Origin of the sequence: Sorangium sp. So ce185 (assembly GCF_051526825.1) — a bacterium.
Classification (GTDB): domain Bacteria; phylum Myxococcota_A; class Polyangia; order Polyangiales; family Polyangiaceae; genus Sorangium; species Sorangium cellulosum_D.
Genome location: NZ_CP150316.1, coordinates 12,543,088 through 12,658,430, shown reverse-complemented (window position 1 = coordinate 12,658,430; position 115,343 = coordinate 12,543,088). Strand labels below are relative to the sequence as shown.

Below are 115,343 nucleotides of genomic sequence, written 5' to 3'. Positions count from 1 at the left end.
TCATCGGCCGTCCCGAGGCGCGGGTCGGCGATCTCCCGCTGCTCGGAGATCTGGAGTCCGGGCGCGCGGTGGCCGGCTGGAACGCGACGGAGCGCGGCTATCCGGAAGACCTGCGCGTGCACGAGCTGTTCGAGGCGCAGGCCGAGCGGACGCCGGACGCGACGGCGGTGATCTTCGAGGACCGCCGCCTGAGCTATCGAGAGCTCGACGCGCGCGCCAACCAGGTGGCCCACGCCCTGCGCCGGCGCGGCGTCGGGCCCGATGGGCTCGTCGCCGTCGCCGCAGAGCGCTCCGTCGAGCTGGTCGTCGCCCTGCTCGGCGTCCTCAAGGCCGGCGCTGCCTACGTCCCCATCGACCCCGATTACCCCGCCGAGCGCATCGCCTTCATGCTCGACGACGCCGCCGCTCCCGTGCTCCTCACCCAGTGGCCGGTCGCCTCGCGCCTACCTCCGCACCGCGCACAGCTGCTGTGCCTCGACGTCGATCGCGCAGAGCTCGACGGCGAATCGACCGCCAAGCCCGCCGTCGCCGTCTCGCCGGACAACCTCGCTTACACCATCTACACCTCGGGCTCGACCGGCCGCCCCAAGGGCGCCGGCAATACCCACCGCGGCCTCTTGAATCGGCTGCAGTGGATGCAGGAGCGGTACGGCCTGACCGCCGAAGATCGGGTGTTGCAGAAGACCCCCTTCAGCTTCGATGTCTCGGTCTGGGAGTTCTTCTGGCCGCTCATCACCGGCGCCGGCCTCGTCGTCGCCCGTCCAGGCGACCACCGCGACGGCGAGCGGCTCATCGAGCTCATCGCCCGCAACGGCGTCACCACCGTGCACTTCGTCCCCCCGATGCTCCAGGCCTTCCTGGAGACGCCCGGCGCCTCGTCGTGCGCGTCGCTGCGCCGCGTGATCTGCAGCGGCGAGGCCCTGCCCGCCGAGCTCGCGCGGCGATGCTTCGAGCGGCTCCCTCACGCCGAGCTCCACAACCTCTACGGGCCCACCGAGGCATCCATCGATGTCACCGCCTGGGCCTGCCAGCCACTCGACACGTCCGCCTCGGTGCCCATCGGCACCCCCATCGCCAACACCCAGATCTACCTGCTCGACCATCATGGCCATCCGGTCCCGGTGGGCGTGGCCGGGGAGCTCCACATCGGCGGCGTCGGACTCGCGCGCGGATATCACAACAGGCCCGCGCTCAGCGCCGAGCGGTTCGTCCCCGATCCGCTCGGCGCTTCGCCCGGAGGGCGGCTGTACCGCACAGGCGATCTGGCCCGCTATCGCCCCGACGGAGCCATCGAGTTCCTGGGACGGCTCGACCATCAGGTCAAGCTCCGCGGCCTGCGCGTCGAGCTCGGCGAGATCGAGGCGCGCCTGCTGCTGCACCCCAGCGTGGGCGAGGCCGTCGTCGTCGCCCGCGACGAGGCCCACGGCGGAAAGCGCCTCGTCGCCTACGTCACCGGCCGCGACGGCGCCACGCCGGAGCCAGAGACGCTGCGCGCCTGGCTCGCCGACGCGCTCCCGGCCTACATGGTGCCTGCCCCCATCCTCCCGCTCCCGCGGCTGCCGCTGTCGCCCAATGGCAAGGTCGACCGCCGCGCCCTGCCCGCGCCCGATGCGGCGGCGCCGGTCGAGCGCCCCTATGTCCCGCCGCGCACCGAGGCGGAGCGGATCCTCGCCGAGGTCCTGGCGGAGGTGCTCCACCGCGAGCAGGTGGGCATTCACGACAATTTCTTCGAGCTGGGCGGCGACTCGATCGTCACCTTGCAGGTCATCGCGCGCGCCGCCCAGCGCGGGCTGCGGCTCTCGCCCAAGCAGCTCTTCGAGAGCCCGACCGTGGCCGAGGCCGCGGCGCTCCTCGCCGTGTCGGCCCCGCCGCCGGCCGCACCGCCGGCGGCCGCGCCGCCGCGCTCCCCCGAAACCCCCGCCGCCGGCCTCTCCCCGGAGGAGTGGCGCGATCTCTTGGAAGAGCTCGACAGGTGAACCGTGTCCAAGACTGACCCCTCCGCCAACATCGACAGCGTTTATCCCCTCTCGCCCATGCAGGAGGGGATGCTGTTCCACACGCTGCTCCGCCCGTCCTCGGGCATCTACCTCATGCAGAACCGCTATCGCCTCGAGGGCGACGTGCGGATCGACGCGTTCGTCCGAGGCTGGCGGCTGGTCGTGGCGCGGCACTCCATCCTGCGCACCTCCTTCGTCTGGAAGACCCAGAAGCGCCCCCTCCAGGTCGTCCACAAGGCGGTGGAGGTGCCGTTCGACGTGCTCGACCTCCGCGGCCTCCCCGGCGAGGCCCAGGAGGCCCGCCTCCGCGAGCTGCTGCGCGCCGAGCTCGATGCGGGGTTCGACTTCGGCAAGGCGCCGCTCATGCACCTCCGCCTCGTCCGGCTGGGCGACCAGACCTACGAGCTCGTGCACAGCTTCCACCACATCCTCCTCGACGAGTGGTGCACGTCGGTCCTGATGATGGAGTTCCTCGCCTGCTACGAGGCGCTCGTCCGGGGCGAGACACCCCATCTGCCGCCCGCGCGCCCGTACCGCGATTACATCGACTGGATCGGCCGGCAGGATCTCCCGGCCGCGGAGGCGTTCTGGCGGTCCGCGCTCAAGGGCTTCTCGGCGCCGACGCCGCTCGGGTTCGAGGAGCGCTCCGCGCCCGCGCCGGAGGACGAGGGGCGCGTCGACGATCTCGTGTTCCGGATCGGCGCGGCGCCCACGGCCGCCCTGCGCGCGCTCGCCCAGCGCCACCGACTCACCCTCAACACGATCGTGCAGGGGGCGTGGGCCCTGCTCCTCAGCCATTACAGCGGCGAGCCCGAGGTGCTCTTCGGCGTCACGGTCGCCGGGCGCCCGCCGGAGCTGCCAGACGTCGAGTCCATCGTGGGGCTCTTCATCAACACGCTCCCGCTGCGCGTCCCGGTCCCCGCCGATCAGCCGCTCCTGCCGTGGCTCTCGGCGCTCCTCGACCAGAACCTCCGGCTCCGGCAGCACGAGCACACGCCGCTCGTGGACATCCAGCGCTGGAGCGAGATCGAGCGCGGACAGCCGCTGTTCCACAGCCTCTTCGTGTTCGAGAACGCGCCGATCGATCCCGCGCTCCGCGAGGGGCGCATCGTCTTCAAGGTCCAGGACGTGCAGGACCGCGTGCACACGAATTACCCGATCACGATCATGTCGTGGCCGGACACGGAGCTGCCCCTCAAGATCTCGTACGACCGGTCGCGCGTCCGGCCGGAGCTCGCCGAGCGGCTGCTCAGGCACCTCGGGGCGCTGCTCGAGGGCATGGCGGAGAGGCCCGACGCGCGCCTCGGCGATCTGCCGCTGCTCACGCCGGCAGAGCGGCAAAGGGCGCTCGCGGCGCCCGGCGCGCCGCCGGCGGAGAAGGCCGATCTCTCCTCGTTCGCGGCGCGCTTCCACGCGCAGGTGAAGCGGACGCCCGACGCCGTGGCGGTGTCGTGCGAGGGCCGGCGGCTCACCTACGCGGAGCTGAACCGCGAGGCGAACCGCGCGGCCCACGCGCTCGCCGCGCGCGGCGTCGGCCCGGAAGAGCGGGTGGCGCTGCTCGACGAGCGCGGGATCGACCTGCTCATCATGATCCTCGCCGTGTTCAAGGCCGGCGGGGCCTACGTGCCGCTGGAGCCCGCCTATCCGGCCGAGCGCATCGGGCGGATCCTTGGGTCGAGCGAGCCCCGCGTGGTGCTGACGCGGGACCGGTATCGCGGGGCTTTGGAAGGAGTCTTCTCCTCGGTGGGCGCGCCGCGCCGGCCGGCCGTCGTGACCCTCGAGGACACACGGCGCATGTCCTGGCCCGACAACGACCCGCCCGAGCGCGGCGGACCCGGGAGCCTGGCCTACGTGATCTACACGAGCGGATCGACCGGAGCGCCCAAGGGCGCGATGGTCGAGCGCCGCGGGATGCTCAACAACATGCTGAGCAAGCTCCCGCGGCTCGAGCTCGCGGCCGGGGACGTCATCGCGCAGACGGCCTCGCCGTGCTTCGACATCTCGGTCTGGCAGCTCCTCACCGCCCTGCTCTTCGGCGGGGTGGTCGACATCGTGCCCGACGACGTCGCGCGCGACCCGGGCCGGCTGCTCGAGCACCTGGAGCGGCGCGGGATCGCCGTCGTCGAGGTCGTCCCCGCCGTGCTGCAAGGCATGCTGGACGCGGCGCGCGAGGACCCCGCGCCGCCCGCCCTGAAGCGGCTGCGCTGGATCCTGCCGACCGGCGAGGCGCTCACCGCCGCGCTCGCGCGCGACTGGCTGACCCGCTACCCGGCGGTGCCCCTCATGAACGCGTACGGGCCGGCGGAGTGCTCGGACGACGTGGCGCTGCACCCGCTGACGGCGCCCCCCGCGGCGCACGAGGCGCAGGTGCCGATCGGCACGGCGGTGGACCACCTGCGGCTCTACGTCCTCGATCACCTCCTCTCGCCGCTGCCCGTCGGCGTGCGCGGCGAGCTGTACGTGGGCGGGATCGGCGTGGGGCGCGGGTACCTGGGCGACCCGCGCCGCACCGCGGCCGCGTTCGTCCCCGACCCGTTCAGCCCGGAGCCGGGACAGCGGCTCTACCGGACGGGCGATCTCGGGCGGTACCGCGACGACGGCACGATCGAGTTCGTCGGGCGGCGCGACCATCAGGTCAAGATCCGCGGCCACCGCATCGAGCTCGGCGAGATCGAGGCGCGGCTCGCCGAGCACGCCGGCGTGCAGGAGGCGGTGGTGCTGGCGCGCGAGGACCGGCCGGGCGCGCGGCGGCTCGTCGCCTACGTGGCCGTCGCGGCGCCGGCGCCGGCGCCGGACGCCGAGGCGCTGCGCGCCTGGCTCGCGGCGCGCGTGCCCGAGTACATGGTCCCGCCGATCTACGTGCTCCTGCCGGCGCTCCCCCGCACGGCGAACGGCAAGGTGGACCGCGCCGCGCTTCCCGCCCCCGAGGCGGGCGACGCGCTCTGCTTCATCGCGCCGCGCACGGTGACCGAGGAGCTGCTCGCCGGCATCTGGGCCGAGGTGCTGGGCGTGGAGCGGGTCTCCGCGGAGGCCTCGTTCTTCGACCTCGGCGGCCACTCGCTGCAGCTGACGCAGATCCTCGCGCGCGTGCGCCGCGCGCTCGGCGTCGAGGTGCCGCTCCGGTCGCTCTTCGAGACGCCGACGGTCGCGGCCCAGGCGCGCGCGGTGGAGGCGGCCCGGCGCCGGCCGGACGCCCCGCCGGCGCCGCCGCTCGCCGCGGCGCCGCACGACGGGCCGCTGCCGCTCTCCTTCGCGCAGGAGCGCCTGTGGTTCCTCGCGCAGCTCGAGCCGACCGCGGCCTCGTACAACGTCCCGGCGGCCGTGCGCCTGCGCGGCCCGCTCGACGCGGACCGGCTGGAGCGCTGCCTCGAGGCGGTGGTCCGCCGCCACGCGTCCCTGCGCACGACGTTCGCGGAGCGCGAGGGCCGGCCGGAGGCGGTCGTGCGCGCGTCGCAGCCCGTGAGGATCGCGATCGCGGACCTCCGCGCCCTGCCCGAGGAGGCGCGCGAGGCGGAGGCGCGGCGGTCGCTCGACCAGGAGGCCGGGAGGCCGTTCGATCTGACCGGAGGGCCGCTGTTCCGGGCGACGCTGCTGCGCCTCGGCGAGCGCGAGCACGTCCTCCTGGTCGTCCTGCACCACATCGTGTCCGACGGGTGGTCGCTGAACCTCCTCGTGGGCGAGGTGACGGAGCTCTACGCCGCCGACGCCGAGGGGCGCGCCGCGGCGCTCCCGCCGCTGCCGGTCCAGTACGCCGATTACGCCCGATGGCAGCGCGCGTGGCTCGACGGGCCCGCGCTCGATCGGCAGCTCGCGCACTGGCGGCGGCGGCTCGGCGCGGAGCCGCCGGTCCTGCGGCTGCCCACCGACCGGCCGCGGCCCGCGGCGCGCTCCTACCGGGGCGCTCGCCACGCGTTCGCGCTTCCGCGCGAGCTCTCCGCGAAGCTCGTCGCGCTCGCGCGCGGCCAGGGGGTCACCTCGTTCATGCTGCTGCTCGCGGCCTTCCAGGCGCTGCTCGCGCGCTACAGCGGCCAGACGGACCTCTGCGTCGGGACGCCGATCGCGGGCCGCACCCGCGTCGAGGTCGAGGGGCTCATCGGGTTCTTCGTGAACACGCTCGTGCTGCGGGCAGACCTCGGCGGGGATCCGCGCTTCACCGATCTCCTGGCGCAGGCGCGGGAGGAGGTGCTCGCCGCGCAGGCGCACCAGGATCTGCCGTTCGAGCGGCTCGTCCAGGCGCTCCGGCCCGCGCGCGACCTCGGCCACACGCCGCTCTTCCAGGTGATGTTCTCGCTCCAGGAGGCGGCGCGACCCGCGCGGCCGATCGCCGGCCTCGAGATCCTGCCGCTCGAGGTGGACCCGGGGAGCGCGCAGTTCGACCTCTCGCTCCACATGGCGTCGGCGCCGGAGGAGCTGAGCGGCGCGTTCGAGTACAGCACGGACCTCTTCGAGGAGCGCTCGATCCGCCGGATGGCGGACGATCTCCGCGCGCTCCTGGAAGGGATCGTGGCCCAGCCGGCCGCGCGCCTCGGCGAGCTGCCGCTGCCGGAGCCGCCCGCGCCGGCGCGCGAGGAGCCGCGCGAGGCGGCGCGCGAGGACGGCGCGATCGGCGCGGGAGGAGCGCCGCCGGGCGGCGCGCAGGACGCCGCGCCCGCCACGGCCGCCGAGGCGCAGCTCGCGCAGATCTGGGCCGCGGCGCTGGGCCGCGAGCGCGTCGGCCGCCACGACAACTTCTTCGAGCTGGGGGGCGACTCGATCCTCAGCCTGCAGGTCGTGGCCCAGGCGAAGCAGGCCGGCCTGCGCATCACCGCGCGCCAGATGTTCCAGCACCAGACCCTCGCGGCGCTGGCCGCCGCCGCGGTCGCCTCCGGCGACGCCAGCCTGGCGCCGGACGACGAGGGCGCGGCCGAGGGCGACGTCCCGCTGACGCCCATCCAGCGGCGGTTCTTCGGCCGCGATCTCCCGAACCCGCACCACTGGAACCAGGCGCTCCTGCTCACGGCGAAGGAGCCGCTCGTGTGGCCGGCCCTGGAGGCCGCGGTGCAGGCGCTGCTGCGCCACCACGACGCGCTCCGGCTGCGCTACGCGAAGGAGGGCTCGGGCTTCCGTCAGGCGTACGCGCCCGACGAGCCCGCCGCGGTCGCGCACCGGACGGACCTCTCCGGGGTGCCCGAGGCCGAGCAGCCGCGGGTGATCGAGGCGCACGCGTCGCGGTGGCAGGCCAGCCTGGATCTGACGACGGGGCCGCTCCTGCGGGTGATCGGGTTCGACCTTGGGGCCGGCCGGCCAGGGCGGCTGCTGCTGATCGCGCATCACCTGGTCGTCGACGGCGTGTCCTGGCGGATCCTGCTCGACGATCTCCAGACGGCCTACGACCAGGCGCGGCGCGGAGCGCCGGCGCAGCTGCCCGACAAGACCGCCTCGTTCAAGCGGTGGGCAGAGCGCCTGGAGGACGCCGCGCGCGACGCCGCCCTGCAGCGGGAAGCGGCCTTCTGGCTCGAGCTGCCCTGGGAGCGCGCGGCGCCGCCGCCCGTCGACGATCCGGGGGGCGATCGGTCGGCGCGGGCCATGGCCACGCTCACGGCGGGCCTGACCGAGCCGGAGACGCGATCGCTGCTGGAGTCCGTGTCGGACGCCTACCGGACGCGGATCGACGAGGTCTTGCTGGCCGCGCTGGCCCTGGCCCTCGGCCGATGGACAGGGCAGCGCGCCTCTGCGATCGACGTCGAGGGCCACGGGCGCGGGGGGCTCGACGGGGACGACCCGGATCTCTCGCGCACCGTCGGCTGGTTCACGAGCGTCTACCCGGTGGTGCTCGAGGTGGCGCCGGACGCGGGGCCAGGCGCCGCGCTCAAGGCGGTGAAGGAGCAGCTCCGCCGCGTCCCGCGGCGCGGCTTGCCCTACGGCGTGGTGCGGGAGCTCGGGACGGGCGAGCTCGCGGACCGGCTGCGCCGCCTGCCGGCGCCGCGCGTCGCCTTCAACTACCTGGGGCAGTGGGATCAGGTGATCGGCGCGGGCGCGCGGTTCTCCGCGGCCGCGGAGTCGCCGGGCGCCGAGCACGACCCGCGCAGCCCGCTCCCGTACGACCTCGAGATCGACGCGGCGGTGTACGACGGCCGGCTCGAGGCGACCTTCCGTTACAGCGCCGCGCGGCACCGGGAGGCGACGGTCGCTGCGGTCGGCGCGCTGTGGCGCGACGCGCTGAGAGCGCTGATCGCGCACTGCCTGTCACCCGACGCCGGCGGCTACACGCCCTCGGACTTCACCGACGTCGCGCTCGCGGCGGACGAGCTCGACTCCATCCTCGCACGACTGGACTGAGGCCATGGCAACCAAGAAGAAAGACGTTGAGTCGATTCACTATCTCTCCCCGCTCCAGCAGGGATTGCTCTTTCACGCGGTCTCGGACCGGTCCGCCGACCCGTACTTCGTCCAGACGGCCTTCGTCCTGGAGGGGCGGCTCGATCCGGACGCCTTCGAGCGCGCCTGGCAGGCGCTCGCGGAGCGGCACCCGATCCTGCGCACGGGCTTCGTCTGGGAGGGCGTCGCCAGGCCCGTGCAGGTCGTCCGCCCGCGGGTGACGATCCCGCTCGCGCGCCACGACCTCTCCGGGCTCGCCGAGGGCGAGCGCGAGGAGGCGCTGGCCGCGCTGATGGCCGAGGACCGGCGCGCCGGCTTCGACCTGCTGAAGGCCCCCCTCATGCGGCTCACGCTGGTCCGGATCGCGGAGGATGCTTATTGCTTCGTCAACAGCCATCATCACCTGCTGCTGGACGGGTGGAGCTTCGCCCTCCTGCTGAGGGAGGCGCTGCTCGTCTATCGGGCGCTCGCGCGGGGCGCGATCCCCGAGCTGCCGCGGGCGCGCCCGTACCGGGACTACCTCGCGTGGGTGCAGGCCCAGGACGAAGCGACGGCCGAGCGGTTCTTCCGCGAGGCGCTGGCCGGGTTCCGGGCGCCGACGCCGGTCCCCATGGAGGCCGGCCCGGGACCGGCCGCGGCGCGCGGCGACGCGCCGCCGTTCGCCGAGCAGGCGCTGAGCTTCTCGCGGGCGGAGACGGAGGCGCTCGCGGCCTGCGCCCGCCGCCTGCGCGTCACGCTCAACACGCTCGTGCAGGGCGCGTGGGCCCTCCTGCTCGCCCGGCACGGCGGCGAGGCCGACGTGGTCTTCGGCGCCACGGTGTCGGGCCGGCCCCCGGAGCTCCCCGGCGCCGAGGCCATCGTCGGCGTGCTGATCAACACCCTGCCGGTGCGGGTCCGCGTGGACGAGCACGAGCCGCTCGCCGCCTGGCTCTCGCGGCTGCAGGACCGGAACAGCGAGCTGCGCCAGCACGAGTGGGCCCCCCTGTCCCAGGTCCAGCGCTGGAGCGAGGTGCCGGGCGGGCGCTCGCTCTTCGACACGCTCGTGGTGTTCGACAGCTACCCCGAGGAAGACGTGCCCGGCGGGCCCTCCGACGTGCGCGACGTGCGCGTCCGCCCCCTGCCGCGGCCCGGCGTGCGCGAGGGCGACGCCACGCTCACCGCCGGGCGCAACAACTACCCGCTGTCGCTCATCGTCGAGCCGTCGAGCGAGCTCCGGCTCATCGTGTGCTACGAGCGCCGCCGCCTCGCGCACGACGCCGCGGCGAGCCTGCTCGGGCAGCTCCGCGCGCTGCTCGAGGCGATGGCGGCGCGGCCGCACGCCCGCCTGGCCGAGCTGCCCCTCGTGAGCGGCGCGGAGCGGCGGCGCCTGCTCGAGGGCGGGAACGCGACGGCCGCGGCCTTCCCGGCGGCCTGCGTCCACGAGCTGTTCGAGGCGCACGCCGCCGCCCGGCCCGACGCGCCGGCGGTCGTCTGCGAGGAGACGGCGCTGACGTACCGGGAGCTCGACCGCAGGACGAACCAGCTGGCGCGCCGGCTGCGGGCGCTCGGCGTGCGGCCCGAGGACCGGGTCGCCCTGTGCGTCGAGCGCTCGGCGGAGATGGTCGTCGCGCTGCTCGGAGCGCTCAAGGCCGGCGCCGCGTACGTGCCCCTCGATCCGAAGTTCCCGCGCGAGCGGCTCCGCGCGGTGGTGGAGGACAGCGGCGCGCGGGTCGTGATCACCCAGGAGCGATGGGCCGGCGCGTTCGACGCGCCGGGGCCGGCGCTGCTCTTCCTGGACCGCGACGAGGCCGCCCTGAACGCCCTGCCCGATGGGCCGTTCGGCCCCGCGGCCCGACCCGAGAACCTCGCCTACCTCATCTACACCTCGGGCTCGACCGGCCGGCCGAAGGGCGTGGCCGTGGAGCACCGCCACCTCGCGAACTACGTGCGCGGCGTGCTCACGCGGCTGCCCCTCCCCGAGGGCGGCGGCATGGCGCTGGTCTCGACCGTCGCGGCCGATCTCGGGCACACGTCGCTCTTCGGCGCGCTCTGCTCGGGCCGCGCGCTGCACGTCCTGTCCGAGGCGCGGATCTTCGATCCCGACGCGACCGCCGAGGCCATGAGCCGCCACGGCATCGACGGCCTGAAGATCGTCCCGAGCCACCTCGCGGCGCTGCTCGAGGCGGCGCACCCCGAGCGCGTGTTGCCGACGCGCTGCCTCGTGCTGGGCGGCGAGGCCTCGAGCTGGGCGCTCATCGACCGGATCCGGGCGCTCGCCCCGGATTGCGCCGTCGTCAACCACTACGGCCCCACCGAGACCACGGTCGGATCGCTGACGTACCCGATCGACGCCGCGGCCGACCGATCGGCGGCGACGGTGCCCATCGGCCGGCCGCTGCCCAACACGCAGGCCTACGTCCTCGGCAGGAACATGGAGCCGGTGCCGGTGGGCGTGCCCGGGGAGCTGTACCTCGGCGGCGCCGGCGTGACGCGCGGCTACCACGCGCGCCCCGAGCTGACGGCCGAGCGCTTCGTCCCGGATCCCTTCGGCGGCACCCCGGGCGGCCGCCTGTACCGCACCGGGGATCGAGCGCGCGTCCTGGCCGACGGCGCGATCGAGTTCCTCGGGCGCACCGACCATCAGATCAAGCTGCGCGGCCACCGCGTCGAGCTGGGCGAGATCGAGGCGCGCCTGCGCGAGCAGCCCGAGGTGCGCGAGGCGGTCGTGGCGGCGCGGGACAGCGGCGGCGCGACGCGGCTCGTGGCCTACGTGGTGAGCAGGGACGCGGCGCCCCTCGACGCGGCGGCGCTCCGCGCGCGGCTGGCGCTGCACCTCCCCGACTACATGGTCCCGAGCGCGATCGTGCCGCTGCCCGCGCTGCCGCTCACCGCGAACGGCAAGATCGACCGCGCCGCGCTGCCCGAGCCAGAGCGGGCCGGCGCGCCGGAGGACGGCGGCTTCGTCGCGCCGCGCAACGAGGTCGAGGCGACGCTCGCGCAGGTCTGGGCCGAGGTGCTGGGGCAGGAGCGGGTCGGCGTGCACGACAACTTCTTCGCCCTCGGCGGCGACTCCATCCGGAGCCTCCAGGTCGTCGCGCGCGCCAACAAGCGCGGCCTCAAGCTCAGCCCGAAGCACCTGCTCGACCACCCCACGGTGGCCGCAGCCGCGGCGGCCGCGGCGGTCGCGGTCGTGGACGCCGGCGAGACGAGGGCGGAGGGCCCCGCGCTCCCCACCGAGCTCCCGCTGAGCGGCCTCACGCGAGACGAGCTCGATCGGGTCCTGCCGGACCGGTCGGGCATCGAGGATGTCTACCCGCTGTCGCCGACGCAGGAGGGCATGTTGTTCCACACCCTCCTGAACCCGGGCTCGGGCATCTACCTCATGCAGCAACACTACACGTGGGCTGGCCGGCTCGACGCCGATCTCATCGTCGAGGCCTGGCAGCGTGTCGTCGCGCGGCATCCCATCCTGAGGACGTCCTTCCTCTGGAAAGATCTCGAGCGGCCGCTCCAGATCGTCCACCGGCACGTCGATCTCTCCGGTGTCATCCAGGTCCTGGACTGGCGCGGTCTGCCCGAGGCCGAGCAGGAGGCCCGCCTCGCCGAGACGCTCGAATCCGAGCTGACCGCCGGCCTCGACATGACCCGCGCGCCGCTCTGGCGGCTCCGGCTGATCCGCGTGACGGAGGACGCCTGCCGCATCGTGCGGAGCTTCCACCATATCCTCACCGACGGCTGGTGCTTCTCGCTGCTGATGATGGAGTGCCTGTCGTACTACACGGCCTTGCGGGAGGGGCGGCCGCTGGAGCTGCCCCGGCTGCGTCCTTATCGCGACTACATCGCCTGGCTCGGGCGGCAGGACCTCTCCGCGGCCGAGCGCTTCTGGCGCGGCGAGCTCCGCGGCTTCACCGCGCCGACGCCCCTCGGCGTGGAGCGAGCCATCCCTGGCCATCCGGAGCAGCCCGCGGGCATGGGGGATGCGGTCATCGAGCTGGACTCGGCCGCCACCGAGGCGTTGATGGGCCTCGCGCAGCAGCACGGGCTGACCCTCAACACCCTCGTGCAAGGGGCCTGGGCGCTCCTCTTGAGCCGCTATAGCGGGCATCGCGACGTCGTGTTCGGCGTGACGGTGGCAGGGCGCCCGGCCGATCTGCCCGACGTGGAGACGATCGTCGGGTTGTTCATCAACAGCCTGCCGCTGCGGGTGATGGTGGCGCCCGAGCAGCCGCTCCTCGCGTGGCTGAAAGATCTCCTGGCCCACAACTACCGCCTCCGCGAGTACGAGTATTCGCCGCTCTCGCAGATCCAGCAGTGGAGCGAGCTCCCCAAGGGACAGCCGCTCTTCAACAGCCTGGTGGTCTTCCAGAACGCGCCGATCGACCCCCGGCTGGGCGAGCAGGTGGGCGATGTCCGCCTCTCCTTCGAGCAGGCCAGGATCCACAACAACTATCCGCTGACGATCGTGGCCTATCCGGGCTCGGAGCTCGGGCTCCGGCTCTCGTACGACCGGCGGTGGCTCGACGGCGACGCCGCCGGCCGCATGCTCGACCAGCTGCGCCAGCTGCTCGAGGAGATGGTGCGGCGGCCGCGCGCCCGGGTGGGCGATCTGGCGCTCCTCCGCGAGGCCGAGCGGCGGCGCGCGCTCATCGAGTGGAACGCGACGGCCGCGGCCGTGCCGGCGGACGCCTGCGTCCACGAGCTGTTCGAGGCCCACGCGGCGCGCCGGCCGGACGCGGCCGCCGTGGTGTACGAGGAGACGGCCCTCTCGTACCGGGACCTCGACCGGAGGGCGAACCAGCTGGCGCGCCGCCTGCGGGCGGCCGGCGTGGGGCCCGAGGATCGCGTCGGCCTGTGCCTCGAGCGGTCGGCGGAGATGGTCGTCGGACTGCTCGGCGTGCTCAAGGCCGGCGCCGCGTACGTGCCGCTCGATCCCAAGTTCCCGCGAGAGCGGCTGGACGCCGTGCTGGCCGACAGCGGCGCCCGCGTGGTCGTCACGCAAGCGCGGTGGGCGGGCGCGCTCGACGCGCCGGGGCGGACGTCGCTGTGCCTGGACCGCGACGCGGCGGCCCTGGCGGCCGAGGCGGCCGAGCCGCTCGGCGCGACGGCCCGGCCCGAGAACCTCGCCTACCTCATCTACACCTCGGGCTCGACGGGGCGCCCGAAGGGCGTGGCCGTGGAGCACCGGCAGCTCGTGAACTACGTGCACGCCGTGCTCGCGCGGCTGCCGCTCGCGGAGGGCGCCGGCCTCGCGCTGGTCTCGACCGTCGCGGCGGACCTCGGGCACACGTCGCTCTTCGGCGCGCTCTGCTCGGGCCGCACGCTGCACGTGCTGTCGGGCGACCGGACGTTCGATCCGGACCGCATGGCCGAGTACATGAGCCGCCACGGCGTCGATGGCCTGAAGATCGTCCCGAGCCACCTCGCGGCGCTGCTCGAGGCGGCGCGCCCCGAGCGCGTGTTGCCCCGGCGCTGCCTCGTGCTGGGCGGCGAGGCCTCGAGCTGGGACCTCATCGACCGGATCCGAGCGCTCGCCCCGGAGTGCGCCATCATCAACCACTACGGTCCCACCGAGACGACGGTCGGGTCGCTCACGTGGGAGATCGACGCCGCGCGCGACCGGCCTGCGGGGCCCGTGCCGATCGGCCGGCCGCTCGCCAACACGCAGGCGTACGTGCTCGACCGGAACATGGAGCCGGTGCCGGTGGGCGTGCCCGGGGAGCTCTACCTCGGCGGCGCCGGCGTGACGCGCGGCTACCACGCGCGCCCCGAGCTGACGGCCGAGCGCTTCGTCCCGGATCCCTTCGGCGGCTCGCCCGGCGGCCGCCTGTACCGGACCGGCGATCAGGCGCGCTACCGCCCGGGCGGCGCGATCGAGTTCCTCGGGCGCACCGACCACCAGATCAAGCTGCGCGGCCACCGCGTCGAGCTGGGCGAGATCGAGGCCCACCTGCGCGAGCAGCCGGAGGTGCGCGAGGCGATCGTGGTGGCGCGGGACGACGGGAAGGCCAAGCGCCTCGTGGCCTACGTGGTGGGCAGGGACGCGGCGGCGCTCGAGACGGCCGCGCTCCTCGAGCGGCTCGCGCAGCGCCTGCCGGACTACATGGTCCCGAGCGCGATCGTGCCGCTGCCCGCGCTGCCGCTCACCGCGAACGGCAAGATCGACCGCGCCGCGCTGCCCGAGCCAGAGCGGGCCGGCGCGCCGGAGGCCGGCGGCTTCGTCGCGCCGCGCAACGAGGTCGAGGCGGCGCTCGCGCAGGTCTGGGCCGAGGTCCTGGGGCGGGACCGGGTCGGCGTGCACGACAACTTCTTCGCCCTCGGCGGCGACTCCATCCGGAGCCTCCAGGTCATCGCGCGCGCCAACAAGCGCGGCCTCAAGCTCAGCCCGAAGCACCTGCTCGACCACCCCACGGTGGCGGAGCTGGCCCGCGACGTCCAGCCGCCGCGCGCCGACGCGGACGCCGCCGAGGAGCCGCCGCTCGTCCCGGTGCCACGGCAGGCGCCGCTGCCGCTCTCGTTCGCGCAGCAGCGCCTGTGGTTCCTCACCCAGCTCCAGCCCGAGAGCGCCGCGTACAACATGACCGCGGCGGTGCGCGTCGCGGGGGACCTGGATCTCGCGCTCCTGAAGGAGAGCCTCGTCGCGCTCGCCCGGCGCCACGAGCCGTTGCGCACCACGTTCGGCACGATCGACGGCGAGCCGGTGCAGGTCATCGCCCCGGACGGGGCGCCGGCCTTCGAGGTCGTGGATCTGTCGGCCACGCCGGACGCGGAGCACGACGCGGCCATCCAGCGCGCGGCGTCCGAGCGCGCCGCGGTGCCGTTCGACCTCGGCCGCGGTCCGCTGGTCCGCGTGACCGCGATCAAGCTCCGCGACGACGAGCACGTGCTGGTGTTCGTCATGCACCACATCCTGACGGACGGCTGGTCCATGAACGTGCTCGTGGTCGAGCTGGCCGAGCTCTACCAGGCGGCGCGGGCGGGCCGCCCGCCGGCGCTGCCGGCGCTGCCGATCCAGTATGCCGACTTCGCCGTCTGGCAGCGAGCATGGATGCGGGGAGCGGTCCGCGAAGCGCACCTGGGCTATTGGCGTCAGCGGCTCTCGGATCATCCGCCGGCGCTCGACCTGCGCACGGACCGCCCGCGGCCGGCGGTGGTGAGCTATCGCGGGGCTCGCCACGTGATGACGGTGGATCGAGGGCTGGCCGAGGCGCTCCGCGCCCTCGGCCGGCGCGAGGGCACCACCCTGTTCATGACGCTGCTCGCGGCGTTCAAGGTCCTGCTCTTCCGGCGCACCGGCCAGACCGACCTCCTCGTCGGGACCGACGTGGCCAACCGCAGCCGCGTGGAGACCGAAGGGCTCATCGGGTTCTTCGTCAACCTGCTGGTCCTGCGGACGGACCTCGGCGGTCAACCGAGCTTCCTGGAGCTGCTCCGCCGGGTCCGTGAGGTCACGCTGGACGCGTACGCGCATCAAGACCTGCCCTTCGAGCAGGTCGTGGAGGCCGTGCGCCCGGCCCGCGATCCAGGCCGGCACCCGCTGGTGCAGACCCTGTTCGTTCTGCAGAACACGCCGAGGACCAACATCGATCTACCGGGGGTCCGCTTCAGCGCCGTGGATCTCGACTGGAAGATGTCGCGGTTCGACCTCGGGGTGTTCGCGGAGGAGACGGAGGAGGGGCTCCGGGCTCAGTGGACGTACCGGGCCGATCTGTTCGAGCCCTCCACGATCGAGGGCATGGCGACGGAGCTCGTCGCCCTGCTGCGGGCCATCGTGGAAAGCTCCGAAGATCGCATTACGGCGCTCGCAACCTCGACGAGAGAGGAACGCACGATGCCAAGTCACGCGCAAGGGAACGCGCGCGGTCAGGGCCGGCCCAAGGGCCTCAAGCACATCACGCCTCGCAGGGTGGGAATCGACCACGGCGCGCTGGTCTCCACCGGCACGCTCGGCGGAGGGCCGCTGCCGCTGGTCGTCCAGCCCGCCGTCGACGACGTGAACCTCGCGGCCTGGGCCGCGCAGGAGCGCGCGCTCGTCGAGGCCCAGCTCGATCGGCACGGCGCGGTGCTGTTCCGCGGCTTCGGGCTCCGGTCGGTCCCGGAGTTCGAGCAGGTCGCGCAGGCCGTCTGCGGCGAGCTGTTCGGCGAGTACGGCGATCTGCCGCGAGAGAAGACCGGGCGGCAGGTCTACGCCTCGACGCCGTATCCGGCCGACAAGGCGATCCTGTTCCACAACGAGAGCTCGCATATCCCGCGCTGGCCGCTCAAGCAGTGGTTCTTCTGCGTCCAGGCCGCCCCGTCCGGCGGCGCGACGCCCATCGTGGACTGCCGCAGGGTGCTCGAGGCGCTGTCGCCCGAGCTCCGCGAGCGCTTCCGGCGCCTCGGCCTGCTCTACGTGCGGAACTTCACGCCGGGCTTCGACGTGAGCTGGCAGGACTTCTTCCACACGACGGATCCCGCGGTCGTGGAAGAGCGCTGCCGCTCGGGCGGCATGGGGTGCGCGTGGCTTCCGGGCGGCCGGCTGCGGATCAGCCAGCGCGGCCCGGCCGTGCTCGCGCACCCGCGGACGGGAGAGCAGGTGTTCTTCAACCAGGTTGAGCTGCACCACCCGGCGTACCTGGAGGCGCCGGTGCGCGACTCGCTCCTGTCCATGCTCGGCGAGGAGTGGCTGCCTCGCAACGTGTACTACGGCGACGGCTCGCCGATCGACGTCGAGACGACGCGCGCCGTGGGCGAGGCCTACGAGCGCTGCGCCGTGCGGTTCCCGTGGCGGGAGGGCGACGTCCTCCTGCTCGACAACATGCTCGTGGCCCACGGCCGCGATCCGTTCTCCGGTCCACGGAAGATCGTCGTGGCCATGGGCGAGATGATGACGGGCGAGACGGCGACGCCGGGCGCCCGCGGCGAGGTGGCGTCATGACGATGCAGGTCACGGAGTCGACGCCGAGCGTCCAGGGGGTGCGCCTGTCGCCGCAGCAGCGGCACCTCTGGGCGCTCCATCAGCGCGGGGCCGCGGCGTGCGCGCGCGGGCTCCTCCGGCTGGAGGGAGACCTCGATCCCGCGCGGCTCTCGGGCGCCCTCGCCCGCGTCGTCGCGCGCCACGAGATCCTGAGGACGACGTTCCGCCGGGACGCGCGCCTCCGGTTTCCGCTGCAAGCCGTCGGCGAGGCGGCGCCCGCGTGGCGCCGCGTGGATCTGACCGGCCGCGCGGCCGGCGACCAGGAGGCGCACGTCGAGGCGCTCTGGCGCGACGCCGCGCGGCTCGGGTTCGACCTCGAGCGCGGGCCGCTCCTCCACGTGTGGCTGGTGCGCCGCGCCGCGCGGCGGCACGATCTGCTCGTCGCCGCGCCCGCGCTGTGCGCCGACGCGTGGACGCTGCGCCTCCTCTTCGACGAGCTGGCCGAGGCCTACGCCGCCGGCGATCGAGGGGCGCTCGGGGCGGAGCCGGTGCAGTATGCCCAGTTCGCCGAGTGGCAGAACGATCTCGTCGGCGCGGCGCAGGGCGCCCGGGCTCCGGCGGCGGCGCCCCTCGTCCTCCCGTTCGAGGGCGCCGCCGCGGAGGGCGGCGCCTCCGAGGAGGCCGTCGCGATCGAGGTCGACGCGGCGCTGCTCGACCGGCTGAGCGCGCTGGCCCGCGGCGAGGGGATCCGGCTCTCCTCGGTCCTGCTCGCGGCCTGGCACGTCCACCTCGCGCGCCTCGGCGGGTCGCGGGAGCTCGTCGTCGCCGTGGCCTCGGAGGGGCGGCAGATGGAGGACGTCCAGGAGGTCATGGGCCCGGTGGCCAAGTGGCTCCCGGTGGCGTGCCGCGTGGACGACGCGCTCGGGTTCGCCGACCTCGCGCGCCGGGCGCAGGCCGGCGTCGAGGAGGCGGCGGAGGGGCAGGAGTCGTTCGATCCCGGCTCGCCGGCCGACGGCGGATGGCACGCCAGCGCCGTCGGCTTCGAGCTCCAGTCGCTCCCGGAGCCCCGGGCCGCGGGGGGCCTCTCCTGGCAGCTCGAGCGCCAGTGCACGGGCGCCGGCGGGCTCAAGCTCGCGCTCTCGGCCCAGGAAGGGCAGGGCCGCGTGCGGCTCTCGCTCCGGTACGACGCGCGCCGGTGCGGGGCGGAGGGCGCCCTGGCGATGGCGGAGCAGTACCGGGCGCTGCTCGGGAGCGTGGCCGAGGGCTGGTCGGCGCCGGCCTCGAGCCTCGGCCTGCTCGGCCCGGCGGAGCGGGCGCGGCGGCTCGCGGCGGGCCGGGGCGCGGCGCGCGACGGGGCGCCGCCGCGGTGCCTGCACGCCGCGTTCGAGGAGCACGCCGCGCGGCAGCCCGACGCGCTGGCCGTGGTCGGGGGCGAGCGGCGGCTCACGTACGGCGCGCTGAACCGGCAGGCCAACCGGCTCGCGCACCACCTCCGCCGGCGGGGGGTCGGCGGCGGCAGCCCGGTCGGCCTCTGCTGCGAGCGCTCCGCGGACATGATCGCGGGCCTCCTCGGCATCCTCAAGGCCGGCGGGGCCTACGTGCCGCTCGACCCGCACGCGCCCCCGCAGCGGCTCGCCCAGCAGATCCGCGGCGCGGGCCTCTCGGTCCTGGTCACGAACGCGGCGGCCCGCCCCCGGCTGCCGGCCGCGGACTGCGCCGTGGTCTCCGTGGACGACGCGGCGCTGCTCGACGCCGAGCCCGCCGGCGACCCGGGCGTGCCGGTCCTGCTCGACGATCTCGCGTCGGTCGTCTTCACGTCGGGGTCCACGGGCGAGCCCAAGGGCGTCGCCGTCACGCACCGCGGCGTCGCCAGCTACACCCGGTCGGTGTGCGAGGCGCTCGGGATCGAGGCCGGGCTGCACTTCGCGACCGTCTCGACGCTGACCGCGGATCTCGGCAACACGAGCATCTTCGGCGCCCTCGCCACGGGCGGGTGCCTGCACGTGATCGGCTACGAGACGGCCACCGACGGGCGGCTCTTCTCGGAGTACGCCCGGCGCTGGCCGCTCGACGTGCTGAAGATCGTGCCGTCCCACCTGAGCGCGCTGCTCGACGCGGGCGCCGGGGCGGCGGTGCTGCCGCGGCGGCTCCTCGTGCTGGGCGGCGAGGCGCTGCCGCTCGCGCTCGTCGACCGGATCGCGGCGCTCTCGAGCGGCTGCGCGGTGGCCAACCACTACGGGCCGACCGAGACGACGGTGGGCGCGCTGGTGTTGCCGCTCGGCGACCTGCGCGATCGGCGCGGGTGCGCCTCGGTGCCGATCGGCCGCCCGCTGGCGAGCGCGGAGGCGTACGTGCTCGACGAGCGCCTGGAGCCGGCGCCGGCGGGCACGGTGGGCGAGCTGTACCTCGGCGGGGCCGGGCTTGCGCGCGGGTACCTCGGCCAGCCCGATCTGACCGCGGAGCGGTTCGTGCCGCACCCCTTCGGCGCGGGCGCGCGCCTCTACCGGACGGGCGATCGGGCGCGCTACCGGCCCGACGGCGCCATCGAGTTCATGGGCCGGCGCGATCACCAGCTGAAGATCCGCGGTCACCGGGTCGAGCTCGGGGAGATCGAGGCGCGCGTCCGGGAGCATCCGGCGGTCGGGCAGGCGGTCGTCATCGCCGCGCGCCAGGACGGCGCGGCCGGGTCGACCATCGTCGCCTACGTCGTCCCCCGGGACGGCGCGCTCGACGAGGCTGCGCTGCGCGCCTTCCTGAGGGAGCGGCTCCCCGAGTACATGCACCCGAGCGACGTCGTGCTGCTGCGCGCGCTCCCGCTGACCGCGAACGGAAAGGTGGATCGGCGCGCGCTGCCCAGCCCCGCGGCGCGGCGGCGGCGCGCGTACGTCGCGCCGCGGACGCCGGTCGAGGAGGCGCTCGCGAAGATCTGGGCCGACGTCCTCGGGCGCCCGCAGGTGGGCGTCGAGGACGACTTCTTCGACCTCGGCGGGCACTCGCTGCTGGCGATCCCGCTGATGCACCGGATCCAGCAGGCGCTCGGCGGCTCGCTGTCGCTGATGGCGATCTTCGAGGCGCCGACCGTGGCGGGGCTCGCGCGGCTGCTCGGCGGCGAGCGCCCGGCGTCGAGCGTCGTGGCGCTCCGCGCGGCCGGGTCGCGCCCGCCGCTCTTCTGCGTGGACCCCACGGGCCGGCATGTCAGGGCGTACGAGGGCCTCGCCGGCGCCCTCGGCGACGACCAGCCCGTGCTCGGGCTCGAGCTCGGTCCGGCGCTCGCGCGCGAGGCCGAGGCGGTGTCGATCCGGCGGATCGCCGAGCGGCTGTCGTGCGAGATCCGGGAGCGGCAGGCCCGCGGCCCCTACCTCCTGCTGGGCTGGTCGCTGGGCGGCGTGCTGGCGCTCGCCGTCGCCCGGGCGCTGGAGGAGCAGCGCGAGACGGTCGCCTTCGTCGGCCTCCTGGACACGCAGCCGCGCACGCGCGTCTACGCGTCGGGCGAGCCGGACGCCGTGGAGGAGCTCGCCGCGTACGTCGCGCTGGATCGCAGGGCGGCGTTGCTCGCGCTCCCGCCGGCGGAGCTCGACGCCTTGCGCGCGCGGCTCTCGGGGCTGGGCGAGGTCGACCGCGTGAACGAGGCCGTGCGGTGGGCCCAGGCACGCGGCTTCGTGCCGGGCGACGTGCCGGCCGCCGCCTTCCACCCCCGGTACGCGCTGCTCCGGGACGCGGCCGTGTTCTTGAACGAGCTGCCGCCGCGCGGCCTCCGGGCGCCCATCCACGTCTTTTGGAGCGCCCAGACGATCGAGCGCCGCGGCGGCCCGCCCGTGGACTGGCAGCAGTACACGGCCGGCGCGGTGCGCACGGCGATCGTGCCCGGCGATCACTTCGCCGCCGTGCAGGGGGCCGACGTGCACGCGCGCGTACGCGCGGCCCTGGAGACCTTGGACCTGGGGGAGCGCGCCCCGGAACGCCCGGAATCGACAAACCCGTCTCGCTAGGGAGTACCCGATGAGCCTATCTGCAGCTTCGAACGTGCCCGCCCTGGACCAGGTGCCTGTGGCGCTGAAACCGACCCTCCACGCGGGCCTCGTCGCCGAGCTGGCCGAGCGCCACCGGCGGCGCGCGCCGTACGATCTCGGGGATCATCCGCTGCTCGAGCGGCAGCGGCAGCGGGAGTCGAGCGCCCGCACGTACCCGCGGCGCCTGCCGCTGGCGCTGGCCCGCGCGCAAGGCGTCTATGTGGAGGACGTCGAGGGGCGCGTGTTCATCGACTGCCTGGCCGGGGCCGGCACCCTGGCGCTCGGCCACAACCACCCTGCGGTGATCGAGGTCATGGAGCGCACCCTGCGCTCGGGACTGCCGCTCCACGGGCTCGATTTCACGACGCCCGTGAAGGACCGATTCATGCAGGACGTGCTCGGCGTGCTGCCGGCCGATTTCGCCCGCCACGCGCGCATCCAGTTCTGCGGCCCCACCGGGGCGGACGCTGTCGAGGCCGCGCTGAAGCTGGCCAAGATCGCCACCGGGCGCGGCACGGTGCTCGCGTTCCACGGCGCGTATCACGGCATGACGCAGGGCGCGCTCACCTTGATGGGCAATCTCGGCCCCAAGGTGGCGCTCGGCCACAGCCTGCACGGCGTCCAGTTCCTGCCGTATCCGTACGCGTACCGCTGCCCGTTCGGGCTCGGCGGCGACGCCGGCGCGGCGGCCTCGCTCGCCTACATCGAGAACCTGCTGTCCGACCCGGAGAGCGGCGTGCCCAAGCCGGCTGCCATCATCATCGAGGCCGTGCAGGGCGAGGGCGGCGTCATCCCGGCGCCCCCGACCTGGCTGAAGGGGCTGCGGGGGCTGGCCACGCGCTACGATATCCCGCTGATCCTCGATGAGGTGCAGTCGGGCTTCGGGCGCACCGGGCGCATGTTCGCCTTCGAGCACGCCGGCATCGAGCCGGACGTCGTGGTCCTGTCGAAGGCGCTGGGGGGCGGGCTGCCGCTCTCGGTGGTGGTGTATCACGAGCGCCTCGACGCCTGGCGGCCGGGCGCCCACGCGGGCACGTTCCGCGGCAATCAGCTCGCGATGGCGGCGGGGTCGGCCACGCTCGCGGTCCTGCGCGCCGAGCGCCTCGACGCCGCGGCCGCGGAGCTCGGCGCGCGGCTCATGCAGCAGCTCGCCGCGCTCGGCGAGCGGTTCGCGTGCATCGGCGACGTGCGCGGCCGCGGCCTGATGGTCGGCGTGGAGCTCGTCGACGCGGCGGCCGTGCCGAACGCGCTCGGGGCCCGCCCCGCCCACCCGGAGCTCGCCGCGCGCGTGCAGCACGAGTGCTTGCGGCGCGGGCTGATCGTGGAGCGCGGCGGGCGCCACGGCAGCGTGATGCGGTTCCTCCCGCCGCTCGTCATCACGGCCGCCCAGCTCGACGAGGCGGCGAGGATCTTCGGTCAGGCGCTCGCGGCCGCCTGCGCGTAGCCGAGGGGCGCGCTCCGGAAGGCGCGCTTCAGAAGGAGAACTCGACATGCTCAATCTAACGGCCATGGGCCTCCAGGTCAGCGAGATCGAACGGGTGGGCTCGCTGTCGGTCGAGGCATTTCGACGGACGTACTACAAGACGAAGACCCCGGTCGTCATCGAGGGCGGCGCGTCCTCGTGGACGCGTCGGTGGAGCTTTGACTGGCTCGACGAGAAATACGGCTCGCAAGAGATCGCGTTCAGCACCGATCCCGTGGGCGCGGAGAAGGTCGGCCGCGTCCGGCTGAGGGACTATCTCCGCAGCCTCGACGCGACCGAGGCGTATGGCGATCAGCTCGAGGCGAGCGATTTCCACAGGATCTCGGATTACTACGAGGTACCAGCGTACGTCCCGATGCCGCGCCAGCTCACGGTGGCCTTGTGGGTGGGGCCGTCAGGGACGATCGCGCACTTCCACAAGGATTACTATTACCAGATCCCATTTCTCCGCAACGAGAACTGCTTCGTGCAGATATGCGGGAAGAAGCAGTTCGTGCTGGTGCCGCCGGCCTATGACGACTGCATGTGCACCGCCAGCTCCGACAGCACGAACGTCAAGAGCGAGATTCTCCTCAACGCCTGGGATCGCGCCACGCACCCCAGGCTCGCGGAGGCCAGGATGATGCAGACGGTCGTGGGGCCTGGCGACATCCTGTATTTACCGAGGGATCATTGGCATTACGTCACGTCGCTCGAGAAGAGCATCTCGCTGAGCTTCTGGTGGTACCCGGAGAACCTCGTCGACAAGCTCATGACCTACCGCGCGCAGCTCGAGGCGGGTCGGGATCCGGGCCTTCCCGAGATCACGGCCCAGGACATCGAGGATTTCGGCGGGATGGATAAGGTGATGCACGCGTGCTCGATGCTTCCGCCCGGTTTTCGGCAGATGCTCACCGCCGCCGTCGGCATGGCGCGGTAGACTTCGCTCCTCGAGCGAGCGGACCGCCGCCAGAGGTCTCCTGCTCTGGCGCGATGCCCCGCGGGGCCAGGCCGGGTGTCTCAGCGTCGCTGGCGTGCGAGGGATTGGGGCTGTCGACGGGGCGCGGTCGCGCGCTCAGGAGCCGTTCGAGGCGAGGAGCTCGCGGGCGTCGCCGACGACGGCGGCGCGGCGGATCCACCGGTCCAGCTCGGCGATGTCGGTGCTCGCGAGCACGCGCTCCCGCACGTCGGCGGGGACCTCCAGCCCGCGGGCATCGAGCACGGCGAGCACGTCGTGCGCCTTGGTCTTCAGGGTGCCCTCGCGCACCCCTTCCTCCCGGCCCTCCTGCTTGCCCTGGGCCACGTAGCTACGCGCGAACTCGCTCTGATACTGGTATCCGCTCTTCATCATCGCCTCCAACGTCCGCCTCGCCGCTGCGTTCAGCGAGGATAGCACCACGTCCGCGTACAGGGCCCGGCGCTCCTCATCGAGCCCGGCTGCCGCCGCCAGGAACGCCACCCCGATCGCCTCCCCTGCCTCCCCCTCCCCGTGCGCCATCGCCGACAGCACCACCACCTCCGGCGCCGCCTTCGCCTGCTCGGCGTCCGTGACGACCGGGACTCCCTCCGGCCCAAGCACCAGCGGCGTCAGCACCCAGCCTGGGTGGCCCGTGTCGATCGGCCGCGCGCTCCACCGTGCCATCGCCGCGTCGATCGTCACCACCAGCAGCCGCGTCGGGCAGCGGTGCCGCGCCCTCGTCTGGGCCACGTACACCGGCCAGACGTACGGCTTGTCCCGGTCCACGCCGAGCTGGACCTCGACCACGATCGCCATCGCCGGCCGCTGCTCGCTCGCCAGCAGCACCACGATGGCGTCCGCCCGCCGCTCCGAGGGCACGACCTCGGCCAGGTCCGAGGACTCGACGCGCGCCTCCGTGAAGGCGGGGACCGGCTGGCCGAGCGCGTCTTGCAGCATCTCCGCGGCCAGCCTCGGGCGGTTCTTGAACAGGTCGACCAGGACTTCATGCGTGACTGAGGGCATCGGGTCATCTCTCGGGTGGTTGCAGCCATGCTGGACTTCCGGGCGGCTTGCCCGGCTCCTGCGGCAGCTCCCGCACGCGCCGGAGCTGCCGCCTCCCACCTCGTACATTCCGGTCAGCTTCCCGGATTCGTCACGCGATGCGACCTACCCTGCTGGGCGCCCGCTGCCGGAGGCACGTCGTCTCGACACGGGGCGGCGTCTCGGATCGCCTTACAGCGCGGAGGGCCGATCGCTCACCGGGAAAGCATAGGAGTCACGCGACATGTCACGACCCGAAGACTCCTCCGAATCCACCAAGCAATCAGCGGCCGAACAGGCCGACCTCCAGCGAGCTGCTCGGCGCCTTCGAGCCCGCCGCCTCAGCCGACGGGACCGCGATCCCCCGCCCCGTGCCCGCAGCCTCGCCGCGGCTCCGGCTCGGCCTTCGCCGCTCTCGGCGGCACCGGGCCGCACGAGCAGTCGAGGCACCCGTGATCGGCGCAGGTCCCGCACGACGCGGCCACCTGCTTGCGGAGCGCCTCGCGCGCGCGGAACAGGCGCACCGCCGCGTTGTTCGCGGTGATCGACGCCTCCTCGGCGAACGCCTGGACCGAGAGCCCGTCGACCTCCACGCGCTGGAGCGCGGCGGCGTACTCGGGCTTCAGCGTGCCGGCCAGCGCCCGGACGCACTGGCACACGGCGCGCTGCTCCACCTGCGGCTCGGCCACCTCGTCGAGCTCGGCGGCCAGCGCGGCCATCGCCCGCTCCGACGCCCCCTTGCGCCGGAAATGGTCCACCACGGCATTCCGGAGGGTCCGATAGAACCACGCCGTGGCGGACTCATCGTTGCGCAGGCTGTCGATGCGGCCGATGCCCCGCACGAACGCGTCCTGCAGGATGTCCTCGGCGACCGCCCGGTTGCCCACCTTGCGCTCCAGGAATCGCAGGAACTCCCGGTGGCTCTCGACCAGCGTCGCGACCACATCGGCCGAGCTCCCAGGCGCGGCGCCCTCCGCGCTCGCGGGCTCGGCCTCCTCCCTCGCACGGTCGGCGCCTTCCGGGGCTCGCTCGGTCTCGCTCATGACGCATGAGGCTAACCTCGGGGCCCGCCTGCCGCCACCCCGCCCCGCTCCCGCCGCCCCGCTCCCAATTCCGCCGCCACCCCGCCTGCCGCCGCCCCGACGCGACGCAAGAGCCGTGGGAGCCACGACACAAGGAGCCACGCCGCAAAGGGATGGCCACCGTGAAAGGAATGGCCAGCGTGACCGGCGGGGTCACAATGTCCGCGTCACCGTCAACTGGGAGGCAGACGCGATGCTGCAAAGGGTGCTCGTCCTGGTAAGCGTGGGACTCCTGTCGGCCTGCTCCGGGGCGGACCCGGGCGCCGCTCCGGAGCCGCCGCTGCTCTGCAAGGCCTCACCGGACTGCGCCCCCGCCCCCGAAACGCCCCTGTGCGACCAGGTGCGCGGCGAGTGCGTCGCGCTCCCGCCCGGAGCCCCGATCGGCGTCAAGGACGGCAGTCCGTCGTCGGTCGCGCTCGTGCTGGTCCACGAGCAGGACAGGCAGCGTGAGCCGACCGATCTCGACTTCAACCCCGAGCGACCCGAGGAGCTCTGGGTCGTCAACCGCCAGGACGACAGCGTGATCATCATCACGCGGCCCGGCGCGCCGGACAGCGCCTCGATCCGCCTCCGCGACCCGGCCGCAGCGCACTTCATGGACCGGCCGCCGGCGATCGACTTCGGCGACGCAGGCACGTTCGGGGTCTGCGGCGACAACGACAACGGCGGCAATGACTTCATGGGTCCGACGCTCTTCTCGTCGGACCTCGCGGTCTTCGCGAAATCGACGCCCGACGGCCTCGGGTCGCACCTCGACATGCTCCACTCGAGCCCCTTCTGCAAGGGCATCGCGCACGAGGCGGGCAACGTCTACTGGGTCTTCAACGGCCACGACCTCGCGCTCGACCGGTACGACTTCGCCCACGATCACGGCCCCGGGAACGACGACCACGCCGACGGCGCGATCCTCCGCTATGCCGCCGGCGAGGTGCTCGGCAGCGACGACGCGCCGAGCCACGTCTTCTATCGCGCCGAGGACCGCCATCTCTACGTCGCCGACACCGGTCACGGCCGGCTGCTCAAGCTGGATACCGCGAGCGGCACGCCCGGCGCGGGCTTCGACGGGCAAGAGCCGGTCAGGGCGCGCAAGCACGTCGACGGGGCCACGCTGACCGAGCTCGTCCCCCCGGGGACGCTGGAGGCGCCGAGCGGGATCGAGGTCCACGAAGGCATCGTCTACGCCACCGATCACGCCACCAGCCGATTCTATGCCTTCGATCTGACAGGACGGCTGGTCCGCACCCTGGATACCGGCCTGCCGGCCGGCTCGCTCGCCGGATTCACCTTCGGGCCGGACGGCAAGCTCTACTTCGTCGACCTGCGGTCCAGCCGCGTCTACCGCATCGATCCCATCCTGTAAGCGCTGGGCGGTTCGATCGCGCCCGGCCGCGCGGATTCGCCTGGCGGCGCGGATTCGCCCGACCGCGCCGCGTCGCCTGGCCGCGCGAATTCGCCTGGCCGCGCGTCCCGCCGGCCGAGGGCGCGCCGCGCGAGCGCCGCGGCGGCGATCCACGCGGGCACGACCTGGAGGACCCCCGTGATCTCGAAGAGCGCGTTGTCCGGCACCTCGTACATGGGCGGAGGGAACATGCGCGCGAGCACCGGCGACCCAGGGGCCAGGAAATACAGCGCGTTCTTGAGCACGTGGTTGTAAACGCCCTCGTACGCGCCGATCCAGGCGATCGGCACGAGCGCCAGCACCGCGGCGAGGACGACGAAGGCAGCGCGCCCGGAAGGCGCGCCGGCGCGGCGGCGGTGGAGGGCGAGCGCGCCGAGGATCACCGCGGCGGTCGGGAGGCTCAGGAACGCGATGTGAAGCCGCCAGGGCGTGCCGTAGACCACGGCGCCGATCGCGTGGTGCGCCGTGGTCGCCGCCATGACGGCGACGCCGGCGAGCGCCGCCCGCCTCGTGAGCGCCGCTGCGATGTCCAGAGAGGTCTGCATGGATGGATCTCCGCGCCTCGAAGGCCTGAGTTCGTGCGTGCGCCCCACCTCACCCGATGAGGCGCGCGCGGCACGAGCCAGGGAATACCCGCCGCGCGGCGGCGGGGCGATCGCATCCCGCGAACAGCACCCGTGCGCGCCGCGCACGAATCCAGGGCCGCGCCGCGGCGTGGTAGCGTCGACGCCGTGGACTCCCTCGCGAACATCGAGGCCTTCGTGCGGGCCGCGGAGCTCGGGAGCATCACCCGGGCGGCGCGGTCGCTGCACATCACGGCGTCGGCGGCGAGCCGGCGCATCGCCCAGCTCGAGGACGAGCTCCGCGTCCGGCTGTTCCACCGGACCACGCGCGCGCTGCGGCTCAGCGAGGAGGGCCGCGCCTTCCTCGAGCGGTGCCAGCGCATCCTGGAGGAGCTCCAGGCAGCGAAGCAGTCGATCGCCCACGCCCGCGGCGTCCCCGAGGGGCGCCTCTGCGTGGAGGCGCCCGCGGTCCTCGGCCGGCTCCTGCTCGTGCCCGCCCTGCCCCGCTTCCTGGCCGAGCACCCGCGCGTCGAGCTCGAGCTCCGCCTGCGCGACGCGGTGAGCGATCCGGCGGCCGAGGGCGTCGACGTCAGCCTGCGCATCGGCCGCCTGGAGGACGCCGGGATCGTGGCGCGGAGGCTCGGCGTCACGCGCATGCTCGTGTGCGCCTCGCCGGAGTACGTGCGCCGGCGCGGGGCGCCGGAGACGCCCGAGGATCTCCGGCAGCACCGCTGCCTCGGGTTCCTCCGCGACGATCGCGTCGTGCCCTGGCGCCTCCGGTCGCCGCGCGGGGCGCTCCGCTTCGAACCGACCGGCGCCCCCCGCGTCAACGACGGCGACGCCCTGAAGGCGCTGGCCGTGGCCGGCGCCGGGCTGGCCTGGGTCTTCGACTTCATGATCGCGCCCGAGCTCGCGTCGGGCGCGCTGGTCACCGTGCTCGACGAGTTCGCCGCCGACGAGCGCCCGATCCACGCGCTCTACCAGAGCCCGCGGCACGCCATCCCGAGGGTGCGGGTGTTCCTGGACTTCGCCGCCGCGCTGCTCGGGCCCCCGCTCCGCTGAGAGGGCCGGCCGGTCCAGGGTCCTTGTGATCGGGGATCGGTCACGCCTGCCCGCATCGCGCACCGGACGGGCGGCGGCGCGGCCGGACAGCGCGGGGAGGCGCCCCCGGCCGGCCCGGGGGCGCACGGCGGTGTAATGAAGCCGGGCGGCTGCGTCTTCGGAGGTGAGCGGCCGCTGGGTCGCCGAAAGGAAGACACCATGAAAGAGACTACCCTCCAGGTCGGCGGGATGAGCTGCCCGTCGTGCATTCGCCACATCGACGGCGCGCTGCGCGAGCTCGACGGCGTCGCCAAGGTCGACGTCCGCCTGCGCGAGGGCACCGTCGTCGTGCAGCACGACCCGACCCGCGCGCCCGTGGACGCGCTGCTCGAGGCCGTGCGCGGGGCCGGCTACGACGTGCGCTCGCGCGCCGCCTGAGCGAGCGCGCCGCCCGGGCTCACTCGCCGCCCGCCGCCGCGCTCGCTTCGGGCGCGGCGAGCAGCGCGTCGAGCTCGGCCTCGCCCCTGTCCTCCGCCCGCCTGCCCCCGCGGCGGCGGAGCCACTCGGCCGCGTCGTCGAAGAGCGAGTAGGCCACCGGCACCGCGAGCAGCGTGAGGACCAGGGAGAGCGACTGGCCGCCCAGCACGATGGCCCCGGTCGTCCGGTTCTGGCCCGAGCCGACGCCGTGCGAGAGCACGAGCGGGATCATGCCGGCGACGAAGGCGATCGTCGTCATCAGGATCGGCCGGAGCCGGTCCTTGTTCGCCTGGAGGATCGCCTGGAGCCGCGGCATCCCCTCGGCCCGCAGGTGGTTCGTGTGATCGATCTGGAGGATCGCGTTCTTCTTCACCACGCCGAAGAGGACGAGGAGGCCGAGCCCCGAGAAGAGGTTCAGCGACTGGTCGAAGAGCTTCAGCGACAGCAGCGCGAACGGCACCGTGAGCGGCAGCGAGAGCAGGATCGTGATCGGGTGGAGCCACGACTCGAACTGCGCCGCGAGGATCAGGTACATGAACACGAACGCGAGGCCGATGACCACGGCGAAGCTCGTCGCCGTGCTCGCCGTGTTCTTCGAGCTCCCCACCGCCTGCGTGGAGTAGCCCGCCGGCATCTTCTGCTCGGCGATGATCCGGTCGAGCGCCGCCTGCACCGCCGTATCGCCGACGCCGGGCGCGGCGTTCGCGCTGATCGTGATCTGCCGGCGCCGGCCGAGGCGGCCGATCGACGAGGGCCCGCTGTCGGGCTCCAGCGCGACCACGCTGTCGAGCGGGACGGCGCCGTGCTTGGACGAGGGGACCGAGAGGAACGAGAGCCCCTGCGCGTCCGCCCGGTGCTTCGCGTCGGCGCGCACGCGGACGTCGTACTGCTCGCCGGCCTCCGAGTACGTCGAGACCTTGAGCCCGCCGACGAAGAGCTGGAGCGCGCCGGCCACGTCGACCACCTGGACGCCGAGATCCGCGGCGCGATCGCGATCGATGATCGCGCGGAGCTCGGGCTTGCCCACGACGAGGCTGTTGTCGACGTCCACCGCGCCGGGGACCTTCCGCAGCTCCTCGGTGATGCGCGTCGCGTACTCGGCCAGCCGGTCGAGATCCGGCCCCTGGAGCGCCACCTGGATCCGCCCCGTCGCCTGGCCGCCGGACGAGATCGCCTGCACCTCGCCGGCCGTGACGCGCAGCTCGGGCGGCAGCTTCGCGAGGATCTCGCCGCGCGCCTTCTGCATGATCTCGAGCTGCCCGAGCGCGCGCTGCTCCGGATCGACGAGCATCACGTAGATCTTGGCGACGTTCGAGGCCTGCTGCTCCCCCTCGCCGACCGTCATGAGCGTGCTCGTGACGCCCGGGAGCCGGCGCACGTCGTCGGCGATCCGCTCGGCGATGAGGCGGGTCGAGGTGAGGCTCGTCCCTTCCGGCGCGCGCAGGCTGATCTCGAACTGCGCCTGATCGTCCTCCGGGAGGAACCCGGCGGGCAGCGTCTTGGCGATGGGGCCGCACGAGCCGAGCGCGGCCACCGACGCGACGACGATCACCCAGCGCCGCTTCATCACCCACGCGAGCGCGGCCATGTAGGCGCGCTCGATCGGCCGGTAGAAGACGTCGACGGCGCGCTCGAGGATCGAGGGCTTCGCGTGCGCGCCCGCCTGCCTGTGCCCCGAGAGCCACCGCGCGGCGAGCGACGGCGTGAGCGAGAAGCTCACGATGAGCGAGACCCCGATGGCGAAGGCCATCGTGAGGCCGAAGCTCTTGAGGAAGCGCCCCACCATGCCGGGCATGAACGCGACCGGGATGAAGACCGCCATGAGCGAGAGCGTGGTCGCGAGCACCGCGAGGCCGATCTCCTTCGTCGCCAGGACGGCGGCCGGGAACGGCTTCATCCCCTTCTCGTCGATGTAGCGGACGATGTTCTCGAGCACGACGATCGCGTCGTCGATCACGATGCCGACGGCGAGCGCGAGCGCGAGGAGCGTGAGGAAGTTGAGCGTGAAGCCGGCGACCCACATGACCGCGAACGTCCCGATGACCGAGATCGGGATCGCGAGCGCCGCGATCAGGGTGCTGCGGGCGTTGCCGAGGAAGAGGAGCACCACCGCCGCGGCGAGGAGGGCGCCGAGCACGAGGTGCTCCTTCACGGCGGCGATGCCCGTGCGGATCACCCGCGAGCCGTCGCGCACGACTTCGATCTTCGTCCCCTCGGGCAGCGAGCGCTGCACCTCGGCGAGGCGCGCCTTCACCGTGTCGACGACGGCGACGGTGTTCTGGCCCGACTGCTTGACGATCGACAGGAGGACGGTGCGCCTCCGGTCGAGCTGGGCCCACGTCTTCTCCTCGGCGCGGCCGTCCTCGACGCGGGCGACGTCCGCGAGGCGCACCGCGCGGCCGTCCTGCTGCCGGAGGACGATGCGGCCGAGGGCCTCGGGCGAGTCGACGCGCCCCATCACGCGCAGCGTCAGGTCCTCGGGGCCGGTCTCGACGCTGCCGCCCGGGGTCATCAGGTTCTGCGCCGCGATCGCGCGCTGCACCTCGGCCGCGGTGATCCCCTGCGCCCTGAGGGCGATCGGGTCGAGCCAGACGTTGATCTGCCGGCTCTGCGCGCCGATCACGTTGACCTGACCGACGCCGGAGATGCCCTCGATCTGCCGGCGCACCTGCTTGTCGGCGATCTCGCTGAGCTCGCGGATCGGCCGGTCCGACTCCACGGAGACGAGCAGCACCGGGGCCGCGCCGAGGTCGATCCTGCTCACGATCGGCGGATCGATGCCCTTGGGCAGGCTGGGCAGGACGGCGCTGATCTTGTCGCGCACCTCCTGGGCGGCGACGTCGGCGTCCTTCTCCAGCGTGAAGCCGACGACCACCTGGCTCACGCCCTGGCTCGACGTCGACCGGAGGTCCTCGATGCCGCTGATGGTGTTCACCGCGCCCTCGATCCGGTCGGAGATCTCGGTCTCGACCTCCTCGGGCGCCGCGCCGTCGAGGCGCGTCGTGACGACCACATACGGGACGTCGATGTCGGGGAACTGGTCGAGGCCGAGCCGGGTGTAGCCGGCGGCGCCGAGGACCACGATGACCAGCATGAGGACCGACGCGAAGACGGGCCTCTTGACGCAAACGCGGGCGAGCCACTGCATGACGACCTCACTCCACGGCTTGGCCGTTCTCGAGCCCCTGAGCCGGCTTCATCACGATCGCGTCGCCCGCGCGGACGCCGCGGAGGACGGCGACGAGGTCGCCCTTCTCCGCGCCGGTCTGCACGACGCGCTCCTCGATCCGGCGATCGACCACGGCGAAGAGGTGCGCGCGCCCCTCCTTCGCGACGATGGCGGACCGCGGCACCACCGGGCTCGGCGCCTCCCCGGTGGCGAGCGCGATCGACGCGAACATCCCCGGCCGCAGCGCGCCGTCCGGGTCCTCGACCTCGGCCTCGGCCACGAGGTCGCGCGTGGCCTCGCGGACCGAGGCGCCGATCCAGCGCACGGCGCCCGAGAACGAGCGCCCCGGGTACGCCGGCACGGTGAAGGTGAGCGCGCCGCCGGTCTTCACCGCGGCGAGGCTCGCCTCGGGCACGGTGAACTCCAGGCGCAGCGCGCCCTTCGAGACGAGCGCGACGACCCTGGAGTCGTGGCGGACGTACTCGCCGACGTCGACGAAGCGCTCGGTGACCATCGCGTCGAACGGCGCCCGGATCTGGCCGTCGCCGACGCTCTGCGCGGCGGCGCGCGCGCGGGCGGTGGCGGCCGCGACCGAGAGCGGGGCGCTCCGGCACTGGTCGGCGATCCGGTCGTGCTCGGCGCGGGAGATCGCGCCGCCCTCGAACAGCGCCCGGTAGCGCTCGCACTCGCGCTTCGCCGTCTCCTCCTGCGCGCGGGTCAGCGCGGCGTTGGCCTGCGCCTCGGCGGCGGTGAGCGCGGCGGCGCGGACGTCGAGGCGCGCGAGCAGGTCGCCCTTCTTCACCGCGTCGCCGCGCTCGACGAAGGTCTCGAGCACGCGGCCCACCGCGTTGGCGGCGAGGTCGGTCTGCCGGTCCCCGCGCAGCGTGCCGGTGAGCGCGAGGCTGCGCGGCATCGGCGCCTCGCGCACCTCGGTGGTCTCGACGCGGACCGGCGGCGCGGCCGCCTGGGTCGCGCTCTCGGCGCTGGCCTTGGACGCGCAGCCCGCCGCCGAGGCGGCGAGCGCGGCGAGGAGGAGGAAGCTTTCGGCGCGGCGTTTCGTCGTGGCGTGGTTCAAGGATTCCTCGCGGCGGGGTCGGTCACGAGCGGCCTCGCGTCCGGGCGGAGCGCGACGTCGCGGCCGGCGGCGCGCCGCGCCCCCGCCCGTCCCGCCGTCGCCCAGCCCTCCGCCTCGCCCCTCGGGCGCGGCGCTCCGATCATCGCAACCGATGGTTGCGATGGGTATAACACGGCCGCGGCCGACCGCAACAACCAGTTGCGGTCATCGCAACAAACTGACGCGATGGCGCGCCGCGCCGCGAACGTGCCGCGAAATTGCGCTGGCGTGCGCCGCGCGGCGGAACTTGAATGACGGGTCGATGCAGGCGACGACGGCGAAGCGGACGGCGAGGCGGGGTTCCGCGAAGAAGCGCGCGCTCGTGCGCGGCGAGCCGGTCGTGCGCGGCATCCTCGCGGCCACGCTGGAGGAGCTCGCGAGCGCGGGCTACCGCGCGCTCCGGATCGAGGACGTGGCGACGCGCGCGGGGGTGAACAAGACCACCGTCTACCGGCGCTGGCCGACGAAGGAGGACCTCGTGCGCGCCGCGCTCCTGTCGGTCACGGACGAGAAGATCGTCCCGCCGAACACGGGCTCGCTCCGCGGGGATCTCATCGCGCTCGGGCGGGCGATCGTCGAGATCCAGATGTCACCGGTGGGGCAGAGCCTCGTTCACGTGTTCCTCGCCGAGGGGCTCGACTCGGAGCTCATGGCCATCGCCCGCTCGCTGCGCGCGGTCCAGGAGAGCGGGCTGCGGGCGATCGTCGAGGGCGCCGTCGCGCGGGGCGAGCTCGCGCCGAGCGACGATCCGATGCTCCCGTTCGAGCTGCTCGCGGCCTACCTCAAGAACAAGATGATCGAGCATCGCGCGAGCGTCGACGAGGCGCAGCTCGCGCGCGTCGTCGACGTGATCCTCCTCGGGGTGCTGCGCCCGGGCCTGCGGGAGCAGGCCTGAGCCGCGGGGCCGGGTCAGACGGCGAGGGCCTTCCAGCGGCCGCGCGCGAAGGCGACGGCGAGCAGGGCGCTGCGGCAGATCCAGTCGGCGGTGCTGCCCATCCAGACGCCGACGAGCCCGTGGCCGAGGGTCACCGCGAACAGCCACGTGCCGCCGAGCCGGACGAGCAGCGAGCAGACGAGCGTCACGGCGAGCACGGTCCGGGTGTCGCCGGCGCCGCGGAGCCCCATCCCCATGACCGTGGCGAACGCCATGAACGGCTGCGCCGCGGCGGCCATGCGGAGCGCCCGCTCGCCCACGGCGAGGAGCTCGGGGTCGCCGGAGAACGCGAGCAGGAGCGGGCGCGGGGCGAGCGCGAACAGGACGCCGAACGCGGAGAGGGCGACGATGGCCATGAGGGCCGCGACGAGCCCGACCCGCGCGGCGTCGCGGGGGCTGCGCGCGCCGAGGCGCTGCGCCATCAGCGCGCCGGCGGCGATGCCGAACCCTTCGGCGGAGAGGAAGCACACCGACTCGACGGCGATGAGCGCCTGGTTGGCGGCCATCGCGGTGGCGCCGAGCAGCCCGATGATGGCGACGAACCCCATGTAGCCGGCGTGGTAGACGGATCGCTCGGCGAACGCCGGCAGCGCGACGCGCAGGACCCGCGCGAGCGCCGGGGCGCTCGCCGGCGGCGCGGCGCCGGTGCCGCGGGCGGCGGCGTCGGTCGGCGCGGGCGCCGCGGCGGCCGGAGCGGACCGGAGGGGCAGCGGGCTCGAGCGCGATAGCAGCGCCGCGGTCAGCAGCAGCGCCTCGGTGGCCATCGTGCACGCCACGCCCACGGCCGCGCCGCGCACGCCGAGCGCGGGCAGCCCGAGGTGGCCGAAGATCAGCACCGCGCTGACCGCCACGTTGACGAGGTTGCCGATCGTGGCCACGGCGAGCGGCGTCCTCGTGTCGCCGACGCCCTGCAGCGCGGCCGCCGCGACGGCCTCGACGAACGCGAGCGGCAGCGCCGGCAGCACGATCCCGAGGTACGCCGCCGCCTGCTCGACGACCGCCGCGCCGGCGTTCGGGAACAGCGCGCGGAGCAGCGGGCCGCAGACGGCGAGCAGCGGCAGCGCGACGGCCGCCCCGAGCGCGAGCGCGAAGACCAGCGACGCGCGCGTCGCTGCCGCGGCGGCGGCGCGGTCGCCGGCGCCCACGCTGCGCGCGACCACGGCGAGCGTGCCGGCGGAGGTCGCGCTGAAGACCGAGACGATGGTCCACGTGAGCGTCCCGCAGATCTGCATCGAGGCGAGCGCGGTCGTGGAGTAGCGCCCGACCATGCCGCGGCCGACGAGGAAGACCAGCGTCAGCAGCAGCATGTGCGCGATCGCGGGCCAGGCGAGCTGCCACACCTGCCGCGCCAGCGCCGCGCCTCCATGTTCGCTCTTCACGAGTCGTCGGATCCTCCGGGCTCAGCCGCGCCCCGCCGCCCCGGTGGATATCACCTGCCGCGGTACGCTCCACCCCGCGAGGAAGCGAGGCCTGCGCCGCGCCGGGCGGCCTGAGCTGCGCGCGGCGATCGGGGCGGTCTCGTGAGGCCGCTCCGCGGCGGCCTCGGCCGCGCGCGCGGCGTCCGGCGCGCGCGCCAGAGGTCATTTTATTGCAAATGCAATTGTGTTACATTATTTGAGACGGCGTCAGACCGAGAGAGGACCTCCACGTGACGCGAAAGCTCCCTGTGACCGTGCTGTCCGGCTTCCTTGGCGCCGGCAAGACCACGCTGCTCAACCACGTCCTCGCGAACCGCGACGCGCTGCGCGTCGCGGTGATCGTCAATGACATGAGCGAGGTCAACGTCGACGCCGCGCTCGTGCGGGGCGGGGGCGCGGCGCTCTCCCGCGTCGAGGAGAAGCTCGTCGAGATGTCGAACGGCTGCATCTGCTGCACGCTCCGGGAGGATCTCCTCGTCGAGGTGGCCCGCCTGGCGGCGGAGGGGCGCTTCGACTACCTGCTGATCGAGTCGACGGGCATCTCCGAGCCGCTGCCGGTCGCCGAGACGTTCACCTTCGCCGACCCTGCGACGGGCGAGAGCCTCTCCGAGGTCGCCCGGCTCGACACGCTCGTCACCGTCGTCGACGCGCAGCGGTTCCTCGCGGACTGGACGAGCGCCGACGACCTGCGCGCGCGCGAGGCCGCGCTCGACGGCGACGACGAGCGCACGGTCGCGGATCTGCTCGTCGAGCAGGTCGAGTTCGCGAACGTGCTCGTGCTCAACAAGACGGATCTCGTGAGCGAGGACGAGGTCGAGCGGCTCACGGCGATGCTCCGGCACCTGAACCCCGGCGCCCGCATCCTCAAGGCCCGCCGCGGTCGGATCGATCCTCGCGAGATCCTCGGCACGGGGCGCTTCGATTTCGAGGAGGCGGCGCGCTCGCCCGGCTGGATGCGGGAGCTGCGCGGAGAGCACGTGCCGGAGACCGAGGAGTACGGGATCGAGAGCTTCGTCTACCGCGCAGCGCGCCCGATGCACCCGGAGCGGCTCTGGGCCTTCATCCACGGCGCGGCCGCCTGGGATGGAGTGCTCCGCTCGAAGGGGTTCTTCTGGCTCGCGACCCGCATGGACATCACGGGGGCCTGGTCGCAGGCCGGGGGCGCCGCCTCGTTCGAGGCGGCGGGCCGCTGGATCGCGTCGTTGCCCGAGGAGCAGCGGCCGGAGGACGACGAGGGGAGCGCCGCGTGGCACCCGGTCTGGGGCGATCGGCGGCAGGAGATCGTCTTTATCGGCGTCGACATGGATCGAGCCGAGCTCACGCGCGGCCTCGACGCCTGCTTGCTGACGGCGGAGGAGATGGCCGCGGGGCCCTCCGGCTGGAGCCGCATCGAGGATCCATTCCCCGCGTGGCAGGGAGAGAGCGCTCCGGAGAGCGAGAGCGAGGCAGGACCGGCGCCGCTCCTGCTGTCCTGAGGCGATCCATCCCTGTCGAGCTCGCGGCGCCCGAGGCGACCGTGGGCTCGCCGCGGATAGACCTCGATCCCGAAATGGCACAATCGGGTCGTCCACGGAATCGAGTAAGGGATTGTCCTGGCCTCGTGCAGAAACCACGGACTCTTCCCGTCAAGCAAATCGCTCGGCCTCCACGCGGCGCGCCGGCGATCACGTTGAAGCTCGGCGGGCATTCTTCGGTCGAGGGGGAAAGGAGTCGCACCCCGGAGGCGCCTGCGCACCAAACGATATCTGCTCTGTGCTTCAGGCCTTGACTTGGGGCTGTCCGGCGCGAAATCTCATCCGGCCACTCGTGGAGCGGCGAGCAAGAAGCCTGCGTTTGCGCCGGCGAACAACGCCGTTCACCGAAACGAAACAGGAGGTCCCCGATGCGCTACGAAAAGCCTGAGTTCGTCGAGATCAAGATGGACGCGGAGATCGGCTCGTACCAGAGCGACTTCGACCCTGTTCCGATCAATTTCGCGCGCCCGGCGCCGGCGGAGCGGGAGGGCGCCTCGGTCGAGGCGGAATAAGGGCCTCCGAGCGAGCACCGGAATGCGCCTCTGCGTCCTGGGTTCGTCCGCCGGCGGCGGCCTCCCGCAATGGAACTGCGCCTGCCCGAACTGCGTCGAGGCGCGCCGCGGCTCGGCGCGCATCCGCCCTCGCACCCAGGACGCGCTCGCGCTCGAGGTGAGCGAGGGCAGCTGGTTCCTCGTCAACGCCTCCCCCGACGTCCACCGGCAGATCGAGGCCTTTCCACCGCTGCAGCCGCGGGCCGGCAGGGCCTCGCCCATCGCGGGGGTCATCCTCACGAACGGCGATCTCGACCATACGCTCGGGCTCTTCTCCCTGCGCGAGAACACGCCGCTCGTGATCTACGCCACCGAGGCCGTCTACCGCGGCCTCACCGAGGGCAACACCATCTTCCGCACGCTCCAGCGCTTCCCCGGGCAGACCACGTGGCGGCGCCTCGAGCTCGACAAGCCCGCGGAGCTCACCGGGCCGGACGGCGCGAAGACCGGGGTGACGGTGGTCCCGGTCGCGCTGCCGGGCAAGGTGCCGAAGCACCTCGAGGGCCTCGCCCCGCCGTCTCCGGAGGACAACATCGGCCTCTGGGTCCGCGACGCGGCGAGCGGCCGCCTCGCCGCCATTGCGACGGCCGTCGGGGCCGCCGGCGACTACGTGCCGCGCCTCGACGGCGCGGACGTCTGCTTCTTCGACGGCACCTTCTGGTCGAGCGACGAGCTCGTGCGCCTCGGGCTCGGCAAGGCCCGCGCCGAGGACATGGCGCACCTGCCCATCGGCGGCGACGGCGGGAGCCTGAGGCTGCTCGCGGGCGTCGCCGCGCGGCGGAAGATCTACACGCACATCAACAACACCAACCCGATCCTCGTCGAGGGCTCGCCCGAGCGGCGCGCCGTGGAGGAGGCGGGCTGGGAGGTGGCCGCGGACGGCCTTGTGATCGACCTATGAACGACGAGCCGCTCTCCCGGGAGGCGTTCGTCGCGCGGCTGCGCGACGAGGGCGCCCGGCGCTATCACGACAACCACAGGTTCCACCAGCGAATGCACCGCGGCGAGCTCTCGCGCCGCGAGATCCAGGGCTGGGTGCTCAACCGTTACTATTACCAGACGCGGATCCCCATCAAGGACGCGCTCATCCTCTCGAAGAGCGAGGATCCGGCGTTCCGGCGGCTCTGGATCCACCGCATCGTCGATCACGACGGCGCGCGCGAGGGCGAGGGCGGCCTCGCGCTGTGGCTGCGGCTCGCGGACGGCGTGGGGCTCGACCGCGACGAGGTCGCGGGCCTGACCCAAGTGCTGCCCGCGGTGCGCTTCGCCTGCGACGCGTACGTGACGCTGGTGCGCGAGCGCAGCCTGCTCGAGGCGGTGGCCTCGTCGCTCACCGAGTTCTTCGCGCCGGATCTCATGTCCCGGCGCATCGTCGCCTGGGAGCAGCACTATCCCTGGGTCGACCAGGCCACGCTCGATTACTTCCGCGGGCGGGTGACGCGCGCCAGGGCCGACTCCACCGAGGCGATCGATTACGTGACGGCGCGCGCGACGACGCGCGCCGCCCAGGAGGCGTGCATCGCCGCGCTCATCACGAAGTGCGACATCCTCTGGTCGATGCTCGACGCCATCGCGGCGGCCTACGGGCCCGAGGCGTGACGCGGCGATGCCCCTCGCGCCCGGCGATCGGCCCCTCCTCGCGAGCAAGGCGCGGCTCGTGCGCGATCGCGCCACGGGCCGCGAGATCCTGCTCTATCCGGAGCGCGGCCTCGCGCTGAACCCGGTGGCCGCGGCGGTCGCCGCGCGCCTCGACGGCGCCCGCACGGTGGCCGAGATCGCCGCCGAGATCGCGGCCTCCTTCGCCTCCACGCCGCCGGACGCGGTGGAGCGCGACGTGATCGCCTTCCTGGAGGAGCTCGCCGCGCGCGGCCTGCTCGAGGAGCGACGCGCGGCCGTCGCCGTCGGGGACGCCGCCGCGCGCGGCGCGCCGGCCACACAAGGCCCCGCGTCCGCCCTCGGGGGCAGCGCCGCGGCGGACGCCGCGTCGCACCGCCCCTACACGCTGATCGCGGAGCTCACCTACCGCTGCCCGCTGCGCTGCCCGTACTGCTCGAACCCGATGGAGCTCGAGGGCGCCGCCGGGGAGCTCTCGACGGAGACGTGGTGCCGCGTCTTCGCCGAGGCCGCCGCGCTCGGGGTGATGCAGCTCCACCTCACCGGCGGCGAGCCCCTCGCCCGGCGCGATCTCGAGGCGCTCGTCCGCGCGGCGCGGGGCGCCGGGCTGTACACGAACCTCATCACCTCCGGGGTCCCGCTCGCGCGCGAGCGCCTCGCGGCGCTGCGGGCGGCGGGGCTCGACAACGTGCAGCTCAGCGTCCAGGACGCCGACCCCGAGCGCGCCGACCGGATCGCCGGCTACGCGGCGTTCGACCACAAGCTCGCGGTGGCCGCGTGGGTCAAGGCCGAGGGCCTGCCGCTCACGGTCAACGTGGTGCTGCACCGGGAGAACATCGACCATGTCCCGGCGATCGTCGCGCTCGCCGAGCGGCTCGGGGCCGACCGGCTCGAGCTCGCCAACACGCAGTACCTCGGCTGGGCGCTCGCGAACCGCGACGCGCTCCTGCCCACGAGGGATCAGCTCGAGCGCGCGTTCGCCATCGCCTCGGCGGCGCGCGAGCGGCTGCTCGGCCGGATGGAGATGGTCTTCGTCACGCCGGACTACTACGCCGCCTTGCCGCGGGCCTGCATGGATGGCTGGGCGCGCCGCTACCTGCACATCGCGCCGGACGGCCTTGTGCTGCCGTGCCATGCGGCGCACACGATCTCGGGGCTGCGCTTCGAGAGCGTGCGCGATCGGCCGCTCGCCTGGATCTGGCGCGAGGCGCCGAGCATGAACCGCTTCCGCGGCGACGCGTGGATGGCGGAGCCCTGCCGGGGCTGCGACCGCCGCGAGGCCGATTTCGGGGGCTGCCGCTGCCAGGCCTACCACCTCACCGGCGACGCCGCCGCGACGGACCCGGCCTGCTCGCTCTCGCCGGCGCACGGGATCGTCGAGGAGGCCCGGCTCCGCGCCGCCTCGTCGCGGGCGGCTCAGCCTCGCTATCTCCACCGCGGCGCGCCCCGTTGAGCTCCCCCGCGACCAGGCCCTACGCCGTGCTCGGCGTGGTCGCCGTCGGCACCTGGATGTCCGCGCTCGGCAGCAGCCTCATCAACGTCGCGGTGCCGCTCGTCCGCCGCGATCTCGGGGTCGACATCGGCGCCGCGAGCTGGGTGCTCGCCGCCTACTCGCTCTCGGTGAGCGCGCTGCTCCTGCCGTTCGGCCGCCTCGGCGATCGTCACGGCAAGGGGCGCGTGTACGCCGCGGGGTTCGGCGTCTTCGGCGTGGGCTCGGCGCTCTCCGCGCTCGCGCCCACGCTCGCGTCGCTCGTCGCGGCCCGCGCCCTCCAGGGCGCGGGCGCGGCCATGCTGATGGCGAACGGCCCGGCGCTCACCACCGCCGCGTTCCCCCCCGCGCAGCGCGGCCGCGCGCTCGGCTTGCAAGCGACGGCGACGTACCTCGGCCTGTCGCTGGGGCCGTCGATCGGCGGCTGGCTCGCGCAGCGCGCCGGCTGGCACGCCGCCTTCTGGATCAACCTGCCCATCGCCGCTCTGGGAGGGCTCCTCGCCCGGTCGCTCGTCTGGGGTGGATCGGCCAGCGCGACGCCGGGGATCGCCCGCGGCGCGGACCCGGGCGCGTCGGCGGCGGCCACCGACGCGGCGTCGGCTCCGCCTGCGCGGGGCGCGCCGCCCGGCGCGCGCGCGCGGCCGTTTCCGTGGGCGAGCGCGCTCCTCTTCGGCCCGGCGATCACCGCGCTCCTCGTCGCCGTCACGCGCGGCCAGCGCTGGGGCTTTCAGAGCCCCAGGGTCATCGGCCTCCTCGCCCTCGGCGCGGTCCTCGCCGCGGCGTTCGTACGGGCGGAGCGGCGGAGCCCTGCGCCGCTGATCTCGGGCGCGCTGCTCATGCAGCCGGCGCTCGGGCGCGGGCTCGTCGCCGCGTTTCTCCAGTACGCGGCGGTGTACATGATGCTGTTCTTGCTACCGTTCTACTTGCAGGGTCGGCTCGCGATGAGCGCGGCGGACGCGGGCCTGGTGATGACGGTGCAGCCGGCGGTGATGGCGGTGCTCACCGCGACGAGCGGCTGGCTCTCGGACCGCATCGGCACGCGCGCGCCGGCCGTCGCGGGCATGGCGGCGCTGGCGCTCGGCCTCGCGAGCGTGGCCCTGCTCGGCCCGCGCCCCGAGCGCGCGGGCCTGCTCGCCGCGCTCGCGCTGGTGGGGGTCGGCTCCGGATTGTTCACCTCGCCGAACAATAGCCGCATCATGGGCGCGGCGCCGCGCGATCAACAGGGCACCGCCGCGGGCCTGCTCGCCGAGGCGCGCAACGTGGGGATGCTCTGCGGCGTGGCGGCCTCCGGGGCGATGTTCGCGGCGCTCGGCGGCGGGCAACCGATCGAGGCGGCGGGGGGCGGCGCGCTCGGCGCGGCGTTCCAGGGGACGATGCTCGCCGCGTCGGCCCTCGCGGCCCTGGGGGCGGGTGTGAGCGCGGCGCGGACGACCCCGGGGAGCGCGCACCCGGGCGCGGGCGGCGGGCGCGGCTCGGCCGTGGTTCGAGGCGAGTCAAGCGGCCGCGTCCCCGGATAAAAGCACATACCGATGCTCCTCCCGGCCGACTTCGAGGAGCGCCTCTGGGCCGCCGCAGACCAGCGCTGGGCCGACGCGGCGCTCCAGCCGTCGAGTCCGCGACGCCGGTCTTTGCGCTGATTGCCCACCACAGATGACGTCCCTCGCATGGCGCCGCTCTCTCGCGAGCGAGCGGCCAAACCCTACGGGCGAGGTGACCACAAAAGTTCGAGCTCACCGAATCCCCTCGCCGACCGCGCCTCGCCCTCAAGGCCCTGAGATAGAAGGCTTTCTCTTTGATCCAGCGGGGAAGATAGCTATACTTCCTCTCACACAACCTTCATCGTGACCCCATGAAAATTCAATTCTCAAGCTTCGCCGCGGCAGCGATCGTCGCCATCCTGTCACCTCTTTCAGGCTGCTCCGATGCGCCGGAGGATCCTGACGACACAACCACCAGCAGCTCGGCAGCCGGAAGCACGACGGCAGCCTCGAGCGGGTCCGGGACCGGCGGCTCGGACTCGAGCGGGCAGGGCTCGGGGAGCGTTACCAGCAGCGCGAGCACTGGAGGCACCGGTGGTGGCGATCCAGGGGTCGCGCCGACGTTCGAGACGATGAAGTTCGTGATCGAAAACGCTTCTTGTTTCGGGGCGGGTTGCCACAACGACGAGATGAACCCCCTGAACTTGAAGGTCGACGCAGAGCTGCGCACGAGGCTGACCACGCACGTGTCCAAGAACTGCGGTAATATCCCGGTCGTCAATCCCGGCAAGCCGGAAGAGAGCGCTCTCATCAAGATCCTCGAGGGGCCGTGCGGCGAAACGATGCGGATGCCCCTCGGGTGCGTCAACGATGGGGACGCCAACTGCGTACCGCCCAGCTACATCGAAGCGCTCTCGCAGTGGATCGCCGACGGCGCGCTGGAGTAGCAGGGCTTGGCGCGTAGCCGCCGACGGGTCGCGGCGCCCCACGGACGCAGGTTTGCCGTGCGGCTTGGGATGGTCTACTGCTTTACAAGCGCGGCTGCCGGGTATGCGGCGTGATCGGGTCCGGGCGTGTCCACGGTGTTCGTCTCGAAATTCCAGCTGCCACCCGGCGGAATCTGGACTGTGCCGCTGCCGATCGCCACGCCGAGCGGACGCCCGACGCGATTGACGGAAAAGACCGTGGCGGACGGCTCGCTCACCGCCACGTCGAGCCCGTTGAAGAACGTGCCCGTGTACGCCGTCCCGGCGCCACGAGTCAGGGCCTTCACTTGGCTGATGGTGAGACCCTCGATCGGAACGACGTCGAGGGCGAAGTAAGGGCACCGGTAGACGACGTATCCTACGTCTTCGATCGCGATGTCCGAGGGCAAGTCCGTCACCGCGGCCATGGTCACGTCGCCTGGACCCACGCACGCGGCGATCGCGCCCGAGCCATCCGTGAGCCGATAGAAATGCTGGGTGAGCAACCCGTTGATCCCGACCGCCAGGGACCGCTGGGTCCTGTCGTAGAGCTCAACGGAAACGGCGGCGCTGCAGGCCGGGGTATCCCCGTCGTTCCTCAAGGCGGCGTAGAGCTCGGTGTTGGTCGGTCCTTTGCGAAGCGTCAGCGCGATCACGTTGAGCACGCCGTTTCCGCCGGGGAGCGCCATGACCGTGAGGTCTTCCGGAACGATGAGCGCGTCGTCTCCGATGTCCCCGCCGCCTCCGGCGCCGTCGCTCGCTCCGCTCGAGCAGGCCAGGGGGAGGAGCACAGCAGCAGGGATGAGGAGACGCTTCGCCAACATGAACATGAGAAGAGATCCTCGGCCTATCGCTGTCCGCCATCGTCGTCCAGCGCGGGGCCGCGAAGTGAGGAACATCATGAAGAGCGGCAGTTTCGCCGCGCCCGCGGTGACCGGCGACGCACAAACGCAAAGACCTCTTCGGTAAGAAGAGGTCTCTGCACTCGAGCTCGTCCGGGTGTTCAGGGCGTCGCCCCGAGCGCGGTCAGGCCTTGAGCTCCGCGAACCCGCCCGGATTGTGGATCGAGGCTTCGCGCGCGCCCTTGCCGCCGATGAAGTCCTCCGTCTTGTCGGAATAGCCGAAGTGGGTCACCTCCGCGGAGCCACCCTTCGCAGGGAAGCCGTCCGCGCCCGCCTTCACGCCGAGGGCGTTCATGATGTTGCAGAAGTACTTGTTGATCGGCGCGTTGCCGATCTTCGGATCGGTCCCGGTGCCTTGATTGACGCCGTTGACCTGGCCGGTGCCGTTGGCGCACTGCGACATGCTGTTGCCGGCCGTCGGGGTCGACGCGGGATCGACGTTGATGATCTGACCGGTCTTGAAGTAACCGCCGGCGCTGCCCGCTTGAATGATCGGAGCGTTGTTGAGGTTGTGCGCGTTGCCGTCCGACATCTCGTTGAACCAGATGGCGGCGACGCTGTCGAGGACCGTCCCGCTCCCCGAGGGGATGCTGTCGAGCATCTTGACGAGGTTCGCGAACTTCTGCGCGTAATAGGCGTCGACCTTCAGGAGCATCTCGATCGCGTTGGGCAGGCAGCTGCCTGACATGCCCGCGTTGTCGAGGCGGTGCGAGAGGGAGTGCGACTCCATCGTGATGCCGAGCCCCTTGAAATTGTAATTTCCAGGGTACTTCATGAAAATCACGGGGTTGGCGTTGCAGGCGGCCGCGAGCGCCGCGATGGCCGAATAGATGTCCGCGCCGTCCAGATCGCCGGCGACCTTGGTCGTGAGGACGTCGGTGCCGAAGCCGCCCGACGCCGCCTTGGAGGCGTTCGCCGACGTCGCGCCGAGCATCTCGCCGAGCTCCGCGTTGCACTGCGCGGAGACCATCACGTTTCCGGTCGAGTTGACGAGCTCCTTCCAGGCAGCGAGCTTCTGCTTGTCGGCGCTGCTCATGTCGAACCGCTCGAGCGTCTGCAGATCGTCCTTCACGAGATCGAGGACGCTCTTGCCGCGGACCGCCGCGTAGCTGTCCGGAGACATCGGCTCCCCCGACTGGAAGAGGCCCGTGAGGCTGCTGAAGGCCTGCGACGCGTTGAGGCCGCTGAAGAGGGTCTCGGAGGCTTTGTAGGAGATCGCCGACTGAGCGCCGTCATTCTGACCGGCCGTGTTCAAGAGCAACGGCGTGCCTTGCGGGCTGAGCTGCTGGGCGATGACGTGATCCAGCGACGGACCGACGGCCTTCGCGTTGAACTTCGTCGCCTGGTTGAAGCTGAACGGGTCGTTGCTGTTGGGCGTGACCGGCTGACAGGTGAAGAACGACCCGACGATCTGCGTGTGGGAGTCGTTCCCCTGTCCACGCGTCATGTTGGCGGTCCACTCGTTCATCGAGCGGATGCCGCGCGGCATGAGGAGCTTCTTCGCGTAGGGAGCGAGGGCCGCGAGGCTCGTCGGCTCGAGGTCAGCAGCCGTGAGCTCGCCCTGCGTCTTCGTGGGGAACCACTTGTTCGTGATGACCCCGTAGTGCGTGAACATCACGATGAGCGCCTTCCCAGGCGCAGGGGTGTCGCCCCTCGCGGTGCGTTCCCACACAGAGCTGAGGAAGGGCGCAGCCAAGGCTGCTCCGCCCATGCCACGGAGGAAGATTCTGCGGTTCAGTTTCGTGCTCATGGTCAACATTCCTCAGCTTTCACTGCGTTTCACGGATTCGCACGCGGAACGAATCCGCTTGAGTGAGATCGGCCATCAGATCGAGAACGCTGTAGCCGCCCTCCGACAACTTGAGCTCGATATTATCGACGACGCACTTGTCCTTCCCGTTCGGGAGCCGCCCAAAGGCATAGGAGACCCACGCCTGAGCGTAGAGCTGCTTGGCCTTCTGAACCTGAGCGATCTCCTGCATGAGCTCGAACGGAGAGGTGATCTCCTTCACGTTGCCGTCGCCGAAGTCGATGGTGTTCGTCGTGACGCTCGCGTCGATGACGCCGCCGCGAGGATCCATCGTCTGCATCTTCCCGATGCCGTCGAAGCCCTCCATCACGAAGCCCGGCGGGTTGACGACCGCGTGGCAGCCCTTGCAGCTCTCGGGCTTCGTCAGAGCCTCGACGTACGCGCGTTGCGTGTCGAATTTGCCGTCGACGGTCAGCATGGTGGCGCCGGGGAGGGGCGGGCCCGGGTTCACGCCGAGGAGGTACGTCGCGATGAACGCGCCTCGCAGGATCGGGCTCGTGGCGTCGTAGCTCGAGTAGGAGCTCAAGAACCCGACGCGCGTCAGGAAGCCCGGCCGCTCGTTGGCGTCCAGCTCCACCTTGGTCAGCTCGGTGCCGTACGCCGCAGGATCGAGCCCGTAGATCTCCGCATTGTCCTTGTTGACGAAGGCGACATTGCTGAGGAGGACGTCCTTGAACGAGCCGCCCGAGAACGCCACCTCTTCGAAGAAGGCGTCGAGCTCGGCCTGCCAGCTGGGCTTGGCGGCTGGATCGTACAACGGGTACGTCTCGGTGTTGTGATCCCCCTTCCACCAGTGGGCGAGATCGTTGTCCATCTGCGCCCAGTTCCGGTGGAACGCTGAGACGAGCGGCCCGGTCTTCTCGCGCACGGCGATCATCCGCTGCGCCTGGGCCAGGATCTGCTCTTTGGTCTGGAGCTCGTCGTTGTCGGCCGCCGCGCTCAGCGCGTCGTCCGGAGCGGAGCCCCAGAGCAAGTACGAGAGCCTCGTCGCCACTTCGTAGCTGGAGAGCTGGATGCCCTCACCCGACGAAGCCGGCGTGGTCGTCAGCTCGGGGAGCATGAGGAACGAGGGCGACACGAGGAAAGCGAGCAACGTTGTCTCGGCGACCTCGTCGGGCGTCCCTGCCGGCGTCGTCTGGCCCAGCTTCTCGAACCGCGCCACCTCCTCGGGGGTCAGCGGGCGACGGAACGCCTTGCGGCCGAAGGTCTGGATGGTCTGCGTCAAGCAACCGCTCGCCGCAGGATCGCAGCTGATGAACTTGGACTTGTTCGGCCCAGCCATCACGTCTTTGGCGATCGCCGCGGCAACATCCTGATAGATGCGCCACGCGTCAGGGGTCATCGGGCCGTCGAAGTCGCCGACGAGCAGCTCGGACGGCCGCTTCCCTTCGGCGCCCACGCGGGTGACGCCGAGGAGGTCCCGCACCGTGTTGTCGTACTGCCGGTTCAGCAGGCGGGGGAGCTGGCTCGTCGCCGGGAGGCCGGGGATGCAGACATCCGGGGGCCCGTTGTCGATGCCGCCCCCGGTGCCGGTCGAACCGCTGCCGCCGGTGGGGTTGTCGTCGTCGCCACCATTATCCGCAATGTTCCCTGTGCACGAAGCGAGGAAGGCTGTTGAGGTCAAAAAAATTGTCGTACCGATGTACGATAGTTGACGCAACGTTCGCATAGCCCAATATTCCCCTGTCGCGCCGAAGTGATCACCGGAGCGGATCGGAAAGCGTGGATGAGCCCGAGGCTCTCCGGTGACGAGATCACCGGCGTCTCGCTGAGCGTTTTCCTTTGGAGGCGGGATAGTGAAGCGCTGGCATACGAAGGTCGCGCAGACGCCGCTTCGCTCTAGCTGCTGCCCGCTTCGATCGGAGGGCCGTGCCTCCGCCGAGCGAGGCGGAGACGCGCACGAGGCGTTCGGCGCTCCACCACGATCACAAAATAGACTCGAGGTTTAGGATGCCTCGCCCCGTCCGCTCGCCAGCACGGACGGCTGCTCTCCGAGACATCCTGCGATCTACCCGCGCGGCTGGGGATGCGGTCAGAGCAGCGACTGTCCACTGCTGAGCTTCGATTCGTTCGTGGACGACGCGTCGCACGATCGTGGACGACGCGTCGCACGGCCGCGGATGACGCGCTGCACGACCTGAGGGGGATAATACTGAGCGACGCCTCCATACGGCCGGGGTTGGCCGTCAGCTACGTCTACCGCGCCGACGGCTGCGGCGGCTTCCGGTCCTGGACCCGCCTCGCCACCTCCGCGATGATCCTCGCGAGGAGGGGATCCAGGATGGTTAACGTTAACACCCGGCCGTGGCCCCATGAGCCTGGCGATTGGCATTCACTGCTGCCGCCGGCGCGCGAGCCACCCGCGGACCGCGAGAGCCGCCTCGCGCGCCGCCCTCCAGGCCGTCACCCCTCGCCCGCCGGGTGAACCGCCGCCGCGAGCGCGAGCGCCCATCCCGTGTCGATCCACCGCGTCGCGGCCCGCGGCGTCCCCTCGAGATAGCGCAGCCGGTTGACCCGCTGCTCGTCCAGCCGCCCGCCGTTCTTCCCGACGTCGTCGCGCGCGACGAGCACCCACGCGAGATCGGTCAGCGACACCGTCCGCTCCGCGAAGCCGCCCGGGCCGCCGTCGATGCGCAGCCCGCCGCGGTCGGCCGGGCCGACGATCCTGCAGCGCCTGCCGTCGCGCTCCACGAAGGCGCCCGCACCGGGGCGCCGGAGCAGCTCCTCCACGAGCGCCCGCGCGCGCTCGCGGCTCCCCGCCGGGAGCGACCGGGACGCCCCGCGGCCTGAGCCCAGGGCGCGGTACGCGGCATGGTCAATCCCTGGACAGGCCCAGAGCCCCTCGTCATCGATGTAACGGGCCACGCCCAGGGTTCGCCAGGTGGGCTCGCCGGGCGGCCGCACGAGCACGAACGCCGTCTCCCCGGGGCGGCGCTCCTGGGCCGGCATCGGCGAGCGAATGCGATCGGGCGCGACCAGCGCCCCGGGCGCCTCCAGACAGAAGAAGAGGTGACCGCCGACACGGCCGGTCCGCGGCGGCTCCTCCAGCCCGAACGCACGGGCTGCGGCGTCGTCGTCCTCGAAGCGAGAACCAGGACCGCGCTCGCCGCGAGATCCGCCGCCTCGCGCACGTGCTTTCACACCCCGGGTACGTGGCCCGCTTCGACGGCGCGCAGCGCGACGAGGACCGCGAGATGCGCCGGGAAAACTTCAACCGTCCCTATGCTCCGCTCGTCCTGCTCACGAGCCGCGTGGGCGAGGAGGGCATCGACCTGCAGCAGCACACCCGCTACATCCTCCATTACGATGTCGAGTGGAACCCGGCCAAGATGGAGCAGCGCGAGGGTCGTGTCGACCGCGAGGCCCGCAAGACCCGTGGGCCGGTCAAGGTGCAATTCTTCCTGCTGAAGGATACGTACGAGGAGCGGATCTTCCACACGGTGATGCAGCGGGACGCGTGGTTCCAGGTCCTCATCGGATCGAAGCGCAAGGAGCTCGCCCGCGGGGTCGAGGAGGATGAACCGGAGGCCACGGCCGGCATCGATGTCGGGACCGAGGAGCAGGGGCGGCTCACGGCCGAAGAGAGGGCGAAGGTGATGATCGATCTGCGGCCGTGAAGGTGCGTATCGAGCTGGTGGTCCGGTGATTCGCCATGCCTCATGAGTGCTTTGGCGTCACGGGTGGGGGGCGGCCCAGGCGGCCGGGAGTGTTGCGCTGCTGCTCACCAGGCTGGCGTCCAACGACGCGGCGTGGAGCGAGAACGTTCGCCGGTACCGGGGCGCGGAGGGTCCGTTCGAAGATGATCGTCGCCTACATTCAGCCGTCGCGCTCGCAGGGGTCTAGCTCGACGGTCTCAGGCACGTGAACGGTCCGGGGCTCGCTGCCGCACGGGAGGCTCGCCGTGCCCACGAGTTTGCCGAATCTCGGGGCCCCTCATGTCCTCAGCTGTCCGCTGCCCATCCTCGAGAACACCTCGCCAAGTATCGGTAAATAATCAAGATTTCAGCGGAGGAGAAGGGATTCGAACCCCTGGTTGAGTTGCCCCAACGGCGGTTTTCAAAAACGATGAATTTGGAGCCCTTCGGCGGAATATTCACTAGTAACATCAATCACTTGCGCGTGACACAAAACCGCTGGAGGTTCGCCGTGCCAAAAGTTTGCCAGATCTCGGACGAGTACCTGCGAAGTGGTGCGCGCCGAGGTGACGCGCCGCTGGTGGTCAAGTTCTCGAAAGGCCACACCTTGCTGAACGGGGCGAGGACCGCGTCGTGACGGATCCGCGCCACGCGGGGGATCCCGACGAGCGCCTGGCTCCCGACGCTCCCGGAGGTGAACAGCTTCCAGGTCGACTGGACGCTCGGGTTCTTGCTGCGGGCTCGCGCCTCCGCGTGCCGCCACTCGGGCAACGAACGACCGGACCGCGAGAGGAACGGAAACGCGAGCTCCCCCTCCCGCTTGCTCGCCTTCAGCGTGGCCGTCGCGGCGCCCGGAGGGCAGCCCCAGAACGGCCCCACCAGTCTCGCGGCGGGCATCAGCGCCCGGTTCAGCTCCGACGCCACACGCCAGCGGTTGCTCTCGTTGTTCGCGCCGTCGGCGATTCTGGACGCGAGGAGTTCCCACGTGCGCGCCCATGGAGCGACGCTCGAGGGTAGCCCGAGCGCTTCGGCGAGCCCTCGCGGGTACCCGTAGGCGAAGTCGAACCCGACGAGCACGCGCAGACCGTCAGCGGTGAGCGCGCGCAGTCGTCCCAGGAGATCGTCGACGCACGCCGAGCGTGTCCGGTGATAGCGCTCCGCCAGGGCCGAGCCGCGCACCAACTCCCCGAGCCAGATGGTGTCCTTCTTCGGCTTGAGCCGCGTCGGCTTGTTGCTCGCGCTCCAGTCCACGAAGAAGTAGGTGTCGAACAAGGTCATCGCGCCAGCTCCAGGGTCAAGTCCAAGTGCGTCGTGCTCGTTCCCGAGCCCGCGTTGTAGCTCGCTTCGGTCTGCCGCCCTCGAGCTTGTGGAGCAAGTCGCTCGAGGTACGCCGCGATGTCCCGTGCCGCCTGGTCCGCGGTGCCCTCCGCGGCCTCGCGCGGCAGCTCCACGCGGATCAGATGAACGCCGCCTCCGCGGTTCTGGTGCAACACGCGCAGCCCCGCGCGCTGCACCTTCGACATGGGGATCTGTTGTAGCTCCTCGTAAACCCGATCCGTGATCGGCGTGCTCTCCAGCAGCTCGGAAGTGACCGTGCTCCTCTGCAACAAGTCGACGACGTCGTCGCGCACGTTCGCCTTGGCCTTGCCGAGGTGCGCCATCACGAGCTCGACGAACTCGTCACGGTCCACGAGGCGGATGTCGATCCCGAGCTCTTCCTCGAGCGCCTCGCGCCTCGCCTGGAACGCCTCGCTCATCTGTTCCGCTGTCGTCACCACGACGCCCGCATCGACCTTGTGGTACTCGCGGGCTTGCTTGATCTGCGAGAGCGCTGTCGTGTCGTCCTCTGTTCCCTGATGCAACTTCACCTGTACGGCGATCTTGTACTCGATGCCGAGCGGATCCCGGGTGAAGACGATGAGGTCCGCGCCCTTCTCGCCCGCACCGCCCCAGTGCTCGACGCGGCCGTCCTTGTAGATGCACTCGAGCAAGCGGCGGACGAGGTGCTCGAACTCCGCGCCCTCGTACTTCTGTTTGATGTGCTGCCACGCGGCTTGGCGCATCGCCTCGAAGAAGCCTTCGGCTTTCTGGACTTCGGGCTCGGGCGTGACGAGGCGCTTGCGATGCGGCGGTAGGGCCCGCGAATTTCGAAACGCGCGGCCAGCAACATACCCGACAGAGCTGCACGTGACGGGATGAGAGCGCGCCGCGCCATGCGGGGCGAGCACGCCAGACACGTGGCCACGTGCACGTCACGATGCGAGGGACAAACTTCTGCTGGCCTTGGCTTGGTGGCCGTGACCGTAACAGCTCCGATCATGATGCCCGGAACGCCGCTCACGATTGCACGGATTGGGTGCTCATGACGCGCGAAGTATGCATCCGGTGTGCAGCGCGAGATTGGGGCTAGAAAGAGCGGCCTATCTCGGCGCGCTCTCCCCCATGTCAGCGCGGGAGGAACTCGTGCCCCGTGGTGTCGGTCTCGAAGATCCGGATGTACCGCTCCGTTACCTGGACGGCGCAGTGCCCCAGCCAGACGCTGACCTGCTTGATGCTCGCGCCGTTCTTGTGCATGGCGCTGGCCCATGCCCGCCGCAGGTCGTGGATGGAGAACTTCGGCAACCTCGCCGCCTGGCGGACGCGCTGGATCTCGTTCCACACGGCCTTGTCGTCGAGCGCGATGTCGTCGCGAACGCCGACGAAGGCGAGCAAGGCGTCGATCGTGTTCTTCGAGACCGGGATGTCGCGGTACCGGTACCCCTTCGTGGTCCAGTTCTTCTTCGGCGTGATCGTCAAGATGCCGCGCTGCACGTCGATGTCACGGGGCTCATAGTGTGGCGCGCCTCGTCGATGCGGATCGCGCTACCCGCCGTGAGCCGGAAAAGTGCCGCATACCCCCGCTTCGCCATCTCGTCAGCCTTCGCGAGGAAGATGTCGACCTGCTTCGGCGACAGCGCCAGGGCGTTCGGCTTCGGTCGCGGCTCGCGGAGCTTGAGCTCCGCGAAGTCCTCGTGCTTGAACGGGTTCTTCTCGATGTGGCCCTCGCGCTTGGCGAACGCGAACATCCGCCGGATCGGCGTCAGATCACGGTTGACCGTCGCGGCCGACACCTCGGCCGAGCGCTCGCGGACGTAGGCCGACATCACCTTGAACGTCACCTGGTCCGTGCGCGTGATCTGCTTCTTCTCCATGGCCCCGACGAAGGCCGAGACCCGGTGGGCGTAGGAGTCCGCGGTCTTCCTCGTGTGCCGCGGCGGGCGGAAGTGCTCTGCGAATAGGAGCGCGAGCGCGCTCAGGAGCGGCGGGTCAGCTGCCGGAGCGCGATCGTCAGCTCCACCGCGTTCTGCGGCAGCCCCGTCGGATCGAGGCCGAGCGGCGAGCTGGTCGAGCTTGCGCTGGGCCTTCGTGACCGCCGCTTCGAAGAACTGGGCCGAAGGAACTCCCGTCACCGTAACGGACGCCACGCTCCCGATGGCCCTCGAAGCCATGAGCGTGACGACGTTCGTGAGTCAGTGAAGCCTAGCCAGATCGGCCCCGTCGCTCAGGGGACCTTCATCAGGGCGTTCTGCTCTGCTTGCGCGCGGCCATCGGTGCAGAACTTGCAGTTGTCGCCGTAGAAGAAGTTCCTGTTCGCCGTGTCATCCATCAGATGAACGCGGAACCAGGCCGCGGCCGACGACAGGGACACGCCATTTGCGCCCTGATAGACCCAGCTACCGTGATCCGCGTTGAGCTCGTTGAGGAAAAACGCGGGCTGATCGGTGACCGTCTTGAAGACATCGTGGACCCCGCTGCATTTCACCGTGGAGTCTTTCCCCCCGCAGAAGAACAACATGGGGGTGTGCACTCCCTCGAGGGCCCTGGTGCCGCAAATCGTGCCGAGGGCCGAGAAACGGGGATCGGAGGCCGTCATGCAAGTCGACATGCCCCCATAGGAATGGCCAAGCTGGCCGATCTTCGTGGTGTCGAGGGCGTGATAGTACGGGCTGCTCGCATCCTCGGCTTGTTCCAAGATCCAATCGAGGCCCGCGGTCGTGGGAAGAGGATCGCCTTCGGCGGTCGCGGTGCTGAGAGAAGCCACCACGACGAAACCGTGGGACGCGAGATGGTTGACGATCGGTCCGTATTGTCCGCACCACTGATTGCTGCCGGCGTTGACGACGCATTTCGGCGGTTTCTGCTCCGGATTGTCCCGGTAGCCATTGGCCCAGATCAGGATCGGATGGCAGTGGCCGCTGGTTGCGATATTGCTCGGGCGGTACACGTTGAAGCGCTGTTGCTCGTCCCCATAGATCGGATCGGGAACGACGCCGGCGAGGGGGCCGACGTTCTTGTCTGCGGTGACCGAGAAGGGGCCCGTCTTGGTAGGATCGGCCGTGGGGAACGGGTCGCCGACGCAGCCACTGACCGAGCCGCCGCTACCGGTCGTGCCGCCGCTTCCGGCATTTCCTTGGCCGCCGCTGCCCGATTGCCCGCCCGAAGCCGCGCCGCCCGTGGCCCCACTCGAGCCGCCAGCCCCACCACTGGATGCGCCGCCGGTGGATGCGCCGCCGCTTTCGGCCGTTCCCCCAGAGCCCGTCGCACCACCGGAGGCCGTGCCCCCGCTGCCCGTCCCACCGCTGTCCGTGCCAACCGCGCCCCCGCTCGCGGCAGCGTCCCCATTCGATCCGTTACCACACGCCGCGGTGGAAACGCACACGCCCAAAGCCAGTAGCCAACGCCTCATGGTGACTCTGTCCTCGCCCAGCCGCTCAGCGTCGTCAAGCGCTTTGGCGGATAGGACAAGCAAACGCGTTCCGCAAAGTCAAGATTCTCGGAGCCGTTCCTGGCTCGTGCAGTCCGACTGTACGAGCTTATCGACAGAACGGTCCTTATGCGATCAGACACGCCTTCCACTCGTGAAACGCCTGCGATTACCGCGACGTCGCACCAAGCGGAAGGCATCCTACCGTATAGCTGTACACTACTGGCACCAAGCGGAAGGCATCCTACCGTATAGCTGTACACTACTGAGCTCGTCCAAACGGCCGCCGTCGCGGTTCGCGGCGCGTCGTGATGGCCGGCGCACGGGAACCGTCTCCTACAAGTCGCGGTGGGCGAAGGATTTGACGAAATCATCACCGGCACCTGGCATGCTCGTAGGCGAAAGCCCGCGGCTCATCGAGGCTCGGTTCTTACGGACCAGGTGGGAGGCGTACGCCCGGGCGAAGCCGCAGGGACATGGCTGAGGCTCTTACTCGGCATACTGAGCGTGACGCCGCGGATCGGGGCACGCGACATGGTGGAGGTCGCGCGACATGGCGTGTCGCGCCGGACGATGATCGGCTCAATGAGGCCGATTTCCCGGATGGACTCGATGATCGACGTGATGCCGCCGCGCTGGCGCATTCACCCCTCGCGAACAACCACGTCATGGGAACAACCACGTCTTCGGTGGGCACCAGCCGGACCTCGCCGGACAGGGTTCGGTTGCCCTTTTGACAAGGGGGCAGATCCGATCTGCCTCGCGCTCCATCTCGATCACGTTTTCGTCCGAAACCCGCGCACCCCTGAGCCCTCCGTCCAAGTTGGACGGATCGTTCTCCTCAAAGCGCTCTCACTTCGCAAAGCGGTGGTCTCGCACGCCCGCCACAACGTCGCCGTGGTGCCCTGCCCGTTAGCGATGGCCGGCGCCAAGCCTCTCGCTAGGCGCTGGGCTGGATGTGCGTGCTCCGGCAGTAGCAGCGAGGTCGCCAAAGTTCGGGGAGACCCGTGCCCCAAGCACGACGCATCCGGTCGATGCGTCACCAGGCCCACGGGCTCTCGAGAGAGCTCGTCGCAGGGCGACCGTGAATCCGGGCCGCCCGCATCGTGAGCCGACTCACACAGCTAGGCCCGGAATCAGGGACCTGCCGTGCCAGGAATTTGCCAGAACCTGCGTCCAGACCTGTCCACGCCTGTCTACTCCCGTCCACATCCCGGACCGCGCGAACTACTCGACATCCTTGCAGAAACCAGCGGAGGAGAAGGGATTCGAACCCCTGGTTGAGTTGCCCCAACGGCGGTTTTCAAAACCGCTGCCTTCGACCGCTCGGCCACTCCTCCAAATACTCAGAACGACTTGCTTTTGTGCCCGTTCCTGCGCCGCCTGTCAACGCCGCCCTCACGCCGCACCGCCGCCTCTCCGTGGGCGCCCCTGGCCTCGACCAGCGCGCATCCGGCAGAGCTCCACCTCCACGTCGGCGTCTCGCTCCCCTCCCGTCTCTCTCCCCTCCCCCTCCCTTCTCGCGCGCTCCCCTTACTGCCGCCCCCCGTCCCCCGCCGTCGCTCCCCCCGTCCCCGTCGCGCCCGCCGCCTTCTCCCCTACCCCGCCCTTCATCACCTCCGCCAGCCACGCCTTCGCGCCCACGCAGGTCCCCGCCGCGCGGACCTCCCCTCCCCCGCGCCGCTCGTACGGCCCCGCGACGATCGCCACGTCGCTCCCGCGCGCCGTCCACGCGAGCGGCCCGAGCGACGCGCGCTGCTGGCACGCCTTGCCGAAGCGGCGCTCGAGCACCTTCCCCGCCTCCGCCGCGTCGGCCGCGCGGTCGAACCGCAGCCGCCACGCGAGCGCGAACGCTCGGCGCGTCGGGTCCTGCGGATCGTCCCGCTGGACCACCGCGTACCGGTCCCCGCCCCACCCGGCCGCCGCGCCGATGGCCGCCTCGCGGTGCGCGTAGGCCGCGAACGTGATGCGCAGCGCCTGCTCGCCCATCACGTCGTCGAAGACGACGCGGAACCCTGGACCGAGCGCCGCGGCGGTCGGGACCGCCACCTCGACGGCGGGCTCGCGCGCGGCGAGCTTCTCCGGGTGCAGCAGCTGTTCGGTGGTCTCCGGCAGCGCGCGCCAGATCGCGTCCACGGAGGCCCAGCCGCCGTCCTGGCGCAGCGCCTGCACGAACGCGAAGCCGTCCGTGTACGGCGCGCCCAGCGACTCCTGCAGCGCGAGCGGCGTGTCGCCCACGGACGACAGCGCGGTCGACATCGCCACGAGCTTCCGGAGCGTCGACTCGTCCATCTGGAACGCCGAGCCGACCAGCACATCGAACATCGCGCTCATCGCCTCGCCCTCGACGAGCGCGTGCGTGGCCGCGAGGCGATCGCTGTCGCCCGCCTTGAAGCGCAGGAGCCTCCCGAGCGAGAAGCTCTGGTCCTGGAGCGCGTGGACGAGCTCGTGCGCCAGCGTCTCCTCGGCCTCGGTCTCGCTGAGATCGTCGACGAGGTACATCGTCGCGTCCTCCGGCTCGTAGAAGCCCGCGATGCGGCCCTCGAGCAGGCGGTACATCCCGGCGGTGAAGTCGTAGTCGGCCGGGATGAGCTCGAGCGCCGCGAGCACCTCGCGCTGGTGATCCAGCACGCCCTCGGGGATCTCGCGCTCCACGTGCGCGCGCACCCGCGCCAGGATCTCGCCGCGCGTGAGCACGCGGCTCCGCACCTCGCGGAGCACCGGCAGGCCGCGCGCCTTCGCCACGCGGGCGAGCACGCGCGCGACCTCGTCCTGGGTCAGCCGGGCCGCGTCGTCGTCGAGCTCGCCCTCGCCGGCCGGATCTGCGCCCCCGGCCGGCGGAGGCGCGACAGGCGGCGCAGGGCGCGGCGCGTCCGAGGTCTGCGCGCCCGGCCGCGCTGCAGGCGCAGCCGGCTGCGCGCAGCCAGCCAGCGCGGCCGTCCCGAGGAGCGCCGCCCCGAGGAGCGCCGCCGCCGCCGGCCCCCGCGCCGCTGCCGCTCGGGCGTTGGGCTGGGTCACAGCTGCTCCGCGGCGGGCGCGCGGAGCGCCCGGATCGCCTCGGCGTATCGCGCCACGCGCGCGTCGAACGACAGCTCCTCGCCCGGCGCCACGGCGCCGAACACGGCGGAGCCGGCGACGAGCGCCCTCGCCCCGGCGGCGACGACCTGCCCGGACGTCGACGGAGCGACGCCGCCGTCGACCTCGAGCGCGATGTCGAGGCCCGCCTGATCGATCGCCTGGCGCAGGCTCCGCAGCTTGGAGAGCGACGACGGGATGAACCGCTGGCCGCCGAACCCGGGGTTGACGCTCATCACCAGAATCAGATCGAGATCGGGCAGCACGTGCCGGATCGACTCTTCTGAAGTGTGAGGGTTCAGCACGACGCCGGGGCGCGCGCCAGCCTCCCGGATCTGATGGATCGTCCGGTGCAGGTGCGGCGACGCCTCGACGTGGACCGAGATCCGATCGGCGCCGGCGGCCGCGAACTCGTCCACGTAGCGCTCGGGCTCCACGATCATCAGGTGCACGTCGAGCGGAAGACGCGTCGCGGCGCGAACCGCGCGAACGACCAGGGGTCCGATCGTAATGTTTGGCACAAACCGGCCATCCATCACGTCGACGTGGATCCAGTCGGCCCCGGCGGCCTCGGCGGCCCGCACTTCCTCCGCGAGACGACCGAAGTCAGCCGACAGGATCGACGGAGCGACGATGATTTTGTCGTGACGCACAGGGTAGCGCTAGCAGGCGTGACGCGTGGCGGCTAGCGGGGCACCGACGAGCGTGCTTACGAGGAGGCCGGCGCGGCTGCTAGGCTGCGCAGGTCTGCGCGAGGCGCCCGTGCCCTGCGCGGCGGCGCTGCAGACCGAAGGCAGGATCCCGAACCGTTCGAGTGAGGTGATGCATGGAGACACGGCCGCTGACGAAGCCCGACTACGACCGGATCGTGGGCGAGATCGATCGGTGGTGGGCAGGCCCGACCAGCGCGCTCGCGCATCCGATCTTCTTCTACGAGCTCGGGCGGCTTGCCCGCGTCGTCGAGGATCGCGGGCTGCTCGTCGGCTTCCTGCTCGGGTTCAGGTGCCCGGACGCGGCGATCGGGTACGTGCACCTCGTCGGCATTCACCCCGACTACCGCCGGCGCGGCGTCGGCAGGATGCTCTATGCAGCGTTCGAGGAGGACTGCCGCCGCGAGGGCTGCCGGCAGCTCAAGGCGATCACGACCCTGGGCAACGAGGGCTCCGTGCGCTTCCACGCGGCGGTCGGCTGGTCGGCGGCCGAGGTCGAGGACTACGCCGGGCCTGGGCGCCCGCGGATCGTGTTCACCAAGGATCTCTGATACGGCTCGCGCCAGGCGCGCACGGCGGCAGCGCAGCTTCCGGGCGGAGCGCGGCGCGAGGCGGCTCGACGAGCGCGGCGCGACAGCGGCTCGACGAGCGCGGCGCGACGGCGGCTCGACGAGCGCGGCGCGACGGCGGCTCGACGAGCGCGGCGCGACGGCGGCTCGACGAGCGCGGCGCGACGGCGGCTCGACGAGCGCGGCGCGACGGCGGCTCGACGAGCGCGGCGCGACGGCGGCCCGACGAGGCGACGGCGCTCCGGGCGGGCATCGCGCGGCGACGAGACCGCAGCGAGAGCGCCGGCTGGACGGCCCGCGCTCGCCGCGAGGGCGAGCGTTGACGTCCTCATGTTGCGGCGTACGCTCTGTGCGGGCTACATCGGCTCGGGGCCGCGAGGTGGAGCGATGCGAGAAAGCGGATACGTTCGCGAGGTGGTGGCAGGCGTTGTCGGGTCGGCCGACGTGATGGTCGCCGCAGGCGCCCTCGGTGCATCCCCGTGAGCCGCGACGGTGAGCTGGTCGTGCAGCTGCGCGAGATCGGCCTGTTCGGCGGCCTGGGCGATCACGTCCTCCAGGGGCTCGCCGACACGCTGGAGCTGCTCGAGCTGCAGCCGGGGGCCGTCGCCTTCCGCGAAGGCGACAGCGGCCGCGAGATGTTCGTGCTGCTCGCGGGCGAGATGGAAGTGCTCAAGCGCTCGAAGCGCGACGTCGAGGCGAGGGTCGCGGTCCTGGGGCCGAGCGACTGGTTCGGCGAGATGTCGATCCTCGACGTGATGCCCCGCTCGGCGACCGTGCGAGCGATCGCCCCGTCGCGCTTGATGCGCGTCACCGCTCACGATCTCGACGCGCTCTACCGGCGCGACCTCAAGTCGTACACCCTCCTCGTGCTGAACATCGCCCGCGAGATGTCGCGCCGCCTTCGCGTGGCGGACAGCCTGCTCGCCGAGCTCGTCGCGAACATGCTCGACGAGTACGCGCGGCCGCGCCGACCCGGGATCTGAGCCGCGCGACCGAGGCGTCGCAGGGCAAAGGCGTTCAGGAAACGTCTCCCGGCCGTACCCGGGAGATCAGCGCCGCCGTCGGGTTACGAGGCAGCATCGAGCGCTCGGCATGAGGGCGCCTGGCCCATCGGTCGCCTCACCCGCCGCCCTGGCCGAGCGCGCCGCCGGTGCCGCCCGCGCCGCCCGCGCCAGCTTCGCCGCCCGCGCCGCCCGCGCCAGCTTCGCCGCCCGCGCCGCCCGCGCCGCCCGCGCCGCCTTCGCCACCGGTGCCGCCCGTGCCAGCTTCGCCGCTCGCGCCGCCTGCACCACCGGCGCCGACAGGGTTATCCGCGCCGGTCGCGCCACCGGTCCCGGTCCCACCGGTGCTGCCAGCGCCGGTCGCGGCAGCGTTGCCCGAGCCGACTCCACCGGGGGTGAGGCCGCTGCCGCCCCTGCCGTCATCCCCATCGGTTCCACCCGTGTCGCTTCCCCCTCCGGGCCCGGTCTCGCTGGCGCCGTCGCAGTCCCCGCACCCGATACCCGAGAGAGGCGGCTCGGGTTGTGGGTTGAAGCCACAACCCGCGAGCACCAGCCCCATCAGAAGGACGACAAGCTTGCGCATAAGCTCTCCCCTCAATAGCACCCTGCGCAATCCCCTGCCGCTTGCGCAGCGCCCTCTCGTCCGCGGGAGCGCGGTGTCGAGCGCGATGAGCCGTCTACTTCCGCGCGCGTCTGCGCGGAGCGGGCGCCGCCGTCAAGGTCGGGCTGCGCGCTTGCTCAGCCGCAGTCCACACCACCAGCGCCCCCGTCGCCGCAGGGCTCGCCGCCCTGGCCGCCAGCGCCACCACCGGCGCCGCCGTCACCGCCCCCGGCACCGCCAGCGCCGCCAGCACCACCCTCGCCGCCCTCGCCGCCGGCACCGCCCTCGCCGCCAGCACCACCCTCGCCGCCCTCGCCGCCAGCGCCGCCGGCGCCGCCACCGCCGCCATCACCGCTGCCCGTGCTCGTGGAGCTGCCCGCTTCGCCGGCGCCGCCCCCGCCTCCGCTGCCCGATGCCGGATCCGGAGCGCCAGCGCCAGAGCCAGCGCTAGCGCCAGCTCCGTTGCCCCCTGCACCCGTGCTGCCGGCCCCGGTGACGGTCGCCCCCGGCGGCGAGGGGTCCCCGTCCTGGAACGGCGGTTCGGGCTGCGGATTGAACGTGCATCCAACCGCGAGGAGCAGGGTAAGCAACAGCAGGCTTCGCATGGCGGGTACGCGGAAGTATGGCAATCCACATGCCACGTGAAAACCCCTGAAATCACAGGGATTGACCGGCGATCGTCGCGGTCCTCAGGCACACTCTGGCACGCCGCTCGGGCGGTGGGATCCGGCATGGCGCGCCGGCCTCCGCCGCGGCCGGCGCTGCCGCGTCCGGCGCAGGGGCGCGCCCTCGTGTCCGAGGCGGCAGCTCGCGGTATCGTGCGGCGTGATTTCTGAAGACCTGGAGAACATCGCGCCGCGGCTCGAAGAGGTGCGGCGACGGATCGCGAGCGCCGCGGCGCGCGCCGGACGCGCGCCCGGTGAGGTCCGGCTCATCGCCGTGTCCAAGGGGAAGCCCGCGGAGGCCATCCGCGCCGCCTACGCGGCCGGGCAGCGCGATTTCGGGGAGAACTACGCGCAGGAGCTGGTCGAGAAGGCCGAGGCGCTCGCCGACCTCGACGGGATCGTGTGGCACGCCATCGGCCAGCTCCAGCGGAACAAGGCGAAGGTCGTCGCGCGCGTCGCGCAGGTCGTGCACTCCGTGGATCGCGACGAGCTCGCCGTGGAGCTCGACCGGCGCGCCGCCGCGCTCGGCCGCACGCTCGACGTCCTGCTCGAGGTGAACGTCGGCGGCGAGGCCTCGAAGGGCGGCTGCGCGCCCGGCGACCTGGCGCCGCTCGTCGCCGCCGTCGCCCGGTGCGCGCACCTCCGACCCATCGGCCTCATGACCATCGCGCCGTTCCTCGAGAACCCGGCCGACGTCCTCCCGTTCTTCGCGCAGCTGCGCGCCCTGCGCGACGCGCACGGTGGCCAAGAGGTGCTGCCCGAGCTCTCGATGGGCATGTCGCACGACTTCGAGGTAGCCGTCGCCGAAGGCGCCACGCTCGTCCGCGTCGGCACCGCCATCTTCGGGGCCCGCGGGTAACGCCGGCGCCTCGCGCGCGGCGCGCTCCCGGTCCCTCCGGCGCGGCCGCGATCCATCGAGCCGGTCTCCGCGCCGACCGCAGCGGCCGCTCCTTCCGCCGGCCGCGCGCTCTTTTTCGCCCTGCGCCCCTCGGACATGGCGCGCCGGGACGTTAAACTCCCCGCGTGCTCCAGGCGAAGGCGGCGAACAAGCCCTCCTCGGTCAGCGTCGTCGGCGGCGTCCGCGCGACGCTCGCGGCGTCCGCGCGCTCCGCCCTGGCGCGCCTCGGCTCGGCTGGCCGCGCCGGCGCCCTCGCGAGCGCCGCGGCCTGCGCGACGCTCGCGCTCGGGTGCGGGCCGGGCGCGATGCCCGCCTCGGTGCGCCACCCGCTCGTGGGCAGCTCCGCGCCGGAGTTCCACGCGGAGTCGACGGCGGCGGTCACCGTGGGCGTGCCCGGCACCCGGAGGACGCGGGTCACCGTGATCGACTTCTGGGCGTCCTGGTGCGCGTCGTGCAGCCGGACCCTGCCGGCGCTCGACGAGCTCTGGCGCGACCGCAAGGCGGACGGGGTGGCCGTGATCGGCGTGAACGTCGACGACTCGGAGGCCGCCGCCGAGGCCGCCGCGTACGAGCTCGGCGCGACGTTCCCCATCGTCGCGGATCTCGGCCAGCGGCTCACCGGGACCTACGGCGTCGCGCAGGTCCCCCTCACGTTCGTCGTCGACGGCGCGGGCACCGTGCGGTGGGTCGGGCGCGATCCGGCGATCGCGCGCCGCGCCGTGGAGGTCCTGCTCTCGGAGCGCCCCGCCGGCGCGAGGTCGGTCTTCGAATGAGCGCCGCGCGCGGCGGCGGCGGCGGCGCGCGGCGGCGGCCCGCGGGCGACGAGCCGACCCTCTTCGACGCCGCCCGGCAGCGCGAGCCGGAGCTCCGGGCCGCGGTGCCCCTCGCCGAGCGCATGCGCCCGCGCTCGCTCGCGGACATGATCGGCCAGGGCCACCTCCTCGGCGAGGGCAAGCTGCTCGCGCGCGCCATCGCGGCCGACCGGATCCCCTCGATGATCCTCTGGGGCCCGCCGGGCGCCGGCAAGACGACGCTGGCGCGCGTCGTCGCGCACACGACCAACGCCCGCTTCGTCCCCTTCAACGCCGTGCTCGGCGGCGTGCCGGAGCTCCGCGAGATCCTCGCCCAGGCGCGCGCCGCGCGCTCGTACGAGGGCAAGCGCACCATCCTGTTCGTCGACGAGATCCACCGCTTCAACAAGGCCCAGCAGGACGCGTTCCTCCCGCACGTCGAGGACGGGACGATCACCCTCATCGGGGCGACCACCGAGAACCCGTCGTTCGCGGTGAACGCGCCGCTCCTGTCCCGGTGCAAGGTCTTCCGCCTCCAGGGCCTCGACGCCGCGGAGCTCGTCGAGCTCCTGCGCCGCGCCCTCGAGTCGCCGGCCGGGCTCTCCGGCGCGGTCTCGGCCGACGACGACGCGCTCGCGGCGATCGCGGCGCTCGCGCAGGGCGACGCCCGCAGGGCGCTCACCACGCTGGAGATCGCCGCGGACGAGGCCGCGCGCGCGGGCGCGACCACCATCACGCGCGAGCTCATCGCCGGCGCGAGCGAGCACAAGACGCTGCTCTACGACAAGGCCGGCGAGGAGCACTACAACGTCATCAGCGCCTTCATCAAGTCGATGCGCGGCTCCGATCCCGACGCCGCCGTCTACTGGCTGATGCGCATGATCGAGGCCGGCGACGACCCGCTCTTCCTGCTGCGCCGGATGATGATCTTCGCCTCCGAGGACATCGGAAACGCCGACCCGCGCGCCCTGGAGGTCGCCGTCGCGGCGGACGCCGCGTTCCGGCGCATGGGCATGCCGGAGGGGCTCTACCCGCTCACGCAGGCGGCGCTGTACCTCGCCACGGCCCCGAAATCGAACGCGTGCAAATCGGCCTGGCACTCGGCGCAGGCGGCCGTGCGCGAGCACGGCGCGCTGCCGGTCCCGCTCACGCTGCGCAACGCCGTCACGCGGCTGATGCGCGACGAGGGCTACGGCGAGGGCTACCGCTACGCGCACGACGAGCCTGGCGGCGTCGCGATGGGCGAGGCCTACCTGCCGGAGCCGCTCGTCGGAAGCCGGTTCTACGAGCCGACGGACCGCGGCTACGAGCGGACGATCGGCGAGCGCCTCCGCCGGATCCGCGGCGAGGGCGGGGGAGAGGGCGGCTGAGGCGCGGCGCCGGGCCCGGCGCCTTCACCGCGTCACGCGTCGCCGTCGCCCGCCCCGGCGAGCGCCTGCTGGAGCTCGCTCAGCGCGTGCTGATCGCCCTTGCTGCGCGCGGCCCCGATGCCGTCGCTGAGCCAGGCGCGCCCCTCGTCGAGGCGGCCGGCCTTCACCAGCATCGTCCCGCACATGAGGTACATCGGCACGTAGCTCGGGTCGATCGCCCGGAGCGCGGTGAACGTGGCGAGCGCGTCGTCGTGGCGGCCCTGCCCGGAGTACTCCAGCGCGAGCGCGTACCAGTGGAACGGGTCCTTCGACCCTTCCCGGGTCATCTTCTCGAGCATCAGCAGCCGCTTGCTCACGTCGCCTCCACAACGCCGATGAACGGCAGGTTCCGATAGCGCTCGGCCCAGTCGAGCCCGTAGCCGACGACGAACTTGTCCTCGATCGTGAAGCCCAGGTAGTCGATCGGCACCTCGACCCGCGCGCGGGCCGGCTTGTGCAGGAGCGCGCAGACCTTCACGCTGCTCGGCATCCTCGTGCGGAAGAGCTGGAGCAGGTGCGAGATCGTGAGGCCCGTGTCGACGATGTCCTCGACGAGGAGGATGTCCTCGCCCTCGATCGGCCGCGTCAGGTCCTGCGTGATCTGGACGACGCCGGTCGAGTCCGTGCCCTCGCCGTAGCTGCGCACGCCGAGGAACTCGATGCGCACCGGCAGGTCGATGTGGCGCGCGAGGTCGGCGGTGAAGACGAAGCTCCCCTTGAGCACGGAGACGAGCACGAGCCGCCGCTCCGCGTAGTCCTTGGTGATCTGCGCGCCGAGGTCGCGCACGCGGGCGCCGATCTGCTCGGCGGACAGCAGCGTCCGGACATTCGCCATGGGGCCGCGCTACCATCGCGGCGCCCCCGCCACCAGCGCCGAGGCGCGCCCTCGCCCCCCGCGCGCCGCCGGCCGCCTCCGGACGCGCGGATCCCAGGTCGCGCGGCCGCCCCGCCCGCCGGGTCGAAAGTGGGTTAGTCTCCGCGCCGCTCGCGATGCAGCCCCTCCCTCCGCCCGACGCGCCCCCGCACCTCACCTCGCGCACCCCGCTGACCGTCCGCTTCTGCGAGACGGATCTGATGGGCATCGTCCACCACGCGAACTACGTCGTCTACTTGGAGGCCGGCCGCATCGACTGGCTGAAGCGCCGCGGGGTCTCCTACGAGGAGATGGTGCGGCGCGACCTCCACCTCGCGGTCGCGGAGCTGCGGATCAAGTACCGCAAGGCGGCGCGCTTCGGCGACGAGCTCGTGGTCGAGACGACCTGCCGCGAGGTCCAGCGGGTGACCGCGCGCTTCAGCTACCGCATCCTCCGGGGCGAGGACGTGATCTGCGACGGCGACATCCTCCTCGCGTGCCTCGGCTCGAACCTCACGCTGACGCGGATCCCGGACGACATCGCCGGGCTCCTGTCGAGCCCCGAGACGGCGCCCGGCAGCTAGAGCCGTCCGCCGCGCCCACCCGGCCGCCGCCCGCCGCTCCCGCTCAGTCGCCGCCCGCCGCGCCCGCGTCGGCGCCGCTGCGCACGAGGCGCGCCGGCATCTCGACCGTCTGCGGCGGGTCGATGCTCTCGCCGAGGAACGTGCGCCACTGGACGACGTAACGCCCGCGCTGGGGGCCGGCGACGTAGCGCTCGCTCATCGGAGGCACCGCGACCGCGGGGATGCCGTCGACGAGCAGGTAGTACAGCGCGTCGGTCTGGTTGACCGCGACGAAGCCCTCGCCGGGCGCGCCCGGGTCGACGCTCGCTGGCAGCGGGAGCGGGTCGGTCCGGATGGCCGCGAGCTCGTCGCGCGTCAGGAAGACGCCGCCCTGCGCCGACGGGAGCCCCGCGGCGGTGTACGCCGAGCTCGGGGGCGGCATGAGCAGGTCGGTCGAGAGCAGGTCGGTGCGCCGGACCGCCGACGTGACCTCGAACGCGACGCCGCCGCCGCTCTGCCAGGCATAGCTCGCGTAGAGCGGCACCTCGCCGGCCACGCACTCGGGCGACTTCGGATCGACGCCGAGGATCTCCAGGAGCGCCCGGCAGAGCAGGGGCCCCCCGTCGCCGGCCTCCGGCATCCTGCCGAGCTCCAGGTACAGCGCGCCGAGGCTCGCGTGCACCTCGACCTTGCGGACGTCGACCTCGAGCCGCTTGCCCTCGCCGACCGGGCGCGCCGAGCCGGCCGACAGCGGCGTGACATCGACGCGCCGCTCGCCGAGCAGCGTGCGGAGCGCGCCCGGCGGCACGACCCGGTACTGGGCCGAGCCCGGCCAGAGCAGGATCTCCCCGTAGACGTCGTGGCGGGCGCGGAGCTCGGAGCCGGGCGGCAGCGGGAGCGCGCGCGACGTGAACTGGACCCGCATGCGGCCCGTCTCCGTGAGATCGACCTTCCACGACAGGTCGGTGAGCCGCTGCGCCGCGTGGACGCCGGCGGCCGCCACCTCGGGCGCCTTGGGGGGCTGCGGCACGTCGCGCCAGCGGAAGGCCGCCCCGAGCGTGACGCCGGAGAGCTCGCGGGCCGAGAGCGCGTCGTCGGGCAGGGGGGTCGCCGGCGCAAGCGGCAGCGGCGACTGCTGGCTCGCCTCGGACATGATCAGCCGGCCGTAGTCGTCGGACGCGAGCTTCGCGCTGGCCTCGACCGTGGACGCGTCGAGCAGGTCCGGCGCCTCGTTCGCGAGCGGCGCGGGGAGGATCCTCGCGTTCGGGCTCGCCCCGGCCTCCACGAGGTCGGCGGGCTGCTGGCGCGACGGCTCGCACCCGGCGGGGGCGAGCAGCAGGCCGATGGCGGCGATGCGCGCGTGGATCACGGCTCCCGCTCGAAGGTGTGGATCACCTGCACCCGCGGGTCGAGCGGCGGCGGGTCGGGCGCGCACTGCGTGTCCAGGAAGACCGCGGTGCAGCGGGGGTGGCAGTCCACGAGCAGGTTGCAGTTCGCCGCCTCGTTGTCGAACGCCGCGATGACGCGCCCGAGCCGCGAGAGCTGCGGGGCGACGCTCCGCTTGAACTCGGTGTCGGGCATCTCGAACCGCGGCTTCACGACGAGCTCCGTGCCGATGACCCCGATGGGAAAGCCGAGGTCGCGCAGGCTCGCGAACGAGCCGAGCGCCATGTTCGGGAGGTCGCGCCCGGTGAGGTACACGAGCGTCGCCCCCGCCGCATGGCACTCGCGCGCGTACCGGCTCGCGCCGGGCACCTCGACGTCGTGCCGGATGTGCGGATCGTTGAAGAAGCGGGCCTTCCAGAACTCGAACGCGTGCAGGTGGAGCGACTCGTCGTCGACGCCGAGCCGGCGCAGGTTGTCCTGGAACCCGTACACGATGCCCTCGGGCGACGCGCGCTCGAGGAGGGCGGCGACGTGCGGGTGCTTGCGGCGCCACTCCTCCGCGAGCTCGTGGAGGATCGCGACCACCCGCGGCCGGTTGTCCATGAGGGTGCCGTCGAGATCGAAGACGATCACGGGCGGCCCCTCGGATCGGTCGGCCGCCCGCGCGACGATGGAGTTCAGGAGCCGCGTCCGCTCGAGAGGGACGAGGCGCTTCTCGTAGAACAGCGTGCTCAAGGTGGTCGCGCCGCGAGGGAGCGCGCCCTCCGCGCCGCTCCTCGGGCGGAACCCTATAGCGCGAACTCACCCGCCCCAGAAGCCGCGGTGTCCACCCCCGAGGCCCTGGCCTACGAGTCGGTAAGTGTGCAGAAACATCCCACATTGTTGACCATTGTGTTCCATTCTTCGTAGGATTTTCCACACCGGGGGCCCTCGAGTCCCCGAAGGAAGGCCCATGCAGAACCGCATCATGACCGCTCTGGCCCTGGCGATGGCGCTGACCGCCGTGTCGGGCTGCTCGAAGACCCCTCGCGATCGCCTCCAGGGGCGCTGGTATGGCGAGTCCATCGAGAACGCGCCCGTGGAGCAGCTCACGAAGGCGACCGGGTGGGTCAAGGGGACGGCGCTCGAGTTCAACGGCAGCAAGGTGACGGTCACCCTGCCCGCGGAGACGCCGCGCAGCGGCACCTTCAAGGTGACCAAGGCCGAGGGCGATCAGATGACCGTCGCGTTCCTCCGGCCCGAGGGCGGGCTCGACGAGGCGCAGTTCCGCTTCGCCACGGATCAGACGCTGCGCTGGGAGATCGGCGACGGCCGCGCGATCGTGCTGGCCAAGGCGAAGAACTGAGATCGGGCGGCGCCCGCCGCCTCGCCGCGCTCCCGCCCGCCTACCGCCGCACCCGCTCCCGCCGCACCCGCGTGAGCCACCGCGCCTCGCCGCGCTCGCCGTCGCGCGCGAGCAGCACCACGACGTCCTCCGACAGCGGCCCGGTCAGCCGCCGCCGCGCCTCCTCGATGGAGCGCACCTCGACGCCGTTCACGGACAGGAGCCGATCGCCGGGCTCGATGCCGGCCTCCTCCGCCTCGCTCGCCGGGGGCACCGACACCACGGTCACGGTCCGGCGCTCCTCGCCGAGCGTCACCGCCAGGCTCCCGGCGCCCTTCGGGTCCTGCCGCGCGCCGTCGCCCGGCAGCGCGATCCGAACCCGCTCGGTCGTCCTGCCGGCCCGGACCTGCACCGGCTGCGACTCGGCGCGCCCGAGATCCGCGCTGTACGCCTCGAGCACCGCCGTGCCCTCGGGCAGGCCGCCGAGCTGGAACCGCCCGTCGCGGTCGGTGAGCACGACGCCCGGCGGCAGCGGGCCGAGCGGCAGGTACGTCGGCACGCGGTCGCGCGCGACGCGGACCCCGGCGACCGGATCCCCGCGCGGATCGACGACCTGGCCGGCGACCTCTCCGGCCTCGAACAGGTCGATGCGCCCGAGGTCCGCCGGGCGATCCGGGTCGCCGGCGAGGGTGACCCGCAGCGTGGCCGGCGCGAACCCGTCGCGGGTCACCGTCACGCGGAACTGCCCCGGCGCGAGGTCCCCGAGCGTGAAGGCGCCCTCCGCGTCGCTCGTGGCGCGGCGCGGCCCGGTCGGAGAGAACAGGGTGATCCGCGCGCCCTCGAGCCGCTCGCGCCCGCCGCGCCCCGTCACCGTGCCGGTGGCCTTGAGCGCGGCGCGCATCTCGAGCCGCAGCTCCTTCGGCGCGGCGTCGACCTGCTCGACGCGCGGGGCCCTGCCGGAGCGCACGAGGCTGATCCGGAGCGGGAGGCCGGCGGCGTCGGGCAGCAGCGCGTCGCCGCCGTCGTCCGTGAAGAGCGTCTTCCGGAGCGGGACGGCGACGTCGAGCGAGAGGACGCGCACCTCGGTGCGGTCGAGCGGGTAGCCGCGATCGTCGGTGACGCGGATCGCCACGGCCTCGCGCACCTTCGGGAGGACGACCTCGATCTCCTTGCGATCGCGCTCCGGGACCGCGACGACGAGGCGCGCCACGACGTCCCCGGGCGACTCGGGCCGGGACACCGAGACGAGCACCTCGTCGGGGACCGCGGCGAACGCGAACGTGCCGTCGTCGGCGGAGTACGTCACCCGCTCGAGCGAGCCCGCGGTCGCGGCCAGCTCGACGCGCGCGCCGGCGACCGGCCTGCGGTCCTCCTCGAGGACGCGGCCCTCGAGCAGGCCGCCCTGGCGCATCACCACGCGCACGTGGGCCTCGCCGCCCGGCGGGAGCGTCACGACCTCGCTGGGCGTCTCCACGTACTCCGGGTGCCGGACGATCGCGTGGACGCGCCCCGGGGTGACGGGCTCGGCCCGGAAGGTGCCGTCGGCGCGCGTGACCCACGGGTCGCCCGACCGCGCCGCGGCGACCGGGAGGATCGCGTCGCCGCGCGGCAGGTCCGGGATGGGGCCGGGCATCACCCCGAGCTCTCCCGCCGGGATCAGCGGCGCCGGGCCGGGCAGGGCGCGCTCGAAGTGCTCGTCCCTGAACTCGGACATCGCGGTGGTCTCGTCGATGGGCATCCCCTCGGCGTCGGCCCCGATGATCTCGATGGTGGCGCCCGGGACCGGGTAGCCGCGATCGTCGACGACCTCGCCCACGAGCGCGCCGCCGCGAAGCAGGGGGATGCGGACCTCGGAGGCGTCGGCCTCGACCTGCACCGCGTTCCTCGGCACGAAGCCGGCCGCGAGGGCCGAGGCGCTCGCGTAGCCCGGCGCGATCGGCCCGAGCGTCACGGACCCGTCGTCGCCCGTGCGCCCGTGCAGCGGGAACGCCGACAGCCCCTGCTCGACGAGCACGACGTTCGCGCCCTTCACGCCCGGCGCGGCCTCGCCGTCGCCGTCGGTCACGAGGACCCGCACGTGGCGGCCGGGCCCGAGGACGAGCTTCACCTCCTTGCCCTCGCCGCGCTTCACGGGCACGGCGAGCGCGGTCGCGCTCACGGCCGCCCCGCGCCGCGCCTTGAGGTCGTACACCCCGTCGCGGAGCCCGGCGATCCGCGCGGCGCCGGTCGCGTCGGTGGTCGTGCTGCGCGCCGGCCACAGGCCGGTGCCGGCGGCGAGCACGGTCGCGCCGTCGACGGGCTGCCCCGCCGCGTCCACCACGCGGACCGTGAGCGCGCCGAGCCGATCCATCCGGAGCCGGAGCGGCACCGGCCCCGGCACGACGCCCGTCCGCACGGTGTCCTCGAAGCCGAGCGCCGACGCGCGGACGACGTAGGGCGCCGCGCCGAGCCGCTCGAACCGCGCGCGCCCCCCCTCGGCGGTCGTCGCCACGAAGGGGAGGGGATCGGCGGTCGCGACCGTGACCTCGGCGCCGTCGATCGGGCGCTCGGCCTCGTCGACGACCTGCACGTCCAGCACCTTCGCGGGCCGCAGCACGAGGTCGACGGCGCGGGGGCCCGGCTCGAGGGCGAGGCGCGCCGAGGCGCGGGCCCGCTCCGCGCCGTACGCGAGGACCCACGTCTCCCCGGAAGGCAGGCCGGCGAAGCGCGCCTCGCCGGCCGGATCGGTCCTCTGCTCGCCGGCGAAGTAGGCGCGGTCCTCGCGCAGCGCGAAGACGCGCACCGTCGCGTCCGGGAGCGGGCGCCCCTGCTCGTCGCGCACGGTGGCGGTGAGATCGGCCGCGCGCCCTTCGACCCAGGCGGGCACCGGCGGCGCGGGGATCGGCGCCTGCGGCAGGAACCGCGGGCCCAGATCGCGCAGCGTGGTCGCGGCGAGGAAGCAGACCAGCGCGGCGATCGCGGCCAGGACGGTATCGAGCCGCGACCGGCGCTCGGGCCGGTCGGCTTCCGCTGCGGGTTGCTTGTCCTGCTCGGCCACGGCGTGGATCTCTACTCCGGATCCGCCGAAACGCCGAACGCCCGGGGGCCGTTCCCGGCCGGTGGGTCTGGCCCGGCCGGCGGGGAAGGGCCCCGGCCGGCGCCGCGGGGTCAGGCCTGATGGCCGTGGTGCTGCTCGATGACGGCCAGGATCTCCTCCTCGCCGAGGATGTGGTCGGTGGCCTTGGCCTTGGCGAGGATGGCGTCGACGAGCTCCTTCGAGGGCTCGATCTTCCGCTGCCTGAGCCAGTAGTTCACGTTGGAGGCGCCGGACATGTAGCCCACGCAGATCTCCTGCTTGCGGCCGAACATGCCGGCGGGGACGCCGGAGTAGATCCGGTCGGCCATCCAGGCGTCGCCCTTCGCCTCGGCCTTGATGATGGCGGCCGCGTGCACGCCGGTGGCCGTGCGGAAGGCGTCCCGTCCGACCAGGGGATAATTGATGGGGACCTCCCAGCCGACCGCCTGCGCGGCCGTCGTGCAGTACTCGAGGAGGTGGGTGAGGTCCTGGTGCTCGAGGAGGCCGAGGAGCTTCATGTTGAGCAGGATGAGCTCCATGGCGGCGTTGCCGACGCGCTCGCCGATGCCGAGGGCGGTGCCGTGCACCCGGTCCGCGCCGAACTGGAGCGCCCAGATCGCGTTCTCGAGCGCGAGCCCGCGGTCGTTGTGGCCGTGCCAGTCGATGCCGACCGACGCCCCGGCCCCCGCGACGATGGCGCGCGTGAAGTTGATGAGGTTGCGCACCCCGTCGGGCGTCGCGTGCCCCACGGTGTCGCACAGGCACAGCCGGGACGCGCCGTGGTCGATGGCGACCTTGAAGAGCGTCGCCAGCACCTCGGGGCGCGAGCGCGTCGTGTCTTCCGTGACGTAGGCGACCGGCAGCCCGGCCTTCACGCCCGCGTCGATCGCGGCGGCGCTGCGCTGGGCGATGAGGTCGACGTCCCACGCCTCCGCGAGCTGGCGGATCGGGCTGGAGCCGATGAAGGCGTAGATCTCGACCGGGATCCCCGCGCGCTGGGAGATCTCGATCATCGGCGTGATGTCCGAGACGACCGTGCGGCCTGCGCAGGCGACGCGGAGCGGCAGGCGGTTGTCCGCCACCTCCTTGCACATCCGGAGCACGTCCTCGAAGGCCCGCTGCGAGCTGCCGGGCAGGCCGATATCGGCGACGTGGATGCCGACCTTGGCCATCAGGTGGAGCAGCTTGAGCTTGCTCTCGATGTTCGGGTCGGCGACGGAGGGGTTCTGCAGGCCGTCGCGCAGGGTCTCGTCGAAGAAGCCGATCTCCTTCGGGATGACCCGCCCGACGCGGCCCACCTCGTTCCAGTCGTAGATGAGATCGGTCGGGCGGCCAGCGTCGGCAGCGATCGCCATGCTCGGAGTATAGTGCGCCGTTCTCAACGCCGAGGCTGAAACGAAGCTCTTCCGGAGCGCTCGACATGACGCACGGCGCAGGCGAAGGCGCGAGCGACGACGGCGGTGACGCCGTAATGCATGCTCCGTCACATCGGGGTCACGCCGGGAGGGACCGAGCGCGGGCCGGCGGCGTGCGCGTGGGCGTCGGCGGCGAGCGCGCGGGGGTCGGCGTCGACGAGCGCGGACCGCGGTCGGCGGGGCAGGGTGCAGCCCCGCCAGAAAAAGCGCCGGGCCGAGGACGGGGCAGGCGGTCGCGAGCGCCGCGCGCGCCGCGGCGTGGTTCCGCGGCAGCGATGGCCGAATCGGCGGGCGCGGTGCGCTGGCCCCGCGCGCCGGGCAAGCCTAAGCTTGCGGCCACGACGATGTGGCAATCTCTTCCTGAGTTCGGGACCGGCGTCCTCTACGCCATTCTGGTCACCGCGGCGTACACCTTCGCGGTGGCGCTCGCGTCGGCGCGCGGGCGGCCGCGGCTGCTCCAGGCGGCGCGGCTCGGCGCGTACGGCACCATCGCGCTGGTCGGGCTCGGCGTGCTGGTGCTGGCGTACGCCTTCGTCAGCCACGATTTCCGCATCGCCTACGTCGCCCAGTACAGCGACCGGTCGATGACCACGCCGTACCTCATCGCGGCGCTCTGGGGCGGGCAGGACGGCTCGCTGCTCTGGTGGATGTTCCTGACCGCGGTGTTCTCCGGCGGCTGCGTCTACTGGCTGCGGCGCCGGTACCTGGAGCTCCAGCCGTACGTCATCGCGACCCTGATGAGCGTCCTCATCTTCTTCGCGGCGCTGATGATCTTCGCGGTGAACCCGTTCCGCACGAGCGTCGCGGGCGCCCCGCTCGACGGCAACGGGCTGAACTACCAGCTGCGCAACTTCTACATGATCATCCACCCGCCGAGCCTCTACGTCGGCTTCACCAGCGCGGCGGTCCCGTTCGCCTTCGCGATCGCCGCGCTCGCCACGGGCCGGCTCGACAGCGAGTGGATCGTCGCGACGCGGAAGTGGATGCTCTTCTCCTGGCTGTTCCTCTCGATCGGCAACGTGCTCGGGATGCTCTGGGCGTACGAGGAGCTCGGCTGGGGCGGCCCGTGGGCGTGGGATCCGGTCGAGAACGCCGCGTTCCTCCCGTGGCTCACGGCGAGCGCCTACGTGCACTCGACGATGATCCAGGAGCGCCGCGGCATGCTGAAGGTGTGGAACGTCTCGCTCATCTGCGGGACGTTCTTCCTGACCATCTTCGGCACCTGGCTCACGCGGTCGGGCCTCATCGCGAGCGTGCACTCCTTCGCCCAGTCCGGCATCGGCATCTGGTTCGTCGGCTTCATGGCCGTGATCCTGGCGACGTGCACCGCGCTCATCGTCTACCGCCTGCCGCGGCTGCGCAGCGACGGTCAGTTCGAGTCGCTCCTGTCGCGCGAGGCCGCGTTCCTCTTCAACAACTGGGGCCTCTTCAGCATCATGATCTTCATCGCGGTCGCGACCGTGTGGCCGCGCATCAGCGAGTGGCTGCTCGATCAGAAGTCGACGCTGGGGCCCACGTTCTACAACATGTGGCTCCCGCCGGTCGCGCTCGTGGTCTTCTTCCTGATGGGCGTCGCGCCGCTGCTCGGGTGGCGGAAGACGTCGCCGGAGCTGTTCCGGAGGAGCTTCCGCTGGCCGGTGCTGGCCACGGCCGTCACCGCGGCGCTCCACCTCGCGCTCGGCAGGAAGGTCGGCTTCGCCCCGTTCGTCGCCGTCGACCCGATCTACCCCGGCCAGCTCGGCGACGCGCTCGCGAAGCTCGCGTCGACCTACCCGTTCTTCACGGTCGCGATCGCCGCGTTCAACATCGCCGTCGTCATCCAGGAGTTCGCCCGCGGCATCGCGGCGCGGCAGAAGCGCGGGGGCGAGTCGCTCTTCGCTTCCTTCTACAACCTGGTCGCCAGGTCGCGGCGCCGCTACGGCGGCTACATCGTGCACGTCGGCATCGCGGTGATGTTCATCGGGTTCGCCGGCCGCGCGTGGGGCGTCGACAAGGAGATCAGCCTCCGCCCGGGCGAGGCCGTGCAGATCGAGGAGTACCGCCTCGTCTACGCCGGCCCGCGCATGGAGGTCGACAGCGAGAAGCGGATGGTCTTCGCCGACCTCGACGTCGAGCGCCACGGCGCGCCGGTCGGCCGGATCAGCCCGGCGAAGTACATCTACAAGGCCACCCCGGAGGCGCCGTCGACCGAGGTCGCCCGGCACATCACGCTCAAGAACGACCTCTACGTGATCATCGGGATGGCGAACCCGCAGACGAAGGTCGCCTCCTTCCAGCTGCACGTGAACAACCTGATCTCGTTCATGTGGTTCGGCGCGGGGATCCTCGTCCTCGGGGCGCTCATCGCGATGTGGCCCGACATCGCCCTCGAGGAGGCCGGCGCGTTCGGCTATGTCCGGGCGGCGGGGTCGGTCACGGCGTCGGTCGTGTTCGCCTTCCTGCTCGCCGGCGGCCCGTCGCAGGCCTACGGGCACCCCATCCAGGAGCGGCTCGGGCCGCCGATCCTGAGCGCGCCGGGGGGCGCGGACGGCGAGGCCGGCGCCCCCGCGTCCGGCGCGTCGGTTGATCCCGGGCGGGCGCCCGCGATCGGTGCAATGCTCCCGACCCCTGCCGAGCCGAGGCAGCCAGCCTTCGAATGAGCCGCACACGACACCTCATCCACGGGATCACCCTCCTCGCCGCGGGCCTCATCGCCCTCGTCGTCCTGCTGCGCTCGCCGGATTTCGCCCACGGCCAGCAGCTCGGGGAGGGGATGCAGCGCTCGGGCACCGTCGGCATCCAGAACGAGACCGAGCGCAAGCTCTTCTGGAGCCTGATCTGCACGTGCGGCTGCCCGCGCGAGACCCTCGGGACGTGCACCTGCGGCACCGCGCACGAGCGCCGCGACCAGCTCCGCGAGGCGCTCGCGTCGGGGCTGTCGATCGAGGCCATCCAGGCCGCCTACGCCGAGCGCTTCGGCGCGGAGGCGCTGGCCGTGCCGCCGAACAAGGGCAGCCAGCGGCTGCTCTACCTCTTCCCGCTCGCCGCCATCATGGCCGGCGCCGGCGTCGTCATCGTCACGCTGCGCCGATGGAAGCGGCGCAGCGACGAGGCGCGCGCCGCCGTCGAGCGCTCCCCGAAGGGCGTTGTCCCCGGCGGGCGCGACGATTACGACGACAAGCTCGACGAGGAGCTGAAGAACCTCGACCGCGAAGACCGCGAATGAGCGCCGAAACATCCGCCAAAAGCGCCGCCTCGGCCACGGCCCACGAGGCCGTGAGCCGGGGCTCTGGCTCGCCGCTCGAGCGGCAGATCGTGCACTACGCTCGCTTCGGGGTGCCGCTCGCGGCGCTCGCGGGCGCCGGCGTCGCGGGGCTCGTCGCGGGGCCGCCCGCGGCGATCCTCGTGCTCGCGGGCGGCGCGCTCGTCGCGGTGATCGCCATCTTCTGGGCGAGCCTCCGCGTGCTGCTCGGGGAGACCCCGCTGAGCGGCGCCGACGCGTACGCGATCGGCGCGCCGCGCGCCGAGGAGGAGCAGAAGCAGGCCGTCCTGCGCGCGCTCAAGGACCTGGAGTTCGAGCGGAGCGTCGGCAAGATCAGCGACGAGGACTACGCCGATCTCGTCGCGAAGTACCGCGCCGAGGCGAAGCGGCTGCTCCGCGTGCTGGACGCCGACGCGCAGCCGCGGCGCGAGCAGGTCGCCGCGCTCGTGGCGAGGCACCTCCGGCGCGCCGGCCTCCAGGACGACGGCGGCGTGGAGGCGCCGGAGCAGGGCGAGGGCGCCGAGGGCGAGGCCGCGGGCGCCGCCGAGGGCGAGGTTGCGGGCGCCGCCGCGGGCGAGGCCGCGGGCGCCGCCTCGGAGGCGAGGCCGGCGAAGCGGAGGCGCGCCAGGGCCAAGCCGCCGGAGCAGGAGCGCGCTCCGGAGCCGGCGGAGGGCGAGCGCGACGAGGCCGAGGCGACCGCGGAGGGCGCGGCTGCGCCGGCGATCGCGTGCGCGGCCTGCGGCACGCTGAACGACGAGGACGCGGTGTTTTGCAAGAAGTGCGGGACGAAGTGCGCGCCCGGCGCGCCTCTGGCCGAGCAGGCTGCGGCGGAGGAGGCCGCGGCCGGCGTCGACGAGAACGACAGCAGGAGGGCGTCGTGATGCGCTGGTCCAGGTACACCGCGCTGGCCGCGATCGCCTCGCTGAGCATGACCGCGGCACCGGCGTCGCAGGCGCAGCCCGCGGCCCCGGCGCAGCCCGCGGCGGCCGCCGCAACCCCGGCGCAGCCGGCGGCGCAGGCGCAGCCCGCGGCCCCCAAGGCGGCTCCCGCGCAGCCCGCGGCGCCGAAGCAGGACGCGAAGACGACGGCGCCGAGCGCGGCGAAGCCGCCGGCCGCCGCTGCCGGCAGCGCGAGCCCCGCTGCGGCCTCGACGGCTGCGGCGGACGCGGGCGCGCCCGACGCCGCTGGCGCCCTCCCGCCGGGTCATCCCGAGGTCGGGCAGGAGCTGCCTTCCGGCCACCCTCCCGTGGGCAAGCCGCCCGCGGGAGGCGCCGCATCCCGGCGCGCCGCCGAGGAGCTGACCGGCCTGTTCGAGGCGCCCGACGACACCGTCCAGGAAGATGCCGGCCTTCCGCCCGGCGCCATCGCGCTCACCGTGCAGGACGCGAACGGGCAGCCCATCCCTCGCGTCGCCGTCGACGTCGACATCCTGCAAAGCTCGGTGACGAAGGGCGAATCGCGCGAGCGCGTGACGCGGGAGACCGACGACGCGGGCACCGTCCGGCTCGAGAACCTCACGATCGGCGGCGGCACGAGCTACGGCATCTCGGTCACGCGCAACGGCGGGACGTTCTCGCTCCCGCATTTCGGGCTCAGCGCCGAGGCCGGAAAGCGCGCCGTGCTCCACGTCTACGAGGCCACGCCGGACGTGAACGGCCTGCTGGTCGGGTCGCAGGGCATCATCTACCTCCAGCTCCGGCAGGACTCGATCTCGGTCGAGCAGCTGTTCCAGGTCTACAACCTCGGACGCGTCGCCTGGCTCCCCAACGAGACGTTCGCCCTCCCGCCGGACTACAAGGCGTTCAACAAGAGCGAGGGCATGGACGAGATGCGCTTCGAGGAGGTGAAGGGCACCGGCGTCGCGCTGCGCGGCACCGTGAGCCCCGGCCGCCACGAGGGGCAGTTCCGCTGGCAGGTCCCGCTCAGCCAGGACGAGCGTCAGACGATCCGCATCGAGCTGCCGCCGCGCATCGCCCAGCTGCGGGTGATGGCCGAGGCGTCGAAGTCCATGACGCTGAACGTCGCCGGCTTCCCGGCGGCGCAGCGCACCCAGAACCGGGACGGCAAGAAGATCCTGATCACCGAGAAGGCGGGCAACCGCACGGAGGGCGGGCTGAGGACCATCGAGATCACGCTGGGCGGGCTGCCGACGCCCGGCGTGGGCCGCTGGGTCGCGCTCGTCCTCGCCGGCGCGGCCGTGATCGGCGGGGCCGCGCTGAACTTCGTCCGCCGGCGCGAGGACGATCGCGGGCCCGACGAGGAGGAGCGGCGAGAGCTGCTCGAGGCGCGCGACGCGCTGCTCGACGAGTTCGTCGAGCTCGAGCGCGCGCGGAAGCGGGGCGACGTCGGCCCGAAGACGTACGACCGGGTCCGGACGGCGCTCCTCGACGCGCTCGCGCGCCTCGTGAGCATGATCGAGGCCACGCCGGCGCGCGGGAAGACCGCCGGCGCGCGGGAGCCGTCCGGCGCGCGGCGGAAGGCGGACGCTGCCGCATCGCCGCCGCCCTGAGGTGGGGACAACGCCGAGCGCCGGACGGAGGCTCGGCTGGAAGGCCGGCCTGTCCGCGGGCGCGGCCCTCCTGATCGTCGGCATCACGGCGCTCGCTCGCCACCGGGCCGGGCCGCCGGCGCGCTGCGCGCCGGGGATGGTCGCGCTCGGCCCGCGATGTTGCGGCGAAGGCCAGCGCCTCGACGACGCCGGCCGCTGCGCGGGCGCGCCGAGCCGATGCGGCGCGGGCCTCTCGGCGACCCTCGCCGGCTGCGTCGCGCCGGGCGCGACCGTGCGCATCGCCGCCGGGACGCTGCGGCTCGGGCCGAGCGACTGGGAGGCGCAGGGCGTCGTCGAGGCGCGCGAGGTGTTCGTCCCGGCGTTCTCGCTCGACGCGTTCGAGGTCACCGAGCAGCGCTACGCGGCCTGCGTCGCGGCCGGCGCCTGCGCGGCGCTGCCGCTGCGCGGCGAGCCCGGCGTCCCGGTGACGGGCGTCACGCTGGAAGAGTCCGCCCGGTATTGCGCGTTCGCGGGTGGATCGCTCCCCTCGCGCAACCAGCTGGCCTTCGCCGCGGCGGGCCCGTCGAGCCGGCGGTACCCGTGGGGGGACACCGGCGCGGTCTGCCGTCGTGTCGCCTTCGGCCTGCGCGCGGGGCCGTGCGGATGGGGCGCGACGGGCGCTGAGCTCGCGGGCTCGCGCCCTGACGGCGCCGCCGTGCACGCGGGCGGGCGTGTGTTCGACCTGGCCGGCAATGTCGCCGAGTGGGCGGCGCCCGATCGACCCGACGACGGGATGTCGGGAACTCACGGTGGATCGTGGGCCGACGAGGCGGCCTCGGCGCTACGCACCTGGAATCGGCGGCTCGTCCCCGTATCCACCCGTTCGCCCGATCTCGGATTCCGGTGCGCCTATCCGCCGTGAGCGCGCGCCGCGCCGCTCACGGCGGCGTCGGAGGGGAGGGGAGAGGGAGGGGGAGAGGAGGGCAGAGGGGGAGCTCGCGGAGAGGGGAGCTCGCGGAGAGGGGGAGCTCGCGGAGGGAGGAGGGATGGCACGCGAACGGCGACAACCGCGCCCAAACGACCGCAAAACCGTCCGGAAACGCGCTCCGTCGGCTCCGGATTGGGTTACAGTCCCCCTTCCCAATGACTGTCGCGCTTCTCTCGATCGGGACCGAGCTCACCCGGGGCGAGATCCTCAACACCAACGCGGCCTGGCTCGCTGCCGAGCTCACCGCAGCGGGCTTCACGGTCAGCGAGTCCCTCACCGTCGACGACGACGTGGATCGCATCGTCGCCGCCGTCCAGAAGCTCGCGAGCGCACACCGGCTGGTGATCGCCACCGGCGGCCTGGGCCCGACGACCGACGACCTCACCGCGCTCGCCGCCGCGCGCGCGACGGGCACCGACCTCGTGCGCGACGAGAGCACGCTGCTCGCCATCCGCCGCCGCGTCGAGAGCCGCGGCAAGACGATGAACGCGGGCCACGAGAAGCAGGCCGAGGTCCCCGCCGGGTCGGAGATCCTGCCGAACCCCTCTGGCACCGCGCCCGGCTTCGGGATCCACCTCGGCGAGTCCACGGTCTTCTTCCTCCCGGGCGTGCCGCGGGAGATGAAGGCCATGTTCACCGAGCAGGTCTTGCCGCGCGTGCGGCCGGCGGCTCCGAACAACACCTTCCAGGTCCGCCTCCGCACCTACGGCCTGCCCGAGTCCACGGCGGGCGAGCTCCTGAAGGGCGTGGAGGAGGCCTATCCCGGCATCACGCTCGGCTATCGCGTCCACTACCCGGAGGTGGACGTGAAGGTCCACGCCCGCGCCGCCACGCAGTCGATGGCGCACGAGCTGGCCTTGAAGGCGACGGCCGACGTCCGCGAGCGGCTCGGCACGGCCGTGTACGGGGAGGGGGACGACGCCTTCCCGGAGATGGTCGGGCGCTCCGTGCGCGCCCGGGGCTGGCGGCTCGCCGTGTCGGAGTCGTGCACCGGCGGGCTGATCTCCCACCTGCTCACCAGCTACCCGGCGAGCGACTACCTGGTCGGCGCCGCGGTCACCTATGCGAACAGCGCCAAGACGCGGCTGCTCGGCGTCGCGGAGGACACCCTGCGCGGCCACGGCGCGGTGTCGGCCGAGGTCGCCGCCGAGATGGCCCAGGGCGTCCGCCGCCTCTGCGAGGTCGACGTCGCCATCTCGGTCACGGGCATCGCCGGCCCGACGGGCGGCACGGCGACCAAGCCGGTCGGCCTGTGCTACTGGGCCGTGTCGCACCCTGGCGGCCTCGTCGTGCGCGACCGCGTGTTCTCGGGGGATCGCGAGGAGGTCCAGCTCGGCGCCGCCTACGCCGTCCTGGACCTCCTCCGCCGCATCGCCGGCAACCTCCCCGAGCGCTGACGCAGGCGCGGCTGACGAGCGTCAGTTCGGCGCGGCGCGCGTGAACGTGAGCGCGCCGTCCCCGCGGTCGATCCGCACCGTGTCGCCCTGCTTGAACTCCCCGCCGAGGATCCGCTTCGCGAGCTCGTCCTCGATGCTCCGCTGGATGGCGCGCTTCAGCGGCCTCGCGCCATACTGCGGATCCCACCCCTGCTCGATGAGGTAGCCCTTCGCGTCGGACGAGATCGTGAACAGGAGCCCGCGTCGATCCAGGCGCTTTCGCAGCAGATCGAGCTGGATGTCCACGATCTTCTCCATCTGCTCGCGCGCCAGACGCCGGAACACGATGAGGTCGTCCAGGCGATTCAGGAACTCCGGGCGGAAGTGCTTCCGCACCTCCTCGATGACGGCCCTCCGCACGAGCTCCGCCTTCTCGTCGGCCGGCAGGTTCGCCCGCTCCTCGATCGCCGCGGCCGCGGGCGTCCCGAGGTTGGATGTCAGGATGATGATCGTGTTCTTGAAATCGACCGTGTGTCCCTGTCCATCCGTCAGGCGCCCGTCGTCGAGCACCTGGAGGAGCGTGTTCCAGATGTCCGGGTGCGCCTTCTCGATCTCGTCGAACAGCACCACGCTGTACGGCCGCCGGCGCACCGGCTCCGTGAGCTGGCCGCCCTCCTCGTAGCCGACGTACCCGGGCGGCGCGCCGATCAGGCGAGCCACCGCGTGCCGCTCCCCGTATTCGCTCATGTCGAGCCGCACCATGGCCCGCTCGTCGTCGAAGAGGATCTCGGCGAGCGCGCGCGCGAGCTCGGTCTTGCCGACGCCGGTCGGCCCGAGGAACAGGAACGACCCGATCGGCCGCCGCTCGTCGCCGAGGCCGGCCCTCGAGCGCCGGATGGCGTTCGACACCGCGCGGAGCGCGTCCTCTTGCCCGACCACGCGCCGCCGCAGCTCCTCCTCGAGGCGCAGGAGCTTCTGCATCTCGCTCTCGAGCATCTTGGACACCGGGATACCGGTCCACTTCGAGACGACCGCGGCGATGTCCTCGTCGGTGACCTCCTCCTTCAGGTAGCTTTGCTTCGACTGCACCTGGGCGAGGGTCGTGCGGATCGACTCGAGCTTCTTCTCGATCTCCGGGATCGTGCCGTAATGGATCTCCGCGGCGCGCCCGAGATCGCCGGCGCGCTTCAGGCGCTCCTCCTCGAGCCTGAGCTCCTCGATCTGCGGCTTGAGCTGGCGCAGCTCGGAGATGAGCTCCTTCTCCCGCATCCACTGCGCCCGCATCGCGTCGCGCTGCCCCTGGAGCTCGGCGATCTCGCGCCGCACCTCATCGAGGCGCGCCTTGCTCGCCTTGTCGCTCTCGCGCTTGAGCGCCTGCTCCTCCATCTGCAGCTTGAGCAGATCGCGCTCCACCTGGTCGATCGGCGTGGGCAGGCTGTCGATCTCCATGCGGATCTTCGACGCCGCCTCGTCGATGAGGTCGATCGCCTTGTCGGGCAGGAACCGCTCGGTGATGTACCGGTTCGACAGCACCGCGGCGCCCACGAGCGCGGCGTCCTGGATGCGGATGCCGTGGTGGACCTCGTACTTCTCCTTCAGGCCGCGCAGGATGGCGATCGTGTCCTCGACGGTGGGCTGCGCGACGAGCACCTGCTGGAAGCGCCGCTCCAGCGCCGCGTCCTTCTCGATCCGCTTCCGGTACTCGTCGAGGGTGGTCGCGCCGATGCACCGGAGCTCGCCGCGCGCGAGCGCGGGCTTCAGCATGTTGGCCGCGTCCATGGCGCCCTCGGCCGCGCCGGCGCCGACCAGCGTGTGGAGCTCGTCGATGAACAGGATGATGCGCCCGTTCGAGCCCTCGATCTCCTTGAGCACCGCCTTGAGCCGGTCCTCGAACTCACCGCGGAACTTCGAGCCTGCGACCATGGCGGCGAGGTCGAGCGCGGCGATGGTCTTGTCCTTGAGCGACTCGGGCACGTCGCCCGCGACGATGCGGTGCGCGAGGCCCTCGACGATGGCCGTCTTGCCGACGCCGGGCTCACCGATGAGCACCGGGTTGTTCTTGGTGCGGCGCGACAGCACCTGGATCACGCGCCGGATCTCCTCGTCTCGGCCGATCACCGGGTCGATCTTGCCCTGTCGGGCGAGCTTCGTGAGATCGCGGGTGTACTTCTCGAGCGCCTGGAACTTCCCCTCGGGGTCCCGGTCCGTCACGCGCTGATTGCCGCGCACGGCCGCGAGCGACGCGAGGAGCTTGTCGTAGGACAGCCCCGCTCGCTCGAAGATCGACTGGATCTCCTTGTCGGTCTTCGTCCCGGCGAGCAAGACGTGCTCTGTCGAGATGTACTCGTCCTTGAGCGCCTTCGCCTCGTCTTCGGCCTTCTGCAGGACCGCGAGCGCGCGCCTCGACAGGTTCGGCTCGGCGCCGCCGCTCACGCGAGGGTAGGTGTCGATCTTCGCGTCGAGCAGGCGCAGGAGCCCCGCGGGATCGGCGCCTGCCTTCTGCACCAGCGGAGCGCCGAGGCCGCCGTCCTGGCCGACGATCGCCCGCACGATGTGCTCGGGATAGAGTTCGGGATTTCCCCGGCGGCTGCCGAAATCGACAGCCTCTCGTATGGCCTCCTGGGCCTTCGTCGTCATTCGCTCGATTCTCATGGCACCTCGAAGCTAAGGCGTGTGCCATCGCTAGCAAGGGGCCGGCCAAGCAAGCGTCTTGCCAGAGATACCGAGCGAACGCATCGGTCGATCGATGCAGCCTCAGCGCCGTGTCAACCCCACCGTGCGTGGTGGGGTCCTCGGCTGAAGCGGGCGCGGGCTCCGTCCGCCGCGCGCCCCGACGACAAGCTCAGATGTCGAGGTTCTTCACGTTGAGCGCGTTCTGCTCGATGAAGTTGCGCCGCGGCTCGACCTGATCCCCCATGAGGATCGTGAAGAGCTCGTCCGTCTTCACCGCGTCGTCGATGCGGACCTGGAGGAGGGTCCGCGCGTCCGGGTTCATCGTCGTTTCCCAGAGCTCGTCGGCGTTCATCTCGCCGAGACCCTTGTAACGGCTGATCGCGATACCCTTCTTTCCCCGCTCTTCGATGTAGTCGACGAGCGCCTCGCCGTTCTCGATCGTCTCCTCGCCGCTCGAGGTGCGGGCCCGGTACGGGGGCGCGCCGATGGAGCGCAGGTCCTGCTCGATCGACCAGGCCTCCTGGTACTCCGGCGAGCCCACCAGATCCCAGTCGATGACGCTCTTTCGCGCGCTCGCGCCAGGGCGCGGCACGACCTCGATCCGGCTCGTCCCGTGCTCGGTGTCGCGCGGCGTCGACAGCGTGAGCGGGAACAGGTCCGGGTAGCGCTGCTTCAGGTAGGCCCGGAGCTCGTCGGCGGCCGCGGCGACCTTCTTGGTCTCCCGCAGGTCGTCGCGCCCGAGCCCGCTCGACCGGAGCACCGCCGCCACGATCCGCGCGTCACAGCGCTTGTCGATGTTCGACAGCACGGCGCGGAACCGCTTCAGCCGCTGCGCGAGGCGGTAGAGCGGCTGCCCCGCGATGCCCGTCTGCGCGCCGCTCGCGACGATCTCGAGCCCGTCCACGGCGTTGCCCACGAGGAACTCGTCGAGCGCGGCCTGGTCCTTCAGGTACAGGTCGCGCTTGCCCTTGCGCACGCGGTAGAGCGGCGGCTGCGCGATGAACAGATACCCCTTCTCCATGATCTCGGGCATCTGCCGGAAGAAGAAGGTCAAGAGCAGCGTGCGGATGTGGGAGCCGTCGACGTCGGCGTCCGTCATCAGGATGATCTTGTGGTAGCGGAGCTTGTCGATCTCGAAGCCGCCGGCGTCGTTGATCCCGCAGCCGAGGGCGGTGATCAGCGTGCCGACCTCGGCGGAGCTCAGCATCCGGTCGAGCCGCGCCCGCTCGACGTTCAGGATCTTGCCCTTCAGCGGCAGGATCGCCTGGAAGTGCCGGTCGCGCCCCATCTTGGCGCTGCCGCCGGCGCTCTCGCCCTCGACGATGTAGATCTCGCTCTTCTCCGGGTCCTTGGACTGGCAGTCGGCGAGCTTGCCGGAGAGCGACGTCACGTCGAGCGAGCCCTTGCGGATCACCTCGCGGGCCTTGCGGGCCGCCTCGCGCGCCTTGGCCGCGACGACCGCCTTCTCGATGATCTTCTTCGCGCTCTGCGGGTTCTCCTCGAAGTACTGCGCGAGCTTGTCGCTGACGACCGCCTCGACGATGCCCTTGACCTCGCTGGAGACGAGCTTGGATTTCGTCTGCGAGTCGAACGACGGGTCCGGGTGCTTGATGCTGAGCACGCACGTCAGGCCCTCGCGCGCGTCCTCGCCCTGCAGGCCCTGCTTCAGCTCCTTGAAGAGGTTGTGCGCGCTCCCGTAGTTGTTGATCGTCTTCGTGAGCGCGGCGCGGAGCCCGGTGAGGTGCGTGCCGCCGTCCCTGTTGTGGACGTTGTTCGTGTAACAGAAGATCGCCTCCGTGTAGGAGCCGTTCCACTGCAGCGCGACCTCCACGCCGACCGGCGGCGCCGAGCTCGCGCGGCCGTTCCCGGCCTCGCCCGCCGCGCCGATCTCGTGCTGCGACACGAAGCTGATCACCTCGTCGTGAATCGGCTCCTTGGTCTTGTTGAGGAGCGCCACGAACTCCGCGATACCCCCCTTGTACTCGTAGGCTTCGGCCCTCCCGTCGGGGCGCTGGTCGTCGAGGTGGATGATGAGCCCGGCGTTCAGGAACGCGAGCTCGCGGAGGCGGCTCGCCAGGACGTCGAAGCTGAACTCGACCGTGCTGAAGATGATCGGGTCGGGCTTGAAGGTGATCTTCGTCCCCGTCTTGTCCGTCACGCCGATCCCCTTGAGCGGCGCCCTCGGCACGCCCCGGGCGTACTCCTGGAACCAGAGCTTTCCTTCGCGCTTGATCTCGAGCTTCAGCCACTCGGAGACGGCGTTCACGGCGCTCACGCCGACGCCGTGCAGGCCCGCAGAGACCTTGTAGCTGGAGTTGTCGAACTTTCCGCCGGCGTGGAGGACGGTCATGACGACCTCGGCGGCGCTCACGCCCTTCGCGTGCATCCCGACCGGGATCCCGCGGCCGTTGTCCTCGATCGACACCGAGCCGTCGAAGTGGACGGTGACCCTGATCTCCGTGCAGGCGCCGGCGAGGTGCTCGTCGACGGCGTTGTCCACGGCCTCCCAGACCAGGTGGTGCAGCCCCGATCCGTCGTGCACATCGCCGATGTACATGCCGGGGCGCTTTCGCACCGCTTCGAGGCCTTCGAGCGCCGTGATGCTGTGGGCGTCGTACGACGCCTTGGTGAGGTCGGTCGGCTGGCTCAGGGTGGGTTCCGTCATCTCGGTCCTGGTGGGCGCGCCCGCCGCCTCTCACCGGGGGGCGCAGAGCGGCGGAGACCGCTCGGATTGCCGGAGTTCTTGCAGTGGAGGGGCCGGCGCGATGGGCAGCTCGTCTGGTGGGACCCGGTCGCGGCAGCCGCGGCGCCGGATCGATTCCGAGGGCACGAGCGTTCATGCGCGGACCGCTCGTCGATGCCCCGTAAAGACTGCGGAAATGTAGCCGAAATCAGCCGCTCGGGCAAGCGTTTCGCCGAGTCCGGAAGCCTCGTAACACCGTATTTTCGGCGCCTGGCGCGGGCGCGTCCGGAGCATCCCAACTCGTGCCCTGCGGGGCGGGATCAACGCGTCTCGGGGCGGCCGCGGCAGGCCTCGCCGCGCCCCCGCCGCGCCGCGTCCGCCCCCGCGGCGCACCTCAGCTGAGCGCGCCGCCTTCGACGTGAAAATCGCGCCGCTCCGACGCGGGTACGCCCGGCGTGACGATGAGATCGCGCCGCGTGGTCGTCAGGAACACCTGTCCGCGCGCCATGCCGAGGAACGTGAACAGCGCGGCCGTCCGGTCGGGGTCGAGCTCGCTGGACACGTCGTCGAGCAGGAGAATGGGCTCTACACCCCGGACGGAAGCAATGGCGGCGGTCTCAGCCGCCTTGAGCGAGAGGGTGAGGGCCCGGTGTTGCCCCTGGGAGGCGACCACGCGGGCGGGGTGGCCGTCGAGCTCGAGCACCAGGTCGTCCCGGTGGGGGCCGAAGCCTGCGCTCGGCCGGTGGGCGTCGCGCCGGCGGTGCTCGCGCAGCGCCTCGGCCGCCTGCGCGGCGTCGCTGGCGCCGCCCGGCGCGTAGCGCGCGGCGAGGGTCAGGTCGGGCGCCGCGATGCGGGCGAAGGCGTGGGCGAGCTCCGGCGCGAGCGCCTCGACGGCGGCCGCGCGGGCGCGGGTCAGCGCCGCGCCGTGCAGGGCGCAGAGCTCCTCGAACGCGTCGAGCTCGGCGCCCCCCTGTGGCGACGCGCCCCCGCCGCGGTGGAGCAGCTCGTGCCGCGCGCGGAGCGCCTGCGCGTATCGGGCGCGGTGGTCGGCGCTCTGCGGGTCCATGAAGAGCGCCAGCCGATCCAGCAGCGTGCGCCGCGCGCTCGCGGGCCCGGTCGACAGCGCGAGCTCCTCGGTGTGGAAGGCGACGACCGGCGAGCGCGTCGCGAAGCTCGACAGGCTCGGGGGCCGGTTGCCGTCGATCCGCACCACGCACCGCTTCTGCTCCACGGCGGCGGTCTGCTCGCGCGCGAGGGGCGGCAACGCGTCCCTGCGCTCGACGAAGCGCGCGCGCGCGCTCGCGACGTCGGCGCCGTGGCGCACGAGCTCCGCCGCGCGGTGGGTGCGGAAGCTCCTCGAGGTGGCCGCGAAGTAGATCGCCTCGAGGAGGCTCGTCTTGCCTTGACCGTTGTTGCCGGCGATGACGTTGAGGCGCGGCGCCGGCTCGACGTCGATGCGGCCGAGGTTCCGGAACTCGCGCACGTGGAGCCGCTCGAGCAGGAGGCTCGGGAGGCGTTCGTGTCGCTCGTCGTCGGGCGCGCTCAAATCCGCATCGGCATGATGACGGCGACGTAGCTCTGCTGGTTCGACTCGCTGCCGGGCCGGAGCACGGCGGGGTCGAGCTCCCCGGAGATGCCGAGGATGACCTCCTCGTCGTCGATGGAGCCGAGCACGTCGAGGAAGTACTTGGCGTTGAAGCCGATCGTGACCTCGGGCCCGGCGTAGTCGACGGCCACCTCGTCGAAGCCGGCGCCGGTGTCCGGGCTCTCGCTGGTGATCCGGAGGGTCCCCGGCGCGATCGACAGCTTGACGCCGCCGGTGCGGTCGTTGGCGGCGAGCGCGATGGCGCGGAGGGCCTCGGCGAACTGGACGCGGGGTGCGCGGACCGAGCGCTCGGTGACGGACGGGATGACCTGCTGGTAGGGGGGGAACTGCGCGTCGACGAGCTTCACCGAGAACTGCATCCCGGCGATGTTGAAGAAGGCGTTCGGCCCGCTCTGGGTGATGGCGACCATGGGGGTCTCCTTCTCGGCGCGCGCCTCCTCGGCGAGGCGGCGGAGCTCGGTGATCGCCTTGAGGGGGATGAGCATGGTGGCGGTGGCGGAGCTGCCGGAGACGGTCGCCTCCATCTTGGACAGGCGGTGGCCGTCGGTGGTGACCATCCGGACGCGGTCGCCGGCCCACTCGAACAGGGCGCTGTTGACATGGGCGCGCGTCTCGTCGGTGGAGATCGAGAAGTGCGTCCTGGCGATCAGGAGCGCGAGCTGCTCGACGGGGAGCTCCAGCGAGGGCGCGTCGCGCGACGGCGCGGGCAGCTGCGGGAACTCCGAGCCGGGGAGGCCGGGGAGGGTGTAGCGCCGGGGCGATCCCACGGCCTTGAGCGACGTGTGCGCGCCCTCGGTGGTGGTGATCTGGATCGGGCCATCGGGCATGGCCTTCACGCGTTCGAGCAGGTCCCTGGCGGGGACCGCGACGGTGCCGCCGGTCTTGATGTCCGCGTGGGTCTGGCCGGTGACCCCGAGGTACAGGTCGGTCGCGGCGACGCGGACGGCGTTGCCATCGGCGGCGAGCAGGACGTTGGCGAGCGCTGGCATGGCGCTTTTCTTATCCGCCACGCCTTGGCAGCGCGCGACGAGGCGAAGCAGATCTTTCTTGGGGATCACAAGGTCCATAGCCGACTCCGGAGCCGCTCCCTTTAGCAGGGTTATTGCCCGGGCGTGGGCGGGAAATGAGCGCTCCGGTGACCTTGCGGGACGCCTCTTCTTTCCATGAAATAGATAGATAAAGACATCGTCTTCGTCGTAGGCGCTGTGGAGGGCGGGGATAACTCAGATTGCTCAATGAATCCGAGCAGTTGGAAGCGAGCGCCCTGGGGTAAATGGACCGTGCTCAGGGGTAGGAGGACGGGGGACAGCTGGCGGGCGGCGTGTCTCCCCCGTTTTGCCCCCAGGGTTGTCGAGGGGGTTATCCCCAAGATCCACCAGGGGGTGCTCGGGAATGTACAACCGAGCGCGGCCGGTCACGCTCTCACCTGATGCGCTGTGCAGTTCCGAGCGGCACCTGGATGGAGTATTGCAAAATGTACGGACTTGAGTTCGGTGCGGTGCATCCACTGCGGTAGCCACCACGACGTTGCGGCGATCGTGTGCCCGTCGACCGGCCTCGTCATCGCATCGCGCGAGGCACCCTCGTCTTCCCGTGGGGGCCGGCGCGTCGTGGCGGCTCCGCTGCAGCCCGTCCCCCGACCTGCTGCACCGCAGCCGTCGCGGGGAGCGCCGCCGCCGCCGAGATCAGCGCCGCCGCCGCCGAGATCAGCGCCGCCGTCGCCGAGATCAGCGCCGCCGTCGCCGAGGGGCTCGTCTGGCGTGGGACCGAGCTCGTCGGCGCGCAGCGCGCCGCCGCCGCGTCCAGAGGCGCGATCCACGCCGCCGCGCGCGCCGTTGTCCAGCCGCGGCGACGCGCGGGTCGAGGCGTGGCCGAGGAGAGACGCGGCGAGCGCGTCGTCGGGGCGTTCGCTGCTCGGGCATGTGATCGGCGACAAGTACGGGGTCACCGCGATCATTGGGGAGGGGGGCATGGGCGCGGTGTACGAGGCCGAGCACCTCCAGATCGGGCGGCTGGTCGCCGTCAAGGTGATGCACCCGCGGGAGACGCAGCAGCGCGAGGCGATCTCGAGGCTGGAGCACGAGGCGCGGGTCGCGGGGCGGATCGGTCATCCGAACATCTGCGAGGTCTACGACATGGGGTGGCTCCCTGACGGCAGCCCCTACCTTGTGATGGAGCGCCTCCACGGTGAGACGCTGGCGCAGCGGATCGAGCGCTGGGGGCCCGTACCGCCGAGCGAGCTCGTGGACATCATGCTGCAGGTCCTCTCCGCGCTGGTGACCGCGCACGAGCGGGGGATCGTCCACCGCGACCTGAAGCCGGAGAACATCTTCCTCTCGGAGCGCGCCGGCATGTTGCCGGTTGCCAAGCTGCTCGATTTCGGCATCTCCCAGGCGTCCGGCATGGATGGGACGATGGATCTGACCCGCACCGGCATGGTGATGGGCACGCCGTACTACATGGCGCCCGAGCAGGCTCGGGGCGATGTCGAGCTTGACCACCGGCTCGATCTGTGGGCGGTGGGCGTGATCCTCTACGAGGCGCTGACCGGCCAGCGCCCGTTCGTCGCGCGCAACTACAATGCGCTGCTCGTCCAGATCCTGACGCTCTGGCACCGCCCGGTCACGGAGCTCGATCCCACGATCCCGCCCGGGCTCTCGCGCCTGGTGGATCGCGCCCTGGCGAAGGAGCGCGACGAGCGCTTCCAGAGCGCCCGTGAGTTCCAGGAGGCGCTGCGGCGGTTCAAGAACGAGGTACCCGTGTCGCAGAAGCGCCGGGTGGAGCGCGTCGCGGTGCAGAGCCTCATCGAGGATCGGAACGACGACGGGACGATGATGTTCGCGCGGCTGGGAAGCGAGCAGGACGCCGGCGAGCCCGGTCGGATCGTCGCCGCGAGCGGCCGCTCAGCGCCCGAGGTGGCGAGGAAGGGTGCTCAGGTCGCTGACGGCGGGAAGGGGCTTGCGCTGCGTCACGGCGCGTGGTCGACGCGGGCTTCGGGGGCGGCGAGCGACGCTGGGGCGGTGCGCAGGCGGAGCGAGCCGGTCGCCGAGGTGGTGGACGGGCTGTCTCGGGACGACGAGACGGAGGATCGGCCGACGATCCCTTCGTTGGGCCCGCTCAGGGGGGTGGAGCTCTCGGACGACAATGAGGCGACGGTGGTTGATCCGCCTGCGTTCCCGGAGGACATGCCCACGGTCGTCCGCGGTGAGGGTCGCGCGCGGGGCGGCGACAAGAGCTGACACGGGTGTGAGCGCAGGAGCGAGGTGAGCGCAGTGGATGCGATCGAGCGCGTGGTGGCGCGTGGCGTCGTGAAGACGTACGGAACGACGGCGGCGCTGCGGGGCGTGACCGCGACCATCGAATCGGGCCGGTTGACGCTCATCGAAGGGGCGAACGGGTCGGGCAAGTCGACGCTGCTCGGGATCCTGGGCACCGTGATTCGCCCGACGTCGGGCGACGTCAGCTACGAGCCGCTCGGGGACGACACGGGGCGGGTTCGAGGCACCATCGGCTGGCTGTCTCACGAGTCGCTGGCGTACCCGGACCTTTCCGGCCGGCAGAACGTCGAGCTGGCGGCCAGCTTCCACGGGCTCGATGCGCAGGAAGCGTGGCGTCGAGCGGAGGAGCGCTTCGAGCTCGGGAGCTTCGCGGTTCGCCCGCTGCGGACGTGCTCGCGTGGCCAGCGGCAGCGCATCGCGCTCGCGCGGGCGCTTGTGCACCAGCCTTCCTTGGTGCTGCTGGACGAGCCCACGACCGGCCTGGATCGGTCCGGTGTCGCACGGCTGCTCACGGTGGTGGAAGCCGAGGTGGCGCGGGGCGCCGCCGTGGTTGTGGTCTCGCACGAGCCGGAGGTCTTCCGGCATCGAGCTGCCGCGCGTGTCGTGCTGGAGCGCGGTCGCGTCGTCGCCGACGCGACCTGAGCCACCTCGCGACCGCTTCCGACTGGAGCCGTCGTCCATCCGAGCGCCCGTGCCATCTCGCCGCCGAGCTGCGCGAGCTCGGCACTGCGCATTCTCGCTGTCGGCGGCACGGCCTGCGCCGACACGTTCGTTCTCCCGGTTCGCCGAGCGTACACGCCTGCGCCTCCACGTCGCAGCGGCGGGTGAGCGACCGCCGGTGCAAGGTACGAGGCTGCCGTCGCCGTTCGCCGTGCGCCCTGCCGTGGCGCGCGTCCGTGGGTCCCAGGAACGACGTGCTGGTCAGCGCCGAGCGGAGGATGTCGCCCGACGACCCTGTCGAGCGCGACGGCGCGCTGCTCGCGGGCACCTTGCGTGATGCCAAGAGTAGGGTGCGATCGGCTCCGAGCAGCCGCGCTCCGGGATAGAGCGCGACGTCGAGCAAACCGCTCGGTTCACCTGTTCCTCTACGCACTCGTGCTGCTCTCTCAGGCCCGTAGCGCTGCAACGTCCGCTGAGCGAAGACGATCACAGCGGTCCTGGTGCTCGCCCAAGAGCTCTCCCTCCAATATCCGACAGCCTTCTCTCCGGCAGGCTCGTGAGGAACTCGGCAGCCGTGTGGGCCAGCGACTCTGGGAACGCCGCCCGAGACATGAACCAGACGGGGCGTGACTGGGGTTGGGCCGAAGCTCGCGGTGCGATCTCTCCAGACGGGGCGTGACTGGGGTTGGGCCAAAGCTCGCGGTGCGATCTCTCCCGTGTTGGTGCTTGTCACAACACCGGGAGCTGCCGGCGAATTCAGCGCTACCTGCGCCGATTGCCAACCAGGAGCGAGAGCGCGCGCGGGCAGCACGGCGCGGTCAGCCTCATGAAGGATGCGCAGGGGGTAGGGACCGATCAGCAGCACGACGGAATCACGAGCGAGCGCGCACACCAGCTCTGCGTTCGTCGGTGCCCGCGCCGGGGCCTTCAACGAAAGCGCCGGCGCTCTCGTTGCAGACCCCGGGGCACCCTTTGGCCTCCCACCCACGCGGTCACGATCTTCAGCGAGATGGCGCTGGCGCAGCGGCGCGCCGCCAGGTGGGATGCGACCGGTTCCGAGACGCGCCGCGATGCACTCGCCGTGAGGTGCCCGATCGGCACGACGCCGGCTCGATCTGAACCGAGCTGACGGCGGCCAGCTGATCGGCGTCGTGCGCCTGGAGGCCGTCCACGCCCGACGCGATGGGATTCAGACTGCAAACTTCGTCGCGGCGAGCTGTCAGCGCACCGACGAGCGTGACCATCGTGTGCGTCTTGCCCACGCCGATCCCGGTTCCGACTACCGCCACCCGCAGCCGTTTCACGTGAAACAGGGAGAGCCTGTCCTCGCAGTGCCTCGCGCACCCCTTGCAAGGGCACGGTTGGAACGTGCCCCGGCGCTGGGCCAAGACGGAGCGAGAGTCGGGTCGGGTTCACAGCTGGCCGCAGAACAAGTCGCGTTCGGACGTGTCCTGGCCAGCCTCCGGCGAGCGGAGCTAGGTACGGTGGCGCGTCAGGATGAGCTCGGCTTCAGGGACGATGCCGGTGCTGTTGGTTCCGCACGCGGCCCGGCATCGCCACCGTGCCTGTGGTGATGCTGGGCGCTTCGAGCTCTCCCGCCTTGTTGCCGGTCGGAGCATCGGGAGCTGCCGGCGGGTTCAGCACCACTTGCGCCGGCGGCAGACCCGGGGGCGAGCGCGCAGGGTCAGCCCGGCATGGCAACCTCATGAGGATGCCCAGCCGCGAGGCCCATCAGAACGGCAGCATTGGCGGCGAGCGCGCGCACGAGAGCTGCGCTTCTCAGTCCGCCCGAGAGGGGAGAGGAGCTCGCCGGCGCACTCGATGAGCACCCAGGTCGCCTTTTACCGCCCGACCCACGCCGTCACGACCTCCAGCGAGATGGCGCTGGCGCGGCGGCGCGTCCCAGGTGCGGTGAGACCGCTCCGGAAAGCCACGCGACGCGCTAGCCGTAGCGTACCCATCGGTAAGGCATCGGCTCGAGATGAACCGAGTCGATAGCGGCTGGCTGATCGGCGTCACTCGCCGAGAGACCGTCCACGCCCGACCGATGGGCTTCAGGCCGCAAACTTCGTCGCCGCGGGCTGCCGGGACAGCGACGAGCGTGAAGCCCGTGTGCGTCTTGCCCACGCCGGGCCTGGTTCCGACCACCGCCACCCGGCGCTTGTTTCACGTGAAACAGGACGGTCTCACCTGGCAGCGCGCTTCGCGCACTCCTGGAAGGGCACGCCTGGAACGCGCCCCGATGCTGGAACCAGACGAAGCGGGGATCGGGTCGGCAGCCAGCGGCAGAGCCGGTCGGTTTTGAACGTGACCTGACTGGACGGATGGCGGACGGAGTCAGGTACGGAGTCGCGCCAGAGCAAGCTCGGCTGCGGCGAGCGATGCCGGCGCTGTGGGGTCCGCACGCGGCATCTCCACGGCGCCCGTGGCGATGCCCAGCGCTTCGAGCTCTCCCGCATTGGTGCCGGTCGAAGCATCGGGAGCTGCCGGCGGGTTCAGCACCACCTGCGCCGGTGGCAAACCGGGGGCGAGAGCGCGCAGGGCCAGCACGGCGCTGGCAACCTCATGAAGGATGCCCAGCCGGTCGAGGCCCACCAGCACGACGGCATCAGGAGCGAGCGCGCGCACGAGATCGGCATTCGTCAGCCGCGGCCCGAGAGGGGAGAGGAGCGCGCCGGCGCTCTCGATGAGCACCCAGGGCGCCTTCTGCCTCGCGACCCACGACGTTACGATTTCGAGCGAGATGGTGCTGGCGCAGCGGCGCGCCGCGAGGTGCGGCGAGACCGGCTCCCGGAAGCGGTACGGCGCCGGCTCGGGCTGAACCGAGCTGACCGCGGCCAGCTGATCGGCATCGCTCGCCGAGACGCCGTCCACGCCCGACTCGACGGGCTTCAGGCCGCAGACTTTGTCGCCGCGGGCTGCCAGCGCGGCGACGAGCGCGACGGTCGCGTGTGTCTTGCCCACGCCGGTCCCGGTTCCGACCACCGCAATCCGGACCTGACCTGTTTCACGTGAAACAGGACGGCCGCTCATCGCAGCGCCTCGCGGAATCCTGCAAGGGCACGCTCCACATCGGCCTCCGAGAGCGACGCGCTCGCCGTGATGCGCAGCCGCGACGTACCCGCCGGCACCGTCGGCGGGCGGATCGCCTGGACGAGGATGCCCTCCCGTGCGAGGCGCTGGGACATCTCCACCGCGGCACCCGGCGACTTCAAGAGCCAGGGGAGGATGGGGCCCGACGAACCCGGGAGCAGCGGGGCCCCCAGCGCGTGCAGGCCAGCGCGGAGCTGGCGCGTGACCGTGGTCAGTCGTGACCGACCTGCGTCGTCGGCGGCGGCACGACGGACGCGGTCCACCGACGCGAGCGCCACCATGGGGCTGATGCCGGTCGAGAACACGAAGCTCCTCGCGCGGTTCCACAGGTAAGTCCGCAAGGTCGAGGAGCCCGCGACGAAGGCGCCGTGGAGTCCGATCGACTTGCCGAGCGTGCCGATGAGGACGTCGGGGCGAACGCCGACCTCGGAGCACAGGCCAGCGCCGCGCGGCCCATGGATGCCGAGGGCATGCGCCTCGTCCACCACCAGCGCGGCGTCATGACGGTCGCACAGCTCGCGGAGGTAGCGCAGGTCGGGGCTGTCGCCATCCATGCTGAAGAGCGATTCGGTCACGACCCACCGGCGGCGAGCGCCCCGGCCGCGCACGAGAGCGCTCTCGACCGCCTCCGCGTCGAGATGGCGGACCACCTCGATGGCCGCTCCCGAGAGGCGGCAGCCGTCGATGAGCGAGGCGTGGTTCAGGGCATCCGAGACGATGACATCCCCCGGCCTGGCCAGCGCGGCGACGGTGCCGACATTGGCCGCGTACCCCGAGGAGAACAGGAGCGCCGCCTCCATGCCCAGCCACGCGGCGAGCTCGCGCTCGGCCATCAAATGCGCCTCGTGCGTCCCGCTCACGAGACGGGACGCGCCCGCGCCGCTCGCGGCGCCGCCCTCCGACAACCAGGGGAGAGCGGCGTACCCGAGATAGTCGTTCGAACACAGCACCAGCATCCCCGGACCAGCCGCGGTGACCGGAGGGGTGCGCAGCAGGCCCGCGCGGTCCAGCTCGGAGAGCTCGTCCTGCAGGTGGCGAAGGGCGTTCACCCCTTCGGGCGTCGATGCGGGCGGGCGGGGAGCTTCATCCATGGATGCAGGCATGCCATCTCCTTGGGCAACCGGGCCAGTCCGTAGGACCGCGCGGCGCATGAGGATTCACGCTCAGGGCGTGCTGCCGTTCGCTTCGCCCGAAGACGGCGAATCCGGGCCGACACCGAGCACCGCGTCGACCCGCTGCAGGATCCGGCCGAACGCATCCCGCGCACGGCCGGCGATCATGGCCGTCCGGGACCGCTCCTGCTCCAGGTCGTGGGCGAGCGCGATCGCCGCCAGCAACATGGCCTGCGGCGTCATAGCGCGGCCGGCGGGCACAACCGTGGCGAGCTTCTGGTCGACGACAGCCGCGAGCCGCTGGAGCTCTTCATCGCTCGCGGAAGTCACCACGCGGTAGGTCTGACCCCCCACCCGTAGCTGCACGGTGCGGCGCGCCATAGCCCCCGGACGCTACCATGAACCCCGCCGGGCGCGCAGAGTGGGCTGCACCGTGCGAACGGAGTGACTTGCCGGTGACAAACGCGACCGACGAGCGCCCAGACCCGAAGGCGCGCTCCTTCATCCCGCCGGAGAGTCATGCTCGCAGCTCGCCCGGAGCGACGCGCTCCGCGACCTGGCCGGAGACCCGGAGCGCGCGCCGAGATCCGACCGACGTCGACCCGACGGCGGACCCTCGACAGCCTCGTAGGACGACGCGAGATCGCAGAATTCCAGCGCGCCCCCCGGCAGCGCCCTGTAGCATCGCCCCATCATGCCTACGGCGGGCCGCCCAGCTGCCTTGGTTGCCGCCCTCCTGGGGGTCGTTCTCGCGCACGGCACGGCTCGCGCCGAACCCCAGGCGAGCGTCGGCGTCACCCTCGGCGCCGCCGGCGCGGGCCTCGAGCGGCGGTGGTGGGATTCCACCGCCTTTCACGCAGGGCTGCGAGGCGACGTCCTGTTCGGCCGCGGCGCCAACGACGACTTCGGTGTCGGCCCCTATGCCGAGGTGCTCACCCACGGCTTCGACGAGCTCCAGGCCGGCGCGGGTGTCTCGGCGCTCGCACCTGTTCTCGACCTGTTTCCGCTGATCGTCTCCACCGGGGTCTACGGCCGGTGGAGCGCCGACGCGCTGGAGCCGGGGATCGCCGCCGCCGTCTTCTGGGGAGCCCGCAGCTACAACTTCCACTCGCCCTATGTGATGAGCACGGGGCTGCTCGCCCAGATGCGGCTCGGGCTCGGCGCCTCCAAAGAAACCGCGATCGTCCTCGCTGCCCAGCTCGACGTCGCGCTGCTGGGCCTCCCGTTCGTCTATCTCTTCAATGTGCTGACGGGACCGTCACCGGAAGCGGCCCCGGTGCGGCGCGCTGCATCGGCGCGGTGACCGCGCCTCGCGCCAGCGCGCCGGGTGGGCGTTCCGGGTTGGCAGAGAGCCCTCGAGGAGGGCCGCGGCGGGCTACAGGCCGAAGCTGTTGATGTACTCGGCGCAGGTCTGACCGAGGTTGCGGCAGTCCTGCGGCCCTCGCTGGCCGGGGCAGGTCGCCTCGACGTCCTCGTTGTCTTCGCACTCCTCGCTGGCGGAGCTGGCGCAGCAGGCCGCCGGCGATACGTCGACGCACCGGCTGCACGCGAAGCAGACCCGGATCGGGTAGGACCACTCGGCGGTCTCGACCTCCTGGCCACCCAGCGTCCTGCCCCGCACCACCACCGACGCCACCACCTGGACGTCGCGGCCGAGCCTCGCGGCCTGGCCGCGCAGGTTGTCCATCGTCGCACCGTCGAGCAGGAGCACCTCGGCGCAGTTGTAGCCGGCATCGCTGCCCGTCCCGGGGTCAATGATGCCCGTGATCGGGACCACGTAGCCCTCGGTCACGGCGTTGCCCTCGATGTCGTCGACGCGGACCTCCGCCTCGTAGAGGTGAACGCGCGACGTCTCGGTGCGGAGCACGTCCGGGTCGCCGCGCTGCACGATCTGGTTGCCCACGAGGAGCGTCGCGCTGTGGCTGCCCGCGTACGCGGCGTCGACCGCGTCCTCGGTCCAGAACGGCTCGTCAGGGCCGCAGGTCACGGTGCAGTCCCCCGTCCGCGCCATGCGCATCCGGACGAACAGGCTGCTCTCGTTATCGGCGCATGCAGACGCGAGCAGGCCGCCAGACACCGCGAGCAGCGCGAGCGCACAGAGCCTCCTCGCGAGGCCGGACGTGGCGGCCACCGACCCTTCTCCTTCATCAGCCATGGCAAACGCCTCCACCGCGGAAATGAGCATCAACGGCGATTATCGAGAACCGCTGACGCAAGTCGCCCCTGCCGGATCGTGTTGCGCGAGCCGACCCACGACCTGGCCGAAAAGAGTAGCGGGTCGGCGCGCCGAGCGGCAAATTCGCGGTGGCCGTACGCCGCCGAAGCTGACGTAAGCTGAGTAACCGGCGTGACCGGCGTGACCGAGCGACGTTGACCGCGCCTCGCGGAGACCACGCGTGAGCTCGAGATACGCTACGATGCCGGCGGCCCGATGAGCAAACCCGAGGAGAGCGATCCCGTCGCCGCGTGGAGCCGCCTCGCGATCACCGAGCGCGCCGAAGGCGTGCGCATCTCGGTCCAGGTGCGCCCCAAGTCGTCGCGCTCCGCCATCGTCGGGGTGCGGGAAGGGGCGCTCGACGTGTCGCTGACCGCACCGCCCGTCGACGGCGCCGCCAACGCGGAGCTCGTCAAGCTGCTCTCGCGCGCGCTCGACGTGCGCCAGAGCGATGTCCAGATCGCCCTCGGCGCGAGCGGCAGGAGCAAGGTCGTCGCCGTCCGCGGGCTCAACGAGACCGAGGCGCGAGCGCGGCTCGCCGGGGCGAAGCGATGAAGGAAAACGTCGTCCGGTTCGAGAAGTGGGAAGGTCTTGGCAACGACTTCATCCTCGTCGAGGCGGTCCCGATGACCGCCGAGGCGGCGCGGCGCCTCTGCGACCGCCGGTTCGGGATCGGCGCCGACGGCGTGCTGGTCATCGATCGCGAGCGGCGCGAGCGGCCCACGATGCATGTCTGGAACGCCGACGGGAGCCGCCCGGAGATGTGCGGCAACGGCATCCGCTGCGTCGCGGCCTACCTCGTCTCCCGAGGGACGCCCCAGAAGGCGGTCACCATCGCGACCGACGCCGGCGACAAACGCTGCGAGGTCACCCGGGCCGGGGACCGCTTCGACGTGCTCGTCGGCATGGGCCGCGCCCGCCTGGGCGAGCCGCTCGTGGTCACCGCGCTCGGCGTGGAGCACCGGTTCGCGACCGTGGACGTCGGCAACCCGCACGCGGTGACGTTCGACCCCTACACCGAGGACGCGATCGACGAGCTCGGGCCGATCGTGGCGACCACGCCGGCCGAGGGCATCAACGTCGAGTTCTGCCGCGCTCGGCCGACCGAGCAGGCCGAGGGCGCGTGCATCGACGTGACCGTCTGGGAGCGGGGCGTGGGCCGGACGCTGGCGTGCGGCACCGGCGCCTGCGCCGTGGCGGCCGCGGCGTGCGCGCAGGGGCGCGCCCCGTACGGAGCGCCCCTCCGCGTGGTGCTGCCCGGCGGCTCGCTGCGCATCACCGTCGCCCCCGGGTCCCTGGAGCTGCTCATGCAAGGCCCGGCGCGCCGGGCGTTCTCGGGCGAGGTGGTGATCGCGTGACCGCCTCCGTCGAGGGGGTCTGGAGCCCGAGCCGGGCGCCGGTCCACGAGATCTCGCTCAAGGTGCTCGCCGTCATCGCCGACGAGGCGACCCACACGCTGTTCTCGCGGGTCATCACGTCGGACGAGCTGATGCTCGCCAGCGATCTCGCGGAGGGCATCGCCCTGGCCGAGACCGCGGCGCCCGACGTCGCCTTCATCGACGTCGGGCTCGGCGACGGGGCCGGCCTCGCGATGGTCCACCACCTGAAGGCGCTCGCGCCCGAGGCGACCGTCTTCGCGCTGGCGACGCGGTCGCAGCTCGAGGCGGGCGCCCACGCGGTCGCGCTCGGCGGCGCCGGGCTCTTCCTCCTGCCGCTCGGCGGGGACGAGGTGCTGAACGCGGTCGGCTCGGTGCGGGTGCGCTTCGCGGAGCGCGCCCTCCGGGTGCAGCTGGAGCAGGAGTCCGCGCGCAGCGCGCGGGCGGCCGGGTGGATCGCCCGCGTGGCCGAGCTCGCCGACGCGCGCGACCGCAACGCGGCCGCCCAGCAGGTCGCCGAGGTGTTCGTGGAGGCGACCGGCGCGGCCGCGGCCGCCGTGTACCTGACGGTCGGAGAGCGCTCCACCGAGCTGACCCGCTCGGCGCTGAGCGGGCCGCTCGATCGCGCGCCGGCCTACGGGAGCGAGGCCGACATCCTCGACTTCGCCCGGCGCGAGCAGCTCATCGTCGTGCCGCTCGCCCTCCGCAGGCTGTCCGCGGGGCACCTCCTGCTCCAGAAGGAGCCCGGCCGCAGCTCCGCGTTCCCGTCGGTCAGGCGCCCCGACAGCAGCGTCTCCACGTCCCGGCGCGCCCCGCTCCTCGACGGCCTCGTCAAGCTGCTCGCCACGCAGGCGACGACGGCGCTCGCCCTGCTCGGCGAGCGCGAGCGCTCGACCGGCGGCGCCGCGATGAAGGACCCGGCGTCGAGCGCGTACTCGTTCGCGTACTACGTCGACGTCGCCGGCCGGGAGATCGACAAGGCCAAGCGGCACGGCCGCCGGTTCACGATCGCGACCATCGTCATCGAGCCCGACGCGACCGCCGCGCCGGAGCGCCAGGACGACCTCACCTACTGGCGCGCCACGCCGCCGCCCCCGGCCAACGGGCTCAACCCCGGTCAGGTCGCCGAGCACCTGCTCCGCGCCGTGCGCGACACGGACATCCTGGCCCGCGTCGACGAGAACGAGTTCCACCTGCTCATGTCCGAGACCGCCGGGCTGGAGGCCCACGCCTGCCATCGCCGGATGCTCTCGCGCGTCGCCGGGAGCGAGAAGCGGGCCGGGTACCTGCCGAAGGGGCTGCTCGTCGGCATCGCCACCTTCCCCCACGACGGCCAGGGGCTCGCGCAGCTGCTGCGCATCGCCCGGCGGCGCGCCGAGGCCACCAAGTCCTCGATCCTGCACCGCATCCCGCAAGATCGGCGGAGCATCGGCGAGATCTTCAGCCTGCTCGTGCGCGAGGCACCGAGCGCCGAGGGCCCCTCCGCGATCTCGGCGCCCCGCGCGCTCGATCTGTCGGTCACCGATACGGTCCTGCTCGCGACCTCGGTGATCCGGAACGCGCTCCGCGGGGGCGCCGTGCTCATCCTTGTCGCCCACCACGACGGGCTCAGCCTGGGCGCGCAGGTCAAGGCGCTGCTCGCGTCGCCGCGCGACGACGTGGTGGTGCACGCCCTCGACCTCCGCTCGGCGCCGGGGTGCGACGACATCGAGGCGCTCTGCGTCCTCGCGGAGCACGGCGCGTACGCGCTCGTCGGGCGGAACCAGGGAGGCTTCGTGAAGGGTATCCACGCGGCCGATCCGCTGCTCGCGGACTTTCTCGCCGAGCGGCTCGGCCGCGCGGCCGGGCTGCGGGTCTTCGGCTGACTCGGAGGGCGCCGTCCAGTGTCTCGAAGGGTGCTGTTGGTCGATTCGGACGTGGACGCGCTCGGCGCGCTCGCGTCGGCGCTCAGGGCGCGTGGTCTCACCGTGACCAACGCGAACGGCGCGTTCGAGGCCGTGGAGCAGGCGTTCAAGCGCCGCCCCGACGTCGTGCTGGCCGCGCGGGCGCTCGACGAGGACAGCGCGCTCGCGGACGCGTTCGCCGCCGTCCCCGACCTCGCCGAGACCCCCATCCTGTTCGTCGTCGACGGCGCCGAGGGCGAGCTCGGCCCCGACGACGTCCTGCGCAGCGACGTCGATCACATCGTCTCGCGCATCACCGAGGCGTCCCCGCGCGGCTCCAAGCCGACGGCGCTGCAGGAGATCCGCGGCGATCTCCAGCAGGTCCCGCTCGTCGACCTGCTCCAGCTGCTCGCGATGAACCGCCGGAGCGGCGTCCTCGGGATCACCACGCCGGCCGGCGCCGGCGAGCTCCGGCTCGCGGCAGGGGAGGTGATCGACGCCGTCTACCGCCGCCTCGAGGGGGAGAAGGCGCTCTACCGGCTGCTCGGCGAGCGCGACGGGCAGTTCGCGTTCTCCCCCGGCGAGCCGACGAGCGCGCGCCGGCTCATCGCGCCGACGTCGCGGCTCCTGATGGAGGCGCTCCGCCAGGTCGACGAGGTCCAGCGCCGTCGCGCCGAGCTCGCCCCGGCCGGCGAGGCCTTCCTGGTGACGGAGCCGTCGAGCGACGATCTCGACCTGACCCCGCTCCCGAGCCACGAGCTCTTCAGCGCCGTCGCGATCTCCGGCGGCGCCGTCGCGGCGGACGACGCGAGCGCGACGACCTCCGTGCCCGACATCACGGCGCCGGCGCCCTTGGCGATGCCGGCCAGCGCGCCGCGGGGCGGCCGCGGCTCGATGCCGCCGCCGCCGACGCTCCGCGCGGCCGAGTCGACGGCGCCCAAGCCCGAGGCGACGCGCTCCCCGACGGCACCGCCGCCGTCGCTCGGCGAGCCGACGGAGCGCGCGCTCGTGGCCGAGAAGCTCACGGCGCTGCTCCAGATGCCGCACAACCTCGACGAGCTGCTCGACGAGATCGGCGCGCCGGATCTCCTGATCCTGGAGGTCTTGATGGAGCTTACGGAGGCCGGGAAGATCCGCCGCATCTCGCTCGCCGACCTCACCACGCCGTTCGCGCCGCCGGAGCACTTCCCGGTGCTCCGGTCGCTGGTGACGCGCCTCTCCCGGCCGGGCTTCGCGCCGCCGCCGCACCTCGTCATCGCCGCGAGCGCGCGCCGCATGACGATGCTCTCCCACGCGGTCCGCCGCATCGCGGACGCGAACGTCCCGGCCGAGCCGCCGCCGCACGCGGCGCTCCCGAGGCCGCTCGGCGTGATCCGGCTCGGCGATGGGGTCGAGCTCGCCCTGATCGGCCTCCCCACCGAGGAGAGCTTCGCGCCCACCTGGGCGCTCGCCCTGCACGGAGCGGCCGGGGTCGTCCGGCTCGGCGACGCCAGGGAGGACGCGCTGGCAGCGCACTGCGAGGCGCTCGAGCTCCTCTTGCTCGACGCAGAGGCGATGATGGGTCCGCTCGATTTGGCCTCTCCCGGACAGATCACGCTGCTCGTCCGCGCCGCGCTCGAGGCCGCCGCCGGGGTGTGAGCGGCCGACACGAAGGTTGATTCGAACGGATCTTCCGAGGTTTCTCGCCTCGAAAATAGCCGCCGTATCGGCTCTTGCAGCGTTGCAAGGGCGGGTTTCTGCTATCGTCGTCCGACGCCCTCGCTTTCAGCAGTTCGGCGAGGAGAGGAGCGCGATCGTGCTTATCGGAGTCCCCAGGGAGATCAAGACACGTGAGTACCGCGTCGGGATGACGCCCGCGGGAGTCCGGGCCATGGTCGGCCACGGGCACAGGGTCCTCGTGGAGTCCGGCGCAGGCGAGGGCAGCGGGCTGTCCGACGAGGCCTACGCGCGCGCGGGCGCCGTCATCGCGCGATCGGCGGCGGAGGCGTGGAGCGCCGATATGGTCGTGAAGGTGAAGGAGCCGCTCCCCTCGGAGTACGGCCACTTCCGCCCGGGCCTCGTCCTCTATACCTACCTGCACCTGGCCGCCGAGCCCGACCTCACGAAGGAGCTCGCCCGGCGCGGCGTGACCGGCGTCGCGTACGAGACGATCCAGCTCGAGGACGGCTCGCTGCCGCTGCTCCGGCCGATGAGCGAGGTGGCCGGCAGGATGGCGGTCCAGGTCGGCGCCTCGTGCCTCGAGAAGGAGCGGGGCGGCAAGGGCGTGCTCCTCGGCGGCGTGCCGGGCACGCGGCGCGGCCGCGTGGCGATCCTCGGCGGCGGCGTGGTCGGGCGGAACGCGGCGACCATCGCGGTCGGGATGGGCGCGCAGGTCACCGTGCTCGACGTGCGCGCCGAGACGATGAGCTACCTCGAGGACGTCTTCGGGGGCGCGATCGAGACGCTCTACTCGAACGCGGAGAACATCGAGACGATGTGCGAGCGCGCCGATCTCGTGATCGGCGCGGTGCTCGTGCCCGGCGCCAAGGCGCCCCTGCTCGTGACCGAGGACCACATCCGCCGCATGGAGAAGGGGACCGTCGTGGTCGACGTCGCCGTGGATCAGGGCGGCTGCATCGCGACCTGCCGCCCGACCACCCACGACAACCCGACCTACGAGGTGCACGGGGTCGTCCACTACTGCGTCGCCAACATGCCGGGCGCGGTGTCGCACACGAGCACCTGGGCGCTCACGAACACGACGATCGGCTACGCCGTGGCGATCGCCAACCAGGGCATCGCGGCCGCCGCCAAGGCGGACCGGGCCGTGGCGCTCGGCATCAACACCCACGGCGGACACGTGACCTACGGCCCCGTCGCCGCAGCCCACCGGTTGGAGTACGTGCCGGTCGAACGCGCGCTCGGTTGATCCCGGAGCGCGACCCTGTGGCAGCCGGCAAGAAGAAGAAGATCGCGATCATCGGCGGCGACGGCATCGGTCCGTCCGTCACCGCCGAGGCCAGGCTCCTGCTCGAGCTCTACCAGGCGCGCGCAGGGCTGCCGATCGACCTGTGGGACCTCGACCTCGGCGCCGACCGGTACCTGCGCGACGGGACGACCTTCCCGAACCAGATCCAGGTGGCGATCCAGCGCGAGTGCTCGGCGGTGCTCCTCGGCGCGCTCGGCGATCCGCGCGTGCCGAACCTCGAGCACGCGCGCGACATCCTCTTCGGGATGCGCTTCGGTTACGACCTCTACGCCAACGTGAGGCCCGTCCGGGCCCTGTCCGATCGGCTCGTCCCGCTCAAGGGCCGCGCGGCGAAGGACATCGACTTCGTCGTGTTCCGCGAGAACACCGAGGGCATCTACGTCGGGATGGGCGGCCAGTTCAAGCGCGGCACCCCGGACGAGGTCGCCATCAACGAGGACGTGAACACGAGGAAGGGGGTCGAGCGGATCATCCGCGCGGCCTTCGACTACGCGCGCGCGACCGGCCGGACGCGGGTCACGATGGCGGACAAGTCGAACGCGATGCGACACGCGCACGAGCTGTGGTTGCGGGTCTTCCACGAGGTGCGCGCCCAGTACCCGGAGATCCAGTCGAACCACGTCTACGTGGACGCCCTGTGCCTGTACCTCATCCAGGATCCGTCGCAGTTCCAGGTCATCGTGACGAACAACCTGTTCGGCGACATCGTGACCGATCTCGGCGCGGCGCTGCAGGGAGGGCTCGGCATGGCCGCGAGCGCGAACGTGCACGCGTCCGATCCGGCGCGGGTCGCGCTGTTCGAGCCGGTCCACGGGTCGGCGCCCCCGCTCGCGGGCAAGGACGTGGCGAACCCGTTCGCGGCGATGCTCACCGCCGGGCTGCTGCTCGCCCACATCGGGTGGCCCGAGGAAGAGCGCCGCATCGAGCGCTGGGTCTCCCAGGCGCTCGACAAGGGGATGTGCACGGCCGACGTCGGCGGCACCCTCGGGACGCGGGCCGCAGGCGCCTGGGTCCGGGAGCAGATCGCCGCGGAGCTGGGCTCGCCGTGAGGTGACCCGGAGGGCCAGGCGCGGCGGCCGCGCGGGCACGATCGCCGAGAAGTTCGGGTGTCCGATCCTCCTGTGATACGGGACCGCCAATGGGCGTAGGATCGAGGGCGGTGGAGCACGCGGGGCCGCGGAGCAATGCAGCGGGCGAGGCTCGGCACGAGCGGCTGGGCGGGGCGCGGGCCGAGTTCGTGGCGAACCTGGGTCGCCGTGTGGCGGAGCTCCGCGCGGCGCTCCGGCGGATCGAGGCGGACGACGATGCGCCGCGGCTCATCGAGGACCTGAAGCGGCGCCTGCACTCGCTCGGCGCCGGGGCGCGGCTCCTGCGCTTCGCGCGCGTCGCCGAGCGCCTCGCCGAGGGAGAGTCGGCGCTCGCCGCCTCCGCCGGCGGCCGGCTCACCGGCGAGGCCGCCGCCGTCCTGGGGAAGGTGCTCGAAGAGCTGCCCGCCCTCGCGTGGGGTCAGGCGGCGATCGGCGAGACGGCGGCGGCGCCGCGCGAGCAAGCGATGGCGTCGCGCGAGCAGGTGATCGCGTCGCGCGAGCCGGCGGCGGCGCAGGGCGCGCGCGCGGGCGCGGCGGGCGCGCGCAGCGCCGGCGCCGGGCAGGAGGAGGCCGCGGGCGCGGGCGGCGCGAAGGGCCAGGCCTCGACCTGGATCGCGGGCGTGAGCAACGGCCGCGCGCTCGCCCCCGCGCCGCTCACGCTCGACGACGAGGAGGAGGCGAGCGCGCGCCCGTCCTCGCCGCGCAGCGCGGAGCAGGCGCGCGCCGTCGAGGCCCAGGAGGCCGCGCCGCTCGAGGCGCCGATCACCGTCCTCGTCGTGGGCGGGGCGCCGCTCGCCGACGCGCTCGAACCGGAGAGCGCCGGCGCCGGGCCGTCGTTCGAGGTGGAGCGCACCGACGAGATCGAGACGGCGATCGATCTCGCGCGCGCGTTCGCGCCGGACGTGGTCCTGCTCGACGCGGATCTGCCGGGCGCGCGCGCGCTCGCGGAGGCGCTCGCCGCCGATCCGCTCACCGACCTGGTCCCGGTCGTCGCCGTCGGGCGCTTCGCGCGGCCCGAGGACGCGGCCCCGTACGTGGCGCTCGGCGCCGCGCGCGCGCTCGCGAAGCCGGCGTCGCCCGACGCGCTCCGGCGCGCCGCCGCGGAGGCAGCGGCGAGCTGCGTGCGCCTCCGCCAGCCCGCGCGCGCGCCGCTCGGGGCCGTCAGCCTCGACGATCTCGGGGCGCGCCTCGCCGAGGAGCTGCGCCGCGGGCTCTGCGACGCCGCCGAGCCGAGGAGCCGCGGGGCGCACGTGGACCTCGGCGACGGCGCCGAGGTGCTCGCGGCGCTCTGGGGCGCGGTGGCGCGCATCCGCGATCTCGTGACGATCCGCTCGCACGGCGGCGTGCGGTTCACGCCGAACGGGCCCGAGGGCGCGCTGCCGCTCGCGCCGTGGATGACCGCGCCGGGCGCGCCCGAGGGCGAGCGCTCGCGGCTGCACAGCGAGATCCGCGCGAAGGCGCCGGCGCGCGGGGCCGCGAGCGCCGCGGCGCCGATCGACGCGGCGCTCGACGCGATGGACATCGTGGTCGCGGACGACGATCCGGCGGTGACGTGGTTCCTCGCCGGCGTGCTCCGGGCCGCGGGCGCGAAGGTGCACGAGGCCCACGACGGCGCGCGGGCGCTCGACCTCGCGTACCAGACGACGCCGGACCTCGTCGTGAGCGACGTGCTCATGCCGCGCCTCGACGGCTTCGCCCTGTGCCGCGCGCTCAAGCGCGACGTGGCGCTGCGCGACGTGCCGGTGATCCTGCTGTCCTGGAAGGAGGACCTGCTCCAGCGGCTCCGCGAGCTCGGCGCTCAGGCCGACGGCTATCTCCGCAAGGAGGCGAGCGCGGCGGCCTTCGTGCAGCGGGTGAACGAGGTCCTGCGGGGCAGGCGGCGCGTGGCCGAGCGCATCGCGACCGGCGGCGAGGTGCGCGGGCGGCTCGACGGCATGACGACGCGGACGCTGCTGTCGCTCGCGTGCGCGCGCCGGCCCGACGCGCTCGTGTCGGTGCGCGACGCCGCGTTCCTCTACGAGGTGCTGATCAAGGACGGCCGCCCCGCGGCCGCGACCCGGACGGCGCAGGACGGGACGTTCCACCGCGGCCCCTCGGTGCTCGCGGCGCTGCTCGGCGTCGGCTCGGGCCGCTTCGCGGTGGCGCCCGCGCCGGAGGACGAGCTCCGGGCCCCGCCGCGCCCCGGGTTCGAGGGGACGCTCGCGGAGCAGCTCGTGCCCGCGATCGCCGCGGCCCGGGCGGCGCAGCGGCTGCTCCACGGGCCGCCCCTCATGCAGGTCGAGCGCGTCATCGTCGATCTGGAGGGGATGGGCGCCACCACCGACGCGACGCCCGAGCCGGCGCGGGCGCTGCTGAGGACGCTCGCCCGGGGGAGCTCGCCGCGGTCGATCATCACGTCGGGGGAGTTCGCCGCGAGCCTCGTCGAGGACGTGCTGAACGACGTCGCGGCCCGCGGCTGGGTGCGGCGCGTGATCGGCCGCGAGGGCGAGGATCTGCTCGCCCCCGCCGTGGTCCGCGAGGAGGAGACGCTCCGCGGCGTGCGGCGCGCCTCGGAGCGGCCTGCGCCGGCCATGACGCTGCCGCCGGAGCTCGGCGAGGGCGGCGCCGCGTCGTCGTGCGCGCCGGTCGAGCTCGGCGACGACCAGCTCACGGTGGTGCCCGGCTCGGTGGCGCCGGTCGCCGCGGCGCCGGCGTCCGGCGCGGCGGCGTCGATCCCGGTGGTGTCGGTGGTGTCGGCGCCCGGTTCGGCGGCGTCGATCCCGGTGGTGTCGGCGGCGCCGGCGTCCTGGTCGGCGGCGTCGATCCCGGTGGTGTCCGCGTCGCCTGCGTCCGGCTCGGCGGCGTCGATCCCGACGGTGTCGGTCGACGGCGAGGACGAGACCGCGGCCCCGAGCGCGCGCAGGGCGCTCGCGAGCGCCAGGATCCCGAGCGATCTCGCCGAGATCCAGGGCGATGTGGCCAGCGCGCGCGCGACGTGGGCCACGCCGGCCGAGGCCGCGGCGCTGGCGGCGGGCGTGACGCCGGCCGTGCCGGGCGTGGCGCCGGCGCCGGCGCCGCGCAGGCCGGAGGCGACGCTGCCCGCGCTCGAGGTCCCGAAGCCCGAGCGGCTCCTGACGCTCGGCTCGCTCCCGCCGCCCCCGGTCGTCGAGGTGCCGGCCCCGCCGCCCGCGGCGCTCCGAGCGCCCGCGCCCCCCGTGGCGCGGGGCGCGGCGTCCGGCCCGGCGCCCACCGTGGACGAGTCGCCCACGCCGCGCCGGGTGCGCCGGCCGTCCGCGTACGTGCCCACGCCGCCGCCGCCGGCCCGCGACAACCGCATGACCATGTGGGTCCTCTTCGCGGTGGCGGCCTTCATCTTCGCGGTGGCCGCGCGGCTGTCGCGCGATCACGAGCTGCAGAGCGCCCCGCCGCCCGCCCAGCCGCCGAGCCTGCCCGCGGCGGAGCCGCCGGCCGCCGCGGCGCCGGGCGCTGCCGGCACGGCGGGCGCCGCCGCGCCGAGCGCCGCCAGCACGGCGGGCGCCGCCACGGCGCCGGCCGCGGCGGCCGCCGGGCCGGTCGGCGAGACGACCACGAACCCCGTGCTCCCCGAGGATCTGCCGCTCGCCGCCGAGCACAAGGTCCCCGAGGGGCACGGCATGCTGGAGGTGATCGCCGGGTCGGGCGACACGCTCTTCGTGGACGGGCGCAAGGTGGGCACCGGCAGCGCCCGGCTGCCGCTCGCGCCGAAGGACGGCGCCTACGAGATCCGGGCGAAGCTCCGGGACGAGGAGCGGGTGCGCTTCGCGCTCGTCAAGGCCGGCCGCCTCACCCGGCTCCGCATCGCGCCGCCGTGGCGCCGCTGAGCGCGACCGCGGCCCTGCCCAGGCCGCCGCGATCGCCCGCGCTCCCTCCGGCGCCGGGCCGCGGGCAGCGAACCCCGCTCGTGGTAGAGCACGCCCCGTGCGCGCCCGCGTGATCCGACCCTACTACCCCTCTGCCGCGCTCACGCTCCTCTCCGCCGCGGCCGCGCTCCTCTCCGGCTGCACCGGGTGCGAGTCGACCCGCGAGCTCCCGGCCGGCGCCACGGCGCCTGCGTCCGCGAGCCCCGCAGCGGCCCCGCTGCCCCCGGCCCGCGACCTCGTGCACCTCGTGGACGAGCTGCGCAACTGCGACATCGAGCACCGGGGGCTCCTGTTCGACACCGGCGCCAACGCCCTCCTCGGCCGCTTCGCCTGGCAGGGGACCGTGCCCACCGGCATCACCGCGGTCGAGCACGCCGGATCCACCTGGGCGCGCATCTCGGAGCGGCAGATCAAGCTCACGTTCCTCCTGCCGTCCGCGAGCCCCATCTTCGTGTCCGCCCGCGCGGTCGGCCTGGCCTCCCGGTACGCCACGATCTCGCTGGACGACCAGCTCCTCGGGACCCTCCGCTTCCAGCGCGACCAGATCCGCATCGCCTCGACCCCGACCACCACGCTCCCGGCCGACCCCGGCCTGCACACCCTCACGATCCGGTTCTCCGGCCGGCTCCGCGAAGGGGAGTCGTTCGCCGACATCGACTGGGTCCGCGTCGGCATCCCCGACGAGGACCCGGCCACCTACGGCCCTCCGACCCTGCGCGACGTCGTCGCGCCCGCCGCGGCGCTGTCGGGCGTCCCGCACCGGTCCATCGCGCTGCGCGCCCCGGGCGCCGTCCGCTGCACCTTCCGGCCGTCCAAGGTGACCCGCCTCCGCACGGCCGTCGGCGTGCTGGGCGCCGGCGAGGGCGACGCCGAGATCCGCGTCCTGCGCGACGGCCAGGAGCCCCTCCCGCTCCACCGCGTCCATGTCGAGGGCGGCGACAAGGCGACCTGGACCGACGTCGAGCTGCCGCTCGCGCCCTTCGAGGGCTCCCTCATCACCCTCGAGCTCCGCGCCACCGCCGCGGCCCGCGGCGGCCGCATCCTCTTCGGCGACCCCGTCCTCGCCGGATCGCAGGAGCCCCCGCCGCCCGTGCGCGCGGCGCGCGCCGTCGTGATCGTCGCCCTGAACGGGGTCGAGCGGCCCGATCTGCCCCCCTGGAGCGGCCGCCCGGAGCCGCACCTCGCGACGCTGTCCGAGCTCGCCACGTCCGCGACGACGTTCGATCACCACCGGGGCCCGAGCACGGTCGTGTCCGCCGTGATCGCGTCGCTGCTCACCGGGCTGCCGCCGCCGGCCCATACCGTCACCGACACCGGCGCCCGCCTCCCCGCCCGCGTGACCACCATCGGCTCCATCGCGAGCGACAGCAGCATCCGGACCGGGTTCTTCACCGGCGTCCCCACCACCTTCCGGGCGTTCGGCTTCGGACCCGGCTGGTCCCGCGTCCTCGAGCACCCCCCGACCAGCGGCGAGCCGGCCACCACGCCGATCGACGCCGCCTCCGCCTGGATCAGCGAGACCGTTCGCCAGGACGCCGGCAACCGCCTGCTCGCGTTCGTCCACGCGCGCGGCGGCCACCCGCCCTGGGAGGTCGGCCCGAAGGAGCTGAACGCCCTCAAGCCGGCCGACTACGCCGGCCCGATCGAGCCGCGCCGCGCCGCCCAGATCCTGGCCAGGCTGCGCAACCGGCGCCGCGACGTCCTCAGCCCCGACGATCGGGACCGGATCCGCGACCTCTTCTCCATCGCGCTCGCCGGCCAGGACCGCGCGCTCGGCAACCTCATCGGGACCCTCAAGGCCGCCGGCCTGTGGGACGAGACCCTCTTCATCGTCACCGGCGACTTGGCCAGCGGTCGCTCCGACGGCACGCTCTACGCCGAGAGCCTCGACCTCCAGGAGCCGGTCCTGACGCTCCCGCTTTATGTCCACTTTCCCGGCGATCTTTACGCCGGCCAGCGCATCTCTGCCCCGACCGAGATCATCGACATCACGCGCACCGCCGTCGCCGCCCTCGGCCTCTCGTTCGCCCGCGAACCGCTCGGGGAGGATCTGGCGGCCGTCGCCTCGGGCCTCCAGGGCGTCGAGCGCGACCCCCAGATCGCCGCCCTCGGCGATCGCTACTCCACGCGCTGGGGCAACCTCGTGCTTTCGGGGCGGCTCGGCGTCCCCCCCTTCCTCTGCGACCTCAACGTGGACCCGACCTGCGCGTTCAACCGCCGCGAGGTGATGCCGCTCGCCACCCTCTCGCTCTTCCGGCGCACCGTGACGTTCGACCTGTCCGTACGCGCGCCCGCAGCGCAACGGGAGCCGGCCACGATCGACGCGGAGACGGCGGCCGTGCTCAACGTATGGGGCGCGCAGTGACGCCCGCGCGACGCCGCGCCGGCGCGGCGTCGCGCCGACGATGACGATGACCCGCTGACGGCGCCCGGCGGCGCGCGCCGCCGCCGGGCGCGGGCGAGGGCGTCCGCGACATCGCGCAGGCCGCGCACGCTCGCGCTCCGCGACGCCATCTGCCCCGCTGCGAGGCAGCATGCCCCGCTCCGCGCTCCCCGCGGGCGGCGTCGATCGATCGAGCGATCGACCCATCGGCGACCCATCGGCCGACGTACGCCCGCGCCCGCGCGTGCGCGTCACGGGCCCGCCGCGCGCGCGATGGCGTGCGCGTGATGCGCTCGCTCCGCGCGCGCCGGGCGCCTGGCATGCTTCGCGCAAACGCCGCAGACCGCACAGGCAAAGCGCCTCGATGGCGCTTCATCTTTCCGTGAGAGGAGTCCCCGCATGAAGGCGACCGACCTATTGAAGGAGCAGCACCGGGAAGTCGACGAGCTCTTCGAGCGCATCGCGCAGGCCGACACCAACGAGATCGGCGCGCTCCGGGACGAGCTCGTGGCGAGCCTCGTGGGCCACGCGGCCATCGAGGAGGAGCTCTTCTACCCCGCGACCCGGGAGGCGCTCGGCGCCTCCCCCCTGATCCCGACCTCGTACGAGGAGCACTCCCTGGTCGAGATCATGTTGCAGAAATTGCTCAGCACCGAGCCGGGTGACGAAACCTTTCACGCCAGGCTGGGTGTGCTCAAGGAGCTCGTGCGACACCACGTCGAGGAGGAGGAGCAGGAGCTCCTGCCCCAGGCCGAGCGCGCCATGGGCGCCGACCGCCTCGAGGAGCTCGGGGCCCGCCTGGAGGCGCGCTTCGACCAGGTGCGCGAGGGCAACGTCGAGGCGCTCCTGAGTCAGAACGTCGCGAAGAGCATGCCCGCCGCCGGCGGCCGCCGCACGCGGGCCGCAAAGCCTGCGGCGCGCAAGGCGGCGGCCAAGCGTCCGCCCGCGAAGCGCGCGCCGACGCAGCGCGCCGAGCCGGCGCGGGGCGCCCAGAAGGGACGCCGCGGCGCCGCGGCCACGACCGGACGGAAGAAGGCGGCAGACGCGGCGCCGGCGAAGACCGGGCGGGCCGCGCCCGCGCGCAAGACGGGCCGGGCGACGACGAGCCGGGCGACGACGAGCCGGGCGCCGGCGAGCCGGCCGGCGAAGACGAGCCGCACGGGCCGCAAGGGCGGTCGCACGAGCAGCGCCTCCGCACGCTGAGATCGCGGCACACCGGGAGGCGCCGCGGAATGCGGCGGGCGCCGGGGAATGCCGGCGGACGCCGGGGAATGCCGGCGGACGCCGGGGAATGCCGGCGGACGCCGGGGAATGCCGGCGGACGCCGGGGAATGCCGGCGGGCGCCGGCGAACGTCAGCGGCGCGGGGTCCGTCCGGAGGGGACGGCGGGTCCCGCGCCTGCATCGAGGTCGAAGAGCGGGAGCGTACCGCCGGCCTTCGGGGCGGCGGCCTTCGCCGGGCTGGCCTTCGGAGCAGCGGCCTTCGGGGCGGCGGCCTCCGCCGCGACCTCCTCCAGCAGGGCAGGGTCGTCGTGGCCGACCGCGTTGACCCGCGTCGAGACGGCGCGCGCCGCGAGGGAGCCGCGCGGCGCCGGCCGGAGCAGCGCCTCGACGCGATCCGCGTCCGATTCGTCGCCGACGCCCAGCCAGAGATCCACGTCCTCGGGCGCAAGGAGGACCGGCATGCGGTCGTGGACCTGCGCCACGTCGGCGCTCGCCTCGGTGGTCAGGATCGTGAAGCGGACGTCGATGTCGCCCGCGTCGGGGTCCTTCGCCAGCTGGTACAGCCCGGCCATGCGGAGCATCCCGCCCCCGGCAGGGTGGAACCACGTCGGCCGCCGCGCGCCCTTCGGCCCGCTCCACTCGTAGAAGCCGTCCGCGGGCACCACGCAGCGGCGCGCCGCGAACGCGCCGCGGAACGTCGGCTTCGTCCGCGCGCCCTCGGCCCGCGCGTTGGCGAGGAGCGAAGGCGCCGCGCCGCCCCCGGCGAAGCGGCCGGTGAACCCCCAGGTCGCCGCCACGAGCTCCCGCTGGCCGCCCTGCGCCCGCAGCACGGGGTGGACGGTCGACGGGGCGATGTTGTACCGGGGCCGGTAGAGCGCGGCCGCCTTCGGGTCGACGGCGATCGCCCGGGCGGGGCCGCCGTTCGCGGCGCCTGCGCCGAGGTATGCCTCCAGCATGGCGACGAGGGATGCGAAGTCCGGAACTGCCAGGGTAAAGCGCGCGCACATAACACTAGATTAGCGCCATCGGCGCGCCTACAAGGGCGCTCCGGACGTTGGAGGAGGCCGCATGGTCGACAGCTTTGGCACGAAGAGCACGCTGACGGTTCAAGCCGATACGTACACCTACTACAAGCTCACCTCGCTGGCGCAAGGCGGCGCTTCGCTCGACAAGCTCCCCTTCTCGCTCCGCATTCTCCTGGAGAACCTCCTCCGGCACGAGGACGGGCGCGTGGTGCGCAAGGATCACGTGGAGGCCGTCCTCAACTGGGACCCCAAGGCCCGCCCCTCGCAGGAGATCGCCTTCCACCCGGCGCGCGTGCTGCTCCAGGACTTCACCGGCGTCCCGGCCGTGGTCGACCTCGCGGCCATGCGCGAGGCGCTCGCGAAGCTCGGCGGCGACTCGCTCAAGATCAACCCGCTCCAGCCCGTCGACCTCGTGATCGACCACTCGGTCCAGGTCGACAAGTTTGCGTCCTCGACGGCCCTCAAGGTGAACGCGGCGCTCGAGTTCGAGCGCAACCAGGAGCGCTACGCCTTCCTCCGCTGGGGGGCGCAGGCGTTCACCAACTTCCGCGTGGTGCCGCCCGACCAGGGCATCTGCCACCAGATCAACCTGGAGTACCTCGCCGGCGCCGTCATGCGGCAGGGCGCGCTGGTCTACCCGGACACGCTCGTCGGCACCGACTCGCACACCACGATGATCAACGGGCTCGGCGTCGTCGGCTGGGGCGTCGGCGGCATCGAGGCCGAGGCGGCGATGCTCGGCCAGCCGCTCTCGATGCTCATCCCCGAGGTCGTGGGCTTCAAGCTCCACGGCAGCCTGCCCGAGGGCGCCACCGCGACCGATCTCGTCCTCACGGTGACGCAGATGCTGCGGCAGAAGAAGGTCGTCGGGAAATTCGTGGAGTTCTACGGCCCCGGCCTGAGCGCGCTCTCGCTCCCGGACCGCGCCACGATCGCCAACATGGCGCCCGAGTACGGCGCCACCATCGGCTTCTTCCCCGTCGACGACGAGACGATCGCCTACCTGCGCTTCACCGGCCGGCCCGCCTCGCTCGTCGCGCTCGTCGAGGCCTACTACAAGGAGCAGGGGCTGTTCCGCACGGACAACACCCCGGATCCGGTCTTCAGCGACACGCTCGCGCTCGACCTCGGCGACGTCGAGCCGTCGATCGCCGGCCCGAAGCGGCCGCAGGACCGCGTCCGGCTGCGCGACGCC

At 72.6% G+C, this 115,343-nt stretch carries 80 protein-coding genes, 1 tRNA gene and 1 pseudogene (2 of these 82 only partly in view); 45 read left to right on the top strand and 37 right to left on the bottom strand.

The annotated features are described in order from the left end of the window. The 6 genes in view from WMF26_RS46720 to WMF26_RS46695 are tightly spaced (at most 46 nt apart) and all read left to right on the top strand, a layout consistent with a single transcriptional unit that may run on beyond the window. A protein-coding gene (locus WMF26_RS46720; protein ID WP_437997982.1) for an amino acid adenylation domain-containing protein crosses the window boundary here: on the top strand, positions 1-1,976 show its end. Its footprint begins 5,848 nt before the window's first position; 1,976 of the gene's 7,824 nt are visible here — the last part of the coding sequence; its start codon lies beyond the left edge, outside the window; its stop codon occupies positions 1,974-1,976. Positions 1,977-1,979: 3 nt separating this feature from the next. Then, positions 1,980-8,315 carry an amino acid adenylation domain-containing protein gene (locus tag WMF26_RS46715; RefSeq protein WP_437997981.1) on the top strand — a complete coding sequence of 2,112 codons (6,336 nt, stop codon included), beginning with the start codon at positions 1,980-1,982 and terminating at the stop codon, positions 8,313-8,315. 4 nt (positions 8,316-8,319) lie between these two features. Next, the gene (locus WMF26_RS46710; RefSeq protein ID WP_437997980.1) at positions 8,320-17,247 is read left to right on the top strand and encodes an amino acid adenylation domain-containing protein; all 8,928 of its coding nucleotides are present in this window, start codon (positions 8,320-8,322) and stop codon (positions 17,245-17,247) included. Beyond that, on the top strand, positions 17,244-21,215 hold the full coding sequence (locus tag WMF26_RS46705) for a non-ribosomal peptide synthetase (protein ID WP_437997979.1): 3,972 nt from the start codon (positions 17,244-17,246) through the stop codon (positions 21,213-21,215). The genes WMF26_RS46710 and WMF26_RS46705 overlap by 4 nt, the downstream gene beginning before the upstream one ends. Before the next feature lie 10 nt (positions 21,216-21,225). Next, entirely contained in the window at positions 21,226-22,680 is a 1,455-nt protein-coding gene (locus WMF26_RS46700; RefSeq protein WP_437997978.1) for a diaminobutyrate--2-oxoglutarate transaminase, read from the top strand. 46 nt (positions 22,681-22,726) lie between these two features. Next, a complete protein-coding gene (locus WMF26_RS46695; RefSeq protein WP_437997977.1) occupies positions 22,727-23,638 on the top strand; it encodes a cupin-like domain-containing protein in 912 nt (303 codons plus the stop codon). 135 nt (positions 23,639-23,773) lie between these two features. On the opposite strand, the gene WMF26_RS46690 is transcribed toward WMF26_RS46695, so the two are convergent. Together WMF26_RS46690 and WMF26_RS46685 are read right to left on the bottom strand one after the other, a co-directional pair. Then, a complete protein-coding gene (locus WMF26_RS46690) occupies positions 23,774-24,679 on the bottom strand; it encodes a hypothetical protein (protein ID WP_437997976.1) in 906 nt (301 codons plus the stop codon). A 359-nt stretch (positions 24,680-25,038) separates the two neighbouring features. Further along, positions 25,039-25,740, bottom strand: a complete 702-nt coding sequence (locus WMF26_RS46685; RefSeq protein WP_437997975.1) for an RNA polymerase sigma factor — start codon at positions 25,738-25,740, stop codon at positions 25,039-25,041. Between the two features lie 232 nt (positions 25,741-25,972). On the opposite strand from WMF26_RS46685, the gene WMF26_RS46680 reads away from it, so the two are divergent. Then, on the top strand, positions 25,973-27,139 hold the full coding sequence (locus tag WMF26_RS46680) for a hypothetical protein (protein ID WP_437997974.1): 1,167 nt from the start codon (positions 25,973-25,975) through the stop codon (positions 27,137-27,139). Here the strand turns inward: WMF26_RS46680 and WMF26_RS46675 are convergent. Then, the gene (locus WMF26_RS46675; protein WP_437997973.1) at positions 27,115-27,723 is read right to left on the bottom strand and encodes a hypothetical protein; all 609 of its coding nucleotides are present in this window, start codon (positions 27,721-27,723) and stop codon (positions 27,115-27,117) included. The genes WMF26_RS46680 and WMF26_RS46675 overlap by 25 nt on opposite strands. Before the next feature lie 186 nt (positions 27,724-27,909). On the opposite strand from WMF26_RS46675, the gene WMF26_RS46670 reads away from it, so the two are divergent. Both WMF26_RS46670 and WMF26_RS46665 read left to right on the top strand, forming a co-directional pair. Continuing rightward, positions 27,910-28,803: a LysR substrate-binding domain-containing protein gene (locus tag WMF26_RS46670; RefSeq protein ID WP_437997972.1), complete on the top strand. Its 894-nt coding sequence runs from the start codon at positions 27,910-27,912 to the stop codon at positions 28,801-28,803. 198 nt (positions 28,804-29,001) lie between these two features. Beyond that, complete coding sequence (locus WMF26_RS46665; protein WP_437997971.1) at positions 29,002-29,220, top strand: heavy-metal-associated domain-containing protein; 219 nt, start codon at positions 29,002-29,004, stop codon at positions 29,218-29,220. Between the two features lie 19 nt (positions 29,221-29,239). On the opposite strand, the gene WMF26_RS46660 is transcribed toward WMF26_RS46665, so the two are convergent. Together WMF26_RS46660 and WMF26_RS46655 are read right to left on the bottom strand one after the other, a co-directional pair. Beyond that, complete coding sequence (locus WMF26_RS46660; RefSeq protein WP_437997970.1) at positions 29,240-32,407, bottom strand: efflux RND transporter permease subunit; 3,168 nt, start codon at positions 32,405-32,407, stop codon at positions 29,240-29,242. 7 nt (positions 32,408-32,414) lie between these two features. Continuing rightward, on the bottom strand, positions 32,415-33,503 hold the full coding sequence (locus tag WMF26_RS46655) for an efflux RND transporter periplasmic adaptor subunit (protein ID WP_437997969.1): 1,089 nt from the start codon (positions 33,501-33,503) through the stop codon (positions 32,415-32,417). 301 nt (positions 33,504-33,804) lie between these two features. Between WMF26_RS46655 and WMF26_RS46650 the strand changes: the two genes are divergently transcribed. Continuing rightward, positions 33,805-34,437, top strand: a complete 633-nt coding sequence (locus tag WMF26_RS46650; protein WP_437316336.1) for a TetR/AcrR family transcriptional regulator — start codon at positions 33,805-33,807, stop codon at positions 34,435-34,437. A 14-nt stretch (positions 34,438-34,451) separates the two neighbouring features. Here WMF26_RS46650 and WMF26_RS46645 read toward each other — a convergent pair whose 3' ends face one another. Next, positions 34,452-35,855 (bottom strand): MATE family efflux transporter, encoded by a 1,404-nt coding sequence (locus WMF26_RS46645; RefSeq protein ID WP_437997968.1) that lies wholly within the window; start codon positions 35,853-35,855, stop codon positions 34,452-34,454. A 269-nt stretch (positions 35,856-36,124) separates the two neighbouring features. On the opposite strand from WMF26_RS46645, the gene zigA reads away from it, so the two are divergent. The 7 genes and pseudogenes from zigA to WMF26_RS46610 all read left to right on the top strand — a co-directional run bounded on the left by zigA (position 36,125) and on the right by WMF26_RS46610 (position 42,579). After that, positions 36,125-37,369: a zinc metallochaperone GTPase ZigA gene (zigA, locus tag WMF26_RS46640; protein WP_437997967.1), complete on the top strand. Its 1,245-nt coding sequence runs from the start codon at positions 36,125-36,127 to the stop codon at positions 37,367-37,369. Positions 37,370-37,776: 407 nt separating this feature from the next. Then, a complete protein-coding gene (locus tag WMF26_RS46635; RefSeq protein WP_437334459.1) occupies positions 37,777-37,920 on the top strand; it encodes a hypothetical protein in 144 nt (47 codons plus the stop codon). Between the two features lie 22 nt (positions 37,921-37,942). Next, a complete protein-coding gene (gene pqqB / locus WMF26_RS46630; protein ID WP_437997966.1) occupies positions 37,943-38,860 on the top strand; it encodes a pyrroloquinoline quinone biosynthesis protein PqqB in 918 nt (305 codons plus the stop codon). Then, positions 38,857-39,558: a pyrroloquinoline-quinone synthase PqqC gene (pqqC, locus tag WMF26_RS46625; RefSeq protein ID WP_437997965.1), complete on the top strand. Its 702-nt coding sequence runs from the start codon at positions 38,857-38,859 to the stop codon at positions 39,556-39,558. The genes pqqB and pqqC overlap by 4 nt, the downstream gene beginning before the upstream one ends. Positions 39,559-39,565: 7 nt before the next feature. Then, positions 39,566-39,826 (top strand): annotated as a pseudogene (gene pqqD / locus WMF26_RS46620) (pyrroloquinoline quinone biosynthesis peptide chaperone PqqD); the annotation flags it as partial. Positions 39,827-39,961: 135 nt separating this feature from the next. Continuing rightward, positions 39,962-41,026: a pyrroloquinoline quinone biosynthesis protein PqqE gene (gene pqqE / locus WMF26_RS46615; RefSeq protein ID WP_438002492.1), complete on the top strand. Its 1,065-nt coding sequence runs from the start codon at positions 39,962-39,964 to the stop codon at positions 41,024-41,026. After that, entirely contained in the window at positions 41,023-42,579 is a 1,557-nt protein-coding gene (locus WMF26_RS46610) for an MFS transporter (protein ID WP_437997964.1), read from the top strand. The genes pqqE and WMF26_RS46610 overlap by 4 nt, the downstream gene beginning before the upstream one ends. Before the next feature lie 340 nt (positions 42,580-42,919). Here WMF26_RS46610 and WMF26_RS46605 read toward each other — a convergent pair whose 3' ends face one another. Beyond that, positions 42,920-43,282 carry a hypothetical protein gene (locus WMF26_RS46605; protein ID WP_437997963.1) on the bottom strand — a complete coding sequence of 121 codons (363 nt, stop codon included), beginning with the start codon at positions 43,280-43,282 and terminating at the stop codon, positions 42,920-42,922. A gap of 4 nt (positions 43,283-43,286) precedes the next feature. Between WMF26_RS46605 and WMF26_RS46600 the strand changes: the two genes are divergently transcribed. Further along, the gene (locus tag WMF26_RS46600) at positions 43,287-43,487 is read left to right on the top strand and encodes a hypothetical protein (RefSeq protein ID WP_437997962.1); all 201 of its coding nucleotides are present in this window, start codon (positions 43,287-43,289) and stop codon (positions 43,485-43,487) included. Between the two features lie 74 nt (positions 43,488-43,561). On the opposite strand, the gene WMF26_RS46595 is transcribed toward WMF26_RS46600, so the two are convergent. The 4 genes from WMF26_RS46595 to WMF26_RS46580 all read right to left on the bottom strand — a co-directional run bounded on the left by WMF26_RS46595 (position 43,562) and on the right by WMF26_RS46580 (position 49,358). Then, positions 43,562-44,329 (bottom strand): hypothetical protein, encoded by a 768-nt coding sequence (locus WMF26_RS46595; protein WP_437997961.1) that lies wholly within the window; start codon positions 44,327-44,329, stop codon positions 43,562-43,564. A gap of 202 nt (positions 44,330-44,531) precedes the next feature. Next, positions 44,532-46,022: a DUF1552 domain-containing protein gene (locus WMF26_RS46590; RefSeq protein ID WP_438002491.1), complete on the bottom strand. Its 1,491-nt coding sequence runs from the start codon at positions 46,020-46,022 to the stop codon at positions 44,532-44,534. A 154-nt stretch (positions 46,023-46,176) separates the two neighbouring features. Further along, on the bottom strand, positions 46,177-47,841 hold the full coding sequence (locus WMF26_RS46585) for a DUF1592 domain-containing protein (RefSeq protein WP_437997960.1): 1,665 nt from the start codon (positions 47,839-47,841) through the stop codon (positions 46,177-46,179). A 779-nt stretch (positions 47,842-48,620) separates the two neighbouring features. Then, the gene (locus tag WMF26_RS46580) at positions 48,621-49,358 is read right to left on the bottom strand and encodes a hypothetical protein (RefSeq protein WP_437997959.1); all 738 of its coding nucleotides are present in this window, start codon (positions 49,356-49,358) and stop codon (positions 48,621-48,623) included. On the opposite strand from WMF26_RS46580, the gene WMF26_RS46575 reads away from it, so the two are divergent. Beyond that, entirely contained in the window at positions 49,349-49,834 is a 486-nt protein-coding gene (locus WMF26_RS46575; protein ID WP_437997958.1) for a C-terminal helicase domain-containing protein, read from the top strand. The two genes, WMF26_RS46580 and WMF26_RS46575, sit on opposite strands and share 10 nt — an antisense overlap. A gap of 492 nt (positions 49,835-50,326) precedes the next feature. On the opposite strand, the gene WMF26_RS46570 is transcribed toward WMF26_RS46575, so the two are convergent. The 8 genes from WMF26_RS46570 to rpe form a co-directional block, all read right to left on the bottom strand. Further along, a complete protein-coding gene (locus WMF26_RS46570) occupies positions 50,327-51,130 on the bottom strand; it encodes a hypothetical protein (RefSeq protein WP_437997957.1) in 804 nt (267 codons plus the stop codon). Continuing rightward, positions 51,127-52,089 carry a restriction endonuclease gene (locus WMF26_RS46565; RefSeq protein WP_437997956.1) on the bottom strand — a complete coding sequence of 321 codons (963 nt, stop codon included), beginning with the start codon at positions 52,087-52,089 and terminating at the stop codon, positions 51,127-51,129. The genes WMF26_RS46570 and WMF26_RS46565 overlap by 4 nt, the downstream gene beginning before the upstream one ends. A gap of 208 nt (positions 52,090-52,297) precedes the next feature. After that, positions 52,298-52,648: a tyrosine-type recombinase/integrase gene (locus WMF26_RS46560; protein WP_437997955.1), complete on the bottom strand. Its 351-nt coding sequence runs from the start codon at positions 52,646-52,648 to the stop codon at positions 52,298-52,300. After that, entirely contained in the window at positions 52,645-53,340 is a 696-nt protein-coding gene (locus tag WMF26_RS46555; protein WP_437997954.1) for a site-specific integrase, read from the bottom strand. Before WMF26_RS46555 ends, WMF26_RS46560 begins: the two co-directional genes overlap by 4 nt. Positions 53,341-53,393: 53 nt before the next feature. Further along, on the bottom strand, positions 53,394-54,578 hold the full coding sequence (locus WMF26_RS46550) for a poly(ethylene terephthalate) hydrolase family protein (RefSeq protein ID WP_437997953.1): 1,185 nt from the start codon (positions 54,576-54,578) through the stop codon (positions 53,394-53,396). Positions 54,579-55,849: 1,271 nt separating this feature from the next. Then, a tRNA-Ser gene (locus WMF26_RS46545) sits at positions 55,850-55,936 on the bottom strand. A gap of 193 nt (positions 55,937-56,129) precedes the next feature. Next, entirely contained in the window at positions 56,130-57,614 is a 1,485-nt protein-coding gene (locus WMF26_RS46540) for a hypothetical protein (protein WP_437997952.1), read from the bottom strand. Continuing rightward, positions 57,611-58,324, bottom strand: a complete 714-nt coding sequence (gene rpe / locus WMF26_RS46535; protein WP_437997951.1) for a ribulose-phosphate 3-epimerase — start codon at positions 58,322-58,324, stop codon at positions 57,611-57,613. The genes WMF26_RS46540 and rpe overlap by 4 nt, the downstream gene beginning before the upstream one ends. 173 nt (positions 58,325-58,497) lie before the next feature. Here rpe and WMF26_RS46530 point away from each other — a divergent pair, with 173 nt between their 5' ends. Next, entirely contained in the window at positions 58,498-58,932 is a 435-nt protein-coding gene (locus WMF26_RS46530) for a GNAT family N-acetyltransferase (protein ID WP_020741352.1), read from the top strand. Positions 58,933-59,429: 497 nt separating this feature from the next. Continuing rightward, the gene (locus WMF26_RS46525) at positions 59,430-59,933 is read left to right on the top strand and encodes a cyclic nucleotide-binding domain-containing protein (protein ID WP_437997950.1); all 504 of its coding nucleotides are present in this window, start codon (positions 59,430-59,432) and stop codon (positions 59,931-59,933) included. 136 nt (positions 59,934-60,069) lie between these two features. Here the strand turns inward: WMF26_RS46525 and WMF26_RS46520 are convergent, their stop codons facing one another. Next, positions 60,070-60,534, bottom strand: a complete 465-nt coding sequence (locus WMF26_RS46520) for a hypothetical protein (protein ID WP_437997949.1) — start codon at positions 60,532-60,534, stop codon at positions 60,070-60,072. A 155-nt stretch (positions 60,535-60,689) separates the two neighbouring features. Further along, positions 60,690-61,157 (bottom strand): hypothetical protein, encoded by a 468-nt coding sequence (locus tag WMF26_RS46515; protein ID WP_437997948.1) that lies wholly within the window; start codon positions 61,155-61,157, stop codon positions 60,690-60,692. 220 nt (positions 61,158-61,377) lie between these two features. Here WMF26_RS46515 and WMF26_RS46510 point away from each other — a divergent pair, with 220 nt between their 5' ends. The 3 genes from WMF26_RS46510 (at position 61,378) to WMF26_RS46500 (ending at position 64,276) form a co-directional block, all read left to right on the top strand. Beyond that, positions 61,378-62,076, top strand: a complete 699-nt coding sequence (locus tag WMF26_RS46510; protein ID WP_437997947.1) for a YggS family pyridoxal phosphate-dependent enzyme — start codon at positions 61,378-61,380, stop codon at positions 62,074-62,076. Between the two features lie 164 nt (positions 62,077-62,240). Further along, on the top strand, positions 62,241-62,888 hold the full coding sequence (locus WMF26_RS46505) for a TlpA family protein disulfide reductase (protein ID WP_437334432.1): 648 nt from the start codon (positions 62,241-62,243) through the stop codon (positions 62,886-62,888). Continuing rightward, entirely contained in the window at positions 62,885-64,276 is a 1,392-nt protein-coding gene (locus WMF26_RS46500) for a replication-associated recombination protein A (protein ID WP_437997946.1), read from the top strand. Before WMF26_RS46505 ends, WMF26_RS46500 begins: the two co-directional genes overlap by 4 nt. A 32-nt stretch (positions 64,277-64,308) precedes the next feature. Here WMF26_RS46500 and WMF26_RS46495 read toward each other — a convergent pair whose 3' ends face one another. Further along, on the bottom strand, positions 64,309-64,632 hold the full coding sequence (locus WMF26_RS46495) for a tetratricopeptide repeat protein (protein ID WP_437952486.1): 324 nt from the start codon (positions 64,630-64,632) through the stop codon (positions 64,309-64,311). Continuing rightward, positions 64,629-65,150, bottom strand: coding sequence for a hypoxanthine phosphoribosyltransferase (gene hpt, locus WMF26_RS46490; RefSeq protein WP_061622783.1), 522 nt, complete (start codon positions 65,148-65,150; stop codon positions 64,629-64,631). Before hpt ends, WMF26_RS46495 begins: the two co-directional genes overlap by 4 nt. Before the next feature lie 155 nt (positions 65,151-65,305). Here hpt and WMF26_RS46485 point away from each other — a divergent pair, with 155 nt between their 5' ends. After that, positions 65,306-65,752 carry an acyl-CoA thioesterase gene (locus WMF26_RS46485; RefSeq protein ID WP_437997945.1) on the top strand — a complete coding sequence of 149 codons (447 nt, stop codon included), beginning with the start codon at positions 65,306-65,308 and terminating at the stop codon, positions 65,750-65,752. A 43-nt stretch (positions 65,753-65,795) separates the two neighbouring features. Here the strand turns inward: WMF26_RS46485 and WMF26_RS46480 are convergent, their stop codons facing one another. Next, entirely contained in the window at positions 65,796-67,100 is a 1,305-nt protein-coding gene (locus tag WMF26_RS46480; protein WP_437997944.1) for a hypothetical protein, read from the bottom strand. After that, a complete protein-coding gene (locus tag WMF26_RS46475; protein ID WP_437997943.1) occupies positions 67,097-67,852 on the bottom strand; it encodes an HAD family hydrolase in 756 nt (251 codons plus the stop codon). The genes WMF26_RS46480 and WMF26_RS46475 overlap by 4 nt, the downstream gene beginning before the upstream one ends. A 217-nt stretch (positions 67,853-68,069) precedes the next feature. On the opposite strand from WMF26_RS46475, the gene WMF26_RS46470 reads away from it, so the two are divergent. Next, positions 68,070-68,462, top strand: a complete 393-nt coding sequence (locus tag WMF26_RS46470; RefSeq protein WP_437997942.1) for a hypothetical protein — start codon at positions 68,070-68,072, stop codon at positions 68,460-68,462. A 40-nt stretch (positions 68,463-68,502) separates the two neighbouring features. Here the strand turns inward: WMF26_RS46470 and WMF26_RS46465 are convergent, their stop codons facing one another. Further along, positions 68,503-71,478: a carboxypeptidase regulatory-like domain-containing protein gene (locus WMF26_RS46465; RefSeq protein WP_437997941.1), complete on the bottom strand. Its 2,976-nt coding sequence runs from the start codon at positions 71,476-71,478 to the stop codon at positions 68,503-68,505. Positions 71,479-71,588: 110 nt separating this feature from the next. Continuing rightward, positions 71,589-72,851 (bottom strand): LeuA family protein, encoded by a 1,263-nt coding sequence (locus WMF26_RS46460; protein WP_437334427.1) that lies wholly within the window; start codon positions 72,849-72,851, stop codon positions 71,589-71,591. Positions 72,852-73,255: 404 nt separating this feature from the next. Between WMF26_RS46460 and WMF26_RS46455 the strand changes: the two genes are divergently transcribed. The 6 genes from WMF26_RS46455 (at position 73,256) to WMF26_RS46430 (ending at position 81,025) form a co-directional block, all read left to right on the top strand. Continuing rightward, entirely contained in the window at positions 73,256-75,550 is a 2,295-nt protein-coding gene (locus WMF26_RS46455; RefSeq protein WP_437997940.1) for a heme lyase CcmF/NrfE family subunit, read from the top strand. Next, a complete protein-coding gene (locus WMF26_RS46450) occupies positions 75,547-76,116 on the top strand; it encodes a cytochrome c-type biogenesis protein (RefSeq protein ID WP_437997939.1) in 570 nt (189 codons plus the stop codon). Before WMF26_RS46455 ends, WMF26_RS46450 begins: the two co-directional genes overlap by 4 nt. Positions 76,117-76,166: 50 nt before the next feature. Further along, a complete protein-coding gene (locus WMF26_RS46445) occupies positions 76,167-77,033 on the top strand; it encodes a hypothetical protein (protein ID WP_437997938.1) in 867 nt (288 codons plus the stop codon). After that, entirely contained in the window at positions 77,033-78,661 is a 1,629-nt protein-coding gene (locus WMF26_RS46440; RefSeq protein WP_437997937.1) for a carboxypeptidase-like regulatory domain-containing protein, read from the top strand. The genes WMF26_RS46445 and WMF26_RS46440 overlap by 1 nt, the downstream gene beginning before the upstream one ends. Position 78,662: 1 nt before the next feature. Continuing rightward, entirely contained in the window at positions 78,663-79,562 is a 900-nt protein-coding gene (locus WMF26_RS46435) for a formylglycine-generating enzyme family protein (protein ID WP_437997936.1), read from the top strand. Positions 79,563-79,783: 221 nt separating this feature from the next. Then, positions 79,784-81,025: a CinA family nicotinamide mononucleotide deamidase-related protein gene (locus WMF26_RS46430; RefSeq protein WP_437334421.1), complete on the top strand. Its 1,242-nt coding sequence runs from the start codon at positions 79,784-79,786 to the stop codon at positions 81,023-81,025. Positions 81,026-81,046: 21 nt separating this feature from the next. On the opposite strand, the gene clpB is transcribed toward WMF26_RS46430, so the two are convergent. The 5 genes from clpB to WMF26_RS46405 form a co-directional block, all read right to left on the bottom strand. Beyond that, entirely contained in the window at positions 81,047-83,656 is a 2,610-nt protein-coding gene (clpB, locus tag WMF26_RS46425; RefSeq protein ID WP_437997935.1) for an ATP-dependent chaperone ClpB, read from the bottom strand. A gap of 190 nt (positions 83,657-83,846) precedes the next feature. Next, complete coding sequence (gyrB, locus tag WMF26_RS46420) at positions 83,847-86,342, bottom strand: DNA topoisomerase (ATP-hydrolyzing) subunit B (RefSeq protein WP_437997934.1); 2,496 nt, start codon at positions 86,340-86,342, stop codon at positions 83,847-83,849. 412 nt (positions 86,343-86,754) lie between these two features. Continuing rightward, positions 86,755-87,906, bottom strand: coding sequence for a DNA replication/repair protein RecF (gene recF, locus WMF26_RS46415; RefSeq protein WP_437334418.1), 1,152 nt, complete (start codon positions 87,904-87,906; stop codon positions 86,755-86,757). Further along, positions 87,903-89,033 (bottom strand): DNA polymerase III subunit beta, encoded by a 1,131-nt coding sequence (gene dnaN, locus WMF26_RS46410; RefSeq protein ID WP_437334417.1) that lies wholly within the window; start codon positions 89,031-89,033, stop codon positions 87,903-87,905. Before dnaN ends, recF begins: the two co-directional genes overlap by 4 nt. A gap of 347 nt (positions 89,034-89,380) precedes the next feature. Then, the gene (locus tag WMF26_RS46405; protein ID WP_437997933.1) at positions 89,381-89,923 is read right to left on the bottom strand and encodes a hypothetical protein; all 543 of its coding nucleotides are present in this window, start codon (positions 89,921-89,923) and stop codon (positions 89,381-89,383) included. 13 nt (positions 89,924-89,936) lie between these two features. Between WMF26_RS46405 and WMF26_RS46400 the strand changes: the two genes are divergently transcribed. Together WMF26_RS46400 and WMF26_RS46395 are read left to right on the top strand one after the other, a co-directional pair. Then, positions 89,937-91,205, top strand: a complete 1,269-nt coding sequence (locus tag WMF26_RS46400) for a serine/threonine-protein kinase (RefSeq protein ID WP_437997932.1) — start codon at positions 89,937-89,939, stop codon at positions 91,203-91,205. Between the two features lie 33 nt (positions 91,206-91,238). After that, on the top strand, positions 91,239-91,886 hold the full coding sequence (locus tag WMF26_RS46395) for an ATP-binding cassette domain-containing protein (RefSeq protein WP_061623290.1): 648 nt from the start codon (positions 91,239-91,241) through the stop codon (positions 91,884-91,886). Between the two features lie 2,355 nt (positions 91,887-94,241). Here the strand turns inward: WMF26_RS46395 and bioD are convergent. The 3 genes from bioD to zapA are packed head-to-tail and all read right to left on the bottom strand — an operon-like array spanning position 94,242 to position 96,490. Further along, complete coding sequence (gene bioD / locus WMF26_RS46390; protein ID WP_437997931.1) at positions 94,242-94,937, bottom strand: dethiobiotin synthase; 696 nt, start codon at positions 94,935-94,937, stop codon at positions 94,242-94,244. Then, a complete protein-coding gene (locus tag WMF26_RS46385) occupies positions 94,934-96,100 on the bottom strand; it encodes an aminotransferase class I/II-fold pyridoxal phosphate-dependent enzyme (protein ID WP_437997930.1) in 1,167 nt (388 codons plus the stop codon). Before WMF26_RS46385 ends, bioD begins: the two co-directional genes overlap by 4 nt. A 60-nt stretch (positions 96,101-96,160) precedes the next feature. Further along, the gene (zapA, locus tag WMF26_RS46380) at positions 96,161-96,490 is read right to left on the bottom strand and encodes a cell division protein ZapA (RefSeq protein WP_061623287.1); all 330 of its coding nucleotides are present in this window, start codon (positions 96,488-96,490) and stop codon (positions 96,161-96,163) included. A 313-nt stretch (positions 96,491-96,803) separates the two neighbouring features. Between zapA and WMF26_RS46375 the strand changes: the two genes are divergently transcribed. Beyond that, complete coding sequence (locus tag WMF26_RS46375; RefSeq protein ID WP_437997929.1) at positions 96,804-97,412, top strand: hypothetical protein; 609 nt, start codon at positions 96,804-96,806, stop codon at positions 97,410-97,412. A gap of 72 nt (positions 97,413-97,484) precedes the next feature. Here WMF26_RS46375 and WMF26_RS46370 read toward each other — a convergent pair whose 3' ends face one another. After that, a complete protein-coding gene (locus tag WMF26_RS46370; protein WP_437997928.1) occupies positions 97,485-98,264 on the bottom strand; it encodes a hypothetical protein in 780 nt (259 codons plus the stop codon). A 276-nt stretch (positions 98,265-98,540) separates the two neighbouring features. Between WMF26_RS46370 and WMF26_RS46365 the strand changes: the two genes are divergently transcribed. The 9 genes from WMF26_RS46365 to WMF26_RS46325 all read left to right on the top strand — a co-directional run bounded on the left by WMF26_RS46365 (position 98,541) and on the right by WMF26_RS46325 (position 113,103). Next, positions 98,541-98,879 (top strand): DUF167 domain-containing protein, encoded by a 339-nt coding sequence (locus WMF26_RS46365; protein ID WP_020741324.1) that lies wholly within the window; start codon positions 98,541-98,543, stop codon positions 98,877-98,879. Then, entirely contained in the window at positions 98,876-99,682 is an 807-nt protein-coding gene (dapF, locus tag WMF26_RS46360; protein WP_437997927.1) for a diaminopimelate epimerase, read from the top strand. The genes WMF26_RS46365 and dapF overlap by 4 nt, the downstream gene beginning before the upstream one ends. After that, the gene (locus WMF26_RS46355; RefSeq protein WP_437997926.1) at positions 99,679-101,565 is read left to right on the top strand and encodes a diguanylate cyclase domain-containing protein; all 1,887 of its coding nucleotides are present in this window, start codon (positions 99,679-99,681) and stop codon (positions 101,563-101,565) included. Before dapF ends, WMF26_RS46355 begins: the two co-directional genes overlap by 4 nt. Before the next feature lie 36 nt (positions 101,566-101,601). Then, positions 101,602-103,221, top strand: coding sequence for a DUF4388 domain-containing protein (locus WMF26_RS46350; protein WP_437997925.1), 1,620 nt, complete (start codon positions 101,602-101,604; stop codon positions 103,219-103,221). 157 nt (positions 103,222-103,378) lie between these two features. Then, positions 103,379-104,491 carry an alanine dehydrogenase gene (gene ald / locus WMF26_RS46345; protein WP_437334406.1) on the top strand — a complete coding sequence of 371 codons (1,113 nt, stop codon included), beginning with the start codon at positions 103,379-103,381 and terminating at the stop codon, positions 104,489-104,491. Positions 104,492-104,508: 17 nt separating this feature from the next. Beyond that, positions 104,509-105,600, top strand: coding sequence for an isocitrate/isopropylmalate dehydrogenase family protein (locus WMF26_RS46340; RefSeq protein WP_437997924.1), 1,092 nt, complete (start codon positions 104,509-104,511; stop codon positions 105,598-105,600). A 110-nt stretch (positions 105,601-105,710) separates the two neighbouring features. Then, positions 105,711-109,478: a response regulator gene (locus tag WMF26_RS46335; protein WP_437997923.1), complete on the top strand. Its 3,768-nt coding sequence runs from the start codon at positions 105,711-105,713 to the stop codon at positions 109,476-109,478. 109 nt (positions 109,479-109,587) lie between these two features. Then, positions 109,588-111,882 carry a sulfatase-like hydrolase/transferase gene (locus WMF26_RS46330; protein WP_437997922.1) on the top strand — a complete coding sequence of 765 codons (2,295 nt, stop codon included), beginning with the start codon at positions 109,588-109,590 and terminating at the stop codon, positions 111,880-111,882. A gap of 417 nt (positions 111,883-112,299) precedes the next feature. After that, positions 112,300-113,103: a hemerythrin domain-containing protein gene (locus tag WMF26_RS46325; protein WP_437997921.1), complete on the top strand. Its 804-nt coding sequence runs from the start codon at positions 112,300-112,302 to the stop codon at positions 113,101-113,103. 151 nt (positions 113,104-113,254) lie between these two features. On the opposite strand, the gene WMF26_RS46320 is transcribed toward WMF26_RS46325, so the two are convergent. Beyond that, positions 113,255-114,079, bottom strand: coding sequence for an SOS response-associated peptidase (locus WMF26_RS46320; protein WP_437997920.1), 825 nt, complete (start codon positions 114,077-114,079; stop codon positions 113,255-113,257). 112 nt (positions 114,080-114,191) lie between these two features. On the opposite strand from WMF26_RS46320, the gene acnA reads away from it, so the two are divergent. Beyond that, positions 114,192-115,343 carry the beginning of an aconitate hydratase AcnA gene (gene acnA / locus WMF26_RS46315; RefSeq protein ID WP_437997919.1) on the top strand. It continues 1,602 nt past the right edge of the window, so the window shows 1,152 of its 2,754 coding nt (coding positions 1-1,152); the start codon lies at positions 114,192-114,194; its stop codon lies off the right edge, out of view.

Excerpts from the sequence above, each read along its gene's own strand:
- WMF26_RS46710 (WP_437997980.1), top strand. The coding sequence starts at position 8,320 with ATGGCAACCAAGAAGAAAGACGTTGAGTCGATTCACTATCTCTCCCCG.
- WMF26_RS46705 (WP_437997979.1), top strand. The coding sequence starts at position 17,244 with ATGACGATGCAGGTCACGGAGTCGACGCCGAGCGTCCAGGGGGTGCGC.
- WMF26_RS46700 (WP_437997978.1), top strand. The coding sequence starts at position 21,226 with ATGAGCCTATCTGCAGCTTCGAACGTGCCCGCCCTGGACCAGGTGCCT.
- WMF26_RS46695 (WP_437997977.1), top strand. The coding sequence starts at position 22,727 with ATGCTCAATCTAACGGCCATGGGCCTCCAGGTCAGCGAGATCGAACGG.
- WMF26_RS46690 (WP_437997976.1), bottom strand. The coding sequence starts at position 24,679 with ATGCCCTCAGTCACGCATGAAGTCCTGGTCGACCTGTTCAAGAACCGC.
- WMF26_RS46685 (WP_437997975.1), bottom strand. The coding sequence starts at position 25,740 with ATGAGCGAGACCGAGCGAGCCCCGGAAGGCGCCGACCGTGCGAGGGAG.
- WMF26_RS46680 (WP_437997974.1), top strand. The coding sequence starts at position 25,973 with ATGCTGCAAAGGGTGCTCGTCCTGGTAAGCGTGGGACTCCTGTCGGCC.
- WMF26_RS46675 (WP_437997973.1), bottom strand. The coding sequence starts at position 27,723 with ATGCAGACCTCTCTGGACATCGCAGCGGCGCTCACGAGGCGGGCGGCG.
- WMF26_RS46665 (WP_437997971.1), top strand. The coding sequence starts at position 29,002 with ATGAAAGAGACTACCCTCCAGGTCGGCGGGATGAGCTGCCCGTCGTGC.
- WMF26_RS46660 (WP_437997970.1), bottom strand. The coding sequence starts at position 32,407 with ATGCAGTGGCTCGCCCGCGTTTGCGTCAAGAGGCCCGTCTTCGCGTCG.
- WMF26_RS46650 (WP_437316336.1), top strand. The coding sequence starts at position 33,805 with ATGCAGGCGACGACGGCGAAGCGGACGGCGAGGCGGGGTTCCGCGAAG.
- WMF26_RS46635 (WP_437334459.1), top strand. The coding sequence starts at position 37,777 with ATGCGCTACGAAAAGCCTGAGTTCGTCGAGATCAAGATGGACGCGGAG.
- pqqB (WP_437997966.1), top strand. The coding sequence starts at position 37,943 with ATGCGCCTCTGCGTCCTGGGTTCGTCCGCCGGCGGCGGCCTCCCGCAA.
- pqqC (WP_437997965.1), top strand. The coding sequence starts at position 38,857 with ATGAACGACGAGCCGCTCTCCCGGGAGGCGTTCGTCGCGCGGCTGCGC.
- WMF26_RS46595 (WP_437997961.1), bottom strand. The coding sequence starts at position 44,329 with ATGTTGGCGAAGCGTCTCCTCATCCCTGCTGCTGTGCTCCTCCCCCTG.
- WMF26_RS46590 (WP_438002491.1), bottom strand. The coding sequence starts at position 46,022 with ATGTTCACGCACTACGGGGTCATCACGAACAAGTGGTTCCCCACGAAG.
- WMF26_RS46570 (WP_437997957.1), bottom strand. The coding sequence starts at position 51,130 with ATGACCTTGTTCGACACCTACTTCTTCGTGGACTGGAGCGCGAGCAAC.
- WMF26_RS46555 (WP_437997954.1), bottom strand. The coding sequence starts at position 53,340 with ATGGCTTCGAGGGCCATCGGGAGCGTGGCGTCCGTTACGGTGACGGGA.
- WMF26_RS46550 (WP_437997953.1), bottom strand. The coding sequence starts at position 54,578 with ATGAGGCGTTGGCTACTGGCTTTGGGCGTGTGCGTTTCCACCGCGGCG.
- WMF26_RS46530 (WP_020741352.1), top strand. The coding sequence starts at position 58,498 with ATGGAGACACGGCCGCTGACGAAGCCCGACTACGACCGGATCGTGGGC.
- WMF26_RS46520 (WP_437997949.1), bottom strand. The coding sequence starts at position 60,534 with ATGCGCAAGCTTGTCGTCCTTCTGATGGGGCTGGTGCTCGCGGGTTGT.
- WMF26_RS46515 (WP_437997948.1), bottom strand. The coding sequence starts at position 61,157 with ATGCGAAGCCTGCTGTTGCTTACCCTGCTCCTCGCGGTTGGATGCACG.
- WMF26_RS46500 (WP_437997946.1), top strand. The coding sequence starts at position 62,885 with ATGAGCGCCGCGCGCGGCGGCGGCGGCGGCGCGCGGCGGCGGCCCGCG.
- hpt (WP_061622783.1), bottom strand. The coding sequence starts at position 65,150 with ATGGCGAATGTCCGGACGCTGCTGTCCGCCGAGCAGATCGGCGCCCGC.
- WMF26_RS46485 (WP_437997945.1), top strand. The coding sequence starts at position 65,306 with ATGCAGCCCCTCCCTCCGCCCGACGCGCCCCCGCACCTCACCTCGCGC.
- WMF26_RS46470 (WP_437997942.1), top strand. The coding sequence starts at position 68,070 with ATGCAGAACCGCATCATGACCGCTCTGGCCCTGGCGATGGCGCTGACC.
- WMF26_RS46460 (WP_437334427.1), bottom strand. The coding sequence starts at position 72,851 with ATGGCGATCGCTGCCGACGCTGGCCGCCCGACCGATCTCATCTACGAC.
- WMF26_RS46455 (WP_437997940.1), top strand. The coding sequence starts at position 73,256 with ATGTGGCAATCTCTTCCTGAGTTCGGGACCGGCGTCCTCTACGCCATT.
- WMF26_RS46450 (WP_437997939.1), top strand. The coding sequence starts at position 75,547 with ATGAGCCGCACACGACACCTCATCCACGGGATCACCCTCCTCGCCGCG.
- WMF26_RS46440 (WP_437997937.1), top strand. The coding sequence starts at position 77,033 with ATGCGCTGGTCCAGGTACACCGCGCTGGCCGCGATCGCCTCGCTGAGC.
- WMF26_RS46430 (WP_437334421.1), top strand. The coding sequence starts at position 79,784 with ATGACTGTCGCGCTTCTCTCGATCGGGACCGAGCTCACCCGGGGCGAG.
- clpB (WP_437997935.1), bottom strand. The coding sequence starts at position 83,656 with ATGAGAATCGAGCGAATGACGACGAAGGCCCAGGAGGCCATACGAGAG.
- gyrB (WP_437997934.1), bottom strand. The coding sequence starts at position 86,342 with ATGACGGAACCCACCCTGAGCCAGCCGACCGACCTCACCAAGGCGTCG.
- dnaN (WP_437334417.1), bottom strand. The coding sequence starts at position 89,033 with ATGGACCTTGTGATCCCCAAGAAAGATCTGCTTCGCCTCGTCGCGCGC.
- WMF26_RS46405 (WP_437997933.1), bottom strand. The coding sequence starts at position 89,923 with ATGATCGCGGTGACCCCGTACTTGTCGCCGATCACATGCCCGAGCAGC.
- WMF26_RS46400 (WP_437997932.1), top strand. The coding sequence starts at position 89,937 with ATGGGCGCGGTGTACGAGGCCGAGCACCTCCAGATCGGGCGGCTGGTC.
- bioD (WP_437997931.1), bottom strand. The coding sequence starts at position 94,937 with ATGAGCGGCCGTCCTGTTTCACGTGAAACAGGTCAGGTCCGGATTGCG.
- WMF26_RS46385 (WP_437997930.1), bottom strand. The coding sequence starts at position 96,100 with ATGCCTGCATCCATGGATGAAGCTCCCCGCCCGCCCGCATCGACGCCC.
- zapA (WP_061623287.1), bottom strand. The coding sequence starts at position 96,490 with ATGGCGCGCCGCACCGTGCAGCTACGGGTGGGGGGTCAGACCTACCGC.
- WMF26_RS46375 (WP_437997929.1), top strand. The coding sequence starts at position 96,804 with ATGCCTACGGCGGGCCGCCCAGCTGCCTTGGTTGCCGCCCTCCTGGGG.
- WMF26_RS46370 (WP_437997928.1), bottom strand. The coding sequence starts at position 98,264 with ATGGCTGATGAAGGAGAAGGGTCGGTGGCCGCCACGTCCGGCCTCGCG.
- WMF26_RS46365 (WP_020741324.1), top strand. The coding sequence starts at position 98,541 with ATGAGCAAACCCGAGGAGAGCGATCCCGTCGCCGCGTGGAGCCGCCTC.
- dapF (WP_437997927.1), top strand. The coding sequence starts at position 98,876 with ATGAAGGAAAACGTCGTCCGGTTCGAGAAGTGGGAAGGTCTTGGCAAC.
- WMF26_RS46325 (WP_437997921.1), top strand. The coding sequence starts at position 112,300 with ATGAAGGCGACCGACCTATTGAAGGAGCAGCACCGGGAAGTCGACGAG.
- WMF26_RS46320 (WP_437997920.1), bottom strand. The coding sequence starts at position 114,079 with ATGCTGGAGGCATACCTCGGCGCAGGCGCCGCGAACGGCGGCCCCGCC.